The following is a 112,895-nucleotide window of genomic DNA, read 5'->3' as shown; positions in this document are numbered from 1 at the left end:
CCGGCACCTCCAAGCCCGTCGAGCAGGCGATCATCAAGGACTTCGAGGCCGCCAACTCGGGGCTCACGGTCAAGCTCGTCGACGCGGGGAAGAACTACGAGGAGGTGGCCCAGAAGTTCAACGCCGCCCTCGCCGGTGGGCAGCTGCCCGACGTGGTCGTCGTCTCCGACGTCACGTGGTTCAACTTCGCGGTCAACAAGCAGCTCGCCCCGCTCGACCAGCTGCTGTCGACGGCGAAGGTCGACGTCACCGACTACGTCGACGCCCTCTACAACGACTACACCTCAGGCGAGCAGCACTTCGCCCTGCCGTACGCCCGCTCGACCCCGCTCTTCTACTACAACAAGGACGTCTGGAAGAAGGCCGGCCTCGAGGACCGCGGCCCCAAGGACTGGGAGGAGTTCGCCACCTGGGTGCCGAAGATCAGGGCCGCCCTGGCCAGCGGTCAGGTGGCGCTCGAGCTCGCCGACGGCTCCAACTACCTCGACTGGTACTTCCAGAACATGGCCTGGGGCTTCGGGGGCGCCTACTCGAAGGAGTGGACCCCGACGTTCTCCGACCCCAACACGATCAAGGCGGGCCAGTTCCTCCAGGGCCTGGCCAAGGACGGGGCGGTGAAGTTCAACAAGGCCCCGGAGGCCGACTTCACGGCCGGTCTGGCCGCCTGCATCCTGCAGTCGACCGGGTCGCTGACCGGGATCACCAAGGACGCCAAGTTCGAGTTCGGGACGGCGTTCCTCCCGGGCACCGACAACTGCCCGACCGGCGGCGCCGGTGTCGGCATCCCGGCCAGCCTGAGTGACGCCCGCAAGGCCAACGCCGTGAAGTTCATCGAGTTCCTCACCAACGCCAAGAACACCGTGACCTTCACACAGGCCACGGGGTACATGCCGGTCCGCAAGTCGGCCGTGACCGAGGCGTCGGAGGTCGCGTTCCTGGCCAAGAACCCCAACTCCAAGACGGCCATCGACCAGCTCGCTCACACCCGGTCCCAGGACAACGTCCGGGTCCTCCTGCCCGGTGGTGGTGCCCGCATCGGCAAGGCGCTCGACCAGGTCGCCCAGGGCCAGGACGTCACGACGGTGTTCAAGGCGCTGGACGCCGAGAGCCAGCAGGTCTACGAGACGCAGGTCAAGCCCAAGCTCGGAGCGTGACGGCCGGCCCGTCCCGGGCCGACCCGACCACGACCGCCACGACGACCACCCGCCACGACACCGCCCGCCACGACACCGCCCGCCACGACACCGAGAGAGAGCGCCTGCCATGGCCACCGTGTACTTCGACGAGGCGACGCGCCGGTTCGCCCAGGGCGACCGACCAGCCGTCGACGCGATCACCCTCGACATCGCCGACGGGGAGTTCCTCGTGCTCGTCGGACCCTCCGGCTGCGGGAAGTCCACGACGCTGCGCATGCTGGCCGGTCTCGAGCCGATCAACGGGGGGCGAATCCTCGTCGACGGCCACGACCAGCAGGGGGTACGCCCCCGGGACCGGGACATCGCCATGGTGTTCCAGAGCTATGCGCTCTACCCCAACATGACGGCGGCGCAGAACATGGCCTTCGCCCTCGACAACGCGAAGGTGGGCAAGTCCGAGACGACGTCTCGCGTCGCCGAGGCGGCCAAGATCCTGGAGCTCGAGGACCTGCTGGACCGCAAGCCCGGCCAGATGTCCGGTGGGCAGCGACAGCGCGTCGCGATGGGGCGGGCGATCGTGCGCAACCCCAAGGTGTTCTGCATGGACGAGCCGCTGTCGAACCTCGACGCCAAGCTGCGCGTGTCCACCCGCTCGCAGATCGCCGACCTCCAGCGGCGGCTCGGTGTCACGACCGTCTACGTGACGCACGACCAGGTCGAGGCGATGACGATGGGTCACCGTGTGGCTGTGCTGCGCGACGGCCAGCTGCAGCAGGTCGACACCCCCGAGCGGCTCTACGACCACCCGGTCAACACCTTCGTCGCCGCGTTCATCGGCTCTCCCGCGATCAGCCTCGTCGAGTGCCCCGTGCGCGACGGCCACGCCATCGTCCACGGCGTGTCGGTCCCGTTGGAGCGCGAGGTCGCCGACGCCGCCGGGGTCACTGTCGTGGTCGGTCTGCGACCCGAGTCGTGGCACGTCGTCGACCCGACGAGCGAGGGCGAGAGCGTTCCCCTCACCGTTGAGCTGGTCGAGTCGCTCGGCTCCGAGTCCTACGTCTACGGTCGACCAGCCGTGGCCGGACGCGAGGTGGACCGGGTGACGGTCCGACTCGACAAGCGCACCCACTTCACCGTCGGCGACGTCATGCACGTGCGTCCCGACACCACCGAGCTGCACGCCTTCGATGCTGCGAGCGGCGTGCGGATCGGCCGCTGAAGATGGACGACCTCGTACCGCGACGTGGCCCGTGGGCCCCAGCGCGTCCGGGACGGCTCGGCAGCCTCGGTGTCCAGGGGCACCGGGGCGCCAAGGGACTTGTTGTCGAGAACACCGTCCCGAGCGTGCTCGCCGCGCTCGACGCCGGCGTGCAGGGTATCGAGATCGACGTGAGGCTCACCGCCGACGGCGAGGTCGTCGTCTGGCACGACGCGACCCTCCTGCCTCACAAGGTGGTGGCGCCCCACGACGGGCTAGTCGGCGCACGGGTCAACCTGCTGACCTACGACGAGATCTCGTCGGTCGACGTCGGTTCCCTCACCCTGCCGGGGTTCCCTCGCCAGCAGGCGGCGCCCGGTGCCCGCATCAGCACGCTCCCAGACCTGCTCGAAGCGAGCGGCGAACGCGGAGCCGAGGCTTTCTGGACCCTCGAGGTCAAGGTGAACGCGCTCGACCCCGGCGAGGTGGCAGGTCGTGAGCGACTCGTGGGCCGTCTCGTCGAGCAGGTCAACGCAGCGGGGATCAGGGACCGCTGCCTGGTCCACTCCTTCGACTGGCAGGTCCTCGAGCTCGCGCTCGAGCTCGACCCCGAGCTACGCCGGTCGGCGCTGGCGATCGTCGGGACCACGTGGGCACCGCACAGCCCGTGGACGGGGATCACGAGCTTCGAGGAGCACGACGGTGACCTCCCCGCGGCGGCGGCGGCGATCGGGGCCCACGTCATCGCGCCCCAGTACACGTATGTCGACGAGGCCCTCGTCCACCGGGCCCACGACCTTGGCTTGGCGGTCCTGCCGTGGACCGTGAACGCCGCCGACGACATCCGGGCGATGGCTGCGATCGGCGTCGACGGGATCGTGACCGACTACCCCGACGTCGCGCTCGCGGTCGTCGGCTCCGGCTGAGCCTGCTCGCCCTTCGGTGAGGAGGTCAGCGAGGGACCAGCGTCATCGCAGGGCGAGCACGACTGGCGCTAGGGTCGGCGGGTGCTGAGGATCGGGCTGACGGGTGGCATCGGGTCGGGCAAGTCGACGGTGGCGCGGCTGCTCGAGGAGCACGGGGCACAGGTCGTCGACGCCGACGCCGTCGCCCGCCAGGTGATGGAGCCGGGCGAGGCGACGCTGGCGGCGGTGGCGGCCCGCTTCGGAGCCGAGGTGCTGCGCGTCGACGGCACGCTCGACCGGGCCGGGCTGGCGGCGATCGTCTTCCCCGATCCCCGAGCCCTCGCGGCGCTCGACGCCATCACCGGCCCGGCGATCGCCGAGCGCGTGGCTGCGTCGCGCGCGCAGGTCCCGGCCGACCGGGTGAGCGTCTTCGACATGCCCCTGCTGGTCGAGCGCCGGCTGTGGGTGCACGAGCACCTCACCGTCGTCGTCGGCGCCGACGCCGAGACCCGCGTGCGGCGCCTCGTCGACCAGCGGGGGCTCCCCGAGGCCGACGCCCGGCACCGCATCGCGGCCCAGGCCACGGACGAGCAGCGCAGGGCCGCTGCCGACGCGTGGATGGACAACGACGGCGACCGCGAGGCCACGACCTCGGCTGTCGCGAGGCTGTGGCGCGAGCGGCTGGCGCCGTACGACGACAACCTCCGGGCGGGGCGTCGCACCCGGCGCCCCGAGACCGGCCCGATCCTGCGCGATCCCGACCCCACGTGGCCGGCCCAGGCGGCCCGGCTCGTCGCGCGGCTGGTGGACGCCCTCGGTGACCTCGCGACCCGGGTCGATCACATCGGGTCGACGAGCGTGCCGGGGTTGTCGGCCAAGGACGTCGTCGACCTCCAGGTGGGGGTCCGCTCGCTCGCCGACGCCGACACCCCCGCCTTTCGTGCGGCGATGGACGACCGGGGGTTCTTCCAGGTCGACGACGTCGACCGCGACACGCCTCACTGCCCGCCCGCGCTCTGGCCCAAGCGGTTGCACGGGTCGGCCGACCCCGGGCGGGTGGTCAACATCCACGTCCGCGAGGTCGGCTCACCGGGCTGGCGCTTCGCCCTGCAGCTGCGTGACCGGCTGAGGGCCGAGCCCGACGCGCGCGCCGACTACGCCACGGCGAAGGCACACCTGGCCTCGCAGGCCTCGACGACGACGGCCTACGTCGAGGCCAAGGAGCCGTGGTTCGCCGAGGTGTTCCCCCTGGTCGAGGACTGGGCCGCTCGGAGCGGCTGGTCCCCCTGAGTGCCGCCGGCCACTGCGGGGCAGTGCCCTGTCGGTGGTCGGGCTTACCGTTGCCCTATGCGTCCCACCACCGACATCAAGCGCACCGTGGCTCCCATCGAGGTGATCTCGGACTTCTCGCCGAGCGGTGACCAGCCGACGGCGATCGCGCAGATCACCGAGCGACTCAGGAGCGGTGAGTCCAACACGGTGCTGCTGGGCGCCACCGGCACCGGCAAGTCGGCGACCACCGCGTGGGTCATCGAGCAGGTCCAGCGACCCACCCTCGTCATGGCCCCCAACAAGACGCTGGCGGCCCAGCTGGCCAACGAGTTCCGCGAGCTGATGCCCCACAACGCGGTGGAGTACTTCGTCTCCTACTACGACTACTACCAGCCCGAGGCCTACATCCCGCAGACCGACACCTACATCGAGAAGGACTCGTCGATCAACGAGGAGGTCGAGCGGCTGCGCCACAGCGCGACCAACTCGCTGCTGACCCGCCGTGACGTCGTCGTCGTCGCGTCCGTGTCGTGCATCTACGGGCTCGGCACCCCGCAGGAGTACGTCGACCGGATGGCCCGTCTGCGGGTCGGCGACGAGATGGTGCGCGACGACCTGCTGCGCCAGTTCGTGCAGATGCAGTACACCCGCAACGACATCGCCTTCACCCGGGGGACGTTCCGGGTGCGTGGCGACACGGTCGAGATCATCCCGGTCTACGAGGAGCACGCGATCCGCATCGAGTTCTTCGGTGACGAGATCGAGCGCATCTACACCCTGCACCCGCTCACCGGCGAGGTCATCCGCGAGGAGGAGGAGATGTATGTCTTCCCCGCCACGCACTACGTCGCAGGCCCCGAGCGGATGGACCGGGCGATCAAGGGCATCGAGCTCGAGCTGGCCGACCGTCTGGCCGAGTTCGAGAAGCAGGGCAAGCTCCTCGAGGCCCAGCGCCTGCGCATGCGCACGACCTACGACATCGAGATGATGCGGCAGGTCGGCTCCTGCAGCGGCATCGAGAACTACTCACGGCACATCGACGGCCGGTCCTCCGGGTCAGCGCCGAACTGCCTGCTCGACTACTTCCCCGAGGACTTCCTGCTCGTCATCGACGAGTCGCACCAGACCGTCCCGCAGATCGGGGCGATGTACGAAGGTGACATGTCGCGCAAGCGGATGCTCGTCGACCACGGGTTCCGGCTGCCGAGTGCCGCCGACAACCGCCCCCTCATGTGGGAGGAGTTCCTCGAGCGCATCGGGCAGACCCTCTATCTCTCGGCGACGCCGGGTGACTACGAGATGGCGAAGTCGGGCACCCCGGTGCAGCAGATCATCCGGCCGACCGGCCTCGTCGACCCCGAGGTCATCCTCAAGCCGACCAAGGGCCAGATCGACGACCTCCTGCACGAGATCGGTCTGCGCGTCGAGCGCAACGAGCGGGTCCTGGTGACCACGCTGACCAAGAAGATGTCCGAGGACCTCACCGACTACCTCCTCGACAAGGGGGTCCGGGTGAGGTACCTCCACTCCGACATCGACACCCTGCGTCGCGTCGAGCTGCTGCGTGAGCTGCGCATGGGGGAGTACGACGTGCTCGTCGGCATCAACCTGCTCCGTGAGGGTCTGGACCTGCCCGAGGTCTCGCTGGTGAGCATCCTCGACGCCGACAAGGAGGGGTTCCTGCGCTCGGCCCGCTCGCTCATCCAGACCATCGGTCGCGCCGCGCGCAACGTCAGCGGTCAGGTCCACATGTATGCCGACAAGGTGACCCCGTCGATGCGGCAGGCCCTCGACGAGACCGACCGCCGGCGCGAGATCCAGGTGGCCTACAACCGCGAGCGCGGGATCGACCCGACGCCGCTGCGCAAGCGGATCGGCGACATCACCGAGATGCTGCAGCGCGAGGACGCCGACACCGAGGCCCTGCTCGGCAGCGGGCGCTCGCAGTCCCGTGGCAAGGCGACCAAGAACGGCGGGGGCCCCTCGGGCGGGCGGGGAGCGTTGGCCGCCGACGTCGGGCTCGGCGCGGGCGGCAAGGTCGAGTCGATGGCCTCGTCCGACCTGGCCAACCTCATCCAGGAGCTCACCACGCAGATGCACCAGGCTGCGGCCGAGCTGCGCTTCGAGCTGGCGGCCCGACTGCGCGACGAGCTCGGAGACCTGAAGAAGGAGCTGCGGCAGATGCATCGGGCGACATCCTGACCGGCGGGCGGCTCCGGCTCGCCACGGTCCCGTCCGTCTGCCAAGGTGGGGGCACGGGTGGGGCGGTGATTCATCCTGCCCAAGGGAGGAGCTGAGCGTGGGCCGCGTCGTGGTCATCGGGGCTGGGGTCGTCGGGGCGTCCTGCGCCTGGTTCGCAGTGCAGGCCGGATGGGACGTCACCCTCGTCGACCCCCTGCCGCCGGGCGGTGGCACGACCAGCCGGGGCGAAGGCAACCTCCTGGTGTCGGACAAGGGAGCCGGGCCTGAGCTCGCCCTGATGCAGGCGAGCCGGCTGCTCTGGCTCGAGGTCGCGCAGTCGCTCGGGCGTGACTCGTTCGAGCTGGACGAGAAGGGCGGGCTGGTCGTCGCGACGACCGGGCCGGAGCTCGAGGCCCTGACCCACTTCGCCGAGGGGCAGCGCCGGGCGGGTGTGGTGGCCCACCCGGTCGCCGGTGACGACCTGTGGCGCCTCGAGCCGCACCTCGCCCGCGACCTGCCGGGCGCGGTGCTCTATCCCGAGGACCTTCAGGTGCAGCCGGTGCTGGCGGCGGCCGGCCTGGCGCGCGCCGTCCGTCGCGCCGGTGGGGTCGTGCGACTGGGTGACGAGGTCGTCGCCGCCGAGCGTGACGCGGCGGATCGGTTGCGTGGTGTGCGGCTGTCCAGTGGGGAGGTCGTGCGGGCCGACGTCGTGGTGAACGCCGCGGGCACCTGGGGAGGGGTCGTGGGTGCGCGTCTCGGGGCGCCGATCCCCATCCACCCGCGACGCGGCTTCGTGCTGGTCACCGCTCCCGTGGGCCAGCTCGTGCGGCACAAGGTCTACACCGCCGCCTACGTGGCCGACGTGGCCTCGGACGACGCGGCGCTCCAGACCTCCACCGTCGTCGAGGGCACCCGCTCGGGGACCGTGCTGATCGGGGCCAGCCGTGAGCGGGTGGGGTTCGACCGGGCCATGAGCCCCCGGGTGGTGCATCGCCTCGCCGCCGGAGCGGTGCGCATCCTGCCGGTCCTGGCGGGTGTCGACCTCCTGCGCACCTACCGCGGGTTCCGCCCCTACAGCCCCGACCACCTGCCCATCATCGGTCCGGATCCCCGGGTGCACGGGGTGATCCACGCCTGCGGTCACGAGGGGGCCGGCGTCGGTCTGGCCGCGGCGACGGGTTTCCTCGTCGCTCGCCACCTCGACGGTGCACCGGTTCCCGACGGGCTGCCGGTGACCCCGTTCCTCCCCGACCGGCTGCTCCGGGGTGGTCCGCTGCGGGTACCGGCGGAGGCGTCATGACGTCGTCCTTCGACTTCGACGGTCGACCGGTCAGATACCGTCCGGGGCAGACGGTCGGGGCCGCGCTCGTCGCGGACGGCACCCGCTCCTGGAGCAGGTCGGGGCGCACCCGACGCCCGATGGGTCTCTTCTGCGGGATCGGCGTGTGCTTCGAGTGCCTCCTGACGGTCGACGGGGTCCCCGACGTCCGGGCCTGCCTGGCCCCCGCGCACGAGGCGGTGGCGGTGCACAGCCAGGACGGCCCTCCTTCCCGCCACCCCAGCCACCCCAGCCCGACCGCTGACGAGCTCGCGGAGGGGGCGCCGTGACCGCAGTCGCCGGCCCGGCGACCCCCTACGACGTGGCCGTGGTCGGCGGGGGACCGGCGGGTCTCGCGGCCGCGACCACCGCCCTCGCGGTGGGCCTGCGGGTGGTGCTGGTCGAGCGGGCCACCGCCCTGGGCGGGCAGTACTGGCGTCAGCCGGCGCCCTCGTCCGGCGCCGGTCGGCTGCGGTTCGGCGAGCTGCACGACCTGCACCACGGTCTCGACACCTTCACCCGGCTGTGCAACCGGGTCCTCGAGGGCGAGCGGGCGGGTCGGCTCCGCCTGCTGCTGCGCACGCAGGTCTGGACCGCGGTGCGCACCGAGGGACTGGTCGTCCTGAGCACGGCAGGGACGGGGGCGGGGGCCTCGGCGGGCGAGGTCCGGGCCCGGAGAGTGGTCATCGCGACGGGTGCGCACGACGTGGCCCTGCCGTTCCCGGGCTGGGAGCTGCCCGGGGTGATGACCATCGGGGGTCTCCAGGCCCTGCTGAAGGGCAGCGGCGTCGTGGCCGGTCAGCGGGTCGTCCTGGGCGGTTCCGGCCCGTTCCTGCTCCCCGTCGCCGTCGGGCTCGCGCGTCGCGGCGCCACGGTGCTCGGCGTGCACGAAGCAGCATCGCCCCAGCGCTGGGCCCGGCACCTGCCCGCGGTGGGGCGCAACCCCGGCCGACTGGCCGAGGGAGTGGCGTATGCCGCCGAGCTGGCCCGCTACCGCATCAGGGTCCACCCCAGGTCGATGATCGTGCAGGCCGAGGGCGCCGACGAGGTGGAGGCGGTGACGGTGCAGCGCCTCGATGCACGGGGCCACCTCGTGCCCCACGCCACCCGACGGATCAGCGCCGACACCGTCGGCATCGGGTGGGGGTTCGCGCCCGTCATCGACCTGGCCGTCACCCTCGGCTGTGCGGTGGCCGCCGGCCCCGACGGTCGTCTCGTCGTCACGACCGACGCTCGTCAGCAGACCTCGGTGCCCGAGGTGCTGGTGGCTGGAGAGACGAGTGGGGTCGGCGGTGCCGCTCTGGCCCTCGCCGAGGGCGAGCTGGCGGGCTACGCCGCCCGAGACGGTCTGGCCGGCCCGCTGACCCCCACCCCTGCCGCCGGACCGGGCTCCCTGCGTAGACGGAGCACGGTCGGTCGGCGCCGCGACGCCCAGCGGGCCTTCGCGTCAGCCCTCCACGCGGTGCACCCGGTGCCGGCCGCCTGGTCGCAGGCCCTCACCGGGCCGACCCTGCTGTGCCGGTGCGAGGAGGTGCCGGTCTCTGCGGTCCGGGCGGTGATCGCCCGTGGCGTCGACGGTGCGCGACCGGTCCGTCAGCTCACCCGGGTGGGCATGGGCTGGTGTCAGGGACGCACGTGCGAGGCGGCCTGTGCCCTGCTGGTCGCCGAGGCCGCAGGCCCGAGCGCGGCACCTCCACCACCCTTCGAGCGGTTGGTGGCCCAGCCGGTCAGCCTGGGCCTGCTGGCCGCCCTCGACGACCGACACGACGACGACCCACCAGCCGATGAGCCGTTCCTCGACGACGTCGGTAGGGTGTGACGGCCGGGTCCGAGATCGGGTTTCCGGCTGACCCAAGGAGATCCCGTTGACCGCCACTCCCTGGCGCGGTGTGCTCGTCGCCACCGCCCTGCCCTTCGTCTCGACGGCCGCCGGCGAGCTCGAGCCGGATCTCGCCGCCTACGGCGAGAGCATCGCCTGGCTGGCTGCGCAGGGCCTGCACGGGGTCGCTCCGAACGGCTCGCTGGGTGAGTACCAGACCCTCACGAACAGGGAGCGGGATGCCGTCGTGCAGACCGCGGTCGAGCACGCCCCCGAGGGCTTCGTCGTGATGCCGGGGGTGGGGGCCTACAGCGGTCGCGAGAGCCGCCGGCACGCCGAGGTGGCCAGAGACCTCGGCGCCGCGGCCGTGATGGCGCTGCCCCCGAACGCCTACCGCGGCGACGACCGTGCGGTGCTCGAGCACTACGAGCTCGTGGCCGGGGCGGGGCTGCCGGTCGTGGCCTACAACAACCCCATCGACACCAAGATCGACCTCACTCCGGCACTCCTGGCCCACCTGCACCGCGAGGGGCTGGTGGTCGCGGTGAAGGAGTTCACCGGCGACCCGCGCCGAGCCTACGAGATCGCCGAGCTGGCACCGGGGCTCGACGTGCTGGTCGGCAGCGACGACACCGTTCTCGAGGTGGTCCTGGCGGGGGGTGTCGGCTGGGTCGCGGGCTACGCGCAGGTGTTTCCCCGCGCCTGCCTGCAGCTCTTCGAGGCGTGCGTCGCGGGAGACCTCTCCACGGCCCTGCCGCTCTACCGCACCCTGCACCCGGTGCTCCGCTGGGACAGCCGCACCGAGTTCGTCCAGGCCATCAAGCTGGGCCAGGACCTGGTCGGGCGGCCCGGAGGCGTGTGCCGGGCGCCGCGGCAGCCCCTCGACGCGCAGCTGCTCGAGGTCGTGAGCGCGGCCACCCGGGCCGTGATCGACGCCGGCCTGTCGTAGGTCGGCCGTGCGCAGCAAGGTCGTCCTGCACGCAGTGGACTCGCACACCGAGGGGATGCCCACCCGGGTCGTCACCGGTGGTGTCGGTGTGCTGCCCGGATCGACGATGGCGCAGCGACGTCAGCTCTTCATGGCCGAGCGCGACGACCTGCGCACCCTGCTGATGTACGAGCCGCGCGGCCACGCCTCGATGTCGGGCGCGATCCTGCAGCCGCCGACGCGTCCCGACGCCGACTACGGGGTGCTCTTCATCGAGGTCTCGGGCTGCCTGCCGATGTGCGGCCACGGCACAATCGGTGTCGCCACCGTGCTCGTCGAGACCGGCATGGTGCCGGTCGTCGAGCCCGAGACCGTCATCCGCCTCGACACCCCCGCCGGGCTCGTCACCGCGCGGGTGCAGGTGCGTGACGGCGCAGCCGTGAGCGTGACCCTCGAGAACGTCGCGTCCTACAGCCACGCGCTCGACGAGGTGGTCGACGTGCCGGGCTTCGGCGAGGTGACCTACGACATCGCCTACGGCGGCAACTTCTATGCCGTGGTGCGCACCGACGACCTCGGGCTGGAATTCAGCCGAGACCACCGGGCGGCCCTGCTCGACGCCGGTCTCGCGGTGATGGCGGCGATCAACGAGCAGCGGCCGGTCGTCCACCCCGAGGACGCGAGCATCGACGTCTGCCACCACGTCTACCTCGAGGCGCCCGGGTCGACCCCCCGCCACTCGAGGCACGCGATGGCCATCCACCCGGGCTGGTTCGACCGGTCGCCGTGCGGCACTGGCACCAGCGCTCGACTGGCCCAGCTGCACGCGCGGGGTCTCCTGACCGTCGGCGACGAGATGGTCAACGAGTCATTCATCGGTGGTCGTTTCCTGGGCACCATCCTCGGGGAGACCACGGTGGGCGGCCGTCCGGCGATCCGCCCGGCCGTGACCGGCCGGGCCTGGGTGACCGGCACCGCGCAGTACCTCCTCGATCCCACCGACCCCTTCCCGGCTGGTTTCCTGCTGTGACCGCATCCTGGGCCGTCCGGTGAGCGGACCGGCGTCAGGGGCGTGGCCGGGGCCTGCCAACATGGTCGGGTGAAAGCACTCCTGCTCGAGAACATCCACGCCGATGCCGTCGCCTCCTTCGAGGCGGCAGGCATCGAGGTCGTCCAGCACGCCGGGGCCATGGACGCGGCCGAGCTCGTCTCGGCGCTCGCGGGGGTGCAGCTGCTCGGCATCCGCTCCGGCACCCGGCTCACCGCGGCCGTGCTCGACGCTGCGCCCGATCTGCTCGCCGTCGGTGCCTTCTGCATCGGCACCAACCAGATCGACCTCGACGCCGCCGCCGCCCATGGCGTGGCTGCCTTCAACGCTCCCTTCTCCAACACCCGCAGTGTCGTCGAGCTGGCCATCGCGGAGATGATCGCGCTGACCCGTCGGCTGACCGAGAAGAGCGACGCGCTGCACCGGGGGCTCTGGGACAAGTCGGCCAAGGGCGCCCACGAGATGAGGGGTCGGACCCTGGGCATCATCGGCTACGGCAACATCGGCAGCCAGCTCTCGGTCGTGGCCGAGGCCCTCGGCATGGGCGTCGTCTACTTCGACGCCGACGACAAGCTGCCCATGGGCAACGCCCGCAAGGTCGACACCCTCGACGAGCTGCTCGGGCTGGCCGACGTCGTCACCCTCCACGTCGACGGCCGCATCGGCAACGCCGGGCTGTTCGGGGCCAAGCAGTTCGCGGCGATGAAGAAGGGGTCCGTCTTCCTCAACCTCTCCCGCGGTTTCGTCGTCGACACCGAGGCCCTTGCCGACAGCGTGCGCGGCGGCCACCTGGCCGGTGCCGCGATCGACGTCTTCCCCGTCGAGCCCAAGGCGCAGGGCGACACCTTCGAGTCGAGCCTGCGCGGGCTGCCCAACGTCATCCTCACACCGCACGTCGGTGGCTCGACCGAGGAGGCGCAGCGCGACATCGGCCGCTTCGTCTCGGGCAAGCTGCGCGACTACGTCGAGCGGGGGAGCACCTCGCTCAGCGTCAACCTGCCGGCGGCGCTGCTCGACGCCGGCAGCTCCAGCCACCGGTTGGCCCTGCTGCACCGCAACATCCCGGGAGTGCTGGCCAGCGTCAACCAGCTGCTCTCGGAGCACGGGGTCAACATCGAGGGTCAGGTGCTCGCCACGCGGGGAGAGATGGGATACGTCATCACCGACGTCGCCGCCGACACCTCGCCCGACGTGGCCACCGCCCTCGAGGCCATGCCCGAGACGATCAGTCTCCGCGTCCTGCGCTAGCGGTCGACCGGGCCGGTCACGAGGGGGGCCGCCCGGCCCCGGCGAGGGTCTCGAGCCGCCCGTCGTCGAGCGGCTCCTCCATCAGCCCGCAGCCGGTCTCGGGCGCGTGGATCATGTGTCCCCGGCTGGTCACGATGCCCACGTGGTGGGCCCGACCCTCACCCGGGAGCGCAAAGAAGTAGAGGTCGCCGGCCCTGACCTCGTCGAGCGGCACGGGGACGCAGGCGTCCTGCTGGTCGTCGGCATCCCGCGGCACGACCACGCCGAGCGCCCGCAGGCACCAGTGGACGAGGCCCGAGCAGTCGAAACCGGCGGGGCTGAGCCCTCCCCACAGGTAAGGCAGCCCGAGGTGCTGGCGCGCCAGGACCACGAGGGGGTGCTCTGCGCTGATCGGGGTCGGCTCGGTCAGGGGGAGGGAGCCGGCCGGGTCGGCCGGGTCGGCCGGGTCGGTCAGGTGGCTGGCGCGGACCCACCCCCGGTAGCCGTCGGGGGCGATCGAGGTCGGCTGCCGGGGCGCCCGCACGTGCACCCAGCCCGGATGGGCCGGGTCGGCGCCGAGCACCACGGCCGGCTCGCCGGCGAGCAGCTGGGTGTGCAGGCGATGGTGCAGGCCGAGGCGCCCGTCGCCCGTCATCGACTCCCCGTCGTGGGCATCCAGCTCCTCGAGCCACCGCGCGACATCCGGCTCGTCGGCGACGCTGGGAGCGTCGACCGTGCGGGGGCTGTCAGGGCGCTCCCAGAGGTTGGCGACCTCGACTCGGACGCGGCGCCGGTGGTGGTCGGTGGCGGTCATCGATCCATCCTGACACGGGGAGGGGCACCGACCCCGGGCGCGGACCCCGACGCCCGTGGATCGGGGGCAGACTGGCCCGATGCTGCCTCTCCTGATCGACCACGCGCGAGCCGCGGCCACGCTCATGCACCCGGCGGCGGTCGACTACGTCGGCACCGGTGCCGCCGACGAGGTCACCCTCGACGAGGCTGAGATCGCCTGGCGGGACTGGCGTCTGGTGCCGTCGGTGCTGGCCGGCGTCGACGTCGCCTCGACGCGGACCACGCTCCTGGGCTGCGACCTCGCCACCCCGGTGCTGGCTGCGCCGACGGCCTACCACCGACTTGCCCACCCTGACGGTGAGCTGGCCACCGCGTCGGGCGTGGCCGACGCGGGCAGCCTGATGGTCCTGTCGACGCGCACCACCGTGGCCATCGAAGAGGTCGCCGGGGTGCTCGACGCCCGTGGCACCCCGTGGTGGTGGCAGTCCTACCTCGTGCGCGACCGCGGCCTGACCGCTGCGCTCGCCCAGCGGGCCACGGCGGCAGGGGCGAGGGCGGTCGTGCTCACCGGTGACACGCCGTACGTCGGTCTGCGCGCCCGGGAGGCGCACGGTCCACCACGGGGCACTGCGGAGCTGATGCACGACAACCTCGCCCGCCACGTCGGCTCGGCAGACGAGGTCGATGCCGAGCAGGCGCTGGTCCAGGCCCCGGCGACGCTCGACGACATCGGGTGGCTGGCCGGAGTCACCGGCCTCCCGGTCCTGGTCAAGGGCGTCCTGGGCGGTGCGGACGCCGAGCGCTGCCTCGCCGCGGGCGCGGCCGGCATCGTGGTGAGCAACCACGGGGGTCGCCAGCTCGACCGGGCCGTCGCCACGGCGCGCGCCCTCCCGGCGGTGGTGGACACCGTCGCCGGCCGGGTGCCGGTCCTGGTGGACGGCGGCATCCGTTCCGGCCTCGACGTGCTCGTGGCCCTCGCTCTCGGGGCCGACGCGGTGCTGCTCGGGCGGCCCGTCGTCTGGGGCCTGGCCGCGGGGGGCGGCGCGGGGGTGGCCGCAGCGCTCGAGGCGGTCCGGGCCGACCTCGCGCACGGGCTCGGGCTGCTGGGGGTCGGTGGTCTCGACGAGCTGGCGCAGCGGGGGCGCTCGTGCCTCGTCCCCGCCGGTCCGTGGCGGGGCCCGGGAGGGCCGGCATGAGCGAGCGGGCCGCCGACGCGGCGGCGGCGCTGCTGCGCGAGCGCCTGTCCGCGCTCGTCTCGCGCGCCCCCGGGCGCGTGGGGGTCAGCGTCAGCCTGCCCGGTGCCCTGCGGGTCGACGTCGACGCCGAGCACGTCGTCCCGGCGGCCAGCACGATCAAGGTGCCGGTCCTCGTCGCCGCGCTCGACGCCTGCCAGCGCGGCCGGTTGGCCCTGGACACCACCGTGAGCCTGCCACTGCCCGGTGAGCGCGTCGGAGGCAGCGGGCCCCTCGAGCTCCTGCCGTCGGTGCGACGGCTGCCCCTGCTCGAGGCGCTCACGCTGATGATCTGCCTCAGCGACAACGACGCGACCAACGCCGTCATCGACCTCGTCGGCCGCGAGTCGGTCACGGCGAGCCTCGCGCTCGTGCCCACCCGCCACACGCACCTGCGACGCCGGCTGATGGACGTGCGCGCCGCTGCCGAGGGCATCGAGAACACCACGACCGCGTGCGACCTCGTCGACCTGCTCGTGGCCCTGCGCGGTGGACGGCTGCTCGACCCGGAGCACACGCAGACGGCGCTCGCGGTCCTGCAGCGGCAGCAGTTCCGTGAGGGTCTGCCGGCCTATCTCCCCGAGTCGGTGCCGGTCGCCTCGAAGACCGGCTCGCTGCACGGCGTGCGCAGCGACATGGCGCTCATCGAGTCGGTGCCGGGCCGCTTCGCGGCCGTCGCCGTCGTCGCGACCGGGCTGGCGGGGCCGGGGGGAGCCGGCGGCGAGCTGGGGGCCGACCGGGGCACCGCCGTCCTCCCGCTCTTCGCCGAGGTCGGTGAGCTGGTCGCGTCCCTGCTGTGACGGCCTCGGGCCAGGTCGCTGCCGGCACGCACCACAAGGGGTTCTGTCCCATTGGTCGGCTCCGGACATGACAGAGAAACACGGACCTCATAAGGTCGGCACGTGAGCGCCCCCTTCGACCTCTATGACGCCGCCGGGCCGACCAGGCCGTCAGCCGACACGCCGTACGACGAGATGTTCGGGGCGGAGGGGATGCGGGCGGGGTACCGGCAGCTGGGCGACAAGGCGGTGCAGATCGGTACCGAGGAGCTGTTGGTCCGCGCCGAGTCCCTCAAGAGCTCCTACCTGGCGCAGGGCGTGACCTTCGACTTCGGTGGGGTCGAGCAGCCCTTCCCGCTCGACATCATGCCGCGCCTGATCGAGCCCGACGTGTGGGCGCCGGTCGAGAGGGGCGTCGCCCAGCGGGTCCGCGCGCTCGAGGCCTTCCTCGACGACGTCTACGGCAAGGGCGAGCTCTTCCGCGACGGGGTCATCCCACGCCACGTCGTGCTCAGCTCGCCGCACTACCACCGGGTGGTACACGGTCTGAAACCGGCTGGGGGCGTGCGGGTGCACGTGTCCGGCATCGACCTGATCCGCGACAACGAGGGCGTCTTCCGCGTCCTCGAGGACAACGTGCGGGTGCCCTCCGGGGTGTCGTACGTGATGACCAACCGTCGGGCCATGGCGACGGCCCTGCCCGAGGTCTTCCACGACCACCGCATCCGGCCGGTGTCCCGCTACCCCCGTCAGCTGCTGGCCGCGCTGCGGGCGACGGCCCCTCCGGGCGTCGCCGACCCCACCGTGGTCGTCCTGACGCCGGGCGTGTACAACTCGGCCTACTTCGAGCACGCCCTGCTCGCCCGCCTGATGGGGGTCGAGCTGGTCGAGGGTCGCGACCTGGTCTGCAAGGGCGGACGGGTGCTGATGCGCACCACCAACGGACTCGAGCCCGTGCACGTGATCTACCGGCGGGTCGACGACGAGTTCCTCGACCCGGTGCACTTCCGGTCCGACTCGATGCTCGGCGTCGCCGGGCTCATCAACGCGCTGCGCGTCGGCAACGTCACCGTCGCCAACGCCATCGGCAACGGTGTCGCCGACGACAAGCTCGTCTACACCTACGTGCCCGACCTGATCCGCTACTACCTGCACGAGGAGCCGATCGTCCCGAACGTCGACACCTGGCGCCTCGAGGACCCGGCCCACCGGGCCGAGGTGATGGACCGGCTCGGCGAGCTCGTCCTCAAGCCGGTGGACGGCTCGGGGGGCAAGGGCATCGTCATCGGGCCGAGGGCGACGACCGCCGAGCTCGACGTGCTGCGCGAGCAGGTGCTCGCCAACCCCCGCGGGTGGATCGCCCAGCCGGTGGTGCAGCTGTCGACGCACCCCACCCTCATCGACGGCGCGATGCGCCCCCGGCACGTCGACCTGCGGCCCTTCGCGGTCAACGACGGCCAGCAGGTGTGGGTCCTGCCCGGTGGGCTGACCCGTGTGGCCCTCCCGGAGGGCGAGCTCATCGTCAACAGCAGCCGTGGCGGGGGCTCCAAGGACACCTGGGTGCTGTCGCGCTCGGCGTTGCCCGGCGCGACGGGCCCGCTGGTCCAGGAGCCGGCGACCGGCCGGCTCGACCTGAGCGACATCGCCGCGGCGTCGACGACCTCGCCGGGCACCGGCTGGCCGGAGCAGAAGCAGACGCAACAGCAGCGGGTGGACCCGCTGGATCCACTGGCGCCACTGGCGCTACTGGACCCCCTCGCCCCGCACGACGGTCCCGATGGAGGGCAGCACTGATGCTCAGCCGCATCGCGGAGTCGTTCTTCTGGATCGGCCGGTACCTCGAGCGGGCCGACGCGACCGCCCGCATCCTCGACGGGCACATGGCCACGCTCGTCGAGGACCCCACGGTCGACGAGGCTGCCGCCTGCCGCACCGTCCTGCAGGTGATGGGGGTCGAGCCCGACGAGGGCACCCACTACGACAACGACCTGGTGCTGCGGCTGCTCGGTCACGAGCCCGACGAACCCAGCTCGATGGTGTATGCCCTCGGCTGCGCCCGCGAGTCCGCCCGGCGGGCCCGGGAGACGGTCTCGGCGGAGGTCTGGGAGGCGATCAACACCACCTGGCACGCGGTCTCGCACGGTCAGCTCGAGACCATGAGGCCCCACCTCGCCTCGCGGCTCGTCGTCGAGCGGGTGGCGATGATCTCGGGGATGGTCGACGGCACGATGAACCACGACGAGAGCTGGCAGTTCCTCACGCTCGGTCGGCACATCGAGCGGGTGGACATGACGGCCCGGCTGCTGTCGAACGCGTCGCTCTCCGCCGGCGCGAGCACCGCCTGGTCCTCGACCCTGCGCGCCTGCGGCGCGCTCGAGGCCTTCACCCGCACCTACCGGGGTCGCCTCGGTCAGCGGGAGGCGGCCGAGTTCCTGCTGCTCGACCGGCTCTTCCCCCGATCGGTCATCCACTCCCTCGGGCGGGCCGAGGACTGCATCCACCACCTCGACGCCGGCCGCCGCTCGGGGCAGCACGGCGAGTCGGCGCAGCTGCTGGGTCGGGCCCGCGCCGAGCTCGAGTACCGTCCGCTCAGTGACATCCTCAGCGACCTCGCCGGCGAGATGGAACGCATCCAGCAGCGGATGACGCGGGCGAGCGAGGCCATCGCGTCGCGCTACTTCCCCACCCCCATCGCCCACAGCTGGCAGGCAGGAGAGGCATGAGCGCCCGACTGGTCGTCTCGCACCGCACCGGATACATCTACGGCAAGGGGGCGCTGACGTCCTTCAACGAGGCCCGTCTGACCCCTCCGACCACGTCTGAGCAGACCGTGTTCTTCTCACGGGTCGAGGTGACCCCGCAGCCGTGGACCTTCGACTACGTCGACTACTGGGGCACGCACGTGACCGGCTTCGAGGTGAGTGAGCGCCACGACCGGCTGGTGGTGACCGCGTCGAGCACCGTCGACGTCCACCGTCCTGCGCGTCAGGGCCTGGGGCTCGACTGGGACGGCCTGGCTGCCGAGTGCGTCGGGGTCGAGGCGTGCGAGTTCCTCGAGGTGTCGGACCGGGTGCGACCGCCGGACGACCTCCGCGAGCGGGTCGTCGCCCTGCGGACCGACGCGATCGGTCCCGCCGAGCTCGTGGCCCTGGTGACCACCCTGGTCCACGACGAGGTCGCCTACGTGCCGGGCTCCACCAGCGTGTCCAGCCACGCGGTCGACGCCTGGCAGGCCCGGCAGGGCGTCTGCCAGGACCTCGCCCACCTGACCATCGGTGCCCTGCGCTCGGTGGGCATCCCCGCGAGGTACGTCTCGGGCTACGTCCTCCCGGACGAGTCGGCCCCGGTCGGTATGCCGGTCGACGGGGAGTCGCACGCCTGGGTGGAGTGGTGGGACGGAGCCTGGCTGGCCGTCGACCCGACCAACATGGTCACTCCCGGCGACCTGCACGTCGAGGTCGCCCACGGGCGTGACTACGCCGACGTGCCGCCCTTGTCCGGGGTCTACACCGGTGGCACCGACACCGACATGTTCGTCGAGGTCACGATCACCCGGCTCAGCTGAGCCGGGTCGCCATCGGGGTGGGCGGGGGAGTCACCAGCCGCGTTCGCGCCACTGCGACAGGTGGGGGCGCTCCCGGCCGAGCACGGTGTCGCCCCCGTGGCCGGGGTAGACCCACGTGTCGTCGTCGTACTCGTCGAAGACCCGCTCGGTGACGTCGGCGATGAGGTCGTCGAAGCTCTGACCCTCGTTCGTGGTGTTGCCGACCCCTCCGGGGAAGAGCGAGTCCCCGGTGAAGAGGTGCGTGCGACCGTCGCCGTCCTCGTAGGCGAGGGCGATCGACCCGGGGGTGTGCCCGCGCAGGTGCACGACCTCGAGGCTCACGTCGCCGACCTGCAGCGTGTCGCCCTGGGCGAGGCGCCGGTCCGGCCGCACCGGCAGGGCGTCGGCGTCGTCGGCTCCGGCGGCCGTGCGGGCGCCCGTGGCCTCGACGACCGCGGCGAGGGCGCGGTGGTGGTCCCAGTGCTGGTGGGTGGTGACGACCCAGTCGAGACGGCCGGTGCCGGAGGCGACCAGCTGCAGCACCTGCTCCGGATCGTCGGCGGCGTCGATGAGCAGCTGTTCGCCGGTGGCGGTATCCGTCAGGAGGTAGACGTTGTTGCTCATCGCGGAGACGGCGAGCTTGCGGATGGTCAGACCGGGGAGCTCGCGCACCTGGACCGGGCCTCCCGGTGTCACGTCACCGTCGTAGGGGGCGGCCACCTGGGGGTCGGGTTCGCGGGTCGTCGGAGCCATGGCCCAAGCCTAGGGGTGGAGGGGGCCGAACGGAGCACCGGTCGCTCGCAGGGGAGTATCGCCCCCGCACGCCCGGGCGAGCGAGACCCCTGTCGGTGGCCGCGCCTAAACTGAGGGATGTGAATGCTGCGCCGTCCCGCCCCTCGTCCCGGGCCTCCGCGACCCCCGCCTCTGCTGCCGTGATCGCTGCGTCGACCCACGCACTGGTGCCGGGCGCACCCCGCCGGGCTCACGACACCCTGATCGTGCGTGGCGCGCGAGAGCACAACCTCAAGGACATCTCGGTCGAGCTCCCCCGCGACGCCCTCATCGCCTTCACCGGCCTCTCGGGGTCGGGCAAGTCGTCCCTCGCGTTCGACACCATCTTCGCCGAGGGCCAGCGTCGCTACGTCGAGTCGCTCAGCTCCTACGCCCGCCAGTTCCTCGGGCAGATGGACAAGCCCGACGTCGACTTCATCGAGGGGCTCTCGCCAGCGGTCTCGATCGACCAGAAGTCGACCAACCGCAACCCGCGCTCCACGGTCGGCACCATCACCGAGGTCTACGACTACCTGCGGCTGCTGTTCGCCCGCGCCGGTCGGCCGCACTGCCCCGTGTGCGGCGAGGCGATCACGAGGCAGAGCCCCCAGCAGATCGTCGACCAGCTGCTCGAGCTGCCCGACCGCACGAGGTTCCAGGTGCTGGCCCCGGTGGTGCAGGCGCGCAAGGGCGAGTTCGTCGACCTCTTCGCCGAGCTGCAGACCAAGGGGTTCTCGAGGGCCCGCGTCGACGGCGAGGTCGTCTCCCTGTCCGAGCCGCCGAAGCTCGAGAAGCAGTACAAGCACACGATCGAGGTGGTCGTCGACCGGCTGGTCGCCAAGGGTGACGACACCGGAGCCAAGCGGCGACTCACCGACTCGGTCGAGACCGCCCTGCGGCTGGCGGCCGGGGTGCTGCTCGTCGAGTTCGTCGACGTCGACGAGAGCGACCCCGACGCCGTCCGCGAGCGCCGCTTCTCGGAGAAGATGGCCTGCCCCAACAACCACGCGATCGCGATCGACGAGATCGAGCCACGGTCGTTCTCGTTCAACAGCCCGTTCGGGGCCTGCCCGACCTGCACCGGCATCGGCACCGAGCTCGAGGTCGACCCCGAGCTGCTCGTGCCCGACCCCGACCTCTCCGTGGCCCAGGGGGCCATCGCCCCGTGGGCGCAGGGCAGCGGCTCGGCCGAGTACTTCCAGAACGTCATGCACGCGCTCGCGAAGGACCTCAAGTTCTCGGTCGACGCGCCGTGGGCCTCGCTGCCGGCGCGGGCCAAGGAGGCCCTCCTGCACGGCCAGAACTACAAGGTCCACGTGCAGTACCGCAACCGCTACGGGCGCGACCGGTCCTACACCACCGGCTTCGAGGGTGTCGTCCCCTTCGTCAAGCGACGCCACGCCGAGACCGACTCCGAGTGGAGTCGTGAGCGCTACGAGGGCTACATGCGCCAGGTACCGTGCCCCGTCTGCAAGGGTGCGCGGCTCAAGCCCGAGATCCTGGCGGTGCACGTCGGGGGCCGCAGCATCTCCGAGATCTGTGCGCTGGCCATCAACGAGGCCGCCGACTTCCTGCGCGAGGTCGACTTCACGACGCGCGAGCGGCAGATCGCGGCCCGCGTGATCAAGGAGATCGAGGCCCGGCTGGGCTTCCTGCTTGATGTGGGGCTCGACTACCTCTCGCTCGACCGCCCGGCCGGCACCCTCTCCGGCGGGGAGGCCCAGCGCATCCGGCTGGCCACCCAGATCGGCTCGGGGCTGGTCGGTGTGCTCTACGTGCTCGACGAGCCGAGCATCGGGCTGCACCAGCGTGACAACCACCGCCTCATCGAGACGCTCACCCGCCTGCGCGACCTCGGCAACACGCTGATCGTCGTCGAGCACGACGAGGACACCATCGCCATGGCCGACTGGGTCGTCGACATCGGTCCGGGCGCGGGGGAGCACGGGGGAGAGGTCGTGCACTGCGGCACGGTGCAGGGTCTGCTCGACCACCCGACCTCACTGACCGGGCAGTACCTCTCCGGCCGGCGCGAGATCCACGTGCCCGATGTGCGGCGTCCTCTTGACGGCCGCGAGGTGTCGGTCATCGGTGCTCGGGAGAACAACCTGCACGACGTCGACGTCTCCTTCCCCCTCGGCGTCCTGGTGGCGGTGACCGGGGTGTCGGGCTCGGGCAAGTCGACCCTGGTCAACGACATCCTCTACACCGTGCTCGCCAACAAGCTCAACGGCGCCCGTCAGGTGCCCGGCCGGCACAAGACGGTCACTGGCCTCGAGCACCTCGACAAGGTCGTGCACGTCGACCAGGGCCCGATCGGCCGCACCCCGCGCTCCAACGCGGCGACCTACACCGGCGTCTTCGACAACATGCGCAAGCTCTTCGCCGAGACGCAGGAGGCAAAGGTCCGCGGATACCTGCCGGGCCGGTTCTCCTTCAACGTCAAGGGCGGCCGCTGCGACAACTGCTCGGGCGACGGCACCATCAAGATCGAGATGAACTTCCTGCCCGACGTCTACGTGCCGTGCGAGGTGTGCCACGGGGCGCGCTACAACCGCGAGACCCTCGAGGTGCACTTCAAGGGGCGCACGATCGCCGACGTGCTCGACATGCCGATCGAGGAGGCAGCCGACTTCTTCGCCGCGGTCCCCTCGATCGCCCGGCACCTCAAGACGCTCAACGACGTCGGGCTGGGATACGTGCGGCTCGGCCAGCCCGCACCGACCCTCTCGGGCGGTGAGGCCCAGCGGGTCAAGCTGGCCACCGAGCTGCAGAAGCGCTCGACCGGACGCACCGTCTACGTCCTCGACGAGCCCACGACGGGCCTGCACTTCGAAGACATCCGCAAGCTGCTCGAGGTGCTGCAGGGCCTGGTCGACAAGGGCAACACGGTGATCGTGATCGAGCACAACCTCGACGTGATCAAGAGCGCCGACTGGCTGGTCGACCTCGGACCCGAGGGCGGCAAGCGTGGTGGTCGGGTCATCGCCGAGGGCACGCCCGAGGAGGTCGCCCTGGTCGAGGAGTCCTTCACCGGCCAGTTCCTGCGTCCGCTGCTGGAGAAGGCCGCCTCTGGCCGTCCCTCCCCGCGACCCAGCCAGTCACGGGTGCGTCCGGTGGCCGCCTCGGCCTCGACGCGACTTCAGGCGGCGGGCAGGGCCACCACCAAGACGACCAAGAAGGCCACCTCGAAGCCGGCGGCGACATCCGTCACCGCGAAGAAGGGGACCACGAAGGCCACTGGTTCGACGGCGTCCACGAAGGCCCCGCGCCGGGCCGTGGCCCGCTAGGGGCCTCCGCCGGGGCTGGGCCCCGGCGGAGGTCTCTCAGGCCGGCGTGAGGGGGTGGATGGCCGGCGGCGCCGCGAGAGCGTCCCCGACGGCGCCCAGAGCCTTCGCGATGTGCGGGGAGGCCATGTGGCCGTCGAGCGCGGCCTGGTCGGCCCACTCCTCCACCGTCACGAACGTGCCGGGCGTCGCCGCCGACTCGAAGAGGTCATAGGCGCGGCACCCGGCTTCCTGCCGGGTCGCCTCCGCCAGCTCGGTGAGCGCCTCGTGGACGACCGTCTCCGATCCGGGCTTGGCGCTGATGAGGGCGACGACGTGCAGACCGGCCATGGGTGCGACTCCTGTGTCGAGGGAGCCGCTGACCGGCTCGCTGGCCTTACCCTACTGCGTGCACGCGTCGACGTGCCGAGGGGCCCGGTCATCGGTGGCAGGCCGGGGAGGACGGACCGACCGTCAGGAGGCGATCTCCTCGCCCAGGTAGGCCGCGCGGATCCGGTCGTCGGCCAGGAGGTCCTTGCCGGTGCCGGAGAGCACGATCTCACCGGTCTCGAGAACATAGCCACGGTCAGCCAGGCCGAGGGCCTGGGAGGCGTTCTGCTCGACGATGAGCACCGTCATGCCGGCGCTGTTGACCTCTTTGACGATCGCGAAGATCTGCTGGATGATCAGCGGAGCCAGCCCCATCGAGGGCTCGTCGAGCAGCAGCAGCCGGGGCTTGCCCATCATGGCGCGGCCGATGGCGAGCATCTGCTGCTCCCCGCCCGACAGGGTGCCGGCACTCTGCTTGATCCGCTCCTTCAGGCGTGGGAAGAGCGTGAAGACCCGCTCCAGCTCCGCCTGGTCGGGCTTCTTGAAGCGGAAGGCGCCCATCTCGAGATTCTCCGCGACGCTCATCCGGGGGAAGACCCGTCGACCCTCGGGCACGTGGCAGATGCCCAGGTTGATCAGCTCGTGGGCGGGGAGCCCGTCGATCCGCTGGCCGTCGAAGCGGATCTCACCCAGCGCCGGACGGAGCATGCCCGACACCGTCTTCTGGGTCGTCGTCTTGCCGGCGCCATTGGCGCCGAGCAGGGCCACGACCTCTCCCTCCTCGACGGTGAAGGACACCCCCTTGAGGGCGCGGATGGCGCCGTAGCGCACCTCGATGTCGTCAACCTCGAGCAGGCTCACTCAGGACTCCTCGGTCGTGGTGGAGTTGTCTGCCGGCGCGGGTGGCCGGTGCTCACCGACGGCGTGCGTGCCGGCGGTCTCGTCGGGGAGCCGGTGCAGGGTGGGCTGGTGGGCCACCTCCTCGGCGGCCTCGCTCTCGTCCGCCGATCCCAGGTACGCCGCGATGACAGCCGGGTTCCTCTGGATCTCCTCGGGCTTGCCCTCGGCGATCTTGGAGCCGAAGTTGAGCACCACGAGGCGGTCGGCCACGCTCATCACCAGCTTCATGTCGTGCTCGATGAGCAGGACCCCGACCCCGAGGTCGCGGTTGATCAGCCGGATCAGGTCGGCCAGGTCGCGCTTCTCGGCGGGGTTGGTGCCGGCCGCCGGCTCGTCGAGCAGGATGACGCCGGGGTCGGTGCCGAGGGCTCGAGCGATCTCGAGGCGTCGCTGCTCGCCGTACGGCATCGAGCCGGCGAGGTCGTTGGCCCGGTGGACCAGGCCTACGAGCTGGAGGAGCTCGTAGGCTCTGGCCGTGCTGGCCCGCTCCTCCCGGCGCTGACCGGGCAGGCCGAGCATGCACGAGATCGGCCCCGACTTCTGGCGGGTCTCGATCCCGATCTTGACGTTCTCCATGGCGGTGAGCGCTGGGAAGAGCCGGATGTTCTGGAAGGTCCGGGCCACCCCCATGTGGTTGATGACGTGGGTCTTCTTGCCCAGCACCGACTGCGGCGCGTCGCCGGCGCGACCAGCCAGGGTGATGGTGCCTTCCTGCGGGGTGTAGACACCGGTCAGCGAGTTGAACAGCGAGGTCTTCCCGGCGCCGTTCGGCCCGATCACCGCGAGGATCTCACCACGCAACATCTGCAGGGAGACGTCGTTGATCGAGGTCACCCCTCCGAAGCGCAGGGTGACGTTGCGGACGTCGAAGACGATGTCGGTGACGTCGGGGGCGGTCGTGGTCATGGCGCTCATCGGGAGCCTCCCAGTCCTTCTCCAGCCGGAACGGCCATGGGTTCGCTACGGGGGGCGTCGTCGAGACCGCGCAGCTCGGTGGCCCGACGCCGGGCCGGGATCAGCCCAGCTGGGCGGAAGATCATCATCAGGAGGATGACGGCCCCGATCCACATCTGCCGGTCCTCGGCCGGCACCTGGTCCTTGAGGAACTCCGGGAGCCAGGTGAGCACCGCGGCACCGGCCATGGCGCCGGGCAGCGAGCCCATCCCGCCGAAGACGACGTAGGCGACGACGAGGATCGAGTTGTTCAGCAGGAAGTTGTCCGGGTTGATGTAGCCGATCTGGGAGGCGAAGAAGACACCCGCCAGCCCCGAGGTCGAGGCCCCGATGGCGAACGCGAGGAGCTTGACCCGGGTGGTGTCGATGCCGGTGGCCGAAGCCGCGACCTCGTCCTCGCGGACGGCTGCCCAGGCCCGCCCGATGCGCGACTGCTCGAGACGGTTGAACACCAGGACCACGATGCCGATGAGCACCAGCAGGAGATACCAGTACTGCAGTGAGGCCGAGCCCCACTCGATGTCGATCGGGCCGATCTTGATCGACGGCTTGTCGATGCCGAAGGCACCGCGCGGGCCGTTGGTGAGGTTGCCGGGGTTGTTGATGGCCACGATGCGGATGATCTCGCCGAACCCGAGGGTGACGATGGCCAGGTAGTCACCACGCAGCCGCAGGGTGGGAGCACCCAGCGTCACCCCCGCCACGAGGCAGATGACGATGGCGAACGGGATGGCGAGCAACGGCGGCAGCTGCAGCCAGCTCGGGGGGAGGATCGGCAGGGCGCCGACCAGGTAGGCGGTGGTGTACGAGCCGATCGCGTAGAACGCGATGAAGCCGAGGTCGAGCAGGCCGGCCCAGCCGACGACGACGTTGAGCCCGATCGCCAGCAGTACGTAGATGCCGATCTCGGAGACCAGCACCGTCTGCCAGAACTGGTTGGCCATGGGTGGGTAGAACAGGGCTGCCGTGATCACGAGGATGAGCACGGCGCGGCCCATCCCGGGCACCTTGACCAGGCCGTTCGCGACGACATCGGAGCCCGTGCGCGCGGACCGGGCGGCCTCGCCCCTGACGGTGGCGACGATGAAGCCGGCGCCCGCCAGCAGCGAGAAGGCCGCGGCGGCGAACCAGCCACCGGTGCCGAGGTTCTGCCACGGACCGCTCGCCCCGTCGAACCGGGAGTCGCCGGCGAGCTTACTGAAGCTGTAGATCGTCAGCAGGGTGAGGACCAGGGACAGGCCGCCGACCCCGACCACACCCCAGCCGAGGCGGACGTCGCGGCTGTAGGCGGCGTACCCGGCGAGGGCCGTCGTGACCACGAGCAGCACGTAGCCCAGCCAGGCCAGGTAGGCCGAGGCCAGCGGTGCCAGACCCGTCCCCGCGAAGATGGCGGACGTGTCGAGCATGGTGGCGTTGCGGTTGCCGGGGGAGAACCAGGTCGCGGCCAGGAGCCCGACGAGACCGAAGACGACGCCGACGACGACCAGCGGCATGCCGGGGCGCCAGGCGAACAGGCGGTTGATGAAGGCCCGGGTGTCGGCGGTGTCGTCGTGCGCCAGGGCGAAGGCCGCTCCCGACGCGGCCACGGTCAGGTAACCCAGCACGGCGATGAGGGCGCCGGTGGAGTGGTCGGGCGTGCGCAGCAGTGAGGTGACGGCCTGGTGCGAGACGAAGACCCAGATGGCAGCCAGGATGGCCAGCGCGGTGCCCGCCCACGCCAGGAGGCGTTTGGCCAGGACGATCCCGGCCGCCGCGACGCCGACGACGACGACGAACCCGAGCCACGGGACGTTGTTGCCGAAGAAGGCGCGGGCCAGCGGGGCCAGCGTGTCCGTCTGACCGGCCGCACCGGCGACGGTGCTGAACTTGCCGTCACCGACCGACGGGGAGTCGGTCCACTTCAGCAGGGTCTGGGACACCGCCACTGTGGCCGCCCCCACCGCGAGGGGGCGGAAACCCGGGCGCGCGAACATTGGCTTGATCCGCGGCCAGAAGGTGATGGCGACGAAGACCAGCACGCCGACGAGCAGGAAGAGGAAGATGCGGGGGCCGAGGACAGCCTGGCGGAAGGCCAGACCGAAGTCCTGCTGGGTGCCCTCGTGCTGGCCGATCATCAGCGCGAGCATGAAGCCCAGCGCCAGGCAGGCAGCCAAGCGCTGCAGCAGCGGGTTGGACCACCATGGCCCGCGGTGGGACGGGTTGGGGGCCTTGGGCTGGGTCGAGGTCGTGGTCGAGGTGCTCATGCCGCACGCCCCAGCTTCTCTCCGAGGATGCCGGATGGTCGGAAGACCAGCACGAGGATGAGGACGACGAAGGCGACGACGTCGGTCCAGGCGAGGCCGATCCACCCCCCGGACCCGTCCCACGGAGCGGTCGGGACGAGGTTCTCGACGATCCCCAGCAGCAGACCGCCGAGCATGGCCCCGCGGATGTTGCCGATGCCGCCGAGGACCGCAGCGGCGAAGGCCTTGACCCCGGGGATGAAGCCCATGGTGCTGGAGAACACGAACGCGGTGCCGAAGAGGAAGCCGGCCGCGCCCCCGAGGGCCCCGCCGATGATGAAGGTGCGCGAGATGGTCTTGTCGATGTTGATGCCCATCAGCGCCGCGGTCGGCGCGTCCTCTGCCACCCCGCGGATGCTGCGGCCCAGCTTGGTGCCGGACACGAGCCGGTCGAGGCCCAGCATCATCACGAGGGCGCTGACGATGACGATGGCCTGGATGAGGGTCACGTTCGCCCCCCCGATCTTCAGGACCGACATGTTCTGGTTGAAGTACGTCGGGAACGAGTTCTGGCTGAGGCGGTTGAACATCTTGCCCGCGAGCTGCGAGAGGAAGAAGGACATGCCGATCGCGCTGATGAGGAAGGCGAGCTTGGGTGCCCCCCGCCTGCGCAACGGTCGATAGGCCACGCGTTCGAGGGTCCAGGCGACGAAGGCCCCGACGGCGGCACCGGAGGCCAGCCCGAGGATGAGCACGGCGATGACGCCGTACCACGGCAGGATGTCGCCGTTGTGGACGAAGAGGCCGATCACGAGGTATGACCCGAAGGCACCCGACATGAAGACCTCGCTGTGGGCGAAGTTGATCAGCTGGAGGACGCCGTAGACGAGCGTGTAGCCGAGGGCGATCAGCGCGTACATCGAGCCGCGCGTCAGGCCCAGGATGAAGTAGGTGAGGAAGTCGGACATCGCGTCGGGTTCTCCAGTCACGTGCAGGGCCCAGGATGGTGGGGCAGAGCCACCGAGGGTCTGCATTCGTCGGGACGGACGAACGCAGACCCTCGGCACGGGTGAGTCACTGGCCGGTGAGGCCCAGGTCTAGCTGGCGGAGCCGACGTCTCCGAGCGAGACGATCTTGCCGTCCTTCTGCTGGAAGAGGTTGACCGTGCCGACGCCGGCCGGCAGGTCGCCGTTCGCGCCGAACTTGATCGTGCCCGTGATGCCCGTGAAGTCGGCCTTGGTGACCTGCGCGTTGACCGACGCCCGGTCGACGGTGCCGGCAGCCTTGGCCGCCTTGATCGCGTCGATCAGCAGGTTCGCGGCGTCGAACGCCTCGGGGGAGTAGGTGGACGGCGGGGTGTTGAACTTCGTCTGGTAGGCCGCGGTGAAGGCCTTCGAGTCCGGGGCCACCGTCGCGTCCTGGCAGCCGCAGCTGAAGTACCAGCCATTGCCGGAGGCGCCGGCGCCGGAGGTGAAGACCGAGGACTTCACGCCGTTGCCGGCGGAGCGGAGACCGGTGTAGTCGACTGCGGTGAGGGCCTTGGCGAGCAGTGCGGCCTGGGCGTCGTAGCCGCCGTAGAAGAGGGCGGTGGCGCCTGACTGCTTGATGGTCTGGGCCGTGGCGCCGTAGTCGGTGGTCTTCGCGTCGACTCCCGCCGTCACGACCGCGATGCCCTTCGTCTTGAGCTCCTTCTCGACGGCTCCGGCCACGCCGGCGCCGTAGTCGGACAGGTCGTTGAGCACGAAGACCTTCTGCGACTTCTTCGCGAGCCAGTCCGCCATGGCGGGACCTTCGGCGAAGTCGTTGGGGACGATGCGGTGCCAGGTCTTGAAGCCCAGGGTCTGCAGGGTCCCGTTGCTGGCCGAGGGGTTGACGATGGCCAGCTGGGCATTGCCGTAGTCCTGGCCGACGGCCTTGCTGGTGCCGGAGAAGGAGGGTCCGACGACTCCCATCACCGTCGCGTCCTGCAGGACCTGGGCCGCGGCGGCCGGGGCCTTGGAGGCGTCGCCGCCGTCGTCGGCCTTGAGCAGCTTGAGGGTGAAGCCGAGATTGCCCGAGGCATTGGCCTGCTCGATGGCGAGCTCGACGCCGTTGACCTCGTTGATGCCCAGCTGCTGGTTGTCACCGGACAGCGGGCCCTGGAAGGCGACGGTGTAGGTCGACCCTCCGGCGGCACCGCCACCCGTGGCGCCCGCACCGAGTCCACCTCCCGTGCTCGTGGACGAGTTGGAGCAGGCCGACAGGACCAGGGCTCCGGTGGCACCGAGAGCGGCCAGGTTGACGAGAGTGCGTGTCCGCAGCAAGTAAGTCCTCCAAAGATCTGCCGACAGGAGCGTCGGTCGTGCCAGTGCGCCGAGGTCGGCGCGGCTCCGGGCCGTCGCGGCCCGGTGCGCCCACACAGTGGTCCATCCGAGTGGGGGGTGTCAAGGGATGCGACACACCTGTGACCTCATGGAGTCCGAAGGTCCTGCTCGGGACGTTCGAGCAGGTCAGAGCGCTCGGAAGGGTCGTTCGGGGTCGCCGACAACGGCACGGACGAACCGCTGCCCACGACGCTACTGGTCGCATCCGACGCCGTGGCCGGGACCCGTCTCTCGTGTCCTTCTCGTAATAATCCGATGTCAGCTCCGACTGACGGAATCCGCGCCTCGCGGGGTCGCGCGGCGGACGCGAACCATTCGTGACCGTTGGGCGTTGGGCGTGGGGACGACGACACCCGCGCGGGCGTCCCCAGCTGGTCCGCTCGCGCCCGCCTCCATCGCCCAACCTCCCAGGAGCACCCATGACGCAGCCCCAGGTCGACCGCCGCACCCTCGTCCGCTCTGCCTGTGCGCTGGGGGTCGGGACAGCCGCCGTGGTGGGCCTCGGCGGGTGCGGCTCGTCCGGCCCGGCCCCCGCCTCGGGTGCGCCCGCGGGCGGTGCGGCCACCGGGACGACCGTGCCGGTCGCCGACATCCCCGTGGGCGGCGGGAAGATCGTCGGCGACGTCGTCGTCACCCAGCCCACGAAGGACTCGTTCAAGGCGTTCAGCGTCGTCTGCACCCACCAGGGCTGCCCGGTCTCCAAGATCGAGGGCGGCCAGATCGAGTGCACCTGCCACGGCAGCATGTTCGACATCGCCACCGGGGCGCCGAGCCAGGGACCGGCCCGGCAGCCGCTGGCCCCCCGGACCGCCACGGTCAAGGGGACCGACGTCGTCGTGTCGTAGGTCCGACCTACGCTGGGGGCGTGGCTGATCCCTCGACCTACCGTCCGAAGCCGGGGGAGATCCCTACCGACCCCGGGGTGTACCGCTTCCGCGACCGCGACGGGCGGGTCATCTACGTCGGCAAGGCCAAGTCACTGCGCCCGCGACTCTCGTCCTACTTCCAGGACATCGCCGCCCTGCACCCGCGGACCGCGACGATGGTCCGCACCGGGGCCAGCGTCGAGTGGACGGTCGTCAAGACCGAGGTCGAGGCACTCCAGCTCGAGTACTCCTGGATCAAGGAGTACGACCCACGCTTCAACGTCAAGTACCGCGACGACAAGTCCTACCCGTTCCTCGCCGTCACGCTCGGCGAGGAGTTCCCCCGGGCGCAGGTCCTGCGCGGCGTCAAGCGGAAGGGCACCCGCTACTTCGGTCCGTTCTCCCACGCCTGGGCCATCCGCGAGACCCTCGACCTGCTGCTGCGTCCCTTCCCGATGCGCACCTGCTCGTCAGGGGTCTTCAAGCGGGCGGCGGCGAGCGGTCGCCCCTGCCTGCTGGGCTACATCGACAAGTGCTCCGCCCCCTGCGTCGGACGGGTCTCCGAGCAGGAGCACCGTCAGATCTCCGAGGACTTCTGCGACTTCATGGCGGGCAACACCACCAAGTTCGTCGCACGCATCGAGCAGCGGATGAAGCAGGCCTCGGACGACCTCGAGTTCGAGCTCGCGGCCCGGCTGCGCGACGACATCGGTGCCCTCCAGCGCGCGCTCGAGAAGTCGGCGGTCGTGCTCGGCGACGCGACGGACGCGGACGTCTTCGCCCTGGCCGACGACGAGCTCGAGGCCGCGGTCCAGGTCTTCCACGTGCGAGGCGGCCGCATCCGCGGACAGCGCGGGTGGGTCGTCGAGAAGGAGAGCGAAGAGCTGCCCGACCTCGTCTGGCACCTGCTGCTGCAGGTCTACGGCGACCAGGGCGCGGACGCCGTCCCCCGCGAGGTGCTGGTCCCGGTGATGCCCACCGACGACGACGCCGTCCAGGTCTGGCTGAGCGACCTGCGCGGGTCCCAGGTCGACCTGCGGGTGCCCCAGCGCGGCGACAAGCGGTCGTTGATGGAGACGGTGCATCGCAACGCGGAGCAGTCACTCGCCCGCCACAAGGTGGCTCGGGCCGGCGACCTCACCGCCCGGAGCCTGGCCCTGCAGGAGATCCAGGAGGTGCTCGAGCTCGAGGACGCACCCTTGCGGATCGAGTGCTTCGACGTCAGCCACGTGCAGGGCACCAACGTCGTCGCGTCGATGGTCGTCTTCGAGGACGGGCTGCCCCGCAAGGCGGAGTACCGCCGCTTCATCGTCCGGGGGGCACTCGAGCCGGGGCTCGACGGCGAGCTGGCCACGATCGACGACACCGCCGCGATGCACGAGGTGCTCACCCGGCGCTTCGCCCGCTATCTCGGCGACCGGGAGCGGGAGGCCGAGGCCCTCGCGGCGGAGGCGTCTGCGGTGACGCGTGGTCCGGCGCTCGAGGTCGACGAGACGGGTCGGCGCTCAAGCGGCCCGATCGACGAGGAGACCGGTCGGCCGCGCCGGTTCGCCTACCCACCCAACCTCGTGGTGGTCGACGGGGGCCTGCCTCAGGTCAACGCTGCGCGCGCCGCCCTGTCCGCGCTCGGGGTGGACGACGTGGCGATCGTGGGCCTGGCCAAGCGCCTCGAGGAGGTCTGGGTGCCGGGTCAGGACTTCCCGGTGATCCTACCGCGCACGAGCGAGGGTCTCTACCTGCTGCAGCGGCTGCGCGACGAGGCGCACCGCTTCGCCATCACCTTCCACCGTCAGCGGCGCTCCAAGGCGATGACGACGTCGGCGCTCGACGGCATACCGGGTCTCGGTGAGACGCGCCGCGGGGCCCTGCTGAAGGCCTTCGGCTCCGTGAAGAAGCTGCGGGCCGCGTCCGTCGAGGAGGTGGAGCAGGTGCCGGGCATCGGGCCCGCGGTCGCGGCGACGGTGGTCCAGCGGCTGCGCGTCGAGGGCGCGACCCTCACCCCGGCGGTCAACCTCACCACCGGTGAGGTGCTCGACTGACGGGGGACCGCGGATGGGCCCTACTAGGGTGGGAGCCATGAGCGAGCAGCCGGCCCCCGCAGGAGCCGGAGAGCCCATCGTCGTCCTCACCGGCATGAGCGGGGCCGGACGGTCGACCGCCGCCAACGTGCTCGAGGACCGCGGGTGGTACGTCGTCGACAACCTGCCGCCCCAGATGCTTCCCCAGCTGCTCGAGCTGCACGCCGACTACCTCACCCGGCTGGGGGAGGGCCGGTTGCCCCGTCTGGCTGCCGTGGTCGACGTGCGCAGCCACGGCATCTTCGCCGACTTCGGTAGCATCATCAGCGACCTCGGCCGCACCGGGCACCGACCCAACATCGTCTTCCTCGACGCCACCGACGAGGCGCTCGTGCGCCGATTCGAGAGCGTGCGCCGCCCGCACCCGTTGCAGGGCAAGGGACGGCTGCTCGACGGCATCCTGCGTGAGCGCGAGCTGCTCGGCGAGCTGCGCTCCGAAGCCGACCTGATCGTCGACACCTCAGGGCTCAACGTCCACCAGCTCAGCTCGAAGGTCTCGTCGCTCTTCGAGGAGGGTGGGCGCGCCCAGATCCGGCTCGCCGTCATGTCCTTCGGCTTCAAGTACGGCGTGCCGCTCGACGCCGACTTCGTCTACGACATGCGCTTCCTGCCCAACCCCTTCTGGGTGCCGGAGCTGCGAGCTCTCTCCGGCCGCGACGCCCCGGTGGCCGACTACGTGCTGGCCCAGCCCGGCGCTCTCGAGTTCGTCGACGCGGTGGTGGCGCTGATGGTCCCCGTCGTCGACGGCTACGTGCGCGAGGGGCGGCGCTACAGCACGCTCGCCGTGGGGTGCACCGGGGGCAAGCACCGGTCGGTGGCGATCGCCGAGCGTCTGGCGCGTGAGCTGGCGAGCGACCGGGTCGAGACCTTCGTCGTGCACCGCGACTTCGGGCGGGAGTGACCCGTGGCGGGACCGGGTCGGGAGACGCGTGTCGTCGCGCTCGGCGGTGGGCACGGTCTCGCGGCGTCGCTGGCGGCGCTCAAGCTCGTCACCGACCGGGTGACGGCCGTGGTCACGGTCGCCGACGACGGGGGCTCGTCGGGGCGGCTGCGGGACGAGTTCGCCGTGCTGCCACCGGGAGACCTGCGGATGGCGCTCGCGGCGCTGTGCGACGACACCGCGTGGGGACACACCTGGCGTGACGTGCTCCAGCACCGGTTCGCCGGTGACGGGCCACTGGGTGGGCACTCGCTCGGCAACCTGCTCATCGTGTCGTTGTGGGACCTCCTCGGCGACACCGTGGGCGGGCTCGACCTGGTGGGGCGCCTGCTCAACTCGCGGGGCCGGGTGCTGCCGATGTCCGGGGTGCCCCTCGAGATCGAGGCCGACGTGCTCGACCGCTGGGGGGTGACGAGCACGGTGAGGGGACAGCACCGCGTGGCGACGGCGAAGGGGCGGGTCGAGGAGGTGCGCCTGCGCCCGTCGGACGCACCGTGTCCCCCCGAGACCCTGGGCGCCATCCACGACGCCGACTGGGTGGTGCTCGGCCCCGGCTCGTGGTTCACCTCGGTGCTTCCGCACGTGCTGGTGCCGAGCCTGCGCGATGCCCTCGCGTCGACCTCGGCGCAGCGCCTGCTCAATCTCAACCTGGAGGTGAGCACCGATGAGACCAAAGGGTTTCGGGCTGCCGACCACCTGGCGTCACTGGTGCGGCACGCGCCGGGTCTGACCTTCGACGTCGTGCTGGCCGACCCCACCACGCTCGAGGGCCCGCAGGGGCACGACGACCTCGAGGCGGCGGCCAAGGCCCTCGGGGCCGAGCTCGTGGTCAGTCCGGTATCGCGGCTGCGCGACCGGGGCCAGCACGACTCCCTCCGCCTGGCCGCCGCATATCGGGACATCATCGGCTAAGGTCGCTCGAGACCGATGGCAGGATGGTGCGCATGGCGATGACGGCGAAGGTCAAGGACGAGCTGAGCCGCCTACCGGTGACGAAGCCCTGCTGCCGCAAGGCCGAGGTGGCGGCGACGCTGCGTTTCGCGGGTGGTCTGCACATCGTCGGCGGCCAGATCGTGGTCGAGGCCGAGCTCGACACCGCGCAGGCGGCTCGTCGGCTGCGGATGTTCATCGGTGAGGTCTACGGCCACCGGTCGGAGGTGCTCGTGATGTCGGCCGGCGGCCTGCGCAAGGGCAGCCGGTACGTCGTGCGGGTGGTCGAGGAGGGCGCCACGCTGGCCCGCCAGACGGGGCTCGTCGACTCGCGCGGACGCCCGGTGCGCGGTCTGCCGCCCAAGGTCGTGAGCGGCGCTGCCTGCGATGCCGAAGCCGCTTGGCGCGGAGCGTTCCTCGCCCATGGTTCGCTCACCGAGCCGGGGCGCTCGTCGGCCCTGGAGGTGACCTGCCCGGGGCCGGAGGCGGCCCTTGCCCTGGTCGGTGCGGCCCGACGGCTCGGCATCTCGGCCAAGGCTCGGGAGGTGCGCGGGGTCGACCGGGTCGTCATCCGCGACGGCGACGCCATCGCCGCGATGCTCACGAGGCTCGGCGCCCACGACGCCGTGCTCGCCTGGGAGGAGCGGCGGATGCGTCGCGAGGTGCGCGCCACGGCCAACCGCCTGGCCAACTTCGACGACGCCAACCTGCGTCGCTCCGCGCGCGCCGCCGTCGCAGCGGGGGCTCGGGTCGAGCGGGCGATGGAGATCCTCGGCCCCGAGATGCCCGACCACCTGCGCCAGGCGGGCACGCTGAGGCTGGAGCACAAGGAGTCGTCCCTCGAGGAGCTGGGCCAGCTGGCCGATCCGCCGATGACCAAGGACGCGGTGGCCGGGCGGATCCGTCGCCTGCTGGCGATGGCCGACAAGCGTGCGGAGGACCTCGGCATCGCGAGCACCGAGGCCAGCCTCACCGCCGACATGCTCGACTGACCGGCAGACGGACGGGCAGGTCCGGTCGTCCGAGCCGGGCACTAGGGTGGATGACGGCGCGGAGCCGGGCACGGCGGCCGCCCGACCCACGACAGACCCACCATCGGAAGGCTCGACCACCCATGACTGTCCGCGTAGGGATCAACGGCTTCGGCCGCATCGGCCGCAACTTCTTCCGGGCCGTGCGGGCCGCGGGCGCCGACATCGAGATCGTCGCCGTCAACGACCTGACCGACAACGCCACGCTCGCCCACCTGCTCAAGTACGACTCGATCCTCGGCCGCCTCGACGGCGAGGTCACGCACACCGACGACGAGATCGCGGTCGACGGCCAGGCGTTCAAGGCCTTCGCCGAGCGAGACCCCTCCGCCCTGACGTGGGGCGCCCTCGGTGTCGATGTCGTCATCGAGTCCACCGGCTTCTTCACCGACGCGACCAAGGCCAGGGCGCACGTCGACGCCGGGGCGAAGAAGGTCATCATCTCGGCGCCCGCGAGCAACGAGGACGTCACCATCGTGATGGGCGTCAACCACGAGCAGTACGACCCCGCGACCCACACGATCATCTCCAACGCGTCGTGCACCACGAACTGCCTCGCGCCGATGGCGAAGGCCCTCAACGACGACCTCGGCATCGTCAAGGGCCTCATGACGACCATCCACGCCTACACCCAGGACCAGAACCTCCAGGACGGTCCTCACAAGGACCTGCGTCGCGCCCGTGCCGCCGCCCTCAACATCGTGCCGACCTCGACCGGTGCGGCCAAGGCGATCGGGATCGTCCTGCCCGAGCTGAAGGGCAAGCTCGACGGCTTCGCGCTGCGGGTGCCGATCCCCACCGGGTCGGCCACCGACCTCACCTTCGAGTCGGGCCGCGAGACGACTGCCGCCGAGGTCAACGCGATCGTCAAGGCCGCGGCCGACGGCCCGCTCAAGGGATTCCTCAAGTACACCGAGGACCCCATCGTCTCGTCCGACATCGTCACAGACCCGCACTCGTGCATCTTCGACGCCGGCCTCACGAAGGTCCTCGGCAACCAGGTCAAGGTGGTCGGCTGGTACGACAACGAGTGGGGCTACTCCAACCGGCTCGTCGACCTCGTCGTCCTCGTCGGCCGCGACCTCTGACCGGCCGCTGACCCGTTGAGAACTCTTGCCGACCTGCTGGCGGGTGACCTGCACGGCACTCGCGTGCTCGTGCGCTCGGACCTCAACGTCCCCCTGGACGGGGAGACGATCACCGACGACGGTCGCATCCGGGCGTCCGTACCGACGATCCGCGAGCTCTCCGAGGCGGGCGCACGCGTGATCGTGTGCGCCCACCTCGGGCGGCCGAAGGGCGCGCCCGAGGCGAGGTACTCCCTCGCCCCCGTGGCGGCCCGGCTCGGCGAGCTGCTCGGGCGGGCGGTGACCTTTGCCGGCGACACCGTGGGCGAGTCCGCGCGGGCCGCCGTCGCAGGAGCGTCCGACGGCGACGTCGTCCTGCTCGAGAACCTCCGCTTCAACCCCGGCGAGACGGCCAAGACCGACGACGAGCGGGCCGAGTTCGCCGGCCAGCTCGCCGGGCTGGCCGACGCCTTCGTCTCCGACGGCTTCGGGGTCGTCCACCGCAAGCAGGCCTCGGTCTACGACGTGGCCCGGCTCCTCCCCTCCTACACCGGCGGGCTGGTGACCACCGAGGTCGCCGTGCTGCGGCGGCTGACCGAGACCCCCGAGCGTCCGTATGCGGTGGTGCTGGGTGGCGCCAAGGTCTCCGACAAGCTCGGCGTCATCGGCAACCTGCTCCAGACCGCCGACCGCCTGCTCATCGGCGGCGGCATGGTCTTCACCTTCCTCAAGGCCCAGGGCCACGAGGTCGGCACGAGCCTGCTCGAAGCCGACCAGGTCGACGTCGTCAAGGGCTATCTGCGCGACGCGGCAGAGAGGGGCGTCGAGATCGTGCTGCCGGTCGACGTCGTGGCGGCCGACGCGTTCTCGGCCGATGCGGCGCACGAGGTCGTGGCCGCTGACGCCATCCCCGCAGACCGGATGGGCCTCGACATCGGCCCGGAGTCGAGCCGGCTGTTCGCGCAGAAGCTCGCCGACGCACGCACGGTCTTCTGGAACGGCCCCATGGGAGCCTTCGAGATGGCGCCGTACGCCGAGGGCACCCGTGCCCTGGGCCAGGCGCTCGTCGACGTCACGGCGGCCGGCGGCCTGACCGTGGTCGGTGGTGGGGACTCGGCTGCCGCCGTCCGTCAGCTCGGCTTCACCGACGACCAGTTCGGGCACATCTCCACCGGCGGTGGGGCGAGCCTGGAGTACCTCGAGGGCAAGCAGCTGCCCGGCATCACCGTCCTCGACGAGGAGCAGGCCTGATGGCCGCGCGCCAGGCCCCCGCCGGACGGACGCCGCTGATCGCCGGCAACTGGAAGATGAACCTCGACCACCTGCAGGCGACCCACCTCGTGCAGAAGCTTGACTGGACCCTGCGCGACGCCAAGCACGACTACGCCGCGGTCGAGGTGGCGGTCTTCCCGCCCTTCACCGACCTGCGATCGGTCCAGACCCTCGTCGAGGGCGATCGGCTGCTGCTCCGCTTCGGTGCCCAGGACCTCTCGCGGCACACCGCGGGGGCCTACACGGGTGAGGTCTCGGGCACCTTCCTGGCCAAGCTGGGGTGTACCTACGTCGTCGTGGGCCACAGCGAGCGTCGGGAGTACCACGCCGAGACCGACGAGACCGTCGCGGCGAAGGTGACAGCCGCCTTCCAGCACGGGCTGACACCGATCCTGTGCTGCGGCGAGGGGCTCGACGTGCGCCGGGAGGGCGGCCACGTGCCGTTCGTCCTCGACCAGCTGCGAGCCGGTCTCACCGGGGTGAGCAAGGAGGCGGCCCGCACCCTCGTCGTGGCCTACGAGCCCGTGTGGGCCATCGGCACCGGCGAGGTGGCAACCCCCGACGACGCGCAGGAGGTCTGCGCGGCGATCCGGACGCTGCTGGCCGAGCTCTACTCCGGCGATGTCGCCGATGCGGTCAGGATCCTCTACGGCGGGTCGGTCAAGGCAGCCAGCATCGCGTCGATCATGGCGCAGGAAGACGTCGACGGCGCCCTCGTCGGAGGCGCGTCGATCGACCCGACCGAGTTCGCCGCGATCTGTCGGTACCGCGACCACGTGGGTCTCTGAGCGCTCTGACCAGGCCCTCGACCACCGTGGGGAGTCCGTGTCCGGGCACGTCTCCCCACGGGGGTGGGGTAGCCTTGCCCGGTCGGGTTGCCGCGGGATCAACCACGGCCGCCGACCTCCTCAGACACCACCGAACCGACAAGGACACCCCGCAGCGTGAACGCCGTGAAGATCGGGCTCGACGTCGTCCTCGTGCTCGCCAGCCTCTTCCTCATCCTGCTCATCCTCCTGCACAAGGGCAAGGGTGGCGGCCTGTCGGACATGTTCGGCGGCGGGATGTCCAGCTCCCTCGGCGGCTCGACGACGGCCGAGCGCAACCTCGACCGCTTCACCATCGCCATCAGCATCATCTGGTTCGTCACGGTCGTCGGTCTGCAGCTGCTGACCCGCTTCGCCAACTGACCCACGCCCCACAACCCCACCTGCCCCGGGGGGGGCACCCGACGGAAGGACACGATCTGATGGCTGGCGGAAACGCAATTCGAGGCAGCAGGGTCGGCGCAGGGCCCATGGGAGAGGCCGAGCGCGGCGACGCCGCCCCTCGGGTGATCATCTCCTACTGGTGCTCCAACGGCCACGAGACCACTCCCAGCTTCGCCCACGAGTCCGGGCTCGCTCTGCCCGTGACCTGGGACTGCCCGCGGTGCGGGCTGCCTGCTGGTCAGGACCGGGCCAATCCTCCCGCGGCCCACAAGGTGGAGCCCTACAAGACCCACCTGGCCTACGTCAAGGAGCGTCGCTCCGACGCCGACGGCAAGGCGATCCTCGACGAGGCGCTCACGACGCTGCGCGACCGCGGCCTCATCCAGTAACGACCCCGGCACCCCTCGACGCTGCGTCACGTCGGGCGCGGGTTCCGTCAGGGGGTGGCGGCGTCCTGGTCGACGAGCCACCTCGTGGCCTCGGTGCCGTGCACGCCGCCGGCCGGGACGTCCCAGCGGTCGACCCCGGGCGCCAGGGCACGCGAGACGGCCTGCGCCTTGTCGGGTCCTGAGACCAGGAACCAGACCTCGCGGGCGCGACCCAACCGCTCGAAGGTCAGACTGACGCGGTCGGCGGGTGGCTTGGGCGAGTCGTGCACCGCCACGGCGGGGGTCCCCTCGCTGCGCTGCGCCTCGTGGTGCGGGAACAGTGACGCGACGTGGCCGTCGGGGCCGACGCCCAGCAGGACCACGTCGAAGAGGACGTCGCCGTGGGCAGCGAGGGCCGCGGCATACGCGGAGGCGCTGTGCTCGGCCGACTCGCTGCTGTCCGGGCCGGCGACCCGCATGACCCTTCTGGGGTCGAGCCCGAGGGTGCTCAGCCCGGCCATGTCGTTCTGGGTGTCGTTGCGGTCGTCGTCACCGGCCACGAGATAGCGCTCGTCACCCCACCACACCCACACCGTCGACCAGTCGACGGCCGAACGCCCTGCGTCGGCGACCAGTGAGGTGATGACCGCCGAGCCCATCGAGCCACCGGTGAGGACGACGTGGGCCTCGCCTCGTGCGGCCTGGGCGTCGAGCAGGGCCGTCGCGAGGCGGGCACCGGCCGCGTCAGCCAGGGACTGCTTGCTCGGGTGGACGACGACCTGGGTCGTCGTGGTCATGTCAGCTCGGCGGTGGTCGCGGAGGGACGCCGAGTGGCGGCGGCCTTCTTGGGCTTGTCCTTCGCGGGAGCGGACGAGCCCGACGCCCGGGCGACCTCCTTCTCACGAGGAGTCGGCTTCTCGGCCAGCTTGCGGGTCGTCGCGTGCTTGACCTGCCCCTCGTCGCCGGTCTGCGGCGGCTCCGGCGCCGTGACCATCTCGGAAGCCAGCGCTGCCGAGGGGTTGTGGGCCAGCTCACGCGAGATGCGTCGCGACTCCCCGGCTGACATGAGGTCGCCGTCGGCGGCTGCCTCGCTCGCCGTCTTCGAGGCCGGGGTCAGGGTCGGCAGGCCGCGGACCAGCGTCTCCGCGTAGACCTCGTCGGCATCGAGCCGACGCAGCTCGTCGGCCAGGCACTCGGCCAGGCCGCGACGCTTCAGGCTGATCCGCCGGTCGGGCTGGCTGGGTTGGGAGAGCGTCGCGATGACGCCGTCGGGGCGGGCGAGGTCGATCGGGCCGTTCTCCCGGTCGAGGCGCACGCTGACGACGCCGCTGCCGGCCTTGGTGCGCACCCGCTCGACGGGCACCTTCAGCGTGACCGCGAGCCAGGCGGCCAGCATGTCCGACGACGGTGAGTCGACCGCGCCTGCGACCACCGCCTGGGTGACCGGCAGGAACGGGGGTCCGTCGAGGGCTGCGGCGAGCAGCCCTCGCCAGAGCGTGATGCGGGTCCAGGCCAGGTCGGTGTCACCTGGGACGTAGGTCTTCGCCAGCTTCTTGAGGGCCGCCTTGGGGCTGGGTGCCTCGGCGGCGTCGGTGATGCGGCGCTGGGCCATCAGGGCGATCGGGTCCTTGCGCAGGTCGGCCGGGGCCTCGTGCGGCCACCAGGCGACGACGGGGGAGTCGGGCAGCAGCAACGGCACGACGACCGACTCGCCGTGGTTGGCCAGGGCGCCGAAGAGACGCAGGATGACGACCTCGCTCGCCCCCGCGTCACCACCGACGCGGATCTGGGCGTCCATGCGGTTGGTGCCGCGCCGGTTGCCCGCGACGACCACGATGATGCGGCAGGGGTGCTGGCGGCTCGCGTCGTTGGCCGCCTCGATGATGTCCTCGGCCTGCGTGTCATCGACGACGATCACCAGCGTCAGCACCCGTCCGAGGGTCATCGCACCGACGTCGTTGCGCAGCTTGACCAGCTTCTTGCTGACCGAGACGCTCGTGGTCTTGGGCAGGTCGATGATCACGGCGTGCCCCCGGTCTGTCGAGCGGTCACACGGTTCTGGGGTGAGGTCATGGCATCCTCCAGGTGCGGTCGTCCCGGGCCATCATGTCGTCGCTGGCCTTGGGTCCCCAGCCCCCCGCGGGGTAGGGCTGCGGCTTGCCGTGAGTCGTCCACCACGCCTCGATCGGGTCGAGGATCTTCCACGACAGCTCGACCTCCTCGTGGCGGGGGAAGAGCGGCGGCTCGCCCAGCAGGACGTCGAGGATCAGTCGCTCGTAGGCCTCGGGAGACGACTCGGTGAACGCGTTGCCGTAGCCGAAGTCCATGGTCACGTCGCGCACCTCCATCTGGGCACCGGGCACCTTGGAGCCGAAGCGCATGGTGATGCCCTCGTCGGGCTGCACCCGGATGACGATCGCGTTCTGGCCCAGCTCCTCGGTCGCGGTGTCGTCGAAGGGCAGGTGCGGGGCCTTCTTGAAGACGACGGCGATCTCGGTGACCCGCTTGCCGAGGCGTTTGCCCGTGCGCAGGTAGAAGGGGACTCCCGCCCACCGGCGGGTGTCGACCTCGAGCTTGACCGCGGCATACGTCTCGGTGACCGATCCGGTGGCCACACCGTCCTCGTCGAGGTAGCCGACGACCTCGTCGCCACCCTGCCAGCCGCCGGCGTACTGCCCGCGCTGGGTGTCGGCGTCGATGTCGGCCGGCACCCTCACGGCCGAGAGGACCTTCTCCTTCTCGGCGCGCAGGTCCTTGGCGTTGAACGAGACCGGCTCCTCCATGGCCGTGAGGGCCAGGAGCTGGAGCAGGTGGTTCTGGATGACGTCGCGGGCCGCGCCGATGCCGTCGTAGTAGCCGGCTCGACCGCCGATGCCGATGTCCTCGGCCATGGTGATCTGCACGTGGTCGACGTAGTTCGCGTTCCAGATCGGCTCGAACATCTGGTTCGCGAAGCGCAGGGCGAGGAGGTTCTGGACCGTCTCCTTGCCGAGGTAGTGGTCGATGCGGAAGACCGAGTCGGACGGGAAGACGCTCTCGACGATGGTGTTGAGCTCACGGGCGCTGGCCAGGTCGTGGCCGAAGGGCTTCTCGATCACCACGCGCCGCCAGCTCTCGCCGCTGGTCTTGGCCAGGCCAGAGCGCTCGAGCTGCTCGCAGACCTCGGAGAAGAAGCCCGGGGGGATGGAGAGGTAGAACGCGAGGTTGCCGCCCGTGCCGCGCTCCTCCTCGAGGCTGTGCACCGTCTTCGCGAGCAGGTCGTAGGCCGCCGGGTCGTCGAAGGTGCCCGGGACGAAGCGGAACCCCTCGGACAGGTTGCGCCACACGTCCTCGCGGAAGGGGGTGCGGGCGTGCTCCTTGACCGACTCGTAGACGACCTGGCCGAAGTCCTGGTCGGCCCAGTCACGGCGGGCGAAGCCCACGAGGCAGAAGCCCGGCGGGAGCAGGCCGCGGTTGGCCAGGTCGTAGATCGCCGGCATGAGCTTCTTGCGGGACAGGTCTCCGGTCACGCCGAAGAGGACCATGCCGCACGGTCCGGCGATACGGGGCAGCCGACGGTCGCGGGGGTCGCGCAGGGGGTTGGCGCCAGGAGCGACGCGCGCGGGAGTCATGCGTCTGCGGTGGTGACGCCGAGGGCTGCGGTGACCTGCTCGAGGCCCGCGCCGTGGTCGGTCAGGTGCAGGTGCAGCACCGGCCGACGGTGGTCGTCGTCGGCGAGCACCGCCGCGTCCCCAGCAGCCTGCGAGGCGATGAAGTCACCGAAGGTGAACTCCCGTCCCGGGATGGCGAGGTCGTCGAGCGGGGCCGCCGTCAGCTGGAGGTAGACGCCCACGCGGGGACCCCCCTTGTGGAACTGGCCGGTGGAGTGCAGGAACCGCGGCCCCCAGCCGAAGGTCGTCGGGCGCCCGGTGCGGGTCGCCACGGCGCGCCGAGAGGCCGCGAGGGGAGCATCCTCGAGACGGTCCAGGTAGGCCATGATCGACACGTAGCCGGCCTCGGGGTCGACCTGGGCGAAGAGCGCCGAGAGGGCATCCGCCACGGTCGTCGCGTCGCCGAGCCATCCCTCGGCACCGCCGATGGCGTGGATCTCGACCGAGCCGTCGACGGCATCGGGCTCGGAAGCAGAGCCCAGCCCCTCGTCGAGCAGCGCACGGGCGGCCTTCTTGGCGCTCTCGACGTCGGGCTGGTCGAAGGGGTTGATACCCAGCAGTCGGCCGGCAGCCGCCGTGGCGACCTCCCACAGCAGCATCTGCGCCCCGAGCGAGCCACCGACGAACACCGCGCTGCTGGCCGGGTCGACCTGCGGCGAGTCGCCGTCGCCGTCGCCGTCGCCGTCGAGGCTCACCAGGTGGACCACCGTGACGTCGGCTGCGGGGTGGCTGACCTCGGGGTCGGCGTCGTCGGACACGACGACGGGCAGCACCCCGGTGCCCTGCTTGCCGGTCGACTCGGCGATAAGCTGCTCGGCCCAGTCGGCGAAGCCGACGATGCCCGAGCCCTCGTCGACGAGGACGAGCTTGTCACGCAGCGGGTCGGTACCGGCCATGGCCGCAGCCAGGCGCAGGGCGGGGTTGCCGTCGTCGTCGGCGGCGAGCAGGTCGGCCACGGACTCGGCGTCATCGAGCAGGGCCTCGATGTCGACACCCGCCAGACCGCTCGGCACGAGCCCGAAGGCGGTGAGGGCGGAGTAGCGACCACCCACGTCCGGGTCGGCGTTGACGACGCGGTAGCCCTTCTCGCGAGACTCCTTGTCGAGCGGGCTACCCGGGTCGGTGACGATGACGATGCGGGTCGCCGGGTCGATGCCCGCCTGCGTGAACGCGGCCTCGTAGGCCCTGCGCTGCGAGTCGGTCTCGACGGTCGATCCCGACTTGCTCGAGACGACGACGATGCTGCGCTCGAGGCGGTCGGCGATCGCCGCCCGCACGTAGTCGGGGTCGGAGGAGTCGAGCACGGTCAGCGGCACCCCGGCCGTGGCGCAGATCACCTCGGGGGCCAGCGACGAGCCACCCATGCCGCAGAGGACGACGTGGTCGAGGCCCTGGCTGGTCAGCTCGTCGCGGATAGCCGCGACCTCACCGACGAGGGGGCGCGAGCTGCGCGGCAGCCCGACCCACGACAGGCGGATCGCCGACTCGCTCTCGGCGTCGGGCCCCCACAGCGTGGCGTCCCGGGCAAAGAGCCTGGAGGCGAACCCGGCCTCGACGAGGGCGGGGACGTGCGCGGCGACGGCGTCGGCCGCAGGCCCGGAGGCAGTGACTGAGATCGAGCTCACTTGCCCGCCTTCTCGAGGTTGGCCGTGACGGTCTCGAGCAGCTCGCCCCAGGCCTGCTCGAACTTGTCGACGCCCTCGACCTCGAGCAGCGCGACGACATCCGGGTAGGACACACCGAGGCCCGAGAGGTCGTCGAGGACCTTCTGCGCCTGCGCGTAGTAGCCGGTGATGGTGTCACCGGAGACCTCACCGTGGTCGGCCGTGGCGTCGAGCGTCTTCTCGGGCATCGTGTTGACGATGCCGGGGGCGACGAGGTCGACGACGTACATCGTGTCGCGGTAGGCCGGGTCCTTGACGCCGGTCGAGGCCCACAGCGGTCGCTGCGGCTGGGCACCGGCCGCCTTCAGTGACTCCCAGCGAGGGGTCGAGAAGACCTCCTCGTAGGCCTGGTAGGCGAGGCGCGCGTTGGCGACACCGGCTTGGCCCTTGAGGGCACGCGCCTCGTCGGTGTCGATGGCGTCGAGCCGCTTGTCGATCTCGGTGTCGACACGCGAGACGAAGAAGGAGGCAACCGACTGGATGACGCTCAGGTCCTTGCCGGCCGTGTGCGCCTGCTCGAGCCCCTCGAGGTAGGCGTTCATCACGGCGCGGTAGCGCTCGAGCGAGAAGATGAGGGTGACGTTGACGCTGATGCCCTCGGCGATGACGGCCGTGATGGCGGGCAGCCCCTCGACGGTGGCAGGGATCTTGATGAGCACGTTGTCGCGGTTGACCGCGTCCCGCAGCTGCTTCGCCTGCTCGATCGTCCTGTTCGTGTCGTGGGCCAGGCGGGGATCGACCTCGATGGAGACCCGGCCGTCGACCCCGCTGGTGTCGGTGAACAGGGTGCTGAAGACGTCGCAGGCGTTGCGCACGTCGTCGGTGGTCATCGCGAAGACGGCCTCCTCGACGTCCTTGCCCGCGGCGGCGAGCTGGGCGACCTGGTCGTCGTAGGCGATGCCCTTGGACAGGGCGGCCTGGAAGATCGAGGGATTGGTGGTCACGCCGACGACGTTGCGGGTCTTGACGAGCTCGGCGAGGTTGCCGGTGTTGAGCCGGTCGCGCGAGAGGTCGTCGAGCCAGATGCTGACGCCGGCGTCGGAGAGGGCCTGGAGGTTGGCGTTGGTCATGGTCATCGCTTCCTTGGCGGGTGGTGCGTGTGGACTGCGGGGAGGTGCGCGGCGGGCCCGCAGGCCCGCCGCGACCGGTGGCTCAGTGAGCGGAGACGTCGGCCTTGTCGGCTGGGGCGGTGTCGTCGTGCGAGGGCGTGGTGGCCGTGGTCACCGGCGCGGGCACTGGCCCGGAGGACCGGACGGCCTTGAGGGAGCCCTTGGCCGCCTTGACCGTCTCGGCCGCGGTGATGCCGAACTCGCGGTAGAGCGTGGTGACGTCGGCCGAGGCACCGAAGTGGTCGAGCCCGATGCAGCGGCCGGCGCCGCCGACGACGTCGTGCCAGCCGAACGTCACCGCGGCCTCGATGCTGACCCGCGCCCGCACGGCCGAGGGCAGGACCTTCTCGCGGTAGGAGCGTGACTGCTCCTCGAACCACTCGCGGCAGGGCATCGACACGACGCGCGTGCGGACACCGGACTTCTCGAGCGTCGCGCGCGCCTCGATGGCGATGGCGACCTCGGACCCGGTCGCGATGAGGATCACCTCGGGGGACGCCGTCCCGTCGGGGCCGCCGTCGATGAGGACGTAGGCGCCCTTGGCGGCGCCGGAGGCCTTGGCGTAGACCGTGCGGTCGACGACCGGCAGCGGTTGGCGGCTGAGCGCGAGCCCGGCCGGGCGGGCCTTCTCGAGGATGGTGCGCCAGACGACGGCCGTCTCGTTGGCGTCGGCGGGGCGGACCACGTCGAGCCCGGGCATGGCCCGCAGCGACGCGAGGTGCTCGACCGGCTGGTGGGTGGGACCGTCCTCGCCGAGGCCGATCGAGTCGTGGGTCCACACGTAGGTCACCGGCAGGCCCTGGATGGCGGCCAGGCGCACAGCGCCGCGCATGTAGTCGGAGAAGACGAGGAACGTGCCTCCGTAGGGTCGGGTCAGGCCCTCGAGGGCGATGCCGTTCATGATCGCGCCCATGCCGAACTCGCGGATGCCGAAGTGCAGGGTGCGGCCGTAGGGCCCGCCCTTCCACTCGTCGGTCTGCTTGCCCGTCGGGATGAAGGAGGGCTCGCCCGCCATGGTCGTGTTGTTGGACTCGGCGAGGTCGGCCGAGCCGCCCCAGAGCTCGGGCATGACGTCCGCCAGGGCGCTCAGCACCTTGCCGGACGCGGCGCGGGTGGCCATGCCCTTCTCGGTGTCGGTCGGGAAGGTCGGCAGGGCCTTGCCGAGACCGGCCGGCAGCTCGGCCCGCACGAGCCGGTCGAGCAGGGTGGCGCGGTCGGGGTTGGCCTTGCGCCAGACCTTGTAGCCCTTGTCCCACTCCTTGTGGGCGGCCTTGCCCCGCTTGACGACCTGACGGGTGTGAGCGAGGACGGGCCGCTCGACGACGAAGTCCTTGCCGGTGGGGAAGCCGAGCAGCTCCTTGGTGGCGGCGATCTCGTCCGGGCCGAGGGCCGAGCCGTGAGACTTGCCGGTGTTCTGCTTCGTCGGCGCAGGCCAGGCGATGATCGTCTTGAGCAGCACGAGCGTGGGCTTGTTCCGTACCTTCTTGCCGGCCTCGATGGCGGCATACAGGGCGTCGATGTCCTCGACGTAGGCGTGCCCGCCCTCGTCGTCGGCGGCGTTCTGGCGCCAGTCGACGACGCGCACGTCCCACCCGTAGGCCTCGTAGCGCTTGGCCACGTCCTCGGAGAACGAGATGTTGGTGTCGTCCTCGATCGAGATGTGGTTCTGGTCGTAGACGAGCGTGAGGTTGCCCAGCTCCTGGTGGCCGGCGAGCGCTGACGCCTCGTGGCTGACGCCCTCCATGATGTCGCCGTCGGAGGCCAGCACGTAGACGTGGTGGTCGAAGGGGCTCTCGCCCGGCTTCGCGTCGGGGTCGAGGAGCCCACGCTGACGGCGCTGGCCGAAGGCCATCCCGACGGCCGACGCCAGACCGGAGCCGAGCGGGCCGGTCGTGATCTCGACCCCCTTGGTGTGGTGCACCTCGGGGTGACCGGGGGTGAGGCTGCCCCACGTGCGCAGCGCCTGCAGGTCGCTGACCTCGAGGCCGTAGCCGGAGAGGAAGAGCTCGACGTACTGCGTGAGCGACGAGTGCCCGCACGACAGCACGAAGCGGTCGCGCCCCAACCAGGTCGGGTCGCTCGGATCATGGGTCATGACCTGCTGGTAGAGCAGATAGGCCACCGGCGCCAGCGACATCGCGGTGCCGGGGTGGCCGTTGCCGGCCTTCTGGACGGCGTCGGCGGCGAGCAGGCGGGCGGTGTCGACAGCGCGGATGTCGAGGTCGCTCCAGCCCGCCTTCTTCGCGATCGGTGTGGGCAGGTCGGTGCTGCGCTTCGCGATGGGCGATCCGGCGCGAGCAGCTGTGGTGGTCACTGGTGACGTCTCCTTCGAGGGTTCGCGTGCACTCCCAGGCATTCACGACCGAGCCTAGTGCCCGACGTGACGTGCACGACATCTCGGGGGGCTGGGCGAATGCCTGTTCTCGTGCTAGGGGTCTCTCCAGTTGCACGTACCCGGGAGTGTGCGATGTTCCACGCTGCCCGGGGCAGGCGAGACGACGGTCGGGCGACGGTTAGACTCGGGGGGTATTCGCACCCGATACCGAAGGACATCGTGACCGCTCTCGACCCGCGCGCCGGGCTGTCGACGACTCCCGGACCTGGAGGTCACGGAGCGCTCTTCACCCTCGGGCAGTACGTCGCCCTGACCAAGCCGCGGATCATCGAGCTGCTGCTGATCACCACGGTGCCGGTCATGTTCCTGGCCCAGCGCGGCGTCCCCTCGCTGTGGCTGGTGGTCGCCACCCTCATCGGGGGCACGCTCTCGGCCGGGGCGGCCAACACGCTCAACTGCTACGTGGACCGCGACATCGACGCGGTGATGCACCGCACGAGCACCCGGCCCCTGGTCACCGGCACCATCTCGCCGACCGCGGCTTTGGTCTTCGGTGGAGCACTCACCCTCGGCTCGACGCTCTGGCTCGGGCTGCTCGTCAACTGGCTCAGCTCGGGTCTCGCCCTCGCCGCGCTCCTGTTCTACGTCGGCGTCTACACGATGCTGCTCAAGCGCCGCACGACCCAGAACATCGTCTGGGGCGGCGCGGCCGGGTGCATGCCCGTCCTCGTGGGCTGGGCCGCCGTGACCGACACCGTGTCCTGGTCGGCAGCCATTCTCTTCGCCGTCATCTTCTTCTGGACGCCCCCGCACTACTGGCCGCTGTCGATGAAGTTCAAGGACGACTACGCCGCCGCCCACGTGCCCATGCTGCCCGTCGTCGAGCGCTTCGTCGTGGTCGCCCGCCAAGTCGTCGCCTACGCGTGGGTCATGGTCGCGACGTCCCTGCTGCTGGTCCCCGTGGGCGACATGGGGTGGGTCTACCTCGTCGGCGCCGTGGTGTCAGGTGCGGCGTTCCTCGCGGAGGCGCACCGCCTGCTGCGCGCGGCCGAGGCCGGAGCCGGACCCGAGGTGCTCAAGCCGATGCGGCTGTTCCACTTCTCGATCACCTATCTGACGATCCTCTTCGTCGCGGTCGCGGTCGACCCGCTCGTGCACGTCGCCATCCGCTGACCCCGGGCTATGGGCCGACGGCCCGATGGTGAGCGCGTGTCCCGGGGCTGAGCGTGAGCGCGAGACGGAGTCGAGGGGTGGGGCTCCCCGGCCGACTGACGACCACTGCCTGCTCGCCGGCACCGTCGTCGTTCACGCCCGCGAGAGTGCCCGCGGCTGCGCTGACCCGGAGGCGTCGTCGACTTCTTGCGGCTGGTGCCCCTTCGTGCCCCGTCAGATCCCCAGCACAGGGCTTCAACCGCAAGAAGTCCGTATGAACGGGCGCCTACCCGTCAGGGGGCTCACCTCTCGGCTCAGACGGAGGCGCGCTCGCGTCGCGACGGACGGGCGCCGGAGTCGTCGGCCGGCCGGGGCGACACGGCCAGCACGAGGACCGCTGTCGCGGCCGCCACGAGCAGCGAGGCGCCGACGAGGTGCAGGGCCACGACGGTGATCGGCAGGCCGGTGTAGAACTGCACGAAGCCGATGACGCCCTGGGCCAGCTCGACGACGAGCAGCACCCGGGCGGCGCGGGCGAGCACGCCGCGGCGCACCACCAGGCACAGCCCCAGGGTGAGGGCGAGCAGCACGTAGACCGAGGCGGCGTGCACGTGGCTCGTCGTCTCGGGGGCCAGCCCGTTGCGGGGGGCGTCGACGTCACCGGCGTGCGGGCCGCTGCCGGTGACCACCGTGCCGAGCCAGACGACGACCCAGGTGACCGCGTACGTCGCGACGGCGAGCCGGCGGGCGACCAGCCCCGCGTTCGGAGCAGCCCCGGCGGGCCGGCCCGTGGCGCGCACGCGCAGCAGCAGCCACGTCGAGGCGGCGACCAGGGCCATCGAGAGCACGAGGTGCAGGGCGACCACCCACGGGTTCAGACGGGTCAGAACGCTGATGCCGCCGATGACCCCCTGGAGGGGGACGCCGGCCGCGATCAGCCCCGCGTGCCACCGCAGCGACCGGGTCGAGCCGGCCCACCGCCAGACGACGACGAACGTGGCCACGACGACGGCGATGAGCACGTAGGTGAGCATCCGGTTGGAGAACTCGATGACCCCGTGCACACCCAGCTCGGAGTGCGGCACGAACGAGTCGGTCGTGCAGCGAGGCCAGGTCGGGCAGCCCAGACCCGAGCCGGTCAGCCGCACCAGGGCGCCGGTCAGGATGATGACGGCGTTGGCCGCCAGGGTGGCCCACGCCCAGCCCTCGACGGCTCTGGAGCGGGTGCGGAGAGGGGCAGCGGTCACCTCTCCAATGTAGGTGAGCCGCCGGCGTGTCGACTCGCGAGGTCGGGCGGGGAGACCCGAGTGAGACCGAGCGCTCACTCATGATCTTGAGCGGCGGGGCACGCCCTGGCCGTGGGACCCTCCGCAACGACTGGTCGCCACCGGGCCGTACGCCTACTTGGCCAACCCGATGCAGACGGGCACCGTGGCGCTGCTGGCCGGCCTCGCGGCGCTCGCCGGGTCGTGGTCGCTGCTGGCCGTGACCGGGAGCGCCGTCGTCTTCTGTGTCGCCCTCGCCGACCCCCACGAGCAGGCCCGGCTCGGACGGCGCTGGCCGCAGTGGGACGACTATCACACGGGGTGCGGTCCTGGCTGCCCCGGACGACGCCGTGGGTCGAGGCCCCCGCCACCGTCTACCTCGCCCGCTCCTGCGGGGTCTGCACCGACACCGAGCGGATGCTGCGGCTGCTTCCGGTGACCGGTCTGCGCTGCGGCTGCCCGGGGTGGTCGCGGTCGTGCAGCTCGTGGTCGACGCCTTCGGGGGCGGGCCGAGGTCGGTGGGCCCGGCGGGCGGGGGCAGCGAGGGGCCGCCGTCGATCCGTGCCACAGTGGGGCGGTGCGCAGCACGCAGACCAAGCAGGCGCTGCTGCACACGGCCTTCACGATGGTGCGCGACCAGGGGGTCGGGGCGGTGACGGCCCGAGCCCTCGCCCGGGAGGAGGGGGTCAACCAGGCGCTGGTCTACTACCACTTCGGCAACCTCGACGACCTGCTCGTCGAGGCCTGCAGCGAGGCGACCGGGGCCCTGGTGGCCCGCTACGCCCGGCCCTCGACGAGGTCACCAGCCTCGCTCAGCTGCTCGCGGTCGCCGAGCGGATCACCGCCGACGGTCGCGAGTCGGGCGACGTGCGGCTGCTGGCCCAGGTCATCGCCGCCGCCCACGCGACGACCGCTACGCGCAGATCCTCTCGCGCTCGCTGCCGCAGTGGTACGACGCCGTCGACCGCGCCGCCCAGCGGGTGCTCACGACCCAGGGCCTCGACCGGGCCCTCGACGCGGGCGACGTCGCCCGCCTCGCGACGGTCGCGATGATCGGCGTGCTGCTGCTCGACGGGCGCGACGGGCGCCCTGACGGGGTGTCGCTGGCCGCGTCGAAGCGGGTCGGCGAGCGCCTCGAGCGGCTGCTGCGCCGGGTGCCCGTCGCCCTGCGCCAGCGGGTGCTTCGCTAGAGCTCCTTGGCCATCAGGGCCACCACGTGCCCGGGCTCGCCGCCGCGCCCCACCTCGACGTAGCCCCGGCCGCGGTGGAAGGCCAGCGAGGGCTCGTTGGGTGGGTCGACGTTGACCTCGAGCAGCATCCGCGCCCCGGCGCCGGCCTCGAGCTCCTCGTAGACGGCCGCGGCGATCCCCCGACGCCGGAAGCGGCTGTCGACGACCACGCGGTCGAGGTAGGTGAAGTCGTCGTAGCGCTGCGCGAACCACCGGTAGTTGTCGGAGTCGTAGTCGCTGCCGGGCGCGAAGGTGAGGACGAACCCGCCCACCTCGCCGTCCACCTCGATGACGTCGGCGTGGTCGGCCCAGGCGACCAGCCGCTCCAGCCGGGGCCCGTCGAGCGGGGAGAGCAGCTCGACGTGCAGGTGGTTGAGGTGCAGCACAGCCGGCGCGTCGTCGTCGGTGAGGGGCCGCAGGCGGGCAGGCGAGGCGGTGGTCGGCACGACGACACCGTATGCCGTCACGCCGCACCGGCGCTCGTCAGTGGTGGAAGGAGACCGGCCCGGTGCGCCCGCTCTCGCCGGCGTGCTCGACGAGCCGGTCGGTGACGGTGTGCAGGTCACGCAGGAACAGGTCGGCGAGGTCGCGTGAGAACCCGTTGCGGCACACCACCCGCAGCACGGCGAGGTCGGTGCGGTCGGGGGGGAACCGGTAGGCCGGCACCTGCCAGCCGTGCTCGCGCAGCCCGCGCGAGACCGCGAAGACGTCGAAGGTCGTCACGTCGTCGGCGGTCGTGAAGGCGAGCACCGGCAGCTCGTCGCCCCGGGTGACGAGCCGGTACGACGGCATCGCACCGATCTCGTCGGCGAGCGCGGTCGCGACGTGGCGGCACGCGCGCTGCACCGCCTCCATCCCGGAGAAGCCGAGCCGGAAGAACGTGTAGTACTGGGCGATGACCTCGGCGCCCGGGCGGGAGAAGTTGAGGGCGAAGGTCGGCATGTCGCCGCCGAGGTAGCTCACCCGGAAGACCAGGTCCTCCGGCAGCGCGGCCGCGTCGCGCCACAGCGCCCAGCCGACCCCCGGGTAGACCAGCCCGTACTTGTGGCCGGAGGTGTTGATCGAGGCCACGCGCGGCAGCCGGAAGTCCCAGACGAGGTCGGGGTCGAGGAAGGGGGCGATCATCCCGCCCGAGGCCGCGTCGACGTGCACCGGCACGTCCGGGCCCCCACCGGCCGCGAGCGCGTCGAGGGCGGCCGCGATGTCGGCGACCGGCTCGTAGCTGCCGTCGAAGGTCGACCCGAGGATGGCCACGACCCCGATGGTGTCGTCGTCGCAGGCGGCGGCGGCCTCGGCCGCCCCGAGGTGCAGCCGGTCGCCCTGCACCGGCACCATCCGCGGCTCGACGTCCCAGTAGCGGCAGAACTTCTCCCAGCAGACCTGCACGTTGGCGCCCATGACGAGGTTGGGCCGGCGCGACCGGTCGTGGCCGGTGCGGGCCTCCCAGCGGCGCTTGAGCGCCATGCCCGCCAGCATGCAGGCCTCGCTCGAGCCGGTGGTCGAGCAGCCGGTGAAGCGGCCGTCGGCGGCAGGCGCGTGCCACAGGTCGGCGAGGATGGCCACGCAGCGGTCCTCGATCGCCGCCGTCTGGGGGTACTCGTCCTTGTCGATGATGTTCTTGGCCACCGACTCGGCCATGAGGCGCTCGGCCTGGGGCTCCATCCAGGTCGTGACGAACGTCGCGAGGTTCATCCGCGCGCTGCCGTCGAGGAGCAGCTCGTCGTGCACGACCTGGTAGGCCACGTCGGCCGGGACCGGGTGGGGCGCCAGCCGGTGAGTGGGTGGCGAGACCTCCTCGCCGTACGCCGGGTTGGCCGCTCCGAGGAACGGGTTGCGGTCGCCGCGGCCACTGCCACCGGACAGGGAGGTGATGCGGGAGGGGTGCGGGTGGACGGGATCTTCGTGCAGGGCCATGCGGCCAGTGTCACCGTCCGCGCTGGGAACGGGCCGTGGGCGGAGAGGTCAGTCCGACCAGCGGAAGGTGCGACGCGCGAGGGCGGTGGCCAGGGCGCCCCAGATCAGCAGGGTCAGCACCGCCGTGCCGTCGAGCGTGCCCGACCCGAACGCCGTGCGCAGACCGTCGGCGAGGGCCGAGCTGGGCAGCACGGTCGTCAGGTGGGACAGCCCCGCCGGCAGCTCGGTGCGGGGGACGAGCACGCCGCCGAGGGCCAGCAGCAGCACCCACACGAGGTTGGCCACGGCGAGCACGCCCTCGGCCCGCAGGGTCCCCGCGAGCAGCAGGGCAAGCGCCACGAAGGCCCAGGTCCCGATCAGCAGGAGCAGGGCGGCCGCGGCCCAGCCGGCCGCGTCGGGGTGCCACCCGAGCAGGCCCCCGACGACCCCGATGACGACCCACTGGACGACCTCGACGGCGAGGGTGGCCACGGCCTTGGCGAGCAGGAGCCCGTCCCGCCCGAGCGGGGTCGTGCCGAGGAGGCGCAGCACGCCGTAGCGACGGTCGAAGCCGGTGGAGATGGCCTGGGCGGTGAAGGCGGCGGAGATGATGCAGAGCGCGAGCACCCCGGGGGTGGCGACGTCGACCCGGCGCCCCGAGCCGAGCGAGGGGACGCTCGCCTGGACCAGCCCGACGAGGGCCCCGAGAGGCAGGACGAGGGAGACCAGCAGCTGCTCGCCGTTGCGCACGAGGGTGCCGAGCTCGAAGCCGGACTGCGCGAGCACCCGGCGCATCGGCGAGGCCGGCCCGCCACGCTCGACGCCGCCGGCCCCGAGGGTCGTCGGGGCAGGCACGGCGGCCTTGCGGGAGTCGGGGGAGTCGGTGGCGGTCACTGGCGCACCCTCCTGGTCAGGTCGAAGTAGACGTCCTCGAGGGATCCCCGCCCGACGACCTCGTCGACCGGTCCCTGCGCCACCGTGCGGCCCTCGCTGACGATGACGAGGTGGTCGGCCAGGCGCTGGGCCTCCTCGAAGGAGTGGGTGCTGACGACAACCGTCGTGCCCTCGTCGCGCAGACGGGTCACGAGGTCGTAGACGTCGAGCCGGGCGTGCGGGTCGAGGCCGGCGGTCGGCTCGTCGAGGAAGACGACCTCGGGGCGGCCCACCAGCGCGGCCGCGAGGGCCACGCGCTGCTTCTGGCCGCCGGACAGGCGGCGGATGGTGGTGCGGTCGAAGCGGTCGATGCCGAGGGTGGACGCGAGCTCGCCGACGTCGGCGGGTGCGGCATACAGGCTGGCGAGGTGGTGCAGCAGGCGCATCGGCCGGGTGCCGTTGGGCAGCCCACCCGACTGGAGCATGACGCCCACGCGGGCGCGATGCTCCGCCGGAGCGTGCCACGGGTCCTCGCCGAGCACCCGCACGAGCCCGTCGTCGGGCTGCTGGAGGCCGACGGCGCACTCGATGGCGGTGGTCTTGCCGGCGCCGTTGGGGCCGAGCAGGGCGGTCACGGTCGCCGGGGCCGCGCTCCACGCCATGCCGTCGAGCGCCACCACGTCACCGAAGCTGCGGCGGAGACCGTCGAGGCTGACGGCCGGAAGGGGAAACTGCACCTGACGAGTCTAGGTCGCGCGGCTGGGTCCCTCCTGCGTGCTCGACCGGTCGGGCAGGTTAGGCGACCCTTGCTATCGGCTGGGGACCAATTACGTCACACTGGCATGGTGTTTATCGGATCTGTGGGTGCCCCGGCGGTGGAGGCCGACTGCGAGCAGTCGGCCCACCACCTCGAGCGGCGCACCCGGGAGCGGGTCCTCGCCGTGGTCTCCGAGGACGGCCCGGTGACGGCGGCCGAGATCGGCCGCGTCGTCGGCCTGACCCCGGCAGCGGTCCGACGCCACCTCGACGCACTGGCCGAGCAGTCGGTGATCGCGGAGCACGACCCCGCGTCGCCGGTGCGCGGCCGTGGTCGCCCCGCGCGGGCGTGGGTCGTCTCCGGGGCCGGGCACCTCGCCCTCGACGACGACTACCAGGACCTCGCCGCCCAGACCCTGCGCTACCTCGCAGCCCACGCCGGCCCCGAGGCCGTCGACGCGTTCGCCCGCGAGCGGGTCGCCGGTCTCGAGAGCCGGTACGCCGGTCGCCTCGCCGCCGCCGGGCCCTCGACCCGGGCCCGCGTCGACGTCCTCGTCGACGCGCTGACCCAGGACGGGTACGCCGCCAGCGCCCGTCCGGTCGGTGAGCAGGGCAGCCCGCTGCACGGCATCCAGCTGTGCCAGGGGCACTGCCCCGTCGGACAGGTGGCCGAGGAGTTCCCGGCCTTCTGCGACGCCGAGACCGACGCGATCTCGCGGCTGCTCGGCGTGCACGTGCAGCGGCTGGCCACCCTCGCCGGGGGCGCCCACGTCTGCACGACCTTCATCCCGACACCCACCGTCCCGACCACCACGCAGACGACCCCGGTGGGAACACCGAGGCGTCCGCGGCCCTTGCACGAAGAGGCGGCCCTGACCGGCGTTCCACCCGTGCACCCCCGTCCCCACCACGAAAGGTCCTCCCGATGACCACCCACATCGAAGAGCTCAACCCCGGACTGAAGGACCTCGGTCGGTACGAGTACGGCTGGGCCGACAGCGACGCTGCCGGCGCCCTGGCCAAGCGAGGCCTCTCCGAGGACACCGTGCGCAACATCAGCGCGCTCAAGAACGAGCCGCAGTGGATGCTCGACCTGCGCCTGAAGTCGCTGAAGCTGTTCGGCAAGAAGCCCATGCCGACCTGGGGCTCCGACCTCACCGGCATCGACTTCCAGAACATCAAGTACTTCGTGCGCTCCACGGAGAAGCAGGCGACCTCGTGGGAGGACCTGCCCGAGGACATCCGCAACACCTACGACAAGCTGGGCATCCCCGAGGCCGAGAAGCAGCGGCTCATCGGCGGGGTCGCGGCCCAGTACGAGTCCGAGGTCGTCTACCACCAGATCCGTGAGGACCTCGAGGAGAAGGGGGTCATCTTCGTCGACACCGACACCGGTCTGCGCGAGCACGAGGACCTCTTCCGCGAGTACTTCACCTCGGTGATCCCCGCGGGCGACAACAAGTTCGCCTCGCTCAACACCGCGGTGTGGTCGGGCGGCTCCTTCATCTACGTCCCCAAGGGCGTCAAGATCGACATCCCCCTGCAGGCCTACTTCCGGATCAACACCGAGAACATGGGCCAGTTCGAGCGCACCCTGATCATCGCCGACGAGGGCTCCGACGTGCACTACGTCGAGGGCTGCACCGCGCCGATCTACAAGTCCGACTCGCTGCACTCCGCCGTCGTGGAGATCATCGTCAAGAAGAACGCCCGGGTGCGCTACACCACCATCCAGAACTGGTCCAACAACGTCTACAACCTCGTCACCAAGCGCGCCACGTGCGCCGAGGGCGCGACCATGGAGTGGATCGACGGCAACATCGGCTCCAAGGTGACGATGAAGTACCCCGCCGTCTACCTGCTCGGTGAGCACTCCAAGGGCGAGACGCTGTCGATCGCCTTCGCCGGCGAGGGCCAGCACCAGGACGCCGGCGCCAAGATGGTCCACCAGGCGCCCAACACCAGCTCGACGATCGTGTCGAAGTCGGTCGCCCGGGGTGGCGGACGCACCTCCTACCGCGGCCTCGTCCAGATCATGGAAGGCGCCACCAACTCGAAGTCGACGGTGCGCTGCGACGCGCTGCTCGTCGACACGATCAGCCGGTCCGACACCTACCCCTACGTCGACGTCCGCGAGGACGACGTGCAGATGGGTCACGAGGCCACGGTCTCCAAGGTGTCAGCCGACCAGCTGTTCTACCTCCAGTCCCGCGGGATGACCGAGGAGGAGGCCATGGCCATGATCGTGCGCGGGTTCGTCGAGCCCATCGCCCGTGAGCTGCCCATGGAGTACGCCCTCGAGCTCAACCGCCTGATCGAGCTGCAGATGGAAGGAGCAGTCGGCTGATGCCGCTGTTGGAGAAGAAGCTTTCGGACAGGGCCGAGGGGACGACGATCCCCGGAGCCACCTCGCACGTCGACGGGGGTGAGGCGTTCGTGCCCGACCAGTCGCGGGCCGAGCGCGCGACGTCCTTCGCCGTCGCCGACTTCCCCGTGCCCTCGGGCCGCGAGGAGGAGTGGCGCTTCACCCCGGTCGACCGGCTGCGCGCGCTCTTCGCCGACGCCCCGGCCGACGACCTCGAGGGTGATCCCGCGGCGTCCTTCGACCTCGAGGGCCCGCAGGAGGCCTTCCCCGGCACGCTCGCGGCGGGCCAGGCCCCCCGGGGGTCGGCGCTCGTCCCGGCCGACCGGGCAGCAGTCGTCGCCTCGGCGCAGGTCGCCGCCGCGCCCCACGTGCGCATCCCGGCCGACGCCGACTACGCCGAGCCGCTGCGGGTGCGGGTGCACGGCGCCGGCCCCGGTCGTCGCTCCAGCTCGCACCTCGTGCTCGAGGCCGGTCGCCACAGCCGCTCGGTGGTCGTGCTCGAGCACACCGGCTCGGGTGACCACACCGGCAACGTCGAGGTCGTCGTCGGCGACGGCGCCAGCCTCACCGTCGTGTCGATCCAGCACTGGGACGACGACGCCAACCACCTCGGCCAGCACGACGCCCTCGTGGGACGCGACGCGACCTTCAAGCACATCGCCGTCACCCTCGGCGGCGGCATCGTGCGGATCAACACCAACGTGCGGTATGCCGGCCCCGGTGGGTCGGCGACGCTGCTCGGCGTCTACTTCGCCGACTCGGGGCAGCACCTCGAGCACCGCAGCTTCGTCGACCACAACGCCCCGCACTGCACGAGCCTCGTCACCTACAAGGGCGCGCTGCAGGGCGACTCGGCGCACACCGTCTGGGTGGGCGACGTGCTCATCCGCGCGGTCGCCGAGGGCACCGAGACCTACGAGCTCAACCGCAACCTCGTGCTCACCGACGGGGCGCGGGCCGACTCGGTGCCCAACCTCGAGATCGAGACCGGTGAGATCGTCAGCGCCGGCCACGCCTCGGCGACCGGCCGGTTCGACGACGAGCAGCTGTTCTACCTGCAGGCCCGCGGCATCCCCGAGGACCAGGCCCGACGTCTCGTCGTGCGTGGCTTCCTCGTCGACGTCATCAACCAGATCCCCGACGAGGCCCTGCGCGACCGGCTCTTCGCCGACGTCGACGCCGAGCTCTCCGCCGCCGCGCGGGCCGGGGCGCAGGTGGGCGTGACCTCATGAGCGCCGAGCCCACGACCCACCCCGTGGACACGAGCGAGGCCGGCTGGACGCTCGTCTGCCAGGTCGGCGACGTCGCCCCCGGCACGGCTGCCCAGGCCGAGGTCGACGGCCACGTCGTCGCCCTCGTGCGCGAGACCGACGGCACCTACCACGCCCTCGATGACCGGTGCACCCACGCCAACGTCTCGCTGTCGGAGGGCGAGGTCGACGGCTGCGCCCTCGAGTGCTGGCTCCACGGCTCGCGCTTCGACCTGCGCACCGGCCAGCCCTCCGGCCCCCCGGCGATCACGCCGGTGGCGGTCTACCCCGTGAAGATCGATGGAGACGACGTCCTGGTCTCCATCCACCGACAGATGGAGAACTGACGACATGACCACTCTCGAGATCCGCGACCTGCACGTCACGGTCGATGTCGAGGACGGCACCAAGGAGATCCTCCGCGGCGTCGACCTGACCATCCGCTCCGGCGAGACCCACGCGATCATGGGGCCCAACGGCTCCGGCAAGTCGACGCTGGCCTACTCCATCGCCGGTCACCCGAAGTACACCGTGGCCTCCGGCAGCATCACCCTCGACGGCGAGGACGTGCTGGCCATGTCCGTCGACGAGCGGGCCCGCGCCGGCCTGTTCCTCGCGATGCAGTACCCCGTCGAGGTCCCCGGGGTCACCGTCTCCAACTTCCTGCGCACGGCCAAGACCGCCATCGACGGTGAGGCCCCCAAGCTGCGCACCTGGGTCAAGGAGATGAAGGGCGCCATGGAGCAGCTGCGCATGGACCCGGTCTTCGCCGAGCGCAACGTCAACGAGGGCTTCTCCGGCGGTGAGAAGAAGCGTCACGAGATCCTCCAGATGGAGCTGCTCAAGCCGCGCATCGCGATCCTCGACGAGACCGACTCCGGCCTCGACGTCGACGCGCTGAAGGTCGTCTCCGAGGGCGTCAACCGGGTCAAGGAGACCAGCGACATCGGCGTTCTGCTCATCACGCACTACACCCGCATCCTGCGCTACATCAAGCCCGACTTCGTGCACGTCTTCGTCGACGGCAAGGTCGTCGAGCAGGGTGGCTCCGAGCTGGCCGACCGCCTCGAGGACGAGGGCTACGACCGCTACCTGACGCCGGCCACCGCGTCGGCCACGGTCTGAGGCTCGAGCCCCATGACCACCGCCGAGCCGTCGCGGGCGCAGCCCTTCAGTGATGCGGAGGTCACCGCCATCCGGGGTGACTTCCCGATCCTGACGCGCACCGTGCGCGACGGTCGGCCGCTGGTCTACCTCGACTCAGGCGCCACCTCGCACAAGCCCTGGGTGGTGCTCGCGGCCGAGCAGGAGTTCTACGAGAAGCACAACTCGGCGGTGCACCGCGGTGCCCACCAGCTCTCCGAGGAGGGCACCGAGCTCTACGAAGCGGCTCGCGAGACGATCGCCGGCCTCGTCGGGGCCCCGGCCAGCGAGGTCGTCTTCACCAAGAACGCCACCGAGTCGCTCAACCTCGTCGCCTACGCCTTCTCCAACGCCACCCACGGCGGCGGGGGAGCGCGCGGGGGGACGCGTGAGGGCGGTGACGCGGGTGCGGCGCGGTTCGTCCTGCGGCCAGGCGACGAGGTGCTGGTCACCGAGATGGAGCACCACGCCAACCTCGTGCCCTGGCAGGAGCTGTGCCGCCGCACCGGGGCCACGCTGCGCTGGGTGCCCGTGGCGGGCGATGGCAGCCTCGACCTGAGCACCCTCGACGAGCTGCTGACCCCCCGCACCAAGGTCTTCGCCTTCACCCACGTCTCCAACGTGCTCGGCACGGTCAACCCCGTGCGCGAGCTCACCGACCGTGCCCACGCGGTCGGTGCCCTCGTCGTGCTCGACGCGTGCCAGTCGGCGCCGCACCTGGCCCTGGACGTGACCGACCTCGACGTCGACTTCCTCGCCTTCAGCGGCCACAAGATGTTCGGACCGCTCGGGATCGGCGTGCTGTGGGGTCGGGCCGAGCTGCTCGACGCCATGCCGACCTTCCTCACGGGTGGGTCGATGATCGAGACCGTGACGATGGAGGGCTCGACCTACGCTCCCGTGCCGCAGAAGTTCGAGGCCGGTGTGCCGATGGCCGCCCAGGCCATCGGCCTCGCTGCGGCGGTCGACTACCTCACGGAGCTCGGGATCGACCGGGTCACCGCGCACGAGCAGCGGCTGACCGAGCACCTGCTGACCGGCATCGCCGAGCGACCGTGGCTGAGGGTGGTCGGTCCGCCGACAGCCGCCGAGCGCGGCGCGACCGTGGCCTTCGTCGTCGAGGTGGCCGGCGCCCCCGGCGACCGTCCCGAGACCGTGCACGCGCACGACGTCGGCCAGGTGCTGGACGACCGCGGGATCGCGGTGCGTGTCGGTCACCACTGTGCCTGGCCCCTGCACCGCGCGCTCGGGGTCGCGGCGACCACTCGCGCCACCTTCGCCGCCTACAACACGGTCGCCGAGGTCGATGCGCTGCTCGAGGCGCTCGACCTGGTGCCCGGGGTCTTCGGTCTCGACGTCTCCCTGCACCAGCACGCCCAGGTCCCCACCCGCACCCCGCAGGAGGCTCACGCCTGATGGACCTCTACCAGGAGCTCATCCTCGAGCACTCGAAGCGCCCCCGGCACGCCGGGCTGCGCGAGCCGTTCGCCGCCGAGGTGCACCACGTCAACCCGACCTGCGGCGACGAGGTGACCCTGCGCGTGCAGCTCGACGGCGAGGGCGAGGGAGCCATCGTGCGCGACCTGTCCTACGACGCGCTCGGCTGCTCGATCTCGGTCGCCTCGAGCTCGGTGCTGGCCGAGGAGGTCACCGGTCGCACCGTGATCGAGGCGCTCCATACGTATGCCGCCATGCGCGCCATGCTGACCTCGAAGGGCCAGGACCTCGGCGACGAGGACGCCATCGGTGACGGTGTCGCCCTCGCCGGTGTCGGCAAGTACCCTTCGCGGGTCAAGTGCGCGCTCCTCGGCTGGAGCGCCTTCACCGACGCCCTCGCAAGAGCCGGCGTCGACATCGCCACCCTCACCCCTGACGCCACCCGCACCCCCACCCCGACGAAGGGCTGAGCATGTCCGACACCGAGACCACCACCGACACCCACGCGGGTCACGACCACGCCGGTCACGACCACGCGGGTCACGACCACGCCGGTCACGACCATGCAGGTCACGACCACGCGGCCCCCGAGGGTCCGCCGAGCGCCGGCGTCGCGCCGTCCTCGACCTACGGCGGCACCGCTGCCAACGTCGCCGACGTGGAGGAGGCGCTGCGTGACGTCGTCGACCCCGAGCTGGGCATCAACGTCGTCGACCTCGGCCTGATCTACGGCATCACCGTCGACTCGGCCGCCCAGGCGATCATCGACATGACGCTGACCTCGGCGGCCTGCCCGCTGACCGACGTCATCGAGGACCAGACGGCCACCGCGCTCGACGGCCTGACCAACGGCTTCCGGATCAACTGGGTCTGGATGCCGCCGTGGGGCCCCGACAAGATCACCGACGACGGCCGCGAGCAGCTGCGCGCCCTCGGCTTCAACCTCTGACGTGCGCTCGTGGGCGGTCACAGAATCACCTCATGTGACCGTGGTTGAGGTGACTCTTTGACCACCCAGGGGGAGCGGGCGTACGGCTTCCGCACCCGAGCGATCCACGCCGGGGCGATCCCGGACGCGGCGCACGGGGCGCGGGCGCTGCCGATCTACCAGAGCAGCGCGTTCGTCTTCGACGACACGGCCGACGCCGCGGCACGCTTCGCCCTGCAGAAGTACGGCAACATCTACAGCCGTCTCTCCAACCCCACGGTCGCCGCCTTCGAGGAGCGGGTGGCGTCGCTCGAGGGCGGCCTGGGCGCCGTGGCGACCGGGTCGGGGCTCGGTGCCGAGCTGATCACCTTCGCCGCCCTCGCCGGCGCGGGTGACGAGATCGTCGCCAGCGCCTCGCTCTACGGAGGTACGGTCACCCAGCTCGACGTCACGCTGCGCCGCTTCGGCGTCAGCACCACCTTCGTGGGGTCGCACGACCCCGAGGCCTATGCCGCGGCGATCACCGACCGCTCGAGGCTGGTCTTCGTCGAGAGCATCGCCAACCCCTCGGGTGCGATCGCCGACCTGTCCGGTCTCGCCGACGTCGCGCACGCCCACGGCATCCCGCTGGTCGTCGACTCGACCGTGGCGACGCCCTACCTCCTGCGGCCGATGGAGTGGGGGGCCGACCTCGTCACCCACTCGGCGACGAAGTTCCTCGGCGGGCACGGCACCACGCTCGGTGGCGTGGTCGTCGAGTCGGGCCGCTTCGACTGGGCGGGCGGGAAGTTCCCCCTGTTCACGCAGGAGGTGCCGCACTACGGCGGTCTCACCTGGAGCGGCAACTTCGGGGAGTACGCCTTCCTCACCAGGCTGCGCGCGGAGCAGCTGCGCGACCTCGGGCCCGTGCTGGCCCCGCACTCGGCGTGGCTCCTCGCCCAGGGTCTCGAGACCCTGCCCTTCCGGATGCAGGCGCACGTCGAGAACGCCCGCGTCATCGCGCAGTGGCTGGACGCCAACCCGCTCGTCGCTGCGGTCAACTGGGCCGGGTTGCCCGACCACCCGCATCACGAGCGCGCCCAGAAGTACCTGCCGGCCGGGCCCGGATCGGTCTTCACGTTCGAGCTGGCCGGAGGACGCGCCGTGGGTCAGCGCTTCATCGAGTCGGTCGAGCTGGCCTCGCACCTGGCCAACATCGGCGACACCAAGACGCTGGTGATCCACCCGGCGTCGACGACGCACGCCCAGCTGTCCGAGCAGCAGCTGGTCGACGGGGGAGTGGCTCCGGGGCTCGTGCGCATCTCGGTCGGCATCGAGGACGCCGCCGACATCATCGACGACCTTGAGCAGGCCTTGGCCAAGGCGGTGGCGTGATGACCCCGTCGCCTCCCCTCCCGTCGGCGAAGGAGCGGCTGGGCATCCTGCGGTCCACCGGCAGCGTCGCCGTGGTCGGTGCCTCCCCGAACCCCGCGCGGGCCTCGTTCTTCGTGGCCACCTACCTGCTGGCCTCGACCGACTACGAGACCTTCTTCGTCAACCCCGTGGCTGCGGCCAGGGGCGAGGCCATCCTCGGGCGTGCGATCTATCCCGACCTCGCCTCCCTGCCGGTCGTGCCCGACCTCGTCGACGTCTTCCGCAAGGCCGACGACACCCCGGAGGTGGCCCGCGAGGCGGTCGCCGTCGGCGCGACGACCCTCTGGCTGCAGCTGAGGGTGTTCTCCGACGAGGCCGCGGCGATCGCCCGCGAGGGTGGTCTGGGCGTGGTCATGGACCGCTGCCTGAAGATCGAGCACGCCCGCTTCCACGGCGGGCTGCACCTCTTCGGCTTCGACACCGGGCAGATCAGCTCGCGCAGGCCGAGCCGCTGACCCAGATGCGTATCGTTGGTGTATGACCCGCACCAACATCGACATCGATGACGACCTCGTCGCCGAGGCCATGCGTCGGTACGGGCTGTCGTCCAAGCGCGAGGCGGTCGCGTTCGCCCTGCCGCGGCTGGTGGGTCCCGTCATCAGCCGGGCGGAGATGCTCGACATGGAGGGCTCGGGCTGGGACGGCGACCTCGAGGCCCTGCGCTCGGACGAGGTGGAGCAGGTGGAGCACGTGGAGCCGGTCGAGCCGGTGGAGGCACAGCACTGATGACGTTGGTCGACACCTCGGTGTGGATCGAGTTCCTCCGGGGCACCCCGACGGGTGCCGCCAGCTTCGTGCGAGACAACCTCGGGGGCCGTATCCACGGCAGCGAGCCCGTCCTGATGGAGCTGCTCGCCGGTGCGCACACCGACTGCCTGATAGCCGCGGTCGCCTTGCGCCGGGGGATACCGCTGGCCCACCGGGATCGCGACGACGAGTACATCGCGGCGGCCACCGGACTCGCTGTCGTGGACCTGCGCGAATGAGGGACGTGAGCACCGGGTCGCTCACGCCGCGCACCGTGGAGGTGGCCCCCGAGCGGGTCGAGAGGTGGGTGGGCAACTTCGGCGAGCGCCACGGCGGCGTCGAGGTGAGCGAGCACGGGGGTCGGGTGACCTCACTCCTCGGTGCCGACGGGGCGACGGCGACCTTCGACTGGTTCGACGCCGAGCCGTTGGGCGTGGTGCTCGTGCGCCGTGGCGGCTACGCCGTGGCCCTGGTCCGCGGGAGCGAGCTGGCCCTGCACAAGGTCGGCGCGCGGCACGTGCAGTCGCGCACGGCAGCCGGTGGCTGGTCGCAGCAGCGGTTCGCCCGACGTCGGGGCAACCAGGCCGACGCCCTGGTCGACGCCGTCGTCGGGCATGCGCTGCGGGTGGTGCTCGGCGGCGACGAGTCGCCCGCAGGCGGCGCGGCGGACGTGCCGCGGGGTCTCGTCGTCGGTGGTGACCGGGCGATGGCGGCCGCCGTGCTCGACGACGGCCGCCTCCGCGCACTGGCCGGTCTGCCACGCCGCGAGCTCTACGACCTTCCTGACCCGAAGAGGGCGGTGCTCGACGACGCCGTGCGGCGGGGACGCGCCGTACGGGTCACCCTCGTCGAGCCGCTGCCCGCGCCGTGAGGCGCCCCGGCTACGACGTGTGGTGCACCTCCTGCAGCCGGTAGACCGGTGTGTCGAGCCCCTCGTAGCGGGCCTTGAGCTGCAGCGCGAGGTAGAGCGAGTAGTGGCGCGACTGGTGCAGGTTGCCCCCGTGCATCCACAGGTTGGTGACCTGGGTCGGCTTCCACGTGTTGCGCTGCTCGCCCTCCCACGGACCGGGGTCCTTGGTCGTGTCGGAGCCGAGGCCCCAGACCTTGCCGACCCGGTCGGCCGTCTCCTGGTCGATGAGGTCGGCGACCCAGCCGTTCATCGAGTTGTAGCCGGTGGCGAAGACGACGAGGTCGGCCGCCAGCTCGGTGCCGTCCTCCAGCACGACGGCGTGCTCGGTGAGGTGGTCGACCTGCCCGTGCACGAGGTGCACGTCGCCGTCGGCGACCAGCTCGGCGGCGCCCACGTCGATGTAGTAGCCCGAGCCGCGGCGGAGGTACTTCATGAACAGGCCCGAGCCGTCGGCGCCCCAGTCGTGCCAGAAGCCAGCCGCCTCGAGCCGGTCGTAGAAGTCCTTGTCGACCTCGGCCATCTTCTCGTAGGCCGGGATCTGGAACTCGTGGAGGATCCGGTAGGGGAGCGAGGCGAAGATCATGTCGGCCTTCTCCGTCGTGACCCCGGCCTCGAGGGCCCGCTCGGAGTAGAGGTCGCCGAGCCCGTACTCCATCAGGCTCGCGCTCTTGACGATGTGCGTCGACGACCGCTGGACCATCGTCACGTCGACGTCGTGCTCCCACAGCGCCCCGCAGATGTCGAAGGCGCTGTTGTTGCTGCCGATGACCACGGCCTTCTTGCCCGTGTAGGCGTCGGGCCCGGGGTGGCGCGAGGAGTGGTGCACGTCGCCGCGGAAGACGTCGAGGCCGGTCACCTCCGGCATCCGGGGCTTGCCCGACATGCCGGTGGCGAAGACCAGCTGCGTGGGGCGCAGCACGAGCGGCTGGCCGTCGCGCTCGACCTCGACCGTCCACTCCTGCGCCTCCTCCGACCACGTCGCCGAGGTGGCGACCGTGCTGCTCCAGTAGGGCACCTCCATGACCTTGACGTAGGACTCCAGCCAGTCGCCGATCTTGTCCTTCGGGGCGAAGACCGGCCAGTTGTCGGGGAACTTGAGGTAGGGCAGGTGGTCGTACCAGACCGGGTCGTGCAGGCACAGCGACTTGTAGCGCCCTCGCCACTGGTCTCCGGGGTGGGGGTGCTTGTCGATCACCAGGGAGGGCACCCCGAGCTGTCGCAGCCGCGACCCGAGGCCGATTCCGCCCTGGCCGCCGCCGATGACCAGGACGTAGGGCTGGGTGGTCGACCCGAGGCTCTCCGCCTCGGCCTGGCGCTTCTCCTTCCACGTCTGGCGGGTCTTGCTCGCCCCGTGCTCGGCACCCATCGGTCGGTGGGTGCCGCGCGGCTCCTCGTGACCCTTCAGCTCGTAGAGCGCGGTGAGGAGGGTCCACGCCTTGTCCTCACCGTCCTCCTCCTTGAGGCGCAGCAGTCCGTTGCCGCGTCCGGTCGCCGTCTCGAAGGTCACCCAGGCGGTCACGACGCCACCGTCCTCGCTCGCGGGCTCGCTGGTGGTCAGGTGCGAGGGGTCGGTGCGCTCGAGGGTCTCGGTGAGCAGGTCGCGCACGCCGTCGGGGCCCTCGACGGTCGCGATGTTCCACGTGAAGGAGACCAGGTCCCGCCAGAAGCTGCTCTGAGCGAACATCCCCGCCGCCCGGTCGACGTCACGGGCCACCAGGGCTGCCTCGAAGGCGGTGAGCCAGGCCTGCGCCCGCTCGGGAGCGGAGGGCGTCTCGTGGGTGGTGCGCTCCAGGGTGTCGGTCATGTGCACTCCTTGTCGGCCGGCGGATCCCCATCGACCCGCGCTGCACGCCAGCACACTCCTCACGCGGCCGTCGGCGTAAGGGTTGCAACGGGTTGCATCCGGATACGCTCAGGTGATCGGAAGGAGTCGACGATGACTCGCACGCTCGCGTCAGCACCCTCATGACGCCGTATGCCGGTGCCGCGGTGATCCCCGGCACCCACCTCGGTCAGCACGCCCGCGACCTCCAGCGGGTCCACGACGCCGTCATGGGTGGCACGACGCCGCCGACGCGTCCGCGTCCGCTCGTCTCGAGGTCCTGGACCCGTGTGCTCGGGCTGGGGCTCGACCCGACCCGGGCGAACGCGCGCGACCCCCTGCCGTGGGGCGAGGTCGAGCGCCGACGCCGCTCGTCGCCCCTGCGCCTCGTCGTCGACGAGATCCGGTCGGTGCTCACCACGGTGGCCGATGCCTCGTACTTCATCGTCGTCGTCACGGACGCCGAGGGGGTCATCCTGTGGCGGGAGGGCTCAGCCGCCGTGCTCCGCCGCGCCGACGTGCTCGGCTTCACCGAGGGTGCGACGTGGACCGAGGACCACGTCGGCACCAACGCGATCGGCACGGCCCTGGCCGAGCAGGCGCCGGTGCAGCTCTTCTCCGCAGAGCACTTCGAGGAGAGCCAGCACCCCTGGTACTGCACGGCATCGCCTGTGCACGACCCGCGCACCGGCGTCCTCCTGGGCGTCGTCGACGTCAGCGGGCCGGCGATGACCCTCCACCCGGCCCTCATCGCCCTGGTCGACACCGCGACCAAGCTCGCCCAGGAGCGGCTGTGGCGCCACCACGAGCAGTCGCTGCAGCGACTGCGTCGCTCCGCGGAGCACGTGCTGGCGACGGCGAGCGGGCCGCTGCTGCTCGTGGACTACGAGGGCTGGGTGGCGCACTACAGCGGGGTCCTCGTGCGTGACCGGATCGCGGCTCCGACGCCCGACCGCCCGATCGCCGTGGCCGGCCTCGGCCTGTGCCTGCCGGAGCGGCTCGGCGAGGGGTGGCTGGTCCGCCCCCACCAGCGGGCGTCGTCACTGACCGCGAGCCTGCGCACCGTCGGCGGTGTGGCCGTCCTCGAGGTGTCGGCCGACGTCGACGGGGCCAGCGGCTGGCGCGCGTCCCTCACCCCGCGGCACGCGGCGATCCTTGCTCTGCTCGCGGCGGCCGGCACCGACGGTCTGAGCGCTGCGCGGCTCAGCTGCGCCCTGTTCGGGGACGACGAGCACCAGGTGACCGTGCGCGCCGAGGTGAGCCGGCTGCGGCGGGTGGTCGGCACGCTGGTCGCCGCAGCGCCCTACCGGATCGCCGAGGGGGTGCGTCTGGTCTGCGAGACCTGAGGGCCAGGCGCCCGCGCACTCGGGCCTACTCGACGCTGGTGACCCCGAACGTGTTGCACTGGTTGAGGTCGCCGCTCTGGTATCCGGCGAGGAACCACTTCTGGCGGGCCGCACTCGAGCCGTGGGTCCACGTCTCCGGGGTCACCCGGCCCTGCACCGACTGCTGGATGCGGTCGTCGCCGACAGCCGAGGCGGCCGAGAGCGCAGAGGTGATGTCAGCCGTGGTGAGCGGCTTGAGGAAGGTCGTGCCCTGCGCGTCCTTGGTCTGGGTCGCGTGGTTGACCCAGGTGCCCGCCAGGCAGTCGGCCATGAGCTCGAGCCGGACCGACCCCGACTCGGCGCCCTGCGGGTCCTGCTGGGCGCGCCCGAGCACGCCCAGGATGTCCTGGATGCGGTGGCCGTACTCGTGGGCGATGACGTACTCCTTGGCCAGCTGGCCGCCGTCCGAGCCGAAGCGCTGCTTCAGCTCGGCGAAGAAGCTGCTGTTGATGTAGACCAGCCCGTCGAGCGGGCAGTAGAACGGGCCGACCTGGTTGGAGGCGGTGCCGCACTTCGAGCGGGTCGAGCCGGAGTAGAGGACCGTCTTCGCGGGCTGGTACTGGCGGCCGTAGGTGGGCAGTGCCTCGCTCCAGTAGGCCTGCACGCTGTTGACGGTGGCGATGACCAGGCAGTCGTCGTTGCGGTTTGCGTCAGCGCCTGTGCGGCACTGGGCGAAGTCGGCGCCGGACTGCGACCCGCCGGCCGACACCTGCCCCGGCTGCAGGGCACTGCCCTGTCCCTGCGCGGACGTGCCCGGGTCGGTGGTGCCCGAGCCACCGAGCGCTCCGCCGCCGAAGACCAGGGCGAGGATGAGCACGATGATGCCGCCGATGCCGCCACCGACCTGGATGCCGCCGGGGAAGGAGCCCCGGCCGCCGCCACCGCCGCCGAAGCCGCCCCCGCCGCCGAAGCTCCCGCCGCCACCGGAGCCACCCCCGGTCACCTGCGAGGTGTCGAGCTGGACGTTCTCGTTGAAGGACATGCGGTCAACCCTCTTCGCGCGTCGAGCACCCCGGACGGCCTGCCGTCAGGCCAGCCATCACCCTAGTGCGCGTGACCCGCTCAGGTGATGTCGACCGCGTCGGCCCGCAGGGTGGTGTGACGCACCCGCACGGTCAGCTGGTCGCCGATCGCGGGTGGGGTGACGTCGGCGGGCAGCGAGAGCAGGCTGACCTGCATGTGGGGGGGCTCGGCGAACCAGGTGGGCCGCCCGTCGATCGCAAACGGTGAGCGCACCCGGTGGGCCGCCTGCATGACGCCCTCGGTCACCGCGATGGCGCGCTGCCGGGGTGTCGCGGCCGCCGACGGGCCCTCGAGCGCGATGCCGTGGGCGGTGCCGCCGCTGACGACGACCAGGGTGCCCGCCCGCAGCGCCCGCTGGCGGTAGCCGGCCCGGTCACCCTTGTCGACCCGGCGCACGTCGAGGACGTGCGCCCGCACGGTGAGGGCACCGGGGTCGCCGAGCCAGAGGGAGGTGCCGATGCGAGGGCGGAAGGTGCGGTCGGGATGGCGCGACCGCAGGGTGCTCAGCTCGGACGGGCTGACGTGCGAGACGAACCAGCGCGGCTCGTCGACGGCCTCCACCCAGCGGCTCACCTCGTCGAGGTGGCCCTCACCCAGGGGCAGGTGAAGGGTCATCGCCTCGACGTCGAGGGGGAGGTCGGCCAGGTCGGCGCGCAGCCGGGCGACCTCGTCCAGGCGCACCCCGAAGCGGTTCATCGAGGTCAGCCCCTCGACGACGACGCGCACCCGCCCGGCCCTGGAGGTCAGGTGGCGGGCGTCGTCGGCCGTGGTGACGGTGTGGATCAGGGTCGGGTCGCCGAGGGCCAGCTCGGCGGCTCCGGGCAGCGGGGGCACGGCGGCCCGGTAGGGCTCCATCACCAGCACGTCGCCGGGGTGGGCCGACAGGGCGAGGGGGGCTTCGGCATACGAGCCGATGGCGACCTCGCGCACCTGGCCCTCGCCGCTCAGACGGGCCGCCTCGGCCAGGAGCCGAGGCAGCCCGAGGCCGTAGCCGTTGCCCTTGATGACCGGCACGAGGCCGGGGTTGGACACGGTGGTGCGCCGCAGGTGCTCGCGCCAGCGGTCACCGTCGACCTGGAGGACCAGGCTCACGACCTCACCCCCTGCGCTTCATGTAGAGGCCGAAGGCCTTGTGCAGCAGAGGTCGTAGCGGCAGGTCCCACTCACCGACGTATTCGACCGCCTCGCCACCGGTGCCCACCTTGAAGCGGATGAGACCGAGGTGCGGGTCGTCGGAGGCGATGGTGTCGGTGATGCCACGCAGGTCGTAGACGTCGGCCCCGGCGGCGATCGCGTCGCTCATCATGCGCCACTGGATGGCCGTCGACCCCTGGACCTCGCGCTTGGCCGACGTCGAGGCCCCGTAGGAGTACCAGGTGTGGTGGCCCACCCGCACCCACGTCGTGGCGGCCACGAGGTCGCCCTCGTGGTGTGCCAGGTAGAGGCGGATGCGGTCGTCGTCCTCGGCGCTCATCACCTCGACCATGCGCTCGAAGTAGCGCAGCGGCCGGGGGATGAAGTGGTCGCGCTGGGCGGTCTCGGTGTAGACGGTGTGGAAGGCCGGCAGGTCCGCGGCGGTGCCGCGGGTGACGACGACCCCCGCCTTGGCCGCCTTCTTGATGTTGCGCCGCCACAGCTGGTTCATGCCGCGCTGCACGTCGGCCTCGGTGCGCCCGGTCAGGGGCAGCTGGAAGACGAACTGGGGCTGCCCGGCCGCAAAGCCGTCGTCGGCCGTGAGGTGCTCGAAACCCAGTCGCACCAGCTGGGCCCGCAGCGTGACCCCGGCGTCGTGGGTGACGTCGGGGCGCACCGCGGTCAGGGAGCGCACGCCCTCGGCGACGATGGCGTCCTTGATCGTGTCGGCGTGCCACCGGCGCACGGGGACGGTGGGACCGATGCGCAGGGTGAAGGCGCCCTGTCCCCTGACGTGGTCGCGCAGGGTGCGGAGGACCTCGAGGACCTGCGCCCCCTCCCAGCCCTGCGGGCCCATCACGGGCCCCTCCGGCAGGTAGGCGAGGTAGCGCTCCAGCCTCGGCACCTTGCGATAGAGCACGAGCGCCGCCGCGACCAGCTCCCCGTCGGCGAACCAGCCGAGCGACTCGCTGCGCCAGTCGTCCTTCAGCCGGCCCCAGGCGGGCGTCTGCAGGAAGCTGCCCGAGCGGCTGTCGACGAACGTGAGGTGCTCAGAGGCCGAGATCGGCCGCAGGGTCACCGGGCCGGGTCGGACGGTGTCGTCGGGGGAGGTCACGGCGGTCGAGACTATCCCAGCCGGGCCGCCCCCCCGGGAGCGCCGGGCCGGTGCTCGTCCGTCGCGCCGTCGCCGGCGACGGCATCGGGGTCACGACCGGGGGTGCGGGTCCGGGGGGGTGAGAAGGCCAGCGCGTGCACGACCGAGACCGCGACCCAGCAGACCCCCAGCACGAGCAGGAAGCGGTTGAGGGCGTCGGACCAGGCCACCACGCCCTGGTAGGCGTCCCACAGGACCGGCGAGCACAGCACCAGGCTGGGCACGAGCACCGGCCGGGAGAACGGGCTCACGGCGTCAGCACCATCGCAGCGAGCGAGACCACACCGACGGAGCGCACCTGGGAGCACCCGATGAGCTCCTGGTAGGAGAGCACGGGCAGGCCGGGGATGCTCGGCCGCAGCAGCCGACGCAGGGCCGGCCGGATCTGGGGGGCGCACACGAGCACCGGGTGGATGTTGCTCTCCTGGGCCTCGTGGCTCAGCTGCGTGAGCTGGTTGAGCAGCGACTGGCCGAGGTCGGGGTCCAGAGCGAGCATGGGCCCGACGTCGGTGGGACGCATGCCCTCGAGGATCCGCTGCTCGAGCCGCGGCTCCATGCTGATGACGTGCGCGACACCGGCGGACGTGTAGGTGGCGACGATGGCCGGCCCGAGGGCCGCGCGGGCGCTCTCGACGAGCCCGTCGAGGTCCTTGGAGACCTGGGCCCGCAGGGAGATCGCCTCGAAGATGCGCACCAGGTCGCGGATGGAGACCCCCTCGTCGAGGAGCGTCTGCAGCACCCGCTGCACCTCACCGAGGCTCAGCTGGGACGGGGTCAGCTCCTCGACGACCACGGGGTGCGACCGCTTGACCACGTCGGTGAGCAGCCGCACGTCCTCACGGCCGAGCAGCCGGGCGGCATGGGTCGTCACGATGTCGGCGATATGGGTGGTGATGACGGAGGTGCGGTCCACGACCGTGGCGCCGCTGAGCTCGGCGTGGTTGCGCAGGTCGGCCGGGATCCACTTGGCCTCGAGGCCGAAGACGGGCTCGCGGGTGAGGGTGCCGGGCAGGGAGCCGAGGTAGTCGCCGATGGCGAGCACCTGCCCTCGGGGTGCCTCGCCCCGGGCGACCTCGATGCCGAAGAGCTTGATGACGTAGGTGTTCATCGGCAGGTCGACGTCGTCGCGCGTGCGCATCGGGGGCACCAGGATGCCGATGTCGTTGGCGATCTTGCGGCGCAGGGCCTTGACCCGCTGGAGCAGGTCCCCACCGACTGCCGGGTCGACGAGGTCGATGATGTCGGCGGAGAGGTCGAGGCCGAGCGGGTCGATCTGCATCTCCTCCACGAGGTCCTCGGGTGACTCACCCACCGGTCCCACCGGGAGGGCGGCCGCCGCCGCAGCGGCGGCCTCGGCCTCGTCCGTGGGCACCCTTGTCGAGGCCAGCAGCATCAGCCCGCCCGCGAAGATGAAGGGGATCTTGGGTAGTCCCGGGATGAGGCAGAGCGCGAAGGCCGCGCCACCGGCGACACGCAGCGGGACCTGCTGGGCGCCCACCTGTCGCAGGATGTCGGTGCCCATGTCGTCGTCGCCGGTCGAGCGGGTGACGATGAGGCCGGTGGCCACCGACAGGAGCAGCGCCGGCACCTGCGAGACCAGGCCGTCGCCGACGGAGAGCAGGCTGTAGGTCGAGATGGCGTCGGGGAAGGACATCCCCTTCTGGGCGACGCCCACCGCGAAACCACCGATGAGGTTGACCAGGGTGATCACGACCGCCGCGATCGCGTCACCCTTGACGAACTTCGACGACCCGTCCATCGCGCCGTAGAAGTCGGCCTCGGCGTGCACGTCGGCCCGGCGCCGGCGGGCGGTGTCCTCGTCGATCAGACCCGAGTTGAGGTCGGCGTCGATGGCCATCTGCTTGCCGGGCATGGCGTCGAGCGTGAAGCGTGCCCCGACCTCGGCCACCCGGCCGGCACCGTTGGTGATCACGACGAACTGGATGACGAGCAGGATGGAGAAGATGATCAGGCCGACGATGAGCGAGCCACCCACCACGAAGTGCCCGAAGGTGTCGATGACCTGGCCGGCGTAGCCGTCCAGGAGGACCAAGCGGGTGGCGCTGACGTTGAGGGCCAGACGGAAGAGCGTGAGGACCAGGATCAGCGCGGGGAAGGCCGCGAAGTCGATGGGCCGGTGCACGAACATGGCCGTCAGCAGGACCAGCAGACCGACCGTGATGTTGAGGGCGATCAGCATGTCGAGCACGATCGCCGGCAGGGGCACCACCAGCATGATGACGATGAACACGATGGCCACCGGGACGCTGAGCTGCGTCGCACGTTTCACGGGGGACTGCCTTTCGCACTGCTCGCCGAAGCGCTTGGCCGTCCTGGCACCGGAGATGCCATCCTGGCCTCGGGCCTACGATCGGCCGGCGACGACCGCGGTTGAGGACTTCGGGCGACGGCGTCCTGCGGGAAGCACGGCGGGCAGCTCGTCCCCGGGCCGGGGGGTGCGGTGCTCGCCTCCGTGCTGGCCCTGGGTGCGGCGGCTGATGACGAAGGCCAGCACGGTCGCGACCGCCGCGAAGAGCTCGGCGGGGATCGCCTGGCCGACGCGCGTGGAGGCGTAGAGGGCGCGGGCGAGGGGGACGTCGCGCACCAGGGGTACCCGGGCCTCGATCGCCTTGGCGCGGATGGCCGCGGCGATGGCGCCGGCCCCGCGGGCGACCACGAGGGGTGCGCCGTTCTGCGGGTCGTACCTGAGCGCGACGGCGATGTGGGTGGGGTTGACGAGGACGACGTCGGCGGTCGGGATGTCGGCCATCATGCGGTTGCGGGCCATCGCCAGCTGGCGCGAGCGGATGGCCCCCTTGAGCATGGGGTCCCCTTCGCTCTGCTTGTACTCGGTCTTGACCTCCTCCTTGCTCATCCGGGTCTGCTTGCCCACGCGGCGCCGGGCCATCGCGTAGTCGGCAGCAGCCAGGACCAGCCCGGCCAGGGCGACGGTGCGCAGCAGCCCCAGACCGGCGTCGGCGACCGTGGCGACCACGTGGGGGATCGGGAGCATGCCGCCCACCAGGGGCAGCAGCGACTGGATCGCCGAGTAGACCAGGAGCCCGACGAGCGAGCTCTTGAGCAGCGTCTTGGCGCCTTCCCACAGGGCGTGGGGCCCGAACATCCGCTTGGCCCCCTTGAGCAGGTTGAGCTTGGCCAGGCTCGGCTTGACCGCCTTGGTCGACACGAAGAAGCCGCCCTGGGCCACGGCGGAGCCGACACCGACGAGCAGCACACCGGAGCCGAGCAGGAGCACGCTGGTGAACGCGTGCTGGGCGGCTCGGTGCAGCAGGATGCTGGCGCCGTGGGTCGACGGGTCGGCAGCGAACCCGAGGCAGTCGGCCATGAGCTCGCGGACCGACTCCAGCTCGCGACCCATCAGGCTGGGTAGCGTCATCCCGACCAGCAGCACCACCGCCCACGCCCCGAGGTCGGGCGTTCGCGCCACCGTGCCCTCCTTGCGGGCCTGCTTCTTGCGCTTGGCGGTGGGCTTCTCCGACTTCTCCCCGGACACGGCTCAGCCCGCCCCGACCAGCGCGGCCATGGCCTGGGTGGACATCGTGCTCAGCCGCTGCACGGCGCTGGGCAGGACGGGGAAGGACATGCCGATGATGAGCAGGACCAGCCCGATCTTGGCCGGGAACATCACGTTGATGGCGTTGAGCTGGGGAGCGACCTTCGTCAGGAGGGCGAGCCCGAGATCGGCGACGAAGAGGACGGCGACCATCGGCAGGGCGATCTGCACGGCGGAGACGAACATCATCGAGAAGGCGGTCGTGACGACGCTGGCGTTCTGTGGCATGGACGGGGCCTGGCCGACCGGCAGGTAGTGGAAGGTGCGCAGCAGCCCGCCGATGACCAGCAGGTGACCGTTGGTCGCGAAGAGCAGCACGGTGGCCAGCCACTGGTGGAACTTGCCGAAGACGGTGTTCATGTTCTGCCCCAGCGGGTCGTAGGCCTGGGCGAGCGAGAAGCCCCCGAAGACGTCGATGAGGCTGCCCGCGGCGGCCACGGCTGCCAGCAGCACGTAGGTGACGAAGCCGAGCGCCGCGCCGACCAGCACCTGGGTCAGCGCCGACACCACCAGCGCCGGGGTGGTCTGCGGGGCGGCGAGCGGAGCGGAGCCCGACACCACGCCGAAGGCCAGCCCGAGTGACAGCACCACCTTGGCGGTGGTGGGGACGGCCTTCGACGAGAAGGGGGGGACCACGAACAGCCAGGCGATGATCCGGATGGAGGCCAGGAGGTAGGCGACGAGGGCGTCACCCGGGACGGTGAGTGACATCGGCCATCACCTCAGCATGGCGGGGAGCTGCTCGAAGAGGCTCACCGTGAAGCTGATCATCGTGTGGAGCATCCAGTTGCCGCACACCAGGAGCGCCACCCCGACGCCGATCACCTTGGGGACGAAGGCCAGCGTGAACTCCTGGATCTGCGTCATCGACTGGAAGACCGAGACGACGAAGCCGATCACGAGGGCGGTCGCGAGGACGGGGGCCGACAGCTCGAGCGCCACCATCATGGTGCGCAGCGCGATGTCGATGATGGTGGCGTCGGTCATGGCTAGGTGTAGCTCGCCACGAGTGACTTGATGACCAGGGCCCAGCCGTCCACCAGCACGAAGAGCAGCAGCTTGAAGGGCAGCGACACCATCACCGGGGGCATCATCATCATGCCCAGGGCCATGAGGGCCCCGCTGACCACGATGTCGATGACCAGGAAGGGGATGAAGATGACGAAGCCGATGGTGAAGGCCTGCTTGAGCTCGCTGAGCACGAAGGCGGGGATCAGCGTCGTCAGCTCGACCTCGTCCGGGTTCTTGGGCAGCGGGCGCTTGGCGACGTCGGTGAGGAGCTTGAGCTCGGAGCTGTCGGTGTGGGCCAGCATGAAGGTCTTGAGCGGCTTGCTGCCGTCGGTGAACGCCTGCGACGACGTCTTCGTCCCGTTCATGTAGGGCTGCAGTCCGGTGGAGTTCATCTGGGACAGCACCGGTCCCATGATGAACAGGCTGAGGAACAGCGCCAGGCCGGTGAGGACCTGGTTGGGTGGTGTCTGCTGCAGGCCGAGGGCGTTGCGGGTCAGACCGAGCACCACGAGGATCTTGGTGAAGCTCGTGCAGGTGAGCAGCAGCGCCGGCAGCAGGGACAGCAGGGTGGTGGCGAGGATGATCGACACCGAGGTGCCCGGCTTGTCGGTCAGTCCGCTCAGGTTGACGTCGACCGAGCCGGGGTCGGCGGTCGAGCCCTTCGGCCCGACCGGGCCGGAAGGTCCGGTGGCGGTGCTCTTCTTCGTGGTGCCACTCGTGGCGCCCGACTTCGTGGCCGGCGCCGGAGCGTCTACCGACGACCAGGCGGTGGCGTGGGCGAGCGAGACGGTGCGGCTGGCGGCGGCCGGGAGGGAGGCCGCGACCGGGCTGGCGGCAGCCGCGGTGGGCGCCAGCACGGCGAGGAGGCCGATCAGGAGACCGATGACGGCGCCGATCCGGCGGATGCGGTTCACCGGGCACGTCCCGTGGCGGCAGCGAAGGTGTCCCGCCAGGTCTGGGGGGCGAGCAACGACTGGCCCAGACGTCCCGAGCCGGCACGGGGCGCGGGGCTCGGCGTGGAGGTCGACGAGAGGGCGTCCTGCAGGTCGCGGGCGAAGGCCGCGTCGAGGTCGGGGGAGGTCGAGAGGGGGGCGAGGTCGGTCTCGACCGCAGGAGGCAGGGTGTCCTGGGGTGAGAGCTCGGCGAGCAGGCTCACCTGGTGCTCGGTGGTGCCCAGCACGAGCACACGTGAGCCGACGGTGACCACGGCGACCGCGGTGGACCGGCTCAGTGGTTGGCGGTGAAGGACGGTGACGAGGGAGCGTGAGCCCCCACCGAAGCGCCGACCCGCCAGGCGGGACAGCAGGATCAGCAGTCCGACGACGATCGCCAGCGAGAACACCAGCCGGGTGACCAGCTCGACCATGTCAGCCCGCAGCCGAGTCGACGATCTCGGTGACCCTCAGGCCGAAGTCCTCGTCCACCACGACGACCTCGCCCCGGGCGATCAGGCGTCCGTTGACGAGCAGGTCGGCCGGGCTCCCGGCCGCTCGGTCCAGCTCGAGCACGTCACCGGGAGCCAGGGAGAGCAGCTCACGCACGGCCATGCGGGTCCGGCCGAGCTCGACGGTGAGCTCCATGTCGACACCGTGGAGCATCTCGATGCCGCGCCGTGGGCCGGGGGCCGAGAGATACGCCGGGGCAGCCGCTCGGCCTGGTGCGGGCAGTGACGGGTCGGGGGCGAAGGAGGAGCTGGTGGGGGGCTCGGCCGCGACGGACGCGAGGACCCCGGGGGTGAACAGCACGCACCCCGAGAAACCGGCTCCGATCAGGGGGACCGCGATGACCTCGCCGCCCATCTGCGGGCCGACCTGGTCGAGCGCCACCTGCTGAGCAGGCTCGGCCGAGCAGCCGAGGGCGGCTGCGGCCGCATCGAGGGCGGGCTGCACGGCAGCGGCGATGTCCAGACCCGGCAGTGGGCTCGACGAGAGTGCCTGGACCAGGTCGTCGGCGACCAGGACGCCGATCGACTCCGCTCGTCCGGTGACCCGGGCGACGACGCCGGTCGCGAACATCGGGAGCAGGTCCTCGAAGCCCGGCTGGGGGCTGCTGGCGTTGAGCGGCACCTCTGAGGGGAGCACCGCCGCAGCGGCGGCCGCGGCGTGACCGGCCAGCTCGTCCGGAGAGGGGTCGGTGAGCGAGGTGCTCGGAGCAGTGGTCATCGTGCCTCCTGTGAGGTGCCCACGATCAGGGCGGCGAGCCGGGGACCCTTGGTCCCCGGAGTGGCGTGGGCAAAGGCGGTGCCGTCAGCAGTGACGTCGAGGGGGGCGGCTGCGGGGTGCGAGAGCCGGATCACGTCTCCGAGGCTGAGGTCGACGAACATGTCGGGGGAGACCAGGGTCGGTCGGAAGCGGATCGTCAGCTCGACCGGGACGGTCTCGAACTGCGCCCTCAGCGTGTCGGCGGACAGGGCCCGCAGGGCCCGCTCACGGTCGGACACCGGTGCGGGCGCAGCCGCGGCCACGAGGTGGGGGAGGATGCCGTTGAAGGGCAGGCACAGCGTCAGGACGTAGGTGCGCTTGTCGACCAGGAGATCGAAGCTCACGACGACCATCACGTCGGCCGCCCCCGCCACCTGGGCGAACTGCGGGCTGTACTCCACGCCGGTCACGACCGGGTCGATGCGCAGGGTGCCCTCGAGCGAGTAGCGCATCTCGCCCAGGAGCCTCACGACGAACTTGCCGATGACCCCGCCCTCGATCTCGGACAGGGGTCGCTGCGGCTGCTTGTCTGAGCCCGGCCCTCCGAGCATGTGGTCCACGCAGGTCATCGCCGCCGGCAGCGGCAGCTCCAGCATGCACCGCCCGAGGATCGGGTCCGCGGTGAAGATCGACAGGTAGGTGAGGCTGTCGCGAGAGGTGATGTACTCGGAGTAGCTGCGCTGGTCGATGGACCCGAGGGTCACCGAGCAGACGGTGCGCAGGGACGAGGTGAACAACGTGGTGGCCTGACGCGCAAAGTCGTCGAACGCCAGCTGGAGGATGCGCGAGTGCTCGCGCGAGAGCTGGATGGGTCGCCGGAAGTCGTAGGCCACCGCGATGCCCGTGCGGCGGGATCCGGTGCCTCTGCGGGCGCCTGGTGCGAGTGTCACATGGAGACGGATCGTCCCTGCTCGGTGACACCTGAGGAGAACGACGTCATTGGGTGACGAACTCCGTGAAGTAGATGTCCATCACCGTCTTCTCGTAGAGCTCGCGCACCTCTTTCAGCAGCTCGGTCTTGAGCTTCTTGCGGGCCTTGGGCTCGTTCACCTCGTCGATCGGCTTGCCGCTGAAGACGGCGATCGTGGCGTCGAGCGCCTTGCCGCCGTCGACCTCGGCCTCGCCGGTCTTGGTCATCTGCAGCGAGATGCCGATCCGCAGGTAGTGCTCGCCGGAGAGGTTGACCTGGATCGGCTCGAGGGGGACCACGGCACCGGCGACGTCCTTGGGCGGGGCCGGCGGGCCCTTCTTCGACGACAGGAGGAAGAAGCCACCACCACCGGCCGCCAGCAGCACGACGACCGCGATGATGATGATGAGCATCTTCTTGCTCTTCGGAGCCGCGGCCTCGGCGTCGCCGTCCTTCTTGGCCATCGTGGTGACACTCATCAGTGGCTTCCTGTCTGGGTGAGGGATGCGGTCGCCCCGGTGAGGGCGATCTTCTTCAGCAGCGCCTGCGACTCGGCGGGGAGCAGGGTGAGCACGACGATGTCGACGCGCTTGTTGACGTCCTGGGACCCGGGTGTGGCCGGGTTCACCAGCGGCCTGGTGTGGCCGAAGGCCGCGGCGGTCATCCGGCTGTTGTCGATGCCGGCGGCCTCGTTCAGATAGCGGAGGACCGTCACGGCGCGGGCCGACGACAGCTCCCAGTCGGTCGGGAAGAAGCGTGGCTTCACGTTGACCTGGTTGGTGTGCCCGTCGATCTCGAGCTTCTCCGGAAGGGCTCTCAGGACCGGGGCGAGCGCGGCGACGATCTCCTGCCCGCGGGGCGAGAGCTCAGGCATGTCGGGCTCGAAGACCACGTGCCGCGAGACCAGGCTGATCACGAGGCCGCGCTGGTCGATGGCTGCCTGGACGTCCTGCCCCAGGCCCTTCTTGTTGAGCGTGGCCGCCATCTTCTTCCACACCTCGGTCAGCGACTTCGTCTCGGCGGTGGCGGTGGCCTGGTTGCGCTCGGCGGCCAGCCGCTGGGTCTTCGCGACCGCGCTGAGGATCTCCTTCTGGTCTCCCGGGGGCAGGTCGGCGACGGCCTGGTTGGGCGCGATGGGCGCCGCGATCGAGGTCCCGGGCTCGGAGAGGATCGAGCTGGAGCCGCTGAGCACGCTGGTCGACTGCCCGAAACCGGCGGCCAGGCCGGCCTTGAGCGCGTTGAACTTCCTCTGGTCGACCGTGCTCATGGCGAACATGACGACGAAGAGCACCATGAGCAGCGTCATCATGTCCGCGTAGCTCACCAGCCAGCGCTCGTGGTTCTCGTGCTCCTCGTCATGGCCCCCCTTCTTGTGCTTCGACATGTCAGGCCGCCTCGGCCTCGCTGGCGCCGTTGGCCAGCAGGGAACGCAGCTTCTGGGCCACGATGCGGGGGTTGGAGCCGGCCTGGATGGCGGCGATCCCCTCGATGGCGATCTCCATGCGTCCGCACTCGAGCTCGCTGAGCCGCTTCAGACGGCTGCCCAACGGGAGGAAGATCACGTTGGCCGAGGTGATGCCCCACAGGGTGGCGATGAAGGCGGCGGCGATGAGGTGACCGAGCTTGCCCGGGTTGGAGAGGTTCTCCAGCACGTGGACGAGACCCATGACGGTGCCGATGATGCCGATCGTGGGGGCGTAGGCGCCGGCGTCGGCCCAGAACTTGGCTCCCTGCCTGTCGGCGGCCCGCTTGGCGTAGACCTCCGACTCGAGGATGTCGCGCAGCTCCTCCGGGTCGGTGCCGTCGATGGCCATCGTGATGCCCTTGAGCAGGAACGGGTCCTCGACCGACTTGGCCGAGTCCTCCAGTGCCAGCAGACCCTCCTTGCGTGCCTTCTCGGCCAGGGCCACGACGGTGGGCACGAGGTCGCTCGCGGGAGGGACGCCCCCGGTGAAGGCGCGGACCAGGGACGAGCCGGCGTTCTTGGCGTCGGCCATGGTGCCACCGGCGATGGTGACGAGGATGCTCGTCACGAAGATGAGGATGAGTGCTGGCGGGGCCAGCAGCGTCATGGGGTTTCCGCCCTCCATGACGTTGACGACGACGACGACGACGAAGCCGCCGGCGATGCCGATCGCGGGCGCCGGATCCATCAGCGGTCCGCGTGCAGAGGCGCCACCGTCGCGAGGTGCGGCGTGTGGGAGCGGGCGCTGGGGTGCGAGGCGGTGGCGTCGAGCTGCTGCGGGCGGCAGCTCATGGCGAGGATGTCGCTGCGCAGGAGCCGGATCGCGTGCATCACGGCCTCGGGCGACTCGAGCACGACGTACTTCTTGCCGTCGACGAGCGAGATGACGGTGTCCGGCGTCGAGTCGATGCGTTCGATCAGGTCGGCGTTCAACACGAACACGGAGCCTGAAATCCGGGTGAGCGTAATCATGTCGCACCTTCCTAGTGCTGGTGTGCGCGGCCGTCCGTGGCCGCTCACCCTGTCCATCGGCCCCTGACCGGCGGACCTGAGTGATCGCCACGGATCGGCCGCGCCAAGATCAGCGCTTGATGTTGACGAGCTCCTCGAGCACCTGGTCAGACGTCGTGATGACCTTCGAGCTGGCCTGGAAGCCACGCTGGGCCAGGATCAGGTTGGTGAACTCGGCGGCCAGGTCGACGTTCGACATCTCCACCGCACCCCCGTTGATGGTGCCCAGACGTCCCGTGCCGACGGTGCCGATCTGCGGGGCACCGGAGTTGGCGGACGCGCGGAAGGTGGTCTCGCCGACCTTCTCCAGACCCATCGGGTTGGTGAAGTCGGCCATGGCGACCTGGCACAGGTCACGCTGGACGTTGTCGGAGAAGAGGCCTCGCACCTTGCCGTCCGCGCCGATGCTGTACGACGACATCGTGACCCCGGCGGGCACGGCCGGCTGGGCGTTCGTCGTGTCGAGGGACACGTCGACCAGACCGCCGGTCGGCAGGCCCGCGGTGTCGAGGTTGTAGCCCTGCACCCGGGAGCCGGTGGGGGTGACGAGGGTGCCGTTGTTGTCGAAGGTGAACGACCCGGCGCGGGTGTACTGCTGCTCGGTGCCCTTCTGGACCACGAACATGCCGTCGCCCGAGATCATCAGGTCGGTGAGACGGCCGGTCGACTGGGTCGAGCCCTGGTTGAAGTTGGTGCTGGTGGCGCCCACCTGCACACCGAGGCCGATCTGGATGGCGTTGGTGCCGCCACGGATGGTGTTGGCTCCGGACGACGCCGTCAGCATCTGGCTGAGGGTGTCCTGGAAGACGGTGCTGCTCGACTTGAAGCCGAGCGTGTTCGCGTTGGCGATGTTGTTGCCGGTGACGTCGAGCATCGTCTGGTTGGCGCGCAGGCCGCTGATACCGGCGAAGAGTGAGCGAAGCATGGTGTGGGGGTTCCTCTCGTGGCGGCGAGACGCGCGGGGCGCTCGCCGTGTGGGGGTCGTGCAGGAAGGTCGGTCGGGGTGGTGCGGTGGGGAGGCGACCCGTCAGGCGACGGGGGTCGCCGGTGCGGTCGGCGTGGCCGGTGTGGCCGGCGTGGTGCCGTTGATCGAGGTGACCTCGCCCATCGAGACCGTCTTGGTGCCGATGACGAGCATCGGTCCCTGGCTCTGAAACGAGACCCCGTCGACCGTGCCGGTCGCGGAGGCACCGGTCGGGTCGGTCCAGGAGACGCTGCGGCCGACGAGCCCGCTGGCGCCGAAGGCCATCGACGCACTGAGCAGCGCCTTGGTCTGGTCGGCCACCGACTGCATCTTCTCCAGGGCGGTGAACTGGGCCGACTGGGACAGGAACTGGCTCGAGTCGGTCGGGTTGCTCGGGTCCTGGTAGCGCAGCTGCGCCACGAGCAGCTGGAGGAACGTGTCCTTGTCACTGGGTTTGGTGGTGCTGGTGGAGCCGGTGCTGTCGATGGCACCGACCGGATCACCGAACATGCCCGCGGACGCGGCGGTCACGGCATTGACGGTCATCTCATCCCCTCTACATCGTCAGGTCCACGCCCGAGGTGCGGGCGCGGTCGATCGGGTGACCCCCGAGGTGCCTGCTGGCTCCTCGTACGGTCCGGTCCCTGCTGTCGATGCCATCCATGGCGATCGGTCCGCCACCCGTCCCTGGGTGGTGGTGGTCTGTGGTGGCCTGGCCACCGGGGGTGAACCCGCCTGCGCCGTCGGACGCCGTGCTGTTCTGGGCGGTCGGCGACGACCACGACGAGGACGAGCCGGTCGGGTTTCCCGACGGGTCCCGGACGTCGACGCGGGCGGACTGGGCGCCGGCCTGCTCGAGGAGGCGGTGCAGGTCGGACGAGGAGGACAGCAGGGCCGCCCTCGCCTGGTCGCCGGCGGCGAAGCGCACGTGCACGTCGCCCTGACGGAGGGTCAGCACGACGCGCACCTCACCGAGCGCGCGGGGGTTGAGCTGCAGGACGAGCCGGTGCACTCCTTCGCCCGACCCGACCAGGCGGGCGACCTCCGGCAGCACCTGGGTCGCGACGACGTGGTGGGCCGAGCTGAGGTCCGGGCCGCGTGGGGCCGCGCTCGGGGCGACGGTGGGCCCGGTGGGCCCGGTGGGCACGGCCGCGGGCGTCGACAGGCCGACGGTCGGCACCGCAGGGTCGATGCGGGTGACAGCGGGTGAGGCGGGGTCGAGGCGCGGAGTGCGCTCGGCACGGTCCGTGGAGGTCCGCTCCGTGACGACCGCCGCGGCGGCCGGCGCCGGCGTGAGGCCGAGCCTCTGGAGGGAGGGAGCCGTGGCGCTGGCCGTCCCGCCGGGCAGGGTGGGGACGAGTCCCGAGACAGTGGCCGCAAGCGCCGCGACGAGCGCGCCGCCATCGGGCGCAGGGCCGGTGGTGGTCGCCGCGGGTCGTCCTGTCGTGACCCGGGCGGCGGGTGCCGCCGATCCCGGGACGGCCGGCTGTCGGCGGTCGGATCCCTTGGTCGCCGCCGTCGCTACGGCGTCCGTGGCTGTGGCGCGGCCGGTGCCGACCACCGCCCCCCGGGGGGTGGCTGCGGGAGCGGCCGTCACGGTGGCTGGGGTGGCCGAGGGAGGGGTCGCGGAGGTCGTGTCGCCCGCCGTGGTCGCAGCTGGGACCACCGCGGCGGGCGACGCGGCCTGTCGGCCGGGGCCGACTCCGGTGAGCGTGGGGACGCCGCCGGGGGCCTGGTCCCGCGTCGTCGTCGGACTGGCCTGTGCCTGACCTGCCGTCACCGGCGCGGTGGCCACGGGGGTGACCTGCGCGGCCGCGGCGGTGACGGCCTGCAGCCCTGCCGCCAGGGGGCTGGTCGCACCGGCGCCCGCGCCAGCGACGGGGGGACCAGCGGGTGCGCCGGCGGCGTCCTCCTGGCGGTCGCCGGACGTTCCCGGGACGGGCTCGGCCCGAACGGGGGCGACCGACCTGCGGTGCGTGGGCGCCGCGGTGCCGGGTGTCGTGGTGCCGGGTGTCGTGGCACGCTCCGGCATCACGAGCGCCCGGTCGGTCGCAGCGGCTGCGTCGGGTGCGTCGGGTGCGTCCGAAGCGTCGGGCGGGGCGGGCGAGCCGTTCCGGCTGCTGGTCAGCTCGCGCTCCATGAGGTCGGCGAAGTGGGTGTCGGGAGCGGAGACGGCGTCGGCGCGCGTGGCGCGGGTGGGGCCGGGACGCCCCAGGGTGGCGATCTCGGAGGCGGACGGGCGGGCGCCGGAGAGGACCGGGGGGAGGGTGGGCATCACGTGGCTCCTGCCATGGACATGACGTTGCGCACGTAGCTCTGCGTCTCGGGATAGGGCGGGATGCCGTTGTACTTGCGGACGGCGCCCGGGCCCGCGTTGTAGGCGGCGAGCGCGAGGTCGGTGCGACCGAAGCTGGTGATGAGCCCGTGCAGCATGCGCGCTGCACCGTCGACCGACTGGGCGGGGTCGAAGGGGTCGGTCACACCGAGGCCGGCAGCCGTGGCGGGCATCAGCTGCATCAGGCCGCGTGCCCCCGCGCCGCTGACGGCGGTGGGTGAGAACCCGGACTCCTGCCGGGCGACAGCAGCCAGCAGCGGGGCGCTGATGCCGTACTTGCGGCTGGCGGCGTTGAAGAGACCGGCGTAGGGCACGTCAGCCCCGACCAGTGCCCCGGTCGCCCCGCTGGGGGCGACCGTGCCCAGACCGGCGGCGGGGGCGGCGATGATCCGGCGGATGGCCGTGGGGGTCTCGTAGACCGGGCCGATGCGCACGTCCTTGCCCGGGCGGGGCGCTTCGATCATCTGACCCCCGCCGATGTAGATGCCCACGTGGTGGGCCGGTGAGCCGAAGCCCAGCACGTCGCCCGGGCGGGCCTGCGCCATGCTGCTGACGGCGGTGCCGGCCTTGGCCTGGTCCCAGGACACGCGGGGCAGGTCGTAGCCGAGGTCCTTGTAGACCCGCTGCAGCAACCCCGAGCAGTCCAGCCCGGTGTGCGGGTCGGTGCCGCCCCAGACGTAGGGGACACCGAGGTACTTGCGCGCGTCGGTCACGACGTCCGCGCCGCTCACCGAGCCGCTGGTGGCGCTGGTGCCGCCGGTGCTCGTCCCCGTGGTCACGCCCTGACCGGCTGCGGTCGCGAGCGCGTCGGTGGTCACGGAGGCGGCGCCGGATGCCGTGGGGCGAGGAGAGGCCGTCGCGCTCGCCTGGCCGAGGGCCGCGGTGAAGGCGGCGCTAGGGCCGGCCGTGGGTGCGCTCGGCGCGAGGGCGGCCAGCTGCGACTGCAGCTCGCCGATGCGGGAGGTGACGTCGGCGATGCTCATCGCGTGTCCCCGTACCGTGCCCAGCGCTGCCCGGCGATCTCGTCGAGATCGCGGGCCTCGCGGCGGCGGTCCTCGTCGCGCAGCTCGACGGCGCGCCGTTCCATGAGCAGGGAGATGGCCTCGAGCTGGGTCTTGTCGTGCTGCCACTGGCCTCGAGCCGCGAGGGCGACCGCCTCCGTGGTGTCGAGCTGGCCCTGGGCGGCGGCGACGGCGGTGCCGACCACCAGCATCGCGCTGCGAGCCGCGAGGAAGCTCGCGGCGTCCTGGCCCTGCGCGGCGGGGGCCGCCGTGGGTGAGTCGAGACGGCTGTCGAGCGAGACCAGGCGCTCCTGGTCGCGACGGGCGTCGGTGAGGGCGCTGTGCAGACCGAAGAGGCTGTCCTTCTCGCGGATCGAGCGCACCCGGGCGACGGCATCGAGGCCGGGCGACCCGGCGGGGCGGGGGGCGGGGGAGGTCATGTGGGCATCAGCTCGTGGAGTCGGGTCCAGGTCGTGCCGAGCGGGCTCGGCTCGTCCATGGACTGGCGGAGGAAGTCCTGGATGCGGGGCATGAGGGCGAGGGCGAGGTCGGCGTCGGGGTCGGCGCCGGAGACGTAGGCGCCGATCTCGACGAGCTCGCGCACGTTGCGGTGGGCGGCGAGCAGACGCCGCAGACGGATGGCGTCCTGCCGCTGCTCCGGCGTGGTGACCGCGTTCGTGACCCGTGACACCGACTCGAGCACGTCGACGGCCGGGAAGTGGCCGCCGGTCGCGAGCCGACGGGTGAGGACGACGTGACCGTCGAGGATGGAGCGTGTGGTGTCGGCGATGGGGTCCTGCATGTCGTCGCCCTCGACGAGCACCGTGTAGAGCCCGGTGATGCTGCCTCGCTCGGTGGTCCCCGCCCGCTCGAGCAGCCGGGGCAGCAGGGAGAAGACACTGGGGGGATAGCCGCGGGTGGCAGGCGGCTCGCCGGCCGAGAGCCCGATCTCGCGCTGCGCCATGGCGACCCGGGTGAGGCTGTCCATCATCAGCACGACGTCGCGGCCGCTGTCGCGGAACCACTCGGCGATGCGGGTGGCCACGAAGGCGGCGCGCAGCCGCTCGACCGGAGGCGCGTCCGACGTGGCCACGACGACGACCGACCGCGCGAGGCCCTCGGGGCCGAGGTCCTGCTCGATGAACTCGCGCACCTCGCGGCCCCGCTCGCCCACGAGGGCGATCACCGAGATCTCGGCGTCGGTGTTGCGGGCGACCATCGACAGCAGGCTCGACTTGCCCACACCGGAGCCGGCCATGATGCCGACGCGCTGGCCGCGGCCGCACGGGGTCAGCGCGTCGAGCGCGCGCACGCCGAGACCGATCTGGGTGTCGATGCGCGGCCGCTCGAGGGCCCCGGGCGCGGGGTGCTCGACGGCGGCGAGGGCGAGTGACGTCAGGGGCGGGCCACCGTCGATCGGTCGGCCGAGCCCGTCGAGCACCCGACCCCGCAGCTGCTCGCCGACGCGGATCCGCAGGGGGCCGCCGGCCGTGCGCACGTTCGACCCCGTGGTGAGCCCGGTCGTCGAGCCCAGTGGGAGGCAGACCAGCCCGCGGGGCCCACTGGCCACCACCTCCGCCAGCACCGCGGGCTGACCGTCGATCTCGACGAGGTCACCGACGGCGGCGTCGAGGCCGCTCACCCGCACCTGGAGCCCGAGCAGCTCGACGACCCGGCCGAGGGGGAGCGGGCGCACCGCGCCCAGGGCGCGGGACGCCAGGCTCGACGTGAGCACGCTCATCGCAGCACCTCTCGCAGGCGCTGCAGGGCAGCGACGACGTCGATGGACACGAGGCGGTCGTCGAGCTCGACCACCGAGGCCTCGCGGGCCACCGACGAGTCGGCCACGACGACGACCCCCAGGGCGCGCAGGTCGGCGGCCGGCACCGAGGCGGCTACGGACGGGTGCAGGCGCAGCCGTGCGCGCTCTCCCTCGGGGAGCACGCGGACCGCCCGTCGGACGACGTCCTCGTCGGTCTCGCCGAGCAGTGCGTGCCCCACCAGCTCTTCGGCCACGGCACAGGCCAGCTCGCTGGCCTGCTGCTCGACGGCCGTGCAGGCCGCCGACGTGGCTGCGTCCAGTCGGGCGGCCGCCTGACGCAGCGCGCTCATCGCGAGCTCGTGCTCGTCCTGGTGCCGGGCCGTGGCCCGCGCCCGGGCCGCGGTGGCCTCGCGCTCGGCCTCGGCCGCGCGCTCGGCCGCGGCGCGTCGACCCTCCGACCACCCCACGGCGTAGCCCTGGGAGCGGGCCGAGGTGCGGGCGCGCGTCGCCAGCTCGTCGAGGACGGTCTCGGTGCCGAGGTCGCCCCGCACGTGGTCGCCGCCGAGGCGCGTCCACGTGCCCTGGCGCAGGTCCGGGGTGAAGAGGGCGGTGGTGGCCACGTCCCGCAGGACCCGGGTCTCAGGTGACGAAGTCATCGTCGTTCCCTCTCCGGAGCAGCAGCTGCCCCTTCTCCTCCAGCGAGCGGATGGTGCGGATGATGGCCTGCTGGGCTTCCTCGACCTGGGCCGTGCGCACCGCGCCGAGCAGCTCGACCTCCTCGAGGAGGTTCTCGCCGGCCCGCTCGGAGAGGTTGCCGGTGATCTTCCCGCGCACCTCTTCCGTGACGCCCTTGAGGGCCATGGCCAGGTTGTTCATGTCGACCTCGCGCAGCACCAGCTGCACCGAGCGGTCGTCGATGGTGACGATGTCCTCGAACATGAACATCCGGCTCTTGACCTCGTCGGCGAGCGCCGCGTCGAGGGCCTCGAGGCCTTCCACGATCTGGCGCTCGGTGGACCGGTCGGAGCGGTTGATGATGCTGACCAGGGGGTCGACGCCGCCGACGCGGGACATCTCGGTCGGCTGGAGCACGGACGAGAGCTTGCGCTCCAGCGTGGCCTCGACCGCCCGGATGAGGTCGGGCGAGGTCTGGTCCATCACCGCGATGCGGTGCGCCACCTGGGCCTGCTGGTCGGGCGCCAGGCCCGAGAGCAGCATGGAGGCGCGGTCGGGGCTGAGGTGCGCGATGACCAGGGCGATCACCTGTGGGTGCTCGTCGACGATGAACGACAGCAGCTGGGCCGGGTCGATGCCCTGCAGCAGCTGGAACGGCATCTTGACCGACGAGGCCTTGAGCCGGGCCATGATCTCGGCCGCCCGGTCCTCACCCAGCGACTGCCGCAGCATGTCCTGCGCCAGCTGCATGCCGCCCTGGGCGATGTGGGCCCGGGCGGTCATCATGTCGCGGAACTCGCTGAGCACCTTGCTGCTCTCGGCCGCATCGATCGACTCGAGCCTGGCGACCTCGGACGAGATCGCCTCGACCTCGCTGTCGGGCAGGAGGGCGAGCACGGTGGCGGCGCGCTCGCGACCCATCTGGATGAGCAGCACGGCCGCCTTTCGCACCCCCATGGTGGCGACGGCGGTGCTCATGACGGTCCCTCGACGAGCCAGCCGCGCAGCAGCGTGGCCACGTCCTCGGGCTGGTTGTCCACCAGGGCGGCGAGCTCGTCACGGATGGCGTCGTCCTCGGACGGGCCTTCGAGGCCGAGCAGCGTCGCGGCCGGGCCCAGGGCCGCAGGCGGGGCGAAGCCCCGCGCCGCGGCACCGTCGCGCAGCTGCTCCACCAGGTACTCGGTGGCCTCGGCCCGCTGCTTCGCCTTCTTGCGTCCCCGCAGCCAGGCGATCAGGACGGCCAGCAGCAGGATGATCACGGGGATGGCGCTCTTGGCGTAGCCCATCATCTGGTCCTGCTGGTCGATCGAGGCCTGAGCCTTGAGCGCAGCGGCGGCAGCGGTCTCGGCGGTCCGGTCGAAGGGCAGGGCCGAGACGTTCATCGTGTCGCCCCGCTTGGCGTCGAAGCCGATCGCGGAGGCGATGGTGGCCTGCAGCACCGCCGGGTCGATCTTGGCGGAGGCGGCCTTGTCGAGGACCACGCCGACGTGCAGGGAGTTGATGCCCCCCGGGGCGAGGTTGCGGTCCTCCGTGGTCCAGTTGAGCGCCTCGTCCGAGGTGGCGGAGCTCTTGGTGTAGCTCGAGCTCCCGCTCGTCGCCGAGCCGGTGGCCGGGGTGAGCTGGCCGTCGGGGCCGACGACACCACTGGCCGAGGTGCCGCTCGCCGGACCCGTGTACTTCTCGCTGTTGACGGTGGACGAGGAGGTCAGGCCCTTGGGGTCGGCCCGCCGGTAGGTCTTCGAGCTGGTCTTGGCCTGGTCGAAGTTGAGGTCGGCCGTCACCTGCACGGTGCCGTTGCCGGCGCCCACCACCCGGTCGATGATCGCCTGGATGCGGGCGACCTCCTGGTTCTGGAAGGCGGAGACCTGCTCGTCGCGGGTGCTGGCCGCCAGGGCCCCGCCGGTCCCGTCGCCGGGGCTGGAGAGCATCTTGCCGGACTGGTCGGCGACGGTGACCTTGGCCGGGTCGAGCCCGTCGACGCTCGAGGCGACGAGGTGGACCACGGCCTGCACCTGGTTGGTGCCCAGGCTCACCCCGGGCTTGATGTCGAGCAGGACCGAGGCGGTGGTGGGGTCCTGGGTGTCCGAGAAGACCTGCTTGTTGGGCAGGGCCAGGTGCACGACGGCCGACGACACCCCGTCCATCGACGCGAGGGTCTTGGACAGCTCGCCCTCCATGGCCCGCTTGTAGCTGACCTGCTGCTGGAAGTCGGAGGTCGACAGGCTCTGGTTGTCGAGCAGCGAGTAGCCACCGTCGCTGCCGCTCGGCAGACCGTCGCCCGAGAGCGCGATGCGGTTCTTGTAGACGTCGTCCGCGGGCACCAGGACCGTCCCGCCGCCGTTGGTGAGCTGGTAGGGCGTCCCCTGGCTGTCGAGCTTGGTGACCACCGCGGCGGCGTCCTTGGCGGACAGGTTGGAGAACAGCGGGGCGTAGGCCGGTGCCGACACCCAGTGGTAGACCAGCACGGCCCCGAGGAGCAGAGCGGCGGTGCCCACGAGGGCCACGGCCTTCTGCCCTGCGGTGAAGCCGAGGAAGGTCCGCTGGTAGCTGCGAGCGGTCCGCAGCAGTGACTCCTTCATCCGACCGGCATCCGCATGATCTCGTTGAAGGACTCGAGCGCCTTGTTGCGCAGGGCGACCGTCAGCTGGGTCGTGACGGAGGCCTCGGTGGCCGCGATCGTGTACTGGTGGATCGCCGTGAGGTCACCCGTCGCCGCCTTGACGGCGAGGTTGTCGCTGGCGCTCTGCACCCCCTGCAGGCGGTCGAGACCGTCGGTGAGCAGGTTGCCGAACTCGCCACGGGGGGCGGTGACGGACGAGGTGCCCTCGCCGCTGCCGATGGTGGGGGTCTCCGGGCCGACGACCGGGGGGACGTACGGCGTGAAGCCGCCGGTCCCGACGGCCGTGACGCCGGAGATGCCGAGGTCGCTCATGCGCGGCGTCCGATCTCGAGGGCGGAGGAGTAGGTGTCCTGGGCGTTCTTCGTGACCTGGACCGAGGCCTGGAACCCGCGCTGGGCCATGATCAGCTGGCTCATCTGGCTGGCCATGTCGACGTCCGGCGCGCGGACGTAGCCGCCGGCGTCGGCGAGGGGGTTCTCGGGGGCGTACTCCAGGCGGCCCTGGGCCGAGCTGAGGGCGATGCCGCCGACGGCGACCCCACCCTGGGGCAGCGCGGTCGCGTTGATCATCTGGGCCTGGAAGGCGCTCTGCGAGGTCGGCTTGATCGTGTTGACGTTCGCGATGTTGTTGGCCAGGGCGTCGAGCCAGGTCTGGTGCACGGCCAGGCTCGACCCGGCGATGCGCAGCATGTCGAAGGCCGCCATCAGGCGCCGCTCAGCGACTCGTGGATGCGCTCGTAGCGGTCGCTGACCGCACGGCTGAGGATCTGGTACTGGTACTGCGCCTGGACGCCGGCGAGCGTCTCCTTGCGCAGGTCGACGTTGTTGCCGTTGGCGCCCACGGGGGTGCTCTCGGCACTGCGGCTCGCGGCCACCCCGCCCTGTCCGGCCGCCATGCTGCCGTCCGCGACGGCGGAGCGCAGGGCGCTCTCGAAGTCGACCGCGCTCGCGGTGAAGTGCGGGGTGTCGACGTTGGCGATGTTGTCGGCGATCACGCTCTGACGCAGGGAGACGCCATCGAGCGCCGAGGAGAGAACGCGGCTGACGGCGTCGGTAACGGCCATGGACACGACGGATCTCCGTGGGGAAGGAGTGGGTGCCGGTCCATCGGCGGAGGGGGGGAGCAGTCCGTGCTCACGGGTCTCATCGGCATCAGCGCTGACGACCTGAGGTAAAGCACACTAAATCGGATGAAAAGGTCAGGCCGACTGATCGATGTACGTCGCGCAGGCGCGCGGCGAGGCCGTGGCGTCGGCGATGCGCTGGGCGAAGTCGCGCTGCCGGCCGGTGCGCTGCATGGCGCGGGCGATGTCGCCCATGGCCCGCACCTGGCGGTCGTGGATGGCCCGGGCCCGGGGCAGCAGCTGGGCCGGCAGCGGGACCTCGGGGGAGGGGGGCACCCACTCGTCGAGCTCGACGGGGAAGGCGTCCTGCAGCCGGCGCTCGATGCCGAGCACGGCCCGTTCGAGGCGGTCGAGCTCGACCTCCCAGGCGCGCGCGGAGTCGATGGTGGTCATGCGCTCCTTGCTTCCATCGTGTGCGAGGCCACGATGAGCGCAGCCTCGCGCCAGGTCTGGGCGATCTGGGTCGACAGGGTGAGGCACTCCAGCATCGGGGCGGCGTCCTTCGACACGTTCGCCTGCACCAGCCGCTGGAGAAGGTAGTCGTAGAGGGCAGCCAGCTGGTGCCCACCGCGGAACCCGTCGGGGTCGAGGCTGCTGCGCAGCTCCGACACGATGGCCTGCGCGTGCACGAGGTGCTGGTGGGTCTGCAGGTGCTCTCTCGTCTGCTGGCTGGCTACCGCTCGCTGCAGGTCGAGGACCAGTCGTTCGCAGAGCATCACCAGCAGGGTCTGGGGGCTGGCCGTCGTCACGGAGGCGCTCACGTAGGCGGCTCGGGCGGTGCTGTGGGTCATCGGGTTCCCTCCGTGGCTTCCGTGGTCACTTCGACGTGCTCAGGGCGCCGAGCTGACCGGCGAGCCAGCTGGACTGGCTGTTGAGCTGGTTCAGGGTGGTCTCGAGGTTGGTGTACTGCTGGGTGAGGGTCGACTGCCGCAGGGCGAGCCGCACGTCCCAGTCGGCGATGGAGTCCTGGGTGCGCTGGATCTCGACGTTGTGCCCGCTGATCGCCCCGGTGAGGGAACCGCTGATGCTGTCGCTGGCGGCCTTGGCCACCGCTCCGATCCGGTCGACGAAACCGGAGCCTCCGCTGAGGGCGCTGGTGACCTTGCCCGGGTCGGCGGCGTAGGCGGCCGAGAACGCGCCGGCGTCGAAGACGAGCTTGCCGTAGCGGTCGGACTGGATCCCGACGGACGAGAGGCTGGTGCCGTCGGTGGGGAACACCGCAGCGAACAGGGCGCCCCGCAGGGACCCGGCGGCCGCGTCACTGGACAGCAGCCCCTGGGTCTTGGTCGTGGGGTTGTAGGACGTCAGGGTGTCGATCTGGGTGAGGGCGGCGTTGATGTTGTCGACGAGCGACTTCGCCTTGGCAGCGGCGGCGGTCTTGTCGGCGACGACGTCGATGTGCGCGTCCTGGCCGACGGCGGCCGCGCTGATCGTCAGCTCGAGACCCGAGATCGCGGTGAAGGTGTTGCTCGACGAGGTGAGCGTGTCGGCGCCGACGACGATGGTCGCGTCCTGACCGGCGGTGGTGGTCGGCGAGCCGAGCCCACCGACGTTGCTCAGCGAGAAGGTGCTCGCCGCGCCGGTGGTGGTGGACTGGAGGCTCAGGCGCTGGGTGCCGTCCGAGAGGTTGACGACGGTCGCGCCCACACCGTACGAGCCGGCGTTGATGGCGGCCGCGACGCTGCCGAGGGTGCCGCTGCCGGTGGACAGGGTGGTGGTCGTGGTGCCGACCGTCAGCTCGACAGGAGAGCCCGTGACGACGACGTCGGTCGCCGACGCAGGGTCGAAGGTGACCTTGGTGGCGGTCGCCAGCTGCTGGACGTGGACGTCGAGCGTGGTCGGGCTGCCGGTGGAGGTGACCGTCACCCCGGCGAGGGAGGAGGTCACCTGCTGGGGGCTCCAGGCGTTCGCCTTGCCTGCGTCGGTGGCCTGGGTCGCGAGGGCGGCGATCTGCGCGTTGAGCGACTGGAGCGCCTGCACGGTCGACTGCTGGGTGCCGAGCTGGGTCTTGAGCCGGTTCTGGGGCTGGGCCTCGAGGAGCATGAGCTGGCTGATGATCGAGGCGGTGTCCAGACCACTGGACAGGCCGCTGATGCTGCTGGTGCTGGTCGCCATCGAGACGTCCCCCCTGAGTCTGTTCCGAGAGAGTGGAGCCGGGGGCCGGAATGGCCCGGATCCCGGCCCGGGGGGAGGTGATCTCCCCTCGGACCGGGATCAGGTCGGTCAGCCGCGCAGCAGCTGCAGCACGCCGTTGGGCGCCTGGTTGGCCTGGGCCAGCATGGCCGTACCGGCCTGCGACAGGATGTTGGAGCGGGTGAACTGCACCATCTCCGACGCCATGTCGGTGTCGCGGATCCGGCTCTCCGACGCGGACAGGTTCTCGATCGCCACGTTGGTGCTGGCGATCGTGTGCTCGAACCGGTTCTGCACCGCACCGAGCTCGGCCCGCTGGGCCGAGATGGTGGTGATCGCCGTCTGGATGGTGGTGCTGTCCGTGATGACGGCCGAGCTGGTGTTGACGGCCGCGAGCGCGGTCGCGGAGACGTCGATCTTGTCCGCCGCGTCGGAGCCGACCTGGAAGGTCAGCGCCGCGCCGCCGAAGAGCGTCACGCCGTTGAACTTCGCGTTGTCGGTGATCCGCGTGACCTCGGTCTGCAGGGCCCCGAACTCGGCACCGAGAGCGGCCTTCGAGTCGGTGTTCTGCGTGCCGTTGTTGTACTGCACCGAGAGGTCGTTCATGCGCTGGAGCATGGAGTGGACCTCGGTGAGCGCGCCTTCAGCGGTCTGGGCGACAGAGATGCCGTCCTGGGCGTTGCGCACGCCCACCTTGAGTCCGCCGACCTGCGAGCGCAGGCCCTCGGAGATCGCGAGGCCGGCGGCGTCGTCGGCAGCGCGGTTGATCCGGAAGCCGCTGGACAGCTTCTCGAGCGACTTGGACATCTGCCCCTGCGTGACCGACAGGTTGCGGTACGCGTTGAAGGCGTCGATGTTCTGGTTGATGCGAAGACCCATGATGGAACTTCCTTCCTGGAGGGTGGGTGACTGCTGGAGCCCGTCCGTGGGCTCCACCTGTCTCATCGGCCCGGGAGTGGGCCACCTGAGGATTTAGCTGGACATTCTGGACTTTTTTTCTGGGTGGTGCGGTGGTGGTGCTGCGGTGGAAGCGGTGAGGTGCGGCGCAGGAGGTCAGGCGGTCTCGTCGAGCTCGACCGGGCGCTGCTGGCGCAGACCCAGGGAGTGGCGTGCGGCGACGGAGGCGTAGTAGGACTCGCGGCGACGCGAGGCGCACCCCGGGTTCGCGTCCGGCTGCTCGGCCAGCTCGGGGTCGAGCTCGCGCTGGAGCGCGGTGCGCAGCAGGACGAGGGCCTCGGCGCGGATCTGCGAGATCCGCGACTCCGACACCCCCAGGTCGGCCGCGATCTCGGCCATCGGGCGCTCGGCGAGGAAGTACTCCGTGACGACCACGCGCAGGCGCTCGGGCAGCTCGGTGACGGCCTCCATCAGGTAGGTGAGCAGCTCGAGGTGCTCGACGACCTGGTCCGGGGTGGCGCTGGTCGACGCGAGGACCGGGCCGTCGGAGTTCTCCGTGCCCTCCAGGGACAGCACGGAGGCGCGAGCGATGTCGCCCTCGTTGCGGCTGATGTCCTCGATGGGGACGCTCAGGGCCGAGGCGACCTCGGCGGTGGTCGGGATGCGGCCGAGGATGGCGGCGAGCCGGTTGCGGGTCTCGTCGAGGTCACGGGCGCGGCGGCGCACCGAGCGCGAGGCCCAGTCGACCCGGCGCAGCTCGTCGAGGATGGCTCCGCGGACGCGGGTCGCGGCGTAGCCGGCGAAGGGGACGCCGCGGGTCGGGTCGAAGGCGCGAGCAGCGAGGACGAGGGCCAGCATGCCGGCGGAGGTGAGGTCGTCCCTGCTGACGTGGGCCGGCACGCGGCCCATCGTCTCGCGGACGATGTGGCCCACGAGGGGCATGTGCGAGGTGACGAGGTCGTCGGGGGAGGCCGGCGCGGTGGGGGAGGTCGTGGTGGGGGGCACGCGCCCACTCTGGTGGACGAAATGCGCAGACACACCCCCTTAGGGGTGTTTTAACCCCTTCGGAGACCACCCTTGAGCAAAACGGATAGAAAGGACTAGTACGGACAGACTACCCACCCAGGATGGGGCCTCCGGGGCTCTGGGGCACGAACCCACGGGCATACCGCTCAGATGGGTGGCGCCGCCGCCGATGGTCCCGTCAGCACGAGCAGAAGGCATGCGTGCTGAAGGGAGTGATGACGTGGAGAAGCTGTCTCAGATCCTCTGGCGCGAGCGCGAGCTGCTCGAGTCCCTGTTGTTCCACCTCGACGTGGAACGACTGGTGCTGAGCTCTGGCCGCACGAGATGGCTGGCCCGCGCCGCCGACGACGTCGAGGCGGTGCTCCAGAGCCTGCGCGAGACCGAGATCCTGCGCTCCGTGGTCGCGGACGAGGCGGCCGGAGCGCTGGGTCTGAGCCACAGCTCGAGCCTGCGCTCGCTCGCCGAGTCGCTCGACGAGCCGTGGAAGTCGATCATGATCGACCACCGGGACGCCTTCCTCCTGGTGAGCCGAGAGATCCAGGCCCTGGCCGAGACCAACCGGGAGCTCCTGACCTTCGGGCTGCGGTCGGCCCGAGAGACCCTCATGGGGCTCGGCGAGGAAGGTGTCCAGGGCTACCGACCCGACGGCGCCGCCGTGCTGGAACGACCCACCCCCCGACTCGTGGACAGGAGCTTGTGAGATGACCGGCACCTTCGGTTCGTTCACCACCGCGCTCAGCGCGCTCAACTACACCCGCGTCGCCATGGACGTGGCCAGCAGCAACATCGCCAACGTCTCCACCGACGGCTACACCCGCCGACGGGTCGAGGCGGCCTCGGTGGGTGGGCCCACCCAGCCCGCCATGTGGTCCCGCTACGACGGGCACGGTGACGGGGTGACCGTCACCGGCGTCTCCCGGCTGACCGACGGGCTGCTCGACAGCCGGATGCGCACCGAGCACGGTAACCAGAGCTACCTCGACGTGCGTCAGACCGCCCTCGACCGGCTCGAGCAGGGTGTCGGCGAGCCCGGCACCACCGGCGTCTCCGCCGCCCTGGCCGACTTCCGCGCGTCGTGGCACGACCTGGTCAACAACCCCGGTAACGCCGCCGCCCGCAGCCAGGTGCTGGGCAGGGCCACCACCCTCGCCGAGGGTATCGCCGCCCAGAGCCGCCAGATCGCGGCCACGCAGGGTGACCAGCGGCTGCAGCTGAGCTCGGTCGTCGGTGAGGTCAACTCCCTGGCGACGGGCCTGGCCGACGCCAACCGGGCCATCGCCTCCGGCACGATGGCCGGCGCCGACGTGAGCACCCTGCTCGACACGCGCGACCAGCTGACCCTGAGGCTCACCGAGCTGACCGGGGGCACGGCCTCCATCCGCAGCGACGGGGGGTCCGACTTCGCGGTCGCCGGCCTGTCGCTGGTCAGCGGCAAGGACGCCTCGGTCTTCCGGGTCGCCTCCGGGGTCACCGCGACGGGCAGCGCAGACGGCAACCCGGTCACCTTCAGCCTCACCGCGCCCGGCGGGTCGGCGGCCACCCTGTCCACGCCGCCCCGAGGTGAGGTCGGCGCCCTGGCCGAGCTGATCGACGTCACGCTCCCCGCCTACCAGGTGGGTCTGGACGCGGTGGCCCAGCAGCTCGCCGACACGGTCAACACCCAGCACCAGGGCGGCTTCGACGCCGCCGGGAACCCCGGCGTGGCGCTCTTCGCCTACACAGCGGGCTCACCCGCCTCCAGCCTCACGGTGGCGATCAGCGACCCCGCGCTGCTGGCGGCGTCCTCGATCTCGGGAGGGGTGCTCGACGGTGGCAACGCCGACCTGCTGGGCGCCACCTCTGGCGTCGAAGGCAGCTACCAGCAGCTCGTCAACGGCCTCGGCACCACGGTCCAGGCCGCCCGTCGGGCGGCCGGCAACCAGCAGGTGCTCACCAACCAGTTCGACGGCGCGCACGAACAGCTCGCCGGCGTCAACCTCGACGAGGAGACCGTCACCATGATGCAGAACCAGCGGGCCTTCGAGGCCGCGTCGAAGGTGCTGAGCACCCTCGACTCGGTGCTCGACACCCTCATCAACCGGATGCTCGTCTGATGACCATCACCCGGGTCACCCAGCGGATGATGACCAACCGGTCGGTGGGGGGGATGCAGGCAGGGCTCGCGCGGATCTCCCAGGTGCAGGAGCAGCTCTCGACCGGTCGCGTGCTCAACCGCCCGTCGGACTCGCCGACCGGCACGAGCGCCGCCATGCGCCTGCGCGACTCCCTGTCCTCGGTCAAGCAGTACCAGCGCAACGGGCAGGACGGTCTGGGCTGGCTGGGCCAGATCGACGGCGCGCTCGCGTCGGTCACCACATCGCTCGGCCGCGCGAAGGACCTCGCGATCCAGGGGGCCAACGCGGTCAACTCCAGCCCGTCGGCCCGGGAGGCGCTCGCAACCGAGATCGACCAGATCCGCTCCGGCCTCGTCTCCGACGCCAACACGACCTACCTCGACCGACCGGTCTTCGGCGGCGTCACCGCCGGTGGCAAGGCCTACGACTCCGCGGGCGCCTTCGTCGGTGTCGCCGGGGCGGTCAACCGCTCGGTCGCCGACGGGGTCAAGATCCGGGTCGACGTCGACGGACCGTCGGCCTTCGGCCCACCGGGGGGCTCGGTCTTCGACCACCTCAGCACGCTGTCGAACGCCCTGCGTGCCGGTGACGGCGCCGGTCTCAGCGCCAGCATCTCCGACCTCCAGGCCGACCTCACCCGGATCCAGAGCGCCAGGGCCCAGGCCGGTGGCGCCTACAACCGGGTGGAGGCAGCGATCGGCTCGGCAGCCGACAGCGAGCTGCGGCTCACGGCCTCCCTCTCCGACGTGGAGAACGTCGACCTGCCCAAGGCCACGATCGAGCTCCAGCTGGCCAACGTGGCCTACCAGGCGGCGCTGGGGGCGACGAGCAAGGTCATCCAGCCGAGCCTGCTGGACTTTCTGCGATGATGGCGACGGCGTCGCTCCCGGCGACCGCGACCAACCTCCACCTGGGCAGGGGCCTGATGCCATCCGAGATCCCGGTCATCGAGCTCGTCCAGCCGATGCCCGGCTTCGCCGACCGGCACCGGTTCGCGCTGGTCCAGGTCGACGAGGACGGGCTCCTGTGCTCGCTGCGCTCCCTCGACGACCCCGACCTGCGATTCCTCGTGGCGCCACCGATGCCCTTCTTCCCCGACTACGCCCCCGAGGTCGGTGACGACGTGGTCGAGCAGCTGGGGATCGACTCGGTCGACGACATCCTGCTCCTGGTGGTGCTGACCGCTGGCCCCTCGCTCGAGACCAGCACAGCCAACCTCGCCGCCCCCGTGCTGGTCAACCTGCGCACCCGGCGGGCCCAGCAGGTGATCCTCGCGGACCCGGGGCTCTCGGTCACCGCGCCGCTCGTGACCCCGTGATGGTCACTTCGTCCCGGTCGTACGTGTAGTTTCTGCATCATGCTGGTTCTGAGTCGTCGCGTCGGTGAGAGCATCGCCATCGGTGACGACGTCGTCGTGACCGTGCTCGAGGTGCGGGGTGACGTGGTCCGCATCGGCATCGCCGCGCCCCGGTCGGTCACCGTCCACCGGTCCGAGCTCCTCGAGGAGCTCGAGCGCAGCAACCAGGAGGCCGCCTCGCCCAGCGACGACGCCGTGCGGTCCCTGCGCGACGCGCTGCGCCTGCGCAAGGGCTGAGCCCGCATCCCGGCCTGCACGACGAGGGCGACGGGCGCGGATTCGGCGCCTGCCCGCGAGGCTGGCAGAATGGGCTCGACCGACTCCACGCCGTGACGTGCATTGGCAGGCTCCCGCCGATGCGAGCATCCTGCGCCCGCGACACCCCGCAGATCGAAGGACCGCCGTGATCACCGCCACCGGGATCGAGCTGCGTGCTGGCCCCCGACTCCTGCTCGACAACGCCTCCTTCCGGATCGCCGAGGGCGACCGCATCGGGCTCGTCGGCCGCAACGGTGCCGGCAAGACCACGCTGACCAAGGTGCTCGCCGGCGAGGGGCAGCCCGCTGCCGGGACGGTCACCTCGTCCGGCGAGGTGGGCTACCTACCTCAGGACCCCCGCACCGGCGACATGGACGTGCTGGCCCGTGACCGCATCCTCGCCGCCCGCGGCCTCGACACGATCATCCGCAACCTGCGCGACACCGAGAAGGCCATGGCCTCCGAGGACGAGGCCGTTCACGAGAAGGCGATGCGCCGATACGGACGCCTCGACGACGAGTTCACTGCGGCGGGCGGGTATGCCGCCGAGTCCGAGGCGGCCACCATCGCCAGTGCGCTGGCCCTCGAGGAGCGGATCCTCTCCCAGCCCATGCACACCCTCTCCGGTGGCCAGCGCCGGCGGGTCGAGCTCTCGCGCATCCTCTTCTCCGGCGCCAAGACGCTGCTGCTCGACGAGCCGACCAACCACCTCGACGCCGACTCGATCCTGTGGCTGCGTGACTACCTGCGCTCGTACAAGGGCGGGCTGGTCATCATCAGCCACGACGTCGAGATGCTCGACTCGGTCGTCAACCGGGTCTTCCACCTCGACGCCAACCGCGCCGAGGTCGACATCTACAACATCGGCTGGAAGACCTACCTCAACCAGCGCGAGACCGACGAGCGTCGCCGCAAGCGCGAGCGGCAGAACGCCGAGAAGAAGGCCGGGGTGCTGATGGCCCAGGCCGACAAGATGCGGGCCAAGGCGACCAAGGCGGTGGCGGCGCAGAACATGGCCCGTCGGGCCGAGAAGCTGCTGGCGGGCATCGAGGGCGAGCGGGTGCAGGACAAGGTGGCCAAGCTGCGCTTCCCGAAGCCCGCCGCCTGCGGCAAGACGCCGCTGCGGGCGTCGGGCCTGTCGCGCTCCTACGGCTCGCTCGAGATCTTCACCGACGTCGACCTGGCGATCGACCGTGGCTCACGGGTCGTCGTGCTCGGCCTCAACGGCGCGGGGAAGACCACGCTGCTGCGGATGCTGGCCGGGGTCGATGCTCCTGACACGGGTGAGATCGAGGCCGGGCACGGTCTCAAGCTCGGCTACTACGCCCAGGAGCACGAGAACCTCGACATCGACCGCACCGTCCTCGAGAACATGAAGTCGTCGGCCCCCGAGCTCGGCGAGACCGAGGTCCGCAAGACCCTCGGCTCGTTCCTCTTCTCGGGCGACGACGTCCTCAAGCCGGCCCGGGTGCTGTCGGGCGGCGAGAAGACGCGTCTCTCACTGGCCATGCTGGTGGTCTCGGCGGCCAACGTGCTCCTGCTCGACGAGCCGACCAACAACCTCGACCCGGCCTCTCGCGCCGAGATCCTCGGGGCCCTGTCGACCTACGAGGGTGCCGTCGTGCTCGTCACCCACGACGAGGGGGCGGTGCTCGCCCTCGAGCCGGAGAAGATCCTGCTGCTCCCGGACGGGGTCGAAGACCTGTGGGGCCCCGACTACCTCGACCTGATCACGCTCGCCTAGTCGTCCTGGTGGGAGGCGGACTGCGCCTTCTCCACGATCTTGTCGCGGCTGCGCACCAGACGGGTGGCGGTCACGAGCAGGATGCCGCCCGCCATGTTGGCGAGGGCGACCCACCACTCGAAGCCCAGCCAGTCGCCGTAGGTGACCCGCCCGGCGCCGGTGAGGATCGCGCCGAAGAGCAGCAGGGCGTCGAGCACCGAGTGCAGGACCCCGGTGCCCGCGACGACGAAGGCGATGGCCACGGTGGCCACGACCTTCGCCATCTCGTCCTCGGTGCCGTTGTGCATACGGGTCATCAGCGTCAGGGCGGCGCCGGCCAGCACGGCGAGCGCCAGCGGGCTCCAGCCGATCGAGGTGGAGGCGTACTCCTCGCCGCGCTCGAGCAGCAGGTCGTGCAGCTCGGGCAGGCCCGTCACGATCAGCAGCATGGCCACCCAGCCGCCCACGAGGTTGCCGGCGAAGGTGCCTGCCCACAGTCGCAGCAGCTGGCTGACGGTGCCCTCCTTGGCGACCACCGTCGTCACGGGGACGAGGAAGCCCTCGGTGAAGAGCTCGCTGTGCCCCAGCTGCATGGCCAGCAGGCCGATCGAGAAGGCCAGGGCCCCGAGCAGGTGGTTGCCGGTCTCGTGCTCGACGACGAGCATGGCCAGCACCCCGAAGCCGAGCTCGCCGCCGGCGACCGCCCCGGTCAGCAGCTGCTGGGGGAAGCTGCGGTGCAGGCGGGGCTTTCCCAGCTCGACGATGCGGTCGACCGCGTCCTCGAGCTCGTCCTCACGGATGTCGTGCTCGCTCATGACGCGATCCTGCCTCACCGGGGCCGTCGCCGTCCGGGAGGATGGGTAGCAGATCCCCGGGCCCCGACCGCGGCGCGGGCGGTCTCGAGACGACGAGGAAGGGCGGTGGGACCGTGCGCGCGGTGCTCTACACGGGCTACGGGCAGGTCCCGGGGCTGACGACGGTGCCCGACCCGGAGCCACCCGACGGGGGTGTCGTGGTCGCCGTCGAGGCGACTGGGGTGTGTCGCTCGGACTGGCACGCCTGGAGTGGGCACGACCCCGTCACGCTGCCGCACGTGCCGGGGCACGAGCTCGCCGGCCGGGTCGCGCAGGTGGGCCGCGGGGTGCGGCGGTGGCGGGTCGGGGACCGGGTCACGGTGCCGTTCGTCTGCGGCTGCGGGCGGTGTGCCTACTGCCGGGCCGGGGACGCCCAGGTCTGCCCCGAGCAGACGCAGCCGGGGTTCACCCACTGGGGCTCCTTCGCCGACCTGGTGGTCCTGCACGCCGCGGACACCAACCTCGTCGCGCTGCCCGACTCGGTCGACCCGGTGACGGCTGCCGCCCTCGGATGCCGCTTCGCCACGTCCTACCGCGCCCTCACCGCCCATGGCGGTCTGCAGCCCGGTCAGTGGCTCGCGGTGCAGGGGGCCGGTGGCGTGGGCCTCTCCGCCGTGCTGATCGGGGTCGCCCTCGGGGCCCGGGTCGTCGTCGCCGACCCCTCGGGCGCCGCGCGTGAGCTGGCGACCTCGCTGGGCGCCGAGGTCGTGCTCGATCCGGGCACGACCGACGTGGTCGAGGGCGTCGTCGAGGTGACCGGAGGCGGCGCCCACGTCGGGGTGGACGCCCTCGGGTCCGCAGCCACCGCGGCCGGCTCGGTGCGCGCGTTGCGGCGTCGCGGCCGCCACGTGCAGGTGGGGTTGCTCTTCGGGGCCGACGCGACACCGCCGCTGCCGATGGACCGGGTCGTCGCGTGGGAGCTGTCGGTGCACGGCTCGCACGGCATGGCCGCCTGCGACTACCCGCCGATGCTCGACCTGGTGGCTGCTGGCCGGTTGGACCCCCGGCGCCTCGTCGGTGAGGTCGTGGGCCTCGACGCGGCGGGGGCGGCCCTGGCGGCCATGAGCGCGCCCGCCTCGCGCCCGGGCCTGACCGTGGTCGACCTGAGGCGCTGAGGTCCGGCGCCAGGGCTCCGAGGGAGCGTCGGCGTCGGTGGCCTCAGGCGCTCGGCAGGGCGTTCAGCACCGTCGTCATCTGCTCCTCGGTGTCGCTGGCGAGCTTCTCGAACACCAGCTTCATGACGGGTGTGGCCAGCTTGGCCGCGCCGTGCATCTCGAGCTCGGCCGTGTAGGTGATCTCCGACCCGGTGCCGACCGGGACGACCGTGATCGTGTCGGTCGAGGTGGAGGAGTCGTTCTCGCCGACCAGCACGATGTGGTCCGGAGCCTTCTCGCGCAGCGTATAGGTCAGCTCGGTGGTCACGCCGACAACGGTCGAGACGTTGTGCCAGCTCGTCCCGACCTCGACGGGTCCGGCGCCGTTCTGACGGCAGGTCTCGGTGCCGGGGTCCCACTGGGGCGCGTTGCCGAAGTCAGCGAGGTAGTCGAGCACCTGCTGCGGCGGCGGGGTGACGGTGAAGGTGCGTGAGACTGTCGGCACGGGGGCTCCCGGGTTCTCGGGTGGGTGGGCGAGCGGCCCGCCGTGGCGGCAGACCCTGACTCGTCCTACCCGCCGGCCCCTCACGGCAACCCGCCCGGCCCCGGTGCGGGCCTGGTGACGGGCCCGGTGCCCTCAGCGGGTCGTCGGCGGGCGAGTGCCGTCGCGTACCGGCAGGGCGCGTCCAGCGATGTTGCGCCCGGGGATGGCCCCGGGGGTGGTGCTCCGAGCGGGGATGACGGGGCCGACGGGGCTCACAGGGCTCGTGGAGCGCACGGGGCGCGGCCCCGGCTCGGTCCCCGGCTGGACCGCCGTGGGCGAGAGGAGCTCGGCCGCGAGTGACTCCAGGCCGGCCATCGAGGCGCGCGCCGCCAGACGGGCATACGCGTAGTCGCCGTGCCGGCTGCGGTACTGGTCCGTGGTGCTGGACATCGATGGGGCCTCTCGCAGGAGCGGATCTGACCTCGTCAGCATAGAGCCGGATCAGCCTTCCGGGGGGCGATTCCCGACTTACGGTGATTTCATATCATCCGTTCAGCTAGGTCATAACGCCACGTACGATTTCGGATAATGGACAGTTATGCGAAACCGGTCGACAGACCGCAAACTCGTGAGGTGACCTCCCCGGCTACCCCGACCCCCGACCCCTCGACCCCTGCCACCGTCCGCCCGCAGCGCCGGGCCGGGCAGCCGACCGGGGCGTGGGCCGACGGAGACCGGACCCCCCTGAACCACAACGAGGCGTTCAAGCAGGACGACGACGGCCTCAACGTGCGTCAACGCATCATCGACACCTACAGCCGTGAGGGGTTCGGCTCGATCCTCGACGACGACCTGCGCGGCCGGATGCGGTGGTGGGGGCTCTACACCCAGCGCAAGCCCGGCATCGACGGGGGCAGGACCGCCACCCTCGAGGCCGCCGAGCTCGACGACGAGTACTTCATGCTGCGGATCCGGTCCGACGGCGGCGCCCTCTCGGGTGAGCAGCTGCGCACCATCGCCGGCATCAGCACCGAGTTCGCGCGGGGCACCGCCGACGTCACCGACCGGCAGAACATCCAGCTGCACTGGATCCGCATCGAGGACGTACCCGAGATCTGGGACCGCCTCGAGGCGGTCCGCCTGATGACCACGCAGGCCTGCGGCGACACCCCCCGCGTCATCCTCGGCTCACCGGTCGCCGGCATCGACGCCGACGAGATCCTCGACGGCACACCGGCCCTCGAGGCCATCCGCGACCGCTACATCGGCGACCCGGAGTTCTCCAACCTGCCCCGCAAGTTCAAGACCGCGATCTCCGGCAGCCCCAGCCTCGACGTCACCCACGAGGCCAACGACATCTCGTTCGTCGGTGTCGACCACCCCCAGCACGGCCCGGGCTTCGACGTGTGGGTCGGTGGCGGGCTCTCGACCAACCCGATCTTCGCCCAGCGACTCGGCGTGTGGGTGCCGCTGGAGGAGGTGCCGGAGGTCTGGAAGGGCGTCGTGTCGATCTTCCGCGACCACGGCTACCGGCGCCTGCGCGCCAAGGCCCGGCTGAAGTTCCTCGTCGCCGAGTGGGGCCCCGAGAAGTTCCGGCAGGTGCTCGAGCGCGACTACCTCGGGCGAGCCCTCCTCGACGGCCCTCCTCCGGCGGACCCGGGCTCGCGTCGGCGTGACCACGTCGGTGTGCACCGCCAGAAGGACGGCCGCTACTGGGTCGGCGTCGCTCCTGTCGCCGGGCGCATCAGCGGCGAGACCCTTGTGCGCCTCGCCGACCTGGCCTCGACCCACGGGTCGGGTCGGGTGCGCCTGACAGCCCAGCAGAAGCTCCTGGTCCTCGACGTCCCGCAGTCGCAGACCGCTGCCCTCACCGCCGCCCTGGAGGAGATCGGTCTCACGAGCGAGCCGAGCGAGTTCCGCCGGGGGGTCCTGGCCTGCACGGGCATCGAGTTCTGCAAGCTCGCCCTCGTCGAGACGAAGGCCCTCGCCCGCACGACCGTCGACGAGCTCGAGAAGCGGCTGCCGGGTTTCGACTCGCCCTTCACGCTCCACGTCAACGGGTGCCCCAACTCGTGCGCCCGGTTCCAGGTCGCCGACGTCGGGCTCAAGGGCCTGATCATGCAGGACGAGCAGGGCCAGGACGTCGAGGGCTTCCAGGTACACCTCGGTGGCAGCATCGGCGCCGATGCCCAGCTCGCCCGCAAGACGCGCCAGCTGCGGGTCACCGCCGACGAGCTCCCCGACTACGTCGAGCGGCTCGGTCGTCGCTACCTCGACCAGCGCGAGGCTGCCGAGCCCTTCGCCCAGTGGGCCCGCCGCGTCGACGAGGCGCACCTGCGATGAGCCGGCCCGCGACCCACCTGACCCGCCCGACCCGAGGAGGCACCCCGTGACCGTCACGATCACCCGAGGACGCACCGGCGAGCAGTGCCGGCCGGGGACCCTGCGCGCGCTCGTGGCCGAGGGCACCGAGATGGTCGGCGACCGGGGGCCGGGGCTCGAGCCGACCACCTACGAGGAGCGGGTCGAGATGGCCCGGCGGGCGCTGCGCTGGGCCCAGGAGACCTTCGGTGAGGCGCTCACCGTGGCGAGCTCGATGGGTGACACGGTGATGGCCCACCTCGCCGGCACGACCATCCCCGGGGTCGACGTGTTCTTCCTCGACACCGGCTACCACTTCGCCGAGACCATCGGCACCCGCGACGCCTACGACGCCATGATGCCAATCAACGTGCGCACCGTCCTGCCCCTGCTGAGCGTGAAGCAGCAGGACGTCGAGCACGGTCCGCAGCTGCACGACCGCGACCCCGACCTGTGCTGCAGGATGCGCAAGGTCGAGCCGCTCCAGCGGGCCCTGAAGGGTCGGCAGGCCTGGGTGAGCGGCCTGCGCCGCGACGAGTCCGACACGCGGGCCGCGACGCCCGTCATCGGCTACGACGAGAAGCGCCAGATGGTCAAGGTCAACCCGCTGGCGACCTGGACCCACGACGACGTCTCCCGCTTCATCGCCGAGGAGGGGGTCTTCGAGAACCCCCTCAAGAGCGAGGGCTACCCCTCGATCGGCTGCGGACCGTGCACGCGCGCCGTCCGTCCCGGAGAGGACGAGCGCGCCGGTCGCTGGGCCGGGCGGGCCAAGACCGAGTGCGGTCTGCACACCTGATGGTCGGCCCACGACCCTCACGGCGGGTGGCGCGAGGCGTGAGCGCACGGTCGCACGCACGAAACACCCGGTCAGGACAATGGGCTCGTGGCTGACAGCTCTCGCGGATACCCCCTGACCCTCGATCTGCGCGGTCGACGCGTGCTCGTCGTCGGCGGCGGACCGGTCGCGACCCGTCGGGCTCTGGCTCTGGTCGAGTCCGGCGCCGCCGTGGAGGTCGTGGCACCCGAGGCGACGACCGACCTCGTGGCGGCAGCGGCCGGCGGCCGTCTGGCGTGGCACGCCCGGGCCTTCGCAGCCGGCGACGCCGTGCGCCCCGGTCGGGCCTGGCTCGTGCACACGGCCACCGGCACCGACGTCGACGCGCAGGTCGCCGCCGACTGCGACCGCGACGGGGTGTGGTGCGTGCGCGCCGACGACGCGGCCGAGTCCCGTGCGTGGACCCCCGCGGTGGCCCGCGGCGGCCTGGGGACCCCGGCCGAGGGACTGCTCGTCGCGGTCAGCGGTGGGGGTGACCCCCGCCGGGCTGCGGCGGTGCGTGACGCCGTCGCCGCGGGTCTCGAGAGCGGCACGCTGCCCGTCCGTCGGGTCCGGCGCCGCGAGCAAGCGGCCGACCACGTCGGCCGGGTCCACCTCGTCGGGGGCGGCCCCGGCTCGCCCGGGCTGATCACCGTGCGCGGGCGGGCGCTGCTCGCGGCCGCCGACGTCGTCGTCGTCGACCGCCTCGGGCCCCGCGACATGCTCGACACGCTCTCGCCGGACGTGGAGGTCGTCGATGTCGGCAAGACACCGCGCCACCACCCGATCCCGCAGGAGCGCATCAACGAGCTCCTCGTCGAGCACGCCCTCGCGGGCAAGGACGTCGTGCGGCTCAAGGGCGGCGACCCCTTCGTGCTCGGCCGAGGAGGTGAGGAGGCGCTGCACTGCGCCCTCAACGGTGTGCCCGTGGAGGTCGTGCCCGGGGTCACCTCCGCCATCTCGGTGCCCGCGGCGGCCGGCATACCGGTCACCCAGCGGGGGATCACGGCCTCCTTCGTCGTCGCGTCGGCGCACGAGGGAGCAGGGGCCGCTCTCGAGGCCCTGAGGGACGCCCCCGTGTCGTCGACCCTCGTGCTGCTGATGGGGATCACCACGCTGAGGGACACCGCCGAGCAGCTGATCTCCTCCGGCCGGTCGCCCCAGACACCCGTCGCCTTCGTCGAGTCGGGGTGGACACCGGCCCAGCGCACGACGGTCACGACCCTCGAGAAGGCGGCCGACATCGCCGAGCAGGAGGACGTGGCGGCCCCGGCGGTCATCGTCATCGGGGAGGTCGTGCGGCTGCGCGACCAGCTCGGCGACCTGCGGGGGGTCTCGTGATCCCCGGAGAGGATGACGATGCGATCGTCATCCTGGCGCACGGCTCCCCCGACCCGCGCCACGCGGCGGCGGTCGAGGCCATCACGGGCCGGGTGCGGCAGATCGTGGGCGCGCGGGCCGTCCACACGGCCTACCTCGACCACCACGGCCCGTCGGCGACGGAGGTCGCCGCCGTGGCGACCGGGGGGGTCCTGACCCCGCTGCTCCTCACCCGGGCGACCCACATCCGCGACGACGTGCCCGTCGCCGCACGCGACATGGACGACCTCGGCCGCGGCCGCTACGTCGTGGCCGGCGCCCTCGGGCCCGACGAGCAGCTCTTCCGCGCCTGCGAGGAGCTGCTGGCGCGGTCGGGGTGGGCAGCACGACCCGAGACGGCCGTCGTCCTCTTCGCCGGCGGGTCGTCGGCGCGCGAGGCCATCTCGGCCATCGGCGACAGTGCGCAGCAGCGGGCCAGCCGCGGCTGGGGTCCGTGGACGGTCGCCGCGCTCGCGGGGGGCGAGCCGGTGGACGTCGTCGTGGGCCGGTTGCGCGCCGACCCGGCCGTCGGACAGGTCGTGGTGGTCTCCTACATGGTGGCCGACGGCATCCTGCGCGACCGCATGCTCGCGGCCTGCGACGAGCTGGGGGTCCCCATGGCCGCGGGGACCCTCGGTGACACCGACCTGCTCGCCCAGCTGCTGGTGCGCCGCGCTGACGAGGCACTGCGTGTCGACCGGTCGCAGGAGCCCGGCAGCGATCCCCACGTCGTCGCGACCTCGAGGCGCAGCGGGGACAGCAGCTCCTCATAGGGCCCAGCGAGCGTGTGGAGGTCGGTCCACCTCCACGCAGGCGAGGGCGGCGGCCCGGTCGACACCGGCGAGGTCGAGGGTCTCGGGCCGACGGTCGTCGACGACGACGTCGACGACGACGACCCTGACCCCGGCACCCACGAGCTGTTCCACCACCCTCAGCCCCTCGTCGTGCAGGCCGCAGGTCACGCACGTCAGCCGCAGGTGTCCCCGGTGTGAGCTGCCGTCGGGCACCATGGTGGCTCCTGCGACGTTGACCCGGTCGGTGGCCGGACGACGGCCCGCGACGCCCCGTGACGAGGAGAACCATGCCCCGCCCCATCAGGTCCACCGACGCCCCGGCCGGGACGGCTCGGGAGAAGGCCGCTGCCCTGCGCCGTGAGCACGAGGCGAGCGAGCGCCGACGCACGCGTCTGATCTTCGTGGCTGCGGCCGTCGTCGTCGTGCTCGTGGCCGGTGTCGTCACCTTCGCCGTGCTGCGCGAGCGGGCGAACCGTCCGAGCCTCGCTGACGTGAAGACCTACACGGTGCAGCAGGGTCATACGCCCTCCGCCGTGACCTACGCGCAGACACCACCTGCGGGCGGCGAGCACGCCCCGGTCTGGCTCAACTGCGGGGTCTACACCTCGCCGGTGCGCAACGAGAACGCCGTCCACGCGATGGAGCACGGTGCGGTGTGGGTCACCTACCGCCCCGACCTGCCCGCTGCCGACGTCGACGCGCTCAAGGCCGCCATTCCCGACACCTACATGGTGCTGTCGCCGTATGCCGGGCTGCCGGCCCCCGTCGTCGCCTCCGCCTGGGGCAAGCAGCTGCTGCTGACCGGTGCCGACGACCCGCGGCTGGCGGCCTTCATCAAGGCCTACCGCCAGGGTCCGCAGACCCCTGAGCCAGGCGCCGCCTGCACCGGGGGCACCGACGGTGCGAGCGGCCCCGCCCCGGGCCCGGTGGGCCCGGTCGGCCCATGACCTCGGACCCCGCGAGGGTGGGCTCGTCGGCGGCGGGGGGTCGTCGAGCCGTGGTCCTCGCGGTGGCCCTGCTCGCGCTCGCGGTGGCGTTCGTGGCCGGCGGTCAGCTCCTGCGGCCGGGCACCCCGTCCGACACCAGTGCCGAGGCCGGGTTCGCGCGCGACATGCAGACGCACCACAACCAGGCCGTGGAGATGGCGCTCGTCGTGCGCGAGAAGAGCACCGAGCCGGTGCTGCGCTCCGTGGCCTACGACCATCGCGACGAGCCAGAGCCAGCAGTCGGGGCAGATGTTCGCCTGGCTGCGCCTGTGGGGGCTGAGCCAGACCTCGTCGGAGCGGGCCATGACCTGGATGGCCGGAGAGCAGGGTGATCACGGCGGCATGACGGGGAGGTCGCCGGGCGCCGCCTCCGGCAGCACCTCGATGCTGCTGCCCGACGGCCGGATGCCGGGCATGGCGTCGGCCACCGACCTGGCCCGGCTGGGTGCGGCCAGCGGCCGCGACGCCGAGGTGCTGTTCCTCCGGCTGATGGTCGTGCATCACCGCGCCGGTGTGGTGATGGCCCAGGCCGCCCAGTCGCGCTCCGCTCGCCCCGAGGTGCTGGTCCTGGCCCAGAGCATCGTCGTCGCCCAGACGGCGGAGATCTCGCAGATGGACGACCTGCTCGTCGCCCGGGGGTCCGAGGCCGCCTGACCGTCGTCCCGCCGCCCCCCGCCGTGGGCGCGGACGTGCGGGGACGCGGCTAGCCTGACGAGGTGACCGACACCGTCTTCGCCGCTGACCCCGTCTCCGCCGCCGACCCGGCGGTCGCAGCCACGACGCCGCACCCGTGGCTGCGGGTGGAACGCCGGGGCGCCGTGCAGACGGTCACCCTGGCCAACCCCAGCCAGCGCAACGCGATGACACCGAGCCTGTGGCGGGCCCTCGGGCAGGTCGCCGCCGACACGCCCGACGAGGTCCGCGTGGTCGTCCTGCGCGGCGACGGCCGGTCCTTCTGCGCCGGGCTTCACCGCCAGATGCTGACGGCGGAGGGGATCGAGGGCGAGGACGACATGCTCGCCGTCGCGGAGAGGGGCGAGCAGCACGCGGAGGCGATGATCGAGGAGTTCCAGCGCGGCTTCACCCGGTGGGCCGAGCTGTCCGCCGTGGTGGTCGCCGGCGTGCAGGGCCACGCCATCGGTGGCGGTTTCCAGCTGGCCCTGGCGGCCGACCTGCGGGTGGCGACCGACGACGTGCAGCTCGCCATGCGCGAGACCAGCCTCGGCATGGTGCCCGACCTCGCGGGAACGAGCCCGTTGGTGCAGCTCGTGGGCGTGTCGAGGGCGCTCGAGATCTGTGCCACCGGGCGCCTGGTCGGGGCGGTCGAGGCCCGCGAGATGGGTCTGGTCAACCTCGTCGTGCCGACCGGTGAGCTCGATGCGGGGGTCGAGCAGGTGGT

Annotated in this window: 117 protein-coding genes (2 of these 117 cut by a window edge); 60 read left to right on the top strand and 57 right to left on the bottom strand. The window is 71.5% G+C overall.

What is annotated here, in order from left to right:
• From V3N99_01945 to serA, 11 genes are all read left to right on the top strand, one after another.
• Positions 1–1,154 carry the 3' portion of an ABC transporter substrate-binding protein gene (locus tag V3N99_01945; GenBank protein MEO3935497.1) on the top strand. It extends 148 nt beyond the left edge of the window, so only the last 1,154 of its 1,302 coding nucleotides appear in the window; the start codon falls outside the window, past its left edge; it ends in the stop codon at positions 1,152–1,154.
• A gap of 109 nt (positions 1,155–1,263) precedes the next feature.
• A complete protein-coding gene (ugpC, locus tag V3N99_01940) occupies positions 1,264–2,355 on the top strand; it encodes a sn-glycerol-3-phosphate ABC transporter ATP-binding protein UgpC (GenBank protein ID MEO3935496.1) in 1,092 nt (363 codons plus the stop codon).
• 2 nt (positions 2,356–2,357) lie between these two features.
• Positions 2,358–3,260 (top strand): glycerophosphodiester phosphodiesterase family protein, encoded by a 903-nt coding sequence (locus tag V3N99_01935; protein MEO3935495.1) that lies wholly within the window; start codon positions 2,358–2,360, stop codon positions 3,258–3,260.
• Between the two features lie 81 nt (positions 3,261–3,341).
• Positions 3,342–4,529, top strand: coding sequence for a dephospho-CoA kinase (gene coaE, locus V3N99_01930; GenBank protein MEO3935494.1), 1,188 nt, complete (start codon positions 3,342–3,344; stop codon positions 4,527–4,529).
• A gap of 57 nt (positions 4,530–4,586) precedes the next feature.
• Positions 4,587–6,713 (top strand): excinuclease ABC subunit UvrB, encoded by a 2,127-nt coding sequence (gene uvrB, locus V3N99_01925; protein MEO3935493.1) that lies wholly within the window; start codon positions 4,587–4,589, stop codon positions 6,711–6,713.
• Between the two features lie 97 nt (positions 6,714–6,810).
• On the top strand, positions 6,811–7,992 hold the full coding sequence (locus tag V3N99_01920) for an FAD-dependent oxidoreductase (protein MEO3935492.1): 1,182 nt from the start codon (positions 6,811–6,813) through the stop codon (positions 7,990–7,992).
• Positions 7,989–8,300, top strand: coding sequence for a (2Fe-2S)-binding protein (locus tag V3N99_01915; protein MEO3935491.1), 312 nt, complete (start codon positions 7,989–7,991; stop codon positions 8,298–8,300). The genes V3N99_01920 and V3N99_01915 overlap by 4 nt, the downstream gene beginning before the upstream one ends.
• Positions 8,297–9,829 carry an FAD-dependent oxidoreductase gene (locus tag V3N99_01910; protein MEO3935490.1) on the top strand — a complete coding sequence of 511 codons (1,533 nt, stop codon included), beginning with the start codon at positions 8,297–8,299 and terminating at the stop codon, positions 9,827–9,829. Before V3N99_01915 ends, V3N99_01910 begins: the two co-directional genes overlap by 4 nt.
• 46 nt (positions 9,830–9,875) lie before the next feature.
• Positions 9,876–10,778, top strand: a complete 903-nt coding sequence (locus V3N99_01905) for a dihydrodipicolinate synthase family protein (GenBank protein MEO3935489.1) — start codon at positions 9,876–9,878, stop codon at positions 10,776–10,778.
• A gap of 7 nt (positions 10,779–10,785) precedes the next feature.
• Complete coding sequence (locus V3N99_01900) at positions 10,786–11,787, top strand: proline racemase family protein (protein ID MEO3935488.1); 1,002 nt, start codon at positions 10,786–10,788, stop codon at positions 11,785–11,787.
• A gap of 69 nt (positions 11,788–11,856) precedes the next feature.
• The gene (gene serA, locus V3N99_01895; protein ID MEO3935487.1) at positions 11,857–13,053 is read left to right on the top strand and encodes a phosphoglycerate dehydrogenase; all 1,197 of its coding nucleotides are present in this window, start codon (positions 11,857–11,859) and stop codon (positions 13,051–13,053) included.
• Positions 13,054–13,069: 16 nt separating this feature from the next.
• Here serA and V3N99_01890 read toward each other — a convergent pair whose 3' ends face one another.
• A complete protein-coding gene (locus V3N99_01890) occupies positions 13,070–13,846 on the bottom strand; it encodes a C40 family peptidase (protein MEO3935486.1) in 777 nt (258 codons plus the stop codon).
• Between the two features lie 79 nt (positions 13,847–13,925).
• On the opposite strand from V3N99_01890, the gene V3N99_01885 reads away from it, so the two are divergent.
• The 5 genes from V3N99_01885 to V3N99_01865 all read left to right on the top strand — a co-directional run bounded on the left by V3N99_01885 (position 13,926) and on the right by V3N99_01865 (position 19,403).
• Entirely contained in the window at positions 13,926–15,023 is a 1,098-nt protein-coding gene (locus tag V3N99_01885; GenBank protein ID MEO3935485.1) for an alpha-hydroxy acid oxidase, read from the top strand.
• Positions 15,020–15,859, top strand: a complete 840-nt coding sequence (locus V3N99_01880) for a serine hydrolase (GenBank protein MEO3935484.1) — start codon at positions 15,020–15,022, stop codon at positions 15,857–15,859. The genes V3N99_01885 and V3N99_01880 overlap by 4 nt, the downstream gene beginning before the upstream one ends.
• Before the next feature lie 174 nt (positions 15,860–16,033).
• Positions 16,034–17,632 carry a circularly permuted type 2 ATP-grasp protein gene (locus V3N99_01875; protein MEO3935483.1) on the top strand — a complete coding sequence of 533 codons (1,599 nt, stop codon included), beginning with the start codon at positions 16,034–16,036 and terminating at the stop codon, positions 17,630–17,632.
• The gene (locus V3N99_01870) at positions 17,632–18,561 is read left to right on the top strand and encodes an alpha-E domain-containing protein (GenBank protein ID MEO3935482.1); all 930 of its coding nucleotides are present in this window, start codon (positions 17,632–17,634) and stop codon (positions 18,559–18,561) included. Before V3N99_01875 ends, V3N99_01870 begins: the two co-directional genes overlap by 1 nt.
• Positions 18,558–19,403, top strand: coding sequence for a transglutaminase family protein (locus V3N99_01865; protein MEO3935481.1), 846 nt, complete (start codon positions 18,558–18,560; stop codon positions 19,401–19,403). The genes V3N99_01870 and V3N99_01865 overlap by 4 nt, the downstream gene beginning before the upstream one ends.
• A 30-nt stretch (positions 19,404–19,433) precedes the next feature.
• Here V3N99_01865 and V3N99_01860 read toward each other — a convergent pair whose 3' ends face one another.
• Positions 19,434–20,135, bottom strand: coding sequence for an MBL fold metallo-hydrolase (locus V3N99_01860; GenBank protein ID MEO3935480.1), 702 nt, complete (start codon positions 20,133–20,135; stop codon positions 19,434–19,436).
• Positions 20,136–20,314: 179 nt separating this feature from the next.
• Between V3N99_01860 and uvrA the strand changes: the two genes are divergently transcribed.
• Positions 20,315–23,443: an excinuclease ABC subunit UvrA gene (gene uvrA, locus V3N99_01855; GenBank protein ID MEO3935479.1), complete on the top strand. Its 3,129-nt coding sequence runs from the start codon at positions 20,315–20,317 to the stop codon at positions 23,441–23,443.
• Positions 23,444–23,479: 36 nt separating this feature from the next.
• On the opposite strand, the gene V3N99_01850 is transcribed toward uvrA, so the two are convergent.
• The 6 genes from V3N99_01850 to V3N99_01825 form a co-directional block, all read right to left on the bottom strand.
• Positions 23,480–23,770, bottom strand: coding sequence for a putative quinol monooxygenase (locus tag V3N99_01850; protein MEO3935478.1), 291 nt, complete (start codon positions 23,768–23,770; stop codon positions 23,480–23,482).
• Positions 23,771–23,893: 123 nt separating this feature from the next.
• The gene (locus tag V3N99_01845; GenBank protein MEO3935477.1) at positions 23,894–24,604 is read right to left on the bottom strand and encodes an ABC transporter ATP-binding protein; all 711 of its coding nucleotides are present in this window, start codon (positions 24,602–24,604) and stop codon (positions 23,894–23,896) included.
• Between the two features lie 6 nt (positions 24,605–24,610).
• Positions 24,611–25,564, bottom strand: a complete 954-nt coding sequence (locus V3N99_01840) for an ABC transporter ATP-binding protein (GenBank protein MEO3935476.1) — start codon at positions 25,562–25,564, stop codon at positions 24,611–24,613.
• Entirely contained in the window at positions 25,561–27,846 is a 2,286-nt protein-coding gene (locus tag V3N99_01835) for a branched-chain amino acid ABC transporter permease (protein ID MEO3935475.1), read from the bottom strand. The genes V3N99_01840 and V3N99_01835 overlap by 4 nt, the downstream gene beginning before the upstream one ends.
• Positions 27,843–28,793, bottom strand: a complete 951-nt coding sequence (locus V3N99_01830; GenBank protein MEO3935474.1) for a branched-chain amino acid ABC transporter permease — start codon at positions 28,791–28,793, stop codon at positions 27,843–27,845. Before V3N99_01830 ends, V3N99_01835 begins: the two co-directional genes overlap by 4 nt.
• 129 nt (positions 28,794–28,922) lie before the next feature.
• Positions 28,923–30,128: a branched-chain amino acid ABC transporter substrate-binding protein gene (locus V3N99_01825; protein MEO3935473.1), complete on the bottom strand. Its 1,206-nt coding sequence runs from the start codon at positions 30,126–30,128 to the stop codon at positions 28,923–28,925.
• A 479-nt stretch (positions 30,129–30,607) separates the two neighbouring features.
• On the opposite strand from V3N99_01825, the gene V3N99_01820 reads away from it, so the two are divergent.
• From V3N99_01820 to V3N99_01775, 10 genes are all read left to right on the top strand, one after another.
• Positions 30,608–31,033, top strand: coding sequence for a Rieske (2Fe-2S) protein (locus V3N99_01820; protein MEO3935472.1), 426 nt, complete (start codon positions 30,608–30,610; stop codon positions 31,031–31,033).
• A gap of 20 nt (positions 31,034–31,053) precedes the next feature.
• On the top strand, positions 31,054–33,093 hold the full coding sequence (gene uvrC, locus V3N99_01815) for an excinuclease ABC subunit UvrC (GenBank protein ID MEO3935471.1): 2,040 nt from the start codon (positions 31,054–31,056) through the stop codon (positions 33,091–33,093).
• A 37-nt stretch (positions 33,094–33,130) separates the two neighbouring features.
• Entirely contained in the window at positions 33,131–34,033 is a 903-nt protein-coding gene (gene rapZ, locus V3N99_01810; protein ID MEO3935470.1) for an RNase adapter RapZ, read from the top strand.
• Positions 34,034–34,036: 3 nt separating this feature from the next.
• Positions 34,037–34,984, top strand: coding sequence for a uridine diphosphate-N-acetylglucosamine-binding protein YvcK (yvcK, locus tag V3N99_01805; protein ID MEO3935469.1), 948 nt, complete (start codon positions 34,037–34,039; stop codon positions 34,982–34,984).
• A 32-nt stretch (positions 34,985–35,016) separates the two neighbouring features.
• The gene (gene whiA / locus V3N99_01800) at positions 35,017–35,994 is read left to right on the top strand and encodes a DNA-binding protein WhiA (GenBank protein ID MEO3935468.1); all 978 of its coding nucleotides are present in this window, start codon (positions 35,017–35,019) and stop codon (positions 35,992–35,994) included.
• A 122-nt stretch (positions 35,995–36,116) separates the two neighbouring features.
• Entirely contained in the window at positions 36,117–37,121 is a 1,005-nt protein-coding gene (gap, locus tag V3N99_01795) for a type I glyceraldehyde-3-phosphate dehydrogenase (protein MEO3935467.1), read from the top strand.
• A gap of 15 nt (positions 37,122–37,136) precedes the next feature.
• Positions 37,137–38,351: a phosphoglycerate kinase gene (locus V3N99_01790; GenBank protein MEO3935466.1), complete on the top strand. Its 1,215-nt coding sequence runs from the start codon at positions 37,137–37,139 to the stop codon at positions 38,349–38,351.
• A complete protein-coding gene (tpiA, locus tag V3N99_01785) occupies positions 38,351–39,160 on the top strand; it encodes a triose-phosphate isomerase (protein MEO3935465.1) in 810 nt (269 codons plus the stop codon). Before V3N99_01790 ends, tpiA begins: the two co-directional genes overlap by 1 nt.
• 156 nt (positions 39,161–39,316) lie before the next feature.
• On the top strand, positions 39,317–39,562 hold the full coding sequence (gene secG, locus V3N99_01780; protein ID MEO3935464.1) for a preprotein translocase subunit SecG: 246 nt from the start codon (positions 39,317–39,319) through the stop codon (positions 39,560–39,562).
• Positions 39,563–39,621: 59 nt separating this feature from the next.
• Positions 39,622–39,972: an RNA polymerase-binding protein RbpA gene (locus tag V3N99_01775; protein ID MEO3935463.1), complete on the top strand. Its 351-nt coding sequence runs from the start codon at positions 39,622–39,624 to the stop codon at positions 39,970–39,972.
• 47 nt (positions 39,973–40,019) lie between these two features.
• Here the strand turns inward: V3N99_01775 and pgl are convergent, their stop codons facing one another.
• The 6 genes from pgl to tkt form a co-directional block, all read right to left on the bottom strand.
• Positions 40,020–40,748 (bottom strand): 6-phosphogluconolactonase, encoded by a 729-nt coding sequence (pgl, locus tag V3N99_01770; GenBank protein MEO3935462.1) that lies wholly within the window; start codon positions 40,746–40,748, stop codon positions 40,020–40,022.
• A complete protein-coding gene (opcA, locus tag V3N99_01765; GenBank protein MEO3935461.1) occupies positions 40,745–41,974 on the bottom strand; it encodes a glucose-6-phosphate dehydrogenase assembly protein OpcA in 1,230 nt (409 codons plus the stop codon). Before opcA ends, pgl begins: the two co-directional genes overlap by 4 nt.
• 46 nt (positions 41,975–42,020) lie before the next feature.
• Positions 42,021–43,562, bottom strand: a complete 1,542-nt coding sequence (gene zwf, locus V3N99_01760; protein ID MEO3935460.1) for a glucose-6-phosphate dehydrogenase — start codon at positions 43,560–43,562, stop codon at positions 42,021–42,023.
• Positions 43,559–45,226 (bottom strand): glucose-6-phosphate isomerase, encoded by a 1,668-nt coding sequence (locus V3N99_01755; protein ID MEO3935459.1) that lies wholly within the window; start codon positions 45,224–45,226, stop codon positions 43,559–43,561. The genes zwf and V3N99_01755 overlap by 4 nt, the downstream gene beginning before the upstream one ends.
• Positions 45,223–46,335, bottom strand: a complete 1,113-nt coding sequence (tal, locus tag V3N99_01750) for a transaldolase (protein MEO3935458.1) — start codon at positions 46,333–46,335, stop codon at positions 45,223–45,225. The genes V3N99_01755 and tal overlap by 4 nt, the downstream gene beginning before the upstream one ends.
• A gap of 82 nt (positions 46,336–46,417) precedes the next feature.
• Positions 46,418–48,655: a transketolase gene (tkt, locus tag V3N99_01745; protein ID MEO3935457.1), complete on the bottom strand. Its 2,238-nt coding sequence runs from the start codon at positions 48,653–48,655 to the stop codon at positions 46,418–46,420.
• A 300-nt stretch (positions 48,656–48,955) separates the two neighbouring features.
• On the opposite strand from tkt, the gene V3N99_01740 reads away from it, so the two are divergent.
• Positions 48,956–49,882: a heme o synthase gene (locus V3N99_01740; GenBank protein MEO3935456.1), complete on the top strand. Its 927-nt coding sequence runs from the start codon at positions 48,956–48,958 to the stop codon at positions 49,880–49,882.
• A gap of 293 nt (positions 49,883–50,175) precedes the next feature.
• Here the strand turns inward: V3N99_01740 and V3N99_01735 are convergent, their stop codons facing one another.
• Positions 50,176–51,108 carry a COX15/CtaA family protein gene (locus V3N99_01735; protein MEO3935455.1) on the bottom strand — a complete coding sequence of 311 codons (933 nt, stop codon included), beginning with the start codon at positions 51,106–51,108 and terminating at the stop codon, positions 50,176–50,178.
• Positions 51,109–51,238: 130 nt separating this feature from the next.
• Here V3N99_01735 and V3N99_01730 point away from each other — a divergent pair, with 130 nt between their 5' ends.
• On the top strand, positions 51,239–51,565 hold the full coding sequence (locus V3N99_01730) for a methyltransferase (GenBank protein MEO3935454.1): 327 nt from the start codon (positions 51,239–51,241) through the stop codon (positions 51,563–51,565).
• Between the two features lie 338 nt (positions 51,566–51,903).
• On the opposite strand, the gene V3N99_01725 is transcribed toward V3N99_01730, so the two are convergent.
• Positions 51,904–52,029 (bottom strand): hypothetical protein, encoded by a 126-nt coding sequence (locus V3N99_01725; GenBank protein ID MEO3935453.1) that lies wholly within the window; start codon positions 52,027–52,029, stop codon positions 51,904–51,906.
• A gap of 77 nt (positions 52,030–52,106) precedes the next feature.
• Here V3N99_01725 and V3N99_01720 point away from each other — a divergent pair, with 77 nt between their 5' ends.
• A complete protein-coding gene (locus V3N99_01720) occupies positions 52,107–52,316 on the top strand; it encodes a hypothetical protein (protein MEO3935452.1) in 210 nt (69 codons plus the stop codon).
• On the opposite strand, the gene V3N99_01715 is transcribed toward V3N99_01720, so the two are convergent.
• From V3N99_01715 to V3N99_01700, 4 genes are read right to left on the bottom strand one after another with little or no spacing between them, the layout of a single operon-like run.
• Complete coding sequence (locus tag V3N99_01715; protein MEO3935451.1) at positions 52,313–52,801, bottom strand: GNAT family N-acetyltransferase; 489 nt, start codon at positions 52,799–52,801, stop codon at positions 52,313–52,315. The genes V3N99_01720 and V3N99_01715 overlap by 4 nt on opposite strands.
• A gap of 37 nt (positions 52,802–52,838) precedes the next feature.
• Positions 52,839–54,269: a glutamate decarboxylase gene (locus V3N99_01710; protein MEO3935450.1), complete on the bottom strand. Its 1,431-nt coding sequence runs from the start codon at positions 54,267–54,269 to the stop codon at positions 52,839–52,841.
• Between the two features lie 48 nt (positions 54,270–54,317).
• Positions 54,318–55,142 (bottom strand): ABC transporter permease, encoded by an 825-nt coding sequence (locus V3N99_01705; GenBank protein ID MEO3935449.1) that lies wholly within the window; start codon positions 55,140–55,142, stop codon positions 54,318–54,320.
• Positions 55,139–55,783, bottom strand: a complete 645-nt coding sequence (locus tag V3N99_01700; GenBank protein ID MEO3935448.1) for an ABC transporter ATP-binding protein — start codon at positions 55,781–55,783, stop codon at positions 55,139–55,141. Before V3N99_01700 ends, V3N99_01705 begins: the two co-directional genes overlap by 4 nt.
• Positions 55,784–55,963: 180 nt before the next feature.
• Between V3N99_01700 and V3N99_01695 the strand changes: the two genes are divergently transcribed.
• The 13 genes from V3N99_01695 to V3N99_01635 all read left to right on the top strand — a co-directional run bounded on the left by V3N99_01695 (position 55,964) and on the right by V3N99_01635 (position 66,031).
• The gene (locus tag V3N99_01695; GenBank protein MEO3935447.1) at positions 55,964–56,806 is read left to right on the top strand and encodes a helix-turn-helix domain-containing protein; all 843 of its coding nucleotides are present in this window, start codon (positions 55,964–55,966) and stop codon (positions 56,804–56,806) included.
• On the top strand, positions 56,803–58,224 hold the full coding sequence (sufB, locus tag V3N99_01690; GenBank protein MEO3935446.1) for a Fe-S cluster assembly protein SufB: 1,422 nt from the start codon (positions 56,803–56,805) through the stop codon (positions 58,222–58,224). The genes V3N99_01695 and sufB overlap by 4 nt, the downstream gene beginning before the upstream one ends.
• Entirely contained in the window at positions 58,224–59,474 is a 1,251-nt protein-coding gene (gene sufD / locus V3N99_01685; protein MEO3935445.1) for a Fe-S cluster assembly protein SufD, read from the top strand. The genes sufB and sufD overlap by 1 nt, the downstream gene beginning before the upstream one ends.
• Complete coding sequence (locus V3N99_01680) at positions 59,471–59,839, top strand: non-heme iron oxygenase ferredoxin subunit (protein ID MEO3935444.1); 369 nt, start codon at positions 59,471–59,473, stop codon at positions 59,837–59,839. Before sufD ends, V3N99_01680 begins: the two co-directional genes overlap by 4 nt.
• Before the next feature lie 4 nt (positions 59,840–59,843).
• Positions 59,844–60,617 (top strand): Fe-S cluster assembly ATPase SufC, encoded by a 774-nt coding sequence (gene sufC, locus V3N99_01675; protein ID MEO3935443.1) that lies wholly within the window; start codon positions 59,844–59,846, stop codon positions 60,615–60,617.
• Between the two features lie 12 nt (positions 60,618–60,629).
• Complete coding sequence (locus V3N99_01670; protein MEO3935442.1) at positions 60,630–62,051, top strand: SufS family cysteine desulfurase; 1,422 nt, start codon at positions 60,630–60,632, stop codon at positions 62,049–62,051.
• Positions 62,051–62,542, top strand: a complete 492-nt coding sequence (locus V3N99_01665; GenBank protein MEO3935441.1) for an SUF system NifU family Fe-S cluster assembly protein — start codon at positions 62,051–62,053, stop codon at positions 62,540–62,542. Before V3N99_01670 ends, V3N99_01665 begins: the two co-directional genes overlap by 1 nt.
• 188 nt (positions 62,543–62,730) lie before the next feature.
• The gene (locus V3N99_01660; GenBank protein MEO3935440.1) at positions 62,731–63,021 is read left to right on the top strand and encodes a metal-sulfur cluster assembly factor; all 291 of its coding nucleotides are present in this window, start codon (positions 62,731–62,733) and stop codon (positions 63,019–63,021) included.
• A 57-nt stretch (positions 63,022–63,078) separates the two neighbouring features.
• The gene (locus tag V3N99_01655; GenBank protein MEO3935439.1) at positions 63,079–64,374 is read left to right on the top strand and encodes an O-acetylhomoserine aminocarboxypropyltransferase/cysteine synthase family protein; all 1,296 of its coding nucleotides are present in this window, start codon (positions 63,079–63,081) and stop codon (positions 64,372–64,374) included.
• Complete coding sequence (locus tag V3N99_01650) at positions 64,374–64,868, top strand: CoA-binding protein (GenBank protein MEO3935438.1); 495 nt, start codon at positions 64,374–64,376, stop codon at positions 64,866–64,868. Before V3N99_01655 ends, V3N99_01650 begins: the two co-directional genes overlap by 1 nt.
• Before the next feature lie 22 nt (positions 64,869–64,890).
• Positions 64,891–65,139, top strand: a complete 249-nt coding sequence (locus tag V3N99_01645; protein MEO3935437.1) for a type II toxin-antitoxin system VapB family antitoxin — start codon at positions 64,891–64,893, stop codon at positions 65,137–65,139.
• Positions 65,139–65,399, top strand: a complete 261-nt coding sequence (locus tag V3N99_01640) for a PIN domain-containing protein (protein ID MEO3935436.1) — start codon at positions 65,139–65,141, stop codon at positions 65,397–65,399. Before V3N99_01645 ends, V3N99_01640 begins: the two co-directional genes overlap by 1 nt.
• Before the next feature lie 5 nt (positions 65,400–65,404).
• The gene (locus V3N99_01635) at positions 65,405–66,031 is read left to right on the top strand and encodes an acVLRF1 family peptidyl-tRNA hydrolase (GenBank protein ID MEO3935435.1); all 627 of its coding nucleotides are present in this window, start codon (positions 65,405–65,407) and stop codon (positions 66,029–66,031) included.
• Positions 66,032–66,041: 10 nt separating this feature from the next.
• Here V3N99_01635 and V3N99_01630 read toward each other — a convergent pair whose 3' ends face one another.
• Positions 66,042–67,874 carry an NAD(P)/FAD-dependent oxidoreductase gene (locus tag V3N99_01630; protein ID MEO3935434.1) on the bottom strand — a complete coding sequence of 611 codons (1,833 nt, stop codon included), beginning with the start codon at positions 67,872–67,874 and terminating at the stop codon, positions 66,042–66,044.
• A 161-nt stretch (positions 67,875–68,035) separates the two neighbouring features.
• Between V3N99_01630 and V3N99_01625 the strand changes: the two genes are divergently transcribed.
• Entirely contained in the window at positions 68,036–69,238 is a 1,203-nt protein-coding gene (locus V3N99_01625; protein ID MEO3935433.1) for a transcriptional regulator, read from the top strand.
• Between the two features lie 25 nt (positions 69,239–69,263).
• On the opposite strand, the gene V3N99_01620 is transcribed toward V3N99_01625, so the two are convergent.
• The 33 genes from V3N99_01620 to V3N99_01460 all read right to left on the bottom strand — a co-directional run bounded on the left by V3N99_01620 (position 69,264) and on the right by V3N99_01460 (position 97,274).
• Entirely contained in the window at positions 69,264–70,259 is a 996-nt protein-coding gene (locus V3N99_01620; protein ID MEO3935432.1) for a neutral zinc metallopeptidase, read from the bottom strand.
• Between the two features lie 80 nt (positions 70,260–70,339).
• On the bottom strand, positions 70,340–71,392 hold the full coding sequence (locus V3N99_01615) for an alanine racemase (protein ID MEO3935431.1): 1,053 nt from the start codon (positions 71,390–71,392) through the stop codon (positions 70,340–70,342).
• A gap of 4 nt (positions 71,393–71,396) precedes the next feature.
• A complete protein-coding gene (locus V3N99_01610) occupies positions 71,397–72,548 on the bottom strand; it encodes a peptidoglycan bridge formation glycyltransferase FemA/FemB family protein (GenBank protein ID MEO3935430.1) in 1,152 nt (383 codons plus the stop codon).
• Positions 72,549–72,559: 11 nt separating this feature from the next.
• Positions 72,560–72,838 carry a hypothetical protein gene (locus V3N99_01605; protein MEO3935429.1) on the bottom strand — a complete coding sequence of 93 codons (279 nt, stop codon included), beginning with the start codon at positions 72,836–72,838 and terminating at the stop codon, positions 72,560–72,562.
• Entirely contained in the window at positions 72,835–74,823 is a 1,989-nt protein-coding gene (locus V3N99_01600; protein MEO3935428.1) for a flagellar biosynthesis protein FlhA, read from the bottom strand. The genes V3N99_01605 and V3N99_01600 overlap by 4 nt, the downstream gene beginning before the upstream one ends.
• A gap of 129 nt (positions 74,824–74,952) precedes the next feature.
• Positions 74,953–76,101: an EscU/YscU/HrcU family type III secretion system export apparatus switch protein gene (locus V3N99_01595; GenBank protein ID MEO3935427.1), complete on the bottom strand. Its 1,149-nt coding sequence runs from the start codon at positions 76,099–76,101 to the stop codon at positions 74,953–74,955.
• Between the two features lie 3 nt (positions 76,102–76,104).
• Positions 76,105–76,872 carry a flagellar biosynthetic protein FliR gene (locus tag V3N99_01590; GenBank protein MEO3935426.1) on the bottom strand — a complete coding sequence of 256 codons (768 nt, stop codon included), beginning with the start codon at positions 76,870–76,872 and terminating at the stop codon, positions 76,105–76,107.
• Positions 76,873–76,878: 6 nt separating this feature from the next.
• On the bottom strand, positions 76,879–77,148 hold the full coding sequence (fliQ, locus tag V3N99_01585) for a flagellar biosynthesis protein FliQ (GenBank protein MEO3935425.1): 270 nt from the start codon (positions 77,146–77,148) through the stop codon (positions 76,879–76,881).
• Positions 77,149–77,150: 2 nt separating this feature from the next.
• The gene (fliP, locus tag V3N99_01580; protein MEO3935424.1) at positions 77,151–78,086 is read right to left on the bottom strand and encodes a flagellar type III secretion system pore protein FliP; all 936 of its coding nucleotides are present in this window, start codon (positions 78,084–78,086) and stop codon (positions 77,151–77,153) included.
• Complete coding sequence (locus tag V3N99_01575; GenBank protein ID MEO3935423.1) at positions 78,083–78,538, bottom strand: flagellar biosynthetic protein FliO; 456 nt, start codon at positions 78,536–78,538, stop codon at positions 78,083–78,085. The genes fliP and V3N99_01575 overlap by 4 nt, the downstream gene beginning before the upstream one ends.
• Position 78,539: 1 nt before the next feature.
• A complete protein-coding gene (fliN, locus tag V3N99_01570; protein ID MEO3935422.1) occupies positions 78,540–79,334 on the bottom strand; it encodes a flagellar motor switch protein FliN in 795 nt (264 codons plus the stop codon).
• Positions 79,331–80,263, bottom strand: a complete 933-nt coding sequence (locus V3N99_01565) for a flagellar motor switch protein FliM (protein MEO3935421.1) — start codon at positions 80,261–80,263, stop codon at positions 79,331–79,333. Before V3N99_01565 ends, fliN begins: the two co-directional genes overlap by 4 nt.
• Before the next feature lie 46 nt (positions 80,264–80,309).
• Positions 80,310–80,762 (bottom strand): flagellar basal body-associated FliL family protein, encoded by a 453-nt coding sequence (locus V3N99_01560; protein MEO3935420.1) that lies wholly within the window; start codon positions 80,760–80,762, stop codon positions 80,310–80,312.
• The gene (locus tag V3N99_01555) at positions 80,762–81,667 is read right to left on the bottom strand and encodes a flagellar motor protein MotB (protein ID MEO3935419.1); all 906 of its coding nucleotides are present in this window, start codon (positions 81,665–81,667) and stop codon (positions 80,762–80,764) included. Before V3N99_01555 ends, V3N99_01560 begins: the two co-directional genes overlap by 1 nt.
• Before the next feature lies 1 nt (position 81,668).
• Positions 81,669–82,436 carry a MotA/TolQ/ExbB proton channel family protein gene (locus V3N99_01550; protein MEO3935418.1) on the bottom strand — a complete coding sequence of 256 codons (768 nt, stop codon included), beginning with the start codon at positions 82,434–82,436 and terminating at the stop codon, positions 81,669–81,671.
• Positions 82,436–82,720 (bottom strand): flagellar FlbD family protein, encoded by a 285-nt coding sequence (locus V3N99_01545; protein ID MEO3935417.1) that lies wholly within the window; start codon positions 82,718–82,720, stop codon positions 82,436–82,438. Before V3N99_01545 ends, V3N99_01550 begins: the two co-directional genes overlap by 1 nt.
• A 109-nt stretch (positions 82,721–82,829) precedes the next feature.
• Positions 82,830–83,684: a flagellar hook-basal body complex protein gene (locus V3N99_01540; GenBank protein ID MEO3935416.1), complete on the bottom strand. Its 855-nt coding sequence runs from the start codon at positions 83,682–83,684 to the stop codon at positions 82,830–82,832.
• A 102-nt stretch (positions 83,685–83,786) separates the two neighbouring features.
• A complete protein-coding gene (locus V3N99_01535) occupies positions 83,787–84,269 on the bottom strand; it encodes a flagellar hook capping FlgD N-terminal domain-containing protein (protein MEO3935415.1) in 483 nt (160 codons plus the stop codon).
• Between the two features lie 10 nt (positions 84,270–84,279).
• A complete protein-coding gene (locus tag V3N99_01530) occupies positions 84,280–85,998 on the bottom strand; it encodes a flagellar hook-length control protein FliK (protein MEO3935414.1) in 1,719 nt (572 codons plus the stop codon).
• On the bottom strand, positions 85,998–87,041 hold the full coding sequence (locus V3N99_01525; protein ID MEO3935413.1) for a transglycosylase SLT domain-containing protein: 1,044 nt from the start codon (positions 87,039–87,041) through the stop codon (positions 85,998–86,000). The genes V3N99_01530 and V3N99_01525 overlap by 1 nt, the downstream gene beginning before the upstream one ends.
• Positions 87,038–87,499, bottom strand: coding sequence for a flagellar FliJ family protein (locus V3N99_01520; protein MEO3935412.1), 462 nt, complete (start codon positions 87,497–87,499; stop codon positions 87,038–87,040). The genes V3N99_01525 and V3N99_01520 overlap by 4 nt, the downstream gene beginning before the upstream one ends.
• Positions 87,496–88,800, bottom strand: coding sequence for a FliI/YscN family ATPase (locus V3N99_01515; GenBank protein ID MEO3935411.1), 1,305 nt, complete (start codon positions 88,798–88,800; stop codon positions 87,496–87,498). Before V3N99_01515 ends, V3N99_01520 begins: the two co-directional genes overlap by 4 nt.
• Positions 88,797–89,477 carry a hypothetical protein gene (locus V3N99_01510; GenBank protein ID MEO3935410.1) on the bottom strand — a complete coding sequence of 227 codons (681 nt, stop codon included), beginning with the start codon at positions 89,475–89,477 and terminating at the stop codon, positions 88,797–88,799. The genes V3N99_01515 and V3N99_01510 overlap by 4 nt, the downstream gene beginning before the upstream one ends.
• Positions 89,461–90,474, bottom strand: coding sequence for a flagellar motor switch protein FliG (gene fliG, locus V3N99_01505; GenBank protein ID MEO3935409.1), 1,014 nt, complete (start codon positions 90,472–90,474; stop codon positions 89,461–89,463). The genes V3N99_01510 and fliG overlap by 17 nt, the downstream gene beginning before the upstream one ends.
• Complete coding sequence (gene fliF, locus V3N99_01500; protein ID MEO3935408.1) at positions 90,471–92,075, bottom strand: flagellar basal-body MS-ring/collar protein FliF; 1,605 nt, start codon at positions 92,073–92,075, stop codon at positions 90,471–90,473. Before fliF ends, fliG begins: the two co-directional genes overlap by 4 nt.
• A complete protein-coding gene (fliE, locus tag V3N99_01495; GenBank protein ID MEO3935407.1) occupies positions 92,072–92,428 on the bottom strand; it encodes a flagellar hook-basal body complex protein FliE in 357 nt (118 codons plus the stop codon). Before fliE ends, fliF begins: the two co-directional genes overlap by 4 nt.
• Positions 92,425–92,820, bottom strand: a complete 396-nt coding sequence (locus V3N99_01490) for a flagellar basal body rod C-terminal domain-containing protein (GenBank protein ID MEO3935406.1) — start codon at positions 92,818–92,820, stop codon at positions 92,425–92,427. The genes fliE and V3N99_01490 overlap by 4 nt, the downstream gene beginning before the upstream one ends.
• Positions 92,820–93,179, bottom strand: coding sequence for a flagellar basal body rod protein FlgB (gene flgB, locus V3N99_01485; GenBank protein MEO3935405.1), 360 nt, complete (start codon positions 93,177–93,179; stop codon positions 92,820–92,822). The genes V3N99_01490 and flgB overlap by 1 nt, the downstream gene beginning before the upstream one ends.
• A gap of 135 nt (positions 93,180–93,314) precedes the next feature.
• Entirely contained in the window at positions 93,315–93,632 is a 318-nt protein-coding gene (locus tag V3N99_01480; protein MEO3935404.1) for a hypothetical protein, read from the bottom strand.
• Positions 93,629–94,030 (bottom strand): flagellar export chaperone FliS, encoded by a 402-nt coding sequence (gene fliS, locus V3N99_01475; GenBank protein MEO3935403.1) that lies wholly within the window; start codon positions 94,028–94,030, stop codon positions 93,629–93,631. The genes V3N99_01480 and fliS overlap by 4 nt, the downstream gene beginning before the upstream one ends.
• Positions 94,031–94,055: 25 nt before the next feature.
• A complete protein-coding gene (gene fliD, locus V3N99_01470; protein ID MEO3935402.1) occupies positions 94,056–95,354 on the bottom strand; it encodes a flagellar filament capping protein FliD in 1,299 nt (432 codons plus the stop codon).
• A 108-nt stretch (positions 95,355–95,462) separates the two neighbouring features.
• Positions 95,463–96,251: a flagellin gene (locus tag V3N99_01465; GenBank protein MEO3935401.1), complete on the bottom strand. Its 789-nt coding sequence runs from the start codon at positions 96,249–96,251 to the stop codon at positions 95,463–95,465.
• A gap of 174 nt (positions 96,252–96,425) precedes the next feature.
• On the bottom strand, positions 96,426–97,274 hold the full coding sequence (locus tag V3N99_01460; GenBank protein MEO3935400.1) for a FliA/WhiG family RNA polymerase sigma factor: 849 nt from the start codon (positions 97,272–97,274) through the stop codon (positions 96,426–96,428).
• A gap of 241 nt (positions 97,275–97,515) precedes the next feature.
• On the opposite strand from V3N99_01460, the gene flgN reads away from it, so the two are divergent.
• From flgN to V3N99_01430, 6 genes are all read left to right on the top strand, one after another.
• Positions 97,516–97,995, top strand: a complete 480-nt coding sequence (gene flgN / locus V3N99_01455; protein MEO3935399.1) for a flagellar export chaperone FlgN — start codon at positions 97,516–97,518, stop codon at positions 97,993–97,995.
• Position 97,996: 1 nt separating this feature from the next.
• Entirely contained in the window at positions 97,997–99,388 is a 1,392-nt protein-coding gene (gene flgK, locus V3N99_01450) for a flagellar hook-associated protein FlgK (protein MEO3935398.1), read from the top strand.
• On the top strand, positions 99,388–100,278 hold the full coding sequence (gene flgL, locus V3N99_01445) for a flagellar hook-associated protein FlgL (protein ID MEO3935397.1): 891 nt from the start codon (positions 99,388–99,390) through the stop codon (positions 100,276–100,278). Before flgK ends, flgL begins: the two co-directional genes overlap by 1 nt.
• A complete protein-coding gene (locus tag V3N99_01440; protein MEO3935396.1) occupies positions 100,275–100,727 on the top strand; it encodes a flagellar assembly protein FliW in 453 nt (150 codons plus the stop codon). The genes flgL and V3N99_01440 overlap by 4 nt, the downstream gene beginning before the upstream one ends.
• A 39-nt stretch (positions 100,728–100,766) precedes the next feature.
• Positions 100,767–101,003, top strand: coding sequence for a carbon storage regulator CsrA (gene csrA, locus V3N99_01435; GenBank protein ID MEO3935395.1), 237 nt, complete (start codon positions 100,767–100,769; stop codon positions 101,001–101,003).
• Positions 101,004–101,169: 166 nt separating this feature from the next.
• Entirely contained in the window at positions 101,170–102,768 is a 1,599-nt protein-coding gene (locus V3N99_01430) for an ABC-F family ATP-binding cassette domain-containing protein (GenBank protein MEO3935394.1), read from the top strand.
• Here the strand turns inward: V3N99_01430 and V3N99_01425 are convergent.
• A complete protein-coding gene (locus V3N99_01425; GenBank protein MEO3935393.1) occupies positions 102,765–103,562 on the bottom strand; it encodes a formate/nitrite transporter family protein in 798 nt (265 codons plus the stop codon). The two genes, V3N99_01430 and V3N99_01425, sit on opposite strands and share 4 nt — an antisense overlap.
• Before the next feature lie 113 nt (positions 103,563–103,675).
• Between V3N99_01425 and V3N99_01420 the strand changes: the two genes are divergently transcribed.
• Positions 103,676–104,716 (top strand): alcohol dehydrogenase catalytic domain-containing protein, encoded by a 1,041-nt coding sequence (locus tag V3N99_01420; protein ID MEO3935392.1) that lies wholly within the window; start codon positions 103,676–103,678, stop codon positions 104,714–104,716.
• A gap of 43 nt (positions 104,717–104,759) precedes the next feature.
• Here the strand turns inward: V3N99_01420 and V3N99_01415 are convergent, their stop codons facing one another.
• Both V3N99_01415 and V3N99_01410 read right to left on the bottom strand, forming a co-directional pair.
• Positions 104,760–105,200 carry an SRPBCC family protein gene (locus V3N99_01415; GenBank protein MEO3935391.1) on the bottom strand — a complete coding sequence of 147 codons (441 nt, stop codon included), beginning with the start codon at positions 105,198–105,200 and terminating at the stop codon, positions 104,760–104,762.
• Positions 105,201–105,332: 132 nt separating this feature from the next.
• A complete protein-coding gene (locus tag V3N99_01410) occupies positions 105,333–105,629 on the bottom strand; it encodes a hypothetical protein (protein MEO3935390.1) in 297 nt (98 codons plus the stop codon).
• Positions 105,630–105,812: 183 nt separating this feature from the next.
• On the opposite strand from V3N99_01410, the gene V3N99_01405 reads away from it, so the two are divergent.
• The 9 genes from V3N99_01405 to V3N99_01365 all read left to right on the top strand — a co-directional run.
• Positions 105,813–107,522 carry a nitrite/sulfite reductase gene (locus V3N99_01405; GenBank protein MEO3935389.1) on the top strand — a complete coding sequence of 570 codons (1,710 nt, stop codon included), beginning with the start codon at positions 105,813–105,815 and terminating at the stop codon, positions 107,520–107,522.
• 46 nt (positions 107,523–107,568) lie between these two features.
• Entirely contained in the window at positions 107,569–108,339 is a 771-nt protein-coding gene (locus V3N99_01400; GenBank protein ID MEO3935388.1) for a phosphoadenylyl-sulfate reductase, read from the top strand.
• A gap of 87 nt (positions 108,340–108,426) precedes the next feature.
• Entirely contained in the window at positions 108,427–109,698 is a 1,272-nt protein-coding gene (cobA, locus tag V3N99_01395) for a uroporphyrinogen-III C-methyltransferase (protein MEO3935387.1), read from the top strand.
• On the top strand, positions 109,695–110,489 hold the full coding sequence (locus V3N99_01390) for a CbiX/SirB N-terminal domain-containing protein (protein MEO3935386.1): 795 nt from the start codon (positions 109,695–109,697) through the stop codon (positions 110,487–110,489). The genes cobA and V3N99_01390 overlap by 4 nt, the downstream gene beginning before the upstream one ends.
• Positions 110,490–110,501: 12 nt before the next feature.
• On the top strand, positions 110,502–110,708 hold the full coding sequence (locus V3N99_01385; GenBank protein MEO3935385.1) for a hypothetical protein: 207 nt from the start codon (positions 110,502–110,504) through the stop codon (positions 110,706–110,708).
• Positions 110,709–110,797: 89 nt separating this feature from the next.
• Complete coding sequence (locus V3N99_01380) at positions 110,798–111,457, top strand: DUF3105 domain-containing protein (GenBank protein MEO3935384.1); 660 nt, start codon at positions 110,798–110,800, stop codon at positions 111,455–111,457.
• Positions 111,454–111,828, top strand: a complete 375-nt coding sequence (locus V3N99_01375) for a DUF305 domain-containing protein (GenBank protein ID MEO3935383.1) — start codon at positions 111,454–111,456, stop codon at positions 111,826–111,828. Before V3N99_01380 ends, V3N99_01375 begins: the two co-directional genes overlap by 4 nt.
• Positions 111,746–112,150 (top strand): DUF305 domain-containing protein, encoded by a 405-nt coding sequence (locus tag V3N99_01370; protein MEO3935382.1) that lies wholly within the window; start codon positions 111,746–111,748, stop codon positions 112,148–112,150. The genes V3N99_01375 and V3N99_01370 overlap by 83 nt, the downstream gene beginning before the upstream one ends.
• Before the next feature lie 62 nt (positions 112,151–112,212).
• On the top strand, positions 112,213–112,895 hold the 5' portion of the coding sequence (locus V3N99_01365) for an enoyl-CoA hydratase/isomerase family protein (protein MEO3935381.1). The gene runs 178 nt beyond the window's last position; the window shows 683 of its 861 coding nt (coding positions 1–683); it begins with the start codon at positions 112,213–112,215; the stop codon falls past the right edge of the window.

This window comes from Dermatophilaceae bacterium Soc4.6 (assembly GCA_039889245.1).
In the GTDB taxonomy this organism is placed as follows: domain Bacteria; phylum Actinomycetota; class Actinomycetes; order Actinomycetales; family Dermatophilaceae; genus Lapillicoccus.
This window is presented reverse-complemented; position numbering and strand designations above follow the sequence as displayed.

Excerpts from the sequence above, each read along its gene's own strand:
- ugpC (MEO3935496.1), top strand. The coding sequence starts at position 1,264 with ATGGCCACCGTGTACTTCGACGAGGCGACGCGCCGGTTCGCCCAGGGC.
- V3N99_01935 (MEO3935495.1), top strand. The coding sequence starts at position 2,358 with ATGGACGACCTCGTACCGCGACGTGGCCCGTGGGCCCCAGCGCGTCCG.
- uvrB (MEO3935493.1), top strand. The coding sequence starts at position 4,587 with ATGCGTCCCACCACCGACATCAAGCGCACCGTGGCTCCCATCGAGGTG.
- V3N99_01915 (MEO3935491.1), top strand. The coding sequence starts at position 7,989 with ATGACGTCGTCCTTCGACTTCGACGGTCGACCGGTCAGATACCGTCCG.
- V3N99_01890 (MEO3935486.1), bottom strand. The coding sequence starts at position 13,846 with ATGACCGCCACCGACCACCACCGGCGCCGCGTCCGAGTCGAGGTCGCC.
- V3N99_01885 (MEO3935485.1), top strand. The coding sequence starts at position 13,926 with ATGCTGCCTCTCCTGATCGACCACGCGCGAGCCGCGGCCACGCTCATG.
- V3N99_01880 (MEO3935484.1), top strand. The coding sequence starts at position 15,020 with ATGAGCGAGCGGGCCGCCGACGCGGCGGCGGCGCTGCTGCGCGAGCGC.
- V3N99_01875 (MEO3935483.1), top strand. The coding sequence starts at position 16,034 with ATGTTCGGGGCGGAGGGGATGCGGGCGGGGTACCGGCAGCTGGGCGAC.
- V3N99_01870 (MEO3935482.1), top strand. The coding sequence starts at position 17,632 with ATGCTCAGCCGCATCGCGGAGTCGTTCTTCTGGATCGGCCGGTACCTC.
- V3N99_01865 (MEO3935481.1), top strand. The coding sequence starts at position 18,558 with ATGAGCGCCCGACTGGTCGTCTCGCACCGCACCGGATACATCTACGGC.
- V3N99_01860 (MEO3935480.1), bottom strand. The coding sequence starts at position 20,135 with ATGGCTCCGACGACCCGCGAACCCGACCCCCAGGTGGCCGCCCCCTAC.
- V3N99_01850 (MEO3935478.1), bottom strand. The coding sequence starts at position 23,770 with ATGGCCGGTCTGCACGTCGTCGCCCTCATCAGCGCCAAGCCCGGATCG.
- V3N99_01840 (MEO3935476.1), bottom strand. The coding sequence starts at position 25,564 with ATGAGCGCCATGACCACGACCGCCCCCGACGTCACCGACATCGTCTTC.
- V3N99_01835 (MEO3935475.1), bottom strand. The coding sequence starts at position 27,846 with ATGAGCACCTCGACCACGACCTCGACCCAGCCCAAGGCCCCCAACCCG.
- V3N99_01830 (MEO3935474.1), bottom strand. The coding sequence starts at position 28,793 with ATGTCCGACTTCCTCACCTACTTCATCCTGGGCCTGACGCGCGGCTCG.
- V3N99_01820 (MEO3935472.1), top strand. The coding sequence starts at position 30,608 with ATGACGCAGCCCCAGGTCGACCGCCGCACCCTCGTCCGCTCTGCCTGT.
- rapZ (MEO3935470.1), top strand. The coding sequence starts at position 33,131 with ATGAGCGAGCAGCCGGCCCCCGCAGGAGCCGGAGAGCCCATCGTCGTC.
- whiA (MEO3935468.1), top strand. The coding sequence starts at position 35,017 with ATGGCGATGACGGCGAAGGTCAAGGACGAGCTGAGCCGCCTACCGGTG.
- gap (MEO3935467.1), top strand. The coding sequence starts at position 36,117 with ATGACTGTCCGCGTAGGGATCAACGGCTTCGGCCGCATCGGCCGCAAC.
- tpiA (MEO3935465.1), top strand. The coding sequence starts at position 38,351 with ATGGCCGCGCGCCAGGCCCCCGCCGGACGGACGCCGCTGATCGCCGGC.
- V3N99_01775 (MEO3935463.1), top strand. The coding sequence starts at position 39,622 with ATGGCTGGCGGAAACGCAATTCGAGGCAGCAGGGTCGGCGCAGGGCCC.
- pgl (MEO3935462.1), bottom strand. The coding sequence starts at position 40,748 with ATGACCACGACGACCCAGGTCGTCGTCCACCCGAGCAAGCAGTCCCTG.
- zwf (MEO3935460.1), bottom strand. The coding sequence starts at position 43,562 with ATGACTCCCGCGCGCGTCGCTCCTGGCGCCAACCCCCTGCGCGACCCC.
- tal (MEO3935458.1), bottom strand. The coding sequence starts at position 46,335 with ATGACCAACGCCAACCTCCAGGCCCTCTCCGACGCCGGCGTCAGCATC.
- V3N99_01710 (MEO3935450.1), bottom strand. The coding sequence starts at position 54,269 with ATGGCCCTGCACGAAGATCCCGTCCACCCGCACCCCTCCCGCATCACC.
- V3N99_01700 (MEO3935448.1), bottom strand. The coding sequence starts at position 55,783 with ATGGCGTGGAGCGCGGCCCCGGCGACCGTGACCGCCCTGCTCGGCCCC.
- V3N99_01695 (MEO3935447.1), top strand. The coding sequence starts at position 55,964 with ATGGTGTTTATCGGATCTGTGGGTGCCCCGGCGGTGGAGGCCGACTGC.
- sufB (MEO3935446.1), top strand. The coding sequence starts at position 56,803 with ATGACCACCCACATCGAAGAGCTCAACCCCGGACTGAAGGACCTCGGT.
- sufD (MEO3935445.1), top strand. The coding sequence starts at position 58,224 with ATGCCGCTGTTGGAGAAGAAGCTTTCGGACAGGGCCGAGGGGACGACG.
- V3N99_01680 (MEO3935444.1), top strand. The coding sequence starts at position 59,471 with ATGAGCGCCGAGCCCACGACCCACCCCGTGGACACGAGCGAGGCCGGC.
- sufC (MEO3935443.1), top strand. The coding sequence starts at position 59,844 with ATGACCACTCTCGAGATCCGCGACCTGCACGTCACGGTCGATGTCGAG.
- V3N99_01670 (MEO3935442.1), top strand. The coding sequence starts at position 60,630 with ATGACCACCGCCGAGCCGTCGCGGGCGCAGCCCTTCAGTGATGCGGAG.
- V3N99_01665 (MEO3935441.1), top strand. The coding sequence starts at position 62,051 with ATGGACCTCTACCAGGAGCTCATCCTCGAGCACTCGAAGCGCCCCCGG.
- V3N99_01650 (MEO3935438.1), top strand. The coding sequence starts at position 64,374 with ATGACCCCGTCGCCTCCCCTCCCGTCGGCGAAGGAGCGGCTGGGCATC.
- V3N99_01645 (MEO3935437.1), top strand. The coding sequence starts at position 64,891 with ATGACCCGCACCAACATCGACATCGATGACGACCTCGTCGCCGAGGCC.
- V3N99_01640 (MEO3935436.1), top strand. The coding sequence starts at position 65,139 with ATGACGTTGGTCGACACCTCGGTGTGGATCGAGTTCCTCCGGGGCACC.
- V3N99_01630 (MEO3935434.1), bottom strand. The coding sequence starts at position 67,874 with ATGACCGACACCCTGGAGCGCACCACCCACGAGACGCCCTCCGCTCCC.
- V3N99_01625 (MEO3935433.1), top strand. The coding sequence starts at position 68,036 with ATGACGCCGTATGCCGGTGCCGCGGTGATCCCCGGCACCCACCTCGGT.
- V3N99_01620 (MEO3935432.1), bottom strand. The coding sequence starts at position 70,259 with ATGTCCTTCAACGAGAACGTCCAGCTCGACACCTCGCAGGTGACCGGG.
- V3N99_01600 (MEO3935428.1), bottom strand. The coding sequence starts at position 74,823 with ATGCTGGTGGTGCCCCTGCCGGCGATCGTGCTCGACATGCTGATCGCC.
- V3N99_01590 (MEO3935426.1), bottom strand. The coding sequence starts at position 76,872 with ATGTCACTCACCGTCCCGGGTGACGCCCTCGTCGCCTACCTCCTGGCC.
- fliQ (MEO3935425.1), bottom strand. The coding sequence starts at position 77,148 with ATGACCGACGCCACCATCATCGACATCGCGCTGCGCACCATGATGGTG.
- V3N99_01575 (MEO3935423.1), bottom strand. The coding sequence starts at position 78,538 with ATGGTCGAGCTGGTCACCCGGCTGGTGTTCTCGCTGGCGATCGTCGTC.
- fliN (MEO3935422.1), bottom strand. The coding sequence starts at position 79,334 with ATGACCACTGCTCCGAGCACCTCGCTCACCGACCCCTCTCCGGACGAG.
- V3N99_01560 (MEO3935420.1), bottom strand. The coding sequence starts at position 80,762 with ATGAGTGTCACCACGATGGCCAAGAAGGACGGCGACGCCGAGGCCGCG.
- V3N99_01555 (MEO3935419.1), bottom strand. The coding sequence starts at position 81,667 with ATGTCGAAGCACAAGAAGGGGGGCCATGACGAGGAGCACGAGAACCAC.
- V3N99_01550 (MEO3935418.1), bottom strand. The coding sequence starts at position 82,436 with ATGGATCCGGCGCCCGCGATCGGCATCGCCGGCGGCTTCGTCGTCGTC.
- V3N99_01545 (MEO3935417.1), bottom strand. The coding sequence starts at position 82,720 with ATGATTACGCTCACCCGGATTTCAGGCTCCGTGTTCGTGTTGAACGCC.
- V3N99_01540 (MEO3935416.1), bottom strand. The coding sequence starts at position 83,684 with ATGCTTCGCTCACTCTTCGCCGGTATCAGCGGCCTGCGCGCCAACCAG.
- V3N99_01535 (MEO3935415.1), bottom strand. The coding sequence starts at position 84,269 with ATGACCGTCAATGCCGTGACCGCCGCGTCCGCGGGCATGTTCGGTGAT.
- V3N99_01530 (MEO3935414.1), bottom strand. The coding sequence starts at position 85,998 with ATGCCCACCCTCCCCCCGGTCCTCTCCGGCGCCCGCCCGTCCGCCTCC.
- V3N99_01525 (MEO3935413.1), bottom strand. The coding sequence starts at position 87,041 with ATGAGCATCGCCGACGTCACCTCCCGCATCGGCGAGCTGCAGTCGCAG.
- V3N99_01520 (MEO3935412.1), bottom strand. The coding sequence starts at position 87,499 with ATGACCTCCCCCGCCCCCCGCCCCGCCGGGTCGCCCGGCCTCGATGCC.
- V3N99_01515 (MEO3935411.1), bottom strand. The coding sequence starts at position 88,800 with ATGAGCGTGCTCACGTCGAGCCTGGCGTCCCGCGCCCTGGGCGCGGTG.
- V3N99_01510 (MEO3935410.1), bottom strand. The coding sequence starts at position 89,477 with ATGACTTCGTCACCTGAGACCCGGGTCCTGCGGGACGTGGCCACCACC.
- fliG (MEO3935409.1), bottom strand. The coding sequence starts at position 90,474 with ATGAGCACCGCCGTCGCCACCATGGGGGTGCGAAAGGCGGCCGTGCTG.
- fliF (MEO3935408.1), bottom strand. The coding sequence starts at position 92,075 with ATGAAGGAGTCACTGCTGCGGACCGCTCGCAGCTACCAGCGGACCTTC.
- fliE (MEO3935407.1), bottom strand. The coding sequence starts at position 92,428 with ATGAGCGACCTCGGCATCTCCGGCGTCACGGCCGTCGGGACCGGCGGC.
- V3N99_01490 (MEO3935406.1), bottom strand. The coding sequence starts at position 92,820 with ATGGCGGCCTTCGACATGCTGCGCATCGCCGGGTCGAGCCTGGCCGTG.
- flgB (MEO3935405.1), bottom strand. The coding sequence starts at position 93,179 with ATGGCCGTTACCGACGCCGTCAGCCGCGTTCTCTCCTCGGCGCTCGAT.
- V3N99_01480 (MEO3935404.1), bottom strand. The coding sequence starts at position 93,632 with ATGACCACCATCGACTCCGCGCGCGCCTGGGAGGTCGAGCTCGACCGC.
- fliS (MEO3935403.1), bottom strand. The coding sequence starts at position 94,030 with ATGACCCACAGCACCGCCCGAGCCGCCTACGTGAGCGCCTCCGTGACG.
- fliD (MEO3935402.1), bottom strand. The coding sequence starts at position 95,354 with ATGGCGACCAGCACCAGCAGCATCAGCGGCCTGTCCAGTGGTCTGGAC.
- V3N99_01465 (MEO3935401.1), bottom strand. The coding sequence starts at position 96,251 with ATGGGTCTTCGCATCAACCAGAACATCGACGCCTTCAACGCGTACCGC.
- flgK (MEO3935398.1), top strand. The coding sequence starts at position 97,997 with ATGACCGGCACCTTCGGTTCGTTCACCACCGCGCTCAGCGCGCTCAAC.
- flgL (MEO3935397.1), top strand. The coding sequence starts at position 99,388 with ATGACCATCACCCGGGTCACCCAGCGGATGATGACCAACCGGTCGGTG.
- V3N99_01440 (MEO3935396.1), top strand. The coding sequence starts at position 100,275 with ATGATGGCGACGGCGTCGCTCCCGGCGACCGCGACCAACCTCCACCTG.
- csrA (MEO3935395.1), top strand. The coding sequence starts at position 100,767 with ATGCTGGTTCTGAGTCGTCGCGTCGGTGAGAGCATCGCCATCGGTGAC.
- V3N99_01425 (MEO3935393.1), bottom strand. The coding sequence starts at position 103,562 with ATGAGCGAGCACGACATCCGTGAGGACGAGCTCGAGGACGCGGTCGAC.
- V3N99_01410 (MEO3935390.1), bottom strand. The coding sequence starts at position 105,629 with ATGTCCAGCACCACGGACCAGTACCGCAGCCGGCACGGCGACTACGCG.
- V3N99_01380 (MEO3935384.1), top strand. The coding sequence starts at position 110,798 with ATGCCCCGCCCCATCAGGTCCACCGACGCCCCGGCCGGGACGGCTCGG.
- V3N99_01375 (MEO3935383.1), top strand. The coding sequence starts at position 111,454 with ATGACCTCGGACCCCGCGAGGGTGGGCTCGTCGGCGGCGGGGGGTCGT.
- V3N99_01370 (MEO3935382.1), top strand. The coding sequence starts at position 111,746 with ATGTTCGCCTGGCTGCGCCTGTGGGGGCTGAGCCAGACCTCGTCGGAG.